Raw genomic sequence first — 115,343 nt, forward strand, 5'->3', positions numbered from 1 at the left:
CTTCGATCTGGATCCGTTGCTCGTTCCATAACAAGGGGATTAAAGGATTTTCCGAGCGGCGCCATTCTTTCTCGAAAGCCAGGAGCGAGTCTCGCAGCACGCCCAGCATATGTGCACCGCTGGTGATCGGTCTGGATTCGGCGTGATCGATCATATGGATAAGCGCACTCATAGACGGCGGTTGCCAGTTCTCCCGCTCATAGGTTTGCCGTACCAGCTCCCAATGATAGCGTGCAACCTCACAGTCAGGAAGCAATCGTGTTAAGTACAGAAGGTGAACTGGCTGCAGCTTATTGTCTGAGGAACTGTGGCCCAGAATAGCCCGTTTCCAGTCCGAGGCTGTCCCACGCCAGTCTTTAGTGAAAAAGGCTGAATGCTCGTGTATCCAGCTATACAAATGGATCAGTTGATCCGGTGACCATATTCTTCTAAATTGATAGGCGGGGCGGTCCCGAATATATCTTCGAAGCACAGCGTGCAGGAAGCGGTCGTCATTCACCTCACCGGATTCCAACAAGGGAATGACGGTCTCGCTCCCACAGTCGGGGGCGCGATCCAGTTGCTTGGATAGCGAAGCAACGGCCCTTTTCCAGCCAGTTAGACCCGTATAACGATTGTTGACGGCGTTGAGGGAGAAATCGCGGGCCTCGGCCGGATTGTTGCGGTACATCAGTTCAAGCAAATCCCGCATTGCCGTCCAGGAGATAAGGTGCTCGAATAGAAGACGCTTCACTTTGCTGCCAATATTCGTATCCCAACAAAACTCCACTCTGCTTGATGCAATAGTTCTGCTGCCGTACAACGCTCCGGGAGTCCGGCGTTTCTGGAGCTCCGTCAGAGGAGCATCCATGACGTTCGCATTCCGCCGATAGGCGAAAGCAAACATTTCCTTGCCTCCGGAATATGAGTTGAAATTGGGATCTACAATATATGGAATCAAGATCGCCGTTCTGCCCGGCTCCATCGCTTCAATAAACTCGGAATCCCTCTCCCATACGAGCTGCAAAGCGTAACGGACGGGACGGAAATTGGTGCTCCACGTATTCGCTGGATACTGCTTGGTGTCGAACTGCAGCAAAAAACAGCGCGCAGCTTCTACCATCCGTTCCCTTTCAGAGTCGGAGAAAACCTGCCATACGCTGCTTTTCGCAACTGCGTTGGCCCAGTAATCCCAAATCTCCGGCCGGCATTGCTCGGCGAGTATGGGCCATCCCCTCCTCGCATCTTTTAAGGCCGCCTCAAGCAGATAACGAAGTCGATTTACTGGTATTCTTCTCTCCAACAGCCTCGACTTTCTAGCAGGAGCCGGTGGCTCAGGGATCGGAAGTTCTTTCATGACGACACAAACCGGGGAGTCCAACGACACGGCGTACAAAGCCCCGCTTCCTTGTTCGAGCCGGCGGTATATAGGCTGGAGTGCTAAGATGTCGTCTTCGTTGTACGGGTTCATCACTTGAGCGATCACACTCAGCAAGCATTCAAGGTACGCCGGCTCCTCCGTCCGCAAGTAAAGCTCGACAAGCTCAGGCAGCTCATCCGTACGAAACCAATGACAGGCAAGCATCCATATCTCTGCCGAAACATTCCTGCAGACGCAGCGTAGCAGACGAACTTTGGCTTCCCATGTTCCGTTATGACGAAGCACCGCATTCGAATTCGCGAAAAGCCGCCCGATTGTTGACACTCTTCGTTTGCCTATGGCTGTCCATATTCCTTCATCGGTCAGCCCTTCTGCCTGCCGGACGATCAAATAATCCAGCATGCCGCTTCCCGCATAGATTCCCCGTCTTGATTCTTCCTCAAGAAGCTGATTCCATAGTCTAGTTTTGTCTTCGACTGACAGTACCTCGAGAATAGTATAATCGCTGAACCAGTGCCAATATTGCAGGAAAGAAATCATTTCCTCTAGCGACAATAAGGAGGGATACAACTCTCGAATAATCGTGTGCGCGAAAAATTCCGATGTATATTCACTCAAGATGGATTTGAGCTTAACCTTGGCAGCAGCATCGCCGAGTCCGATATATAGGGACAGCGCCTCTTTGGCCAGGTCGCTATCGTGCGTCATGTCCATGAATTCATACAAGTCATCTGTACATGCTCTCAAGTTCATGATGCGGATTAGGAATATAATAAAACTGCCAAACGGACCGCTCATACTACTTCCTTTCTTTAAATAATCCGACAGTAAAACTTCTATCCCGTCATAGTAGAGCTGCTTGTAAAACGATTCTCTGCCTAGACGCGTATACATCCAGTTCCCCTCATAGCGGGCAAGCAAAGCTTCCATCGCTTTGCGTTTCACCGAATCACTCCACCGGCTCGGATCCCCGAGACATAGGATCTCGGGATCGTGATGCACAATCAGCTCGAACATTTCCGGAGAATGATCGCCCAACCACGCAGCCGTTTGCAGAAGCTGCGGTATCACATTCCATTGCGTGCTGAAGACCAGGCTGCTCATCTGCCGTACATTCATTTTTTGTGCCAAAAGGAAGCGGGATGCCAAAAATTCCGCATAACTGTAATGCGCCCAGCTAAATTGCATAGGCTCGAATTCTCTGAAAAGCCCTGATCGTAGCACCTCCTCGGCATCCGAGGCTGAATATCCGAGCGAGTGGCGAAGGTTCGTCGGCCAGTCGCGTAAATTAAATACGCCTTCTTGAGAAGCGACGACTGTGCGGTTGGAGATAATCGGCTTATTGCAGAACACCGTAATCGCGGCCATTAACATTGCGACTTCGTATCGTTTCTCGGCAGAAGCAAAATTGCTGTTAGGCTTATTCGTCTTTCTTTCCTTGCATAGTTCCAGACAGCCCAGTTCAAATAAGCGGTCTTTCGTTTCGGGTAAATCCCCATGGACGGTATACTGGGTCAGAAGTATTTTCAGGGTTACAGGGGAATATATAAAGCCGTTCATATTACGTTGCTTGACGCCAGTAAGGAAAGTGTCGGCATTTACCCCGTAATCAGTGCAAGCGAGACGGATATCCTCCAGAAATAACGGTGAGAGCTGATAGGCTTGAACGGCCGGCTCTTCCCATAACTTGGCTAGCTCGCGCTTGAACGAAGCTGGGAACAACCCCGGCCTGCAGGTCACTCGAACATACAATCTGGATCGATCCATACGCCGGAACGACTTCGCCAGCAGTTCGCAAATACTGTCGATCAGCAGCATGCCTTCGTCCAGCGCGTCCACATATAAATAAAGAATGTCGCTGCTATGTTTCCAGGCGGCAATTGTAGGATGTTGCCCCAATTGAGCATTCAAAATCTCCGACGAAGAAACAAAGCGCAGATCTACAAAATGATGCAAGCGGCCTTCTGTTTCTTGACCTGAACTATGTTTGATAACGGTAGATTTGCCTAGTCCCGCATCCCCAAGCAAAATCAGGCAAGGTACTTGCGATAAATCGTCGAGTTGAACGAAGCAGTCGCTCTCTTCGGCCGGAAACGCAAGCCAGTCTTCCCGTTCCCACCACGAACGGACGTATTCTTTCTCTCTCGGATACCAGTACCGCAGCCAGTCGTGCTGAATGTCCTCGGCATCTATCACTTCGATCCCCTCGATTTGTTAGAATGTCAAAATAGTAACCGGGCATTAGTAAGAAAAGAGTTGAACCCTAAGGCCTCAACTCTTTGCAACCGTTCGTATTTATGATGGTAGGTGTGAAACAGTTATGCGCCTAATCCTGCAGCAATTTCAATATTAATTGTGGCCTTCATGCCCATTGCATTCATAACTGCTTCGATTTTTTCTGCAGTCGCTCCGTAATATTCATTACGTTCATCTCGGGATACTTGTGCTTCCGCTACCTCCAGTCTTCTAGCCAACTCAGATTGAGTCATATTCAAATAGATTCTATAAGCAATTAGGCTTTTACCTATATCAGTAAACTTATGGATCGGGTTAAATGCTCCCCTTTTTATTCTTTCATAATATTCAACTTCTTCCTTCAGTTGTTCATGAAACGATAGTAATGGCTCGATCGCCATGTTAATCTGCTCATCATTTAAACCCATTTCTTTAAAGCGCAGCTTTTCTTTTGCAATGTACTTCTTATCTTGCTTCAACTTATCTAATGCTTTTTGGTAGGCTGTTTCATTTTTGATCATTGTTGGTCAACTCCTTATTTAATAATTATCACAATGCCTTTCGGTTCGAATGTATCCCTTGTTTTTCTAAAAGCCGAGGGGAACATCTGTTCATATCCGTATTCATCAAGTATGCCCGATGACTGCCCAACGTGAGGGTATAATTCAACTTTGTATCGATGCCACATCGGTAATTGCCATTTTGCTGAATTACGGTCATAGATACGATCTTTCCAGTTCCAAATTTTATAAGGATCGATGGAATTAAGTTCCCGGACAATATCCGGTAAAGTCTTAACGTCTGCTACAAAGTAGCCGTCAATATCTCCAGGACTCGCTTTATCTTCGACAAATGAACCATCGATAAAGATTTCGGCTATACCCACTCTCCACAATTGATTGACTAATATCTCCAAATTGTTAACTAATGTCAGCCTTTTATGAGTATCCCAAGGGGATTCATCCCGAGGACCTGTAACTAGCAAGGAAGTCCGTAATTGATCAAACGTCATAGGAAAATCTTGTGCCGGCAATAAACCATGTTCATTAAAAGTCAGCATTATTTTCCTCCCGAGGGTTGAAATTATACAAAGAAATGAAATTTATCGTCATGTTAACTTAACAACTATGTTAATATTTTATCATCACCAGTTGAGAAGTGTCAATCTGCTAAGTCCTTATTAGGCTCTTTTTTGCCTTTTTTGGAAAGTACAAAATAAAAAGCACGCTTGCGCGCGCTTTTCTTAGCCAATCTAAGATCACCAAAACCCATCCGCCACTCCCCACACTTCCTTAAGTGCCGACCGGAACAAATCATCAAGCCGAACATCTTGACCACCCTCAGCAGCATGCATGCCTGACGCCGTCCGTTCGTAGTAAGCGATCCTCTCCTCCAAATATTCGTTGATCGGGTTAATTCTCGGTTCGTAATCCATTTCCTCGCACTAAACCATCGACAAGCAAATGAAACTCGATTGGCGGCATCGTATTGTACCTCTCGATCCACTCGCATGCCAAGATCGGACGAAGTACATAGAAATATTTCTTGATTTTGACTTGATCGCCCTGCAGGTATTCCCTATAATTCCCCTTCGCCATATGCAGATAATGATGCGTGCATGATTTTGGCGAGAGGAGAAATGCCGCGGATTTGTTCGGCTACCGAATAGTTTTCCATGTAAAGGATCGGAGACTGAAGCCACTCGAGCAGCGGCGGATTCGATTTGCGAAACAGTTTCAAGGCTTTCTTCAAATCCCAGCCGTTGATGTCCAGCATGTTGCTGATCGGCCGTTCAATTACATCCCGCCTGTCGAAAATGGATAAATACCATTCCACCGGCCTGATATATAAAAATCTCACGTCGTAATCGCTGTCCTTGGACGGGAAGCCCCACGCGCGACTCCCCGACTCGCAAGCGTACAAAATCCGAACCTGCTCTTCCCTTTCGATTCGTTTCAACTCTTCTATAATTTGTTCCCGATAATCACCCATAAAGTTCTTCCACCCTTTGGTATCCCGAATCCTTAATCCAAACTATCCAAATTCAACGCAGCTACCCGCTCCATCACTGTAGAACACCCTTGTACGGACTGGGCGATGTAAGAAAGAACGGTGTCGCTCCAACCGTAAATGTAGAAGGTTTGAGGATCTTGATTCGAAACCATCGCATGCAGCTAAATATTATGAATAAGAGAGTCATTATTTTTTGATGGCTCATTTAACAACTTAAAATCCCCTTATGTATCAAGCAAATCTAAACAATGAAACATTCATCATAGCTCAGACATTTATACAATTTTTTGAATATGTGTTCTACTTACGACTGAAAATTTCCTTGTATAATAAATATTTAACTAATAGCGCACTTCATTTTTTTACCTAACAGTTAATGTATGTAACAGATCAAAACGTCTAGGATCAAGATATTGTTTGGACTGGTTAAATTGTTTGAAATTCTGCCAAATACGTCGAACCTCTTCTCTAGTTATTGGATCAAAAACAATAATTGATCTCGGATCAAATTGGTAACCACCAGTATAGATATTATCGAGCGGTTGTTCAAAAAATACCGTGTCTTCTAAAGTAGCCATAGCTATAATCAGTCCTGCGTATTGAAAAAGCACCAGTGTCCCACTATCCGCTTTCATCCCTAAACTCTTAAATCGATATTCCGTGGTTTTTAATACACCAAGGAAGAAATAGTATCGTAATCCGAATTGCCGAATTCTTCTTTCGACATTGGTAAGATACGAATCGAATGAAAATGATCATTTCTGTTATACAAGATGTATTGCCTCCCCTTTACAAAGAATCTATAAAATTTTTCACAGCGTGTAAAATTAAGTTAATAAGTTATTCATAGATGATTATAATGCTCCCATAGGCTGAGATACGGGAGGCTGAAAAATAAGTTATAATAAGAGCATGGAAAAAAGAAACCGATATACCTCAGAGTTTAAGACGAAGGTTGTGTTGGAGGTCCTCCGAGAGGAGCAGACCGTCAATCAGATAGCTGCTAAGTATGAGATGAGTCCGGTTATGGTTAGCCGGTGGAAAGCTGAGTTCCTTAATCGTGCCTCCTCGGTTTTTGACAAGAAGACGAGTGACACTGAAAAAATGAAGAAAGAGTACGAGAGTAAGCAAGAGCATCTAGAGAAGCTGGTAGGCCAACTCACAGTAGAAGTCGACTGGCTCAAAAAAAAATCTGGCCTCAAATGAAGTACTTGAAGCTCGCAAAGCAATGGTGGAGCGTGACAACACGGAGATCACGATTAAGCGTTAGGCAGACCTGCTGAGTGTAAACAGGACGAGCGTCTATCGCTCCAGTAACGAATTGTAAATTACAAATATATCGCATTTATTCACTTATAGAAAGTGACTGTATGCCTACCTTGCGATAATCAAAACTGAATTTATATTCTTCAAATGAAAGCCTCTTTTTATATACTCGCTGAAGAACAGTTCTTACGTCTGGGGTATTTAAGTAAAAAATATAAGGAATAAATTCATTCAAAATCCAATCATGAGTATAGTCTGCCTTCCATTTTATTTTATTATCGAATCCTTCCATTTTTCTGAGTTTTGGTGCCCAACCAGCTTTCCAAATTATATCAACATAATTACCACTTAAATCGTTAACATATAACTCTGTCGAAATACCTGATTCGCTATTATCCAAATGTTTTTTACAGATCATGATATGGTTTTTTTTGAGCAAATTTAGAGGACGAAAAATATCCCATTCTGTGTCCCCAACAAAATAATCATGCTGCTGTGCAAAATCTACCATAGCAATCCAGATGTTTTTTGGTACACGTAATAGAGAAAATTTGCCCTTACTAACTTCTTCAAAGTAAGTAGCACCAATCGTATTTAATAATGCACTTTTTCTTTTATCAAATTCATCATATAAATCATCAAAAATGATTGATAGTTGCTCTGCTATTTCAAAATCGGAGACAAATCTAGTATTAGGCAACTTAATTGCAATGTTACCATTGTCTATATACCATATAAAATTTCTACTACTAGTAACTCCTGTTTTATATCCCTCAAAAAAATAAAACTTTATATGATTCTCGTCAAATGAAAACATACAATCTGATAAGCCACTTTGTTTAAAGATAATAAGGCACGATAATTGGTCCTCAATGCTTATCGGTATAAAGGCGTTTACTCTAACTGTACCTAGTCCGTATGCATACGCACAACTAAACGGACTCTCTACTATAGTTTTTTCCTGTATATAATCTTTTCCTTCACTTAATTTTTTGATTTCATGTTCTTTTTGCGGATCTTCATGAGCATAACTAAATTGATCCAATAGTTTAATAATTTTATTTGTACGGCGCAGTGTTTGTTCGTGAAAATATCTTAAATTCCCTACTGTGAAGTATCTACTGCTCTTTTCTTTATTACAATGAGCACAAGATGGTAAATAATTTGCAATACAATCTTTAATAAATTTATTAGCTTCAAGTTCTTTTAAATAGTCTTGCAATTCAGATGTATGAGGCATATCTTTATCGCTACTTGGAATAATGTGATCCACTTCAAGTTGGTGCATGTTTATTTTCTCACCACAATAAAAGCACTTCTTCCCATATGCTTTGTGGATAGCATTACGTAAATTTTCATCAGACTTTTTTATATGTGTATATGCATCCATTGAACACCTTTGTTTTCTGTTTTAATTGTCGTGATTAATATCTCTCTATTTTAGCAGACTTTATTAAGGTTGTTGACAATCCTGGCCAATTCATTGAACTGCCCGTCCAGAGCGGGTTTCATCCATTATAGATATACTACATCACCTCACAAGAAAAAGAGTTGAAAAAAAGATGTTCTCTGTCAGGTTTTGACATGAGGACATCTAAATTTGAATTTCTATCACATAAAATTTAAGCGAACCTGCCACATCTCAATCATTTTCGAACCATCAATATGACCGTCTCCACAGGTATGCGGGAACGAAGGCTAGTTTGCTCCCTTCCGCCGCGGTGGGCTAAAGCCTGGATTTATAAGGATTTTCTCTATTCTCACATGGTTCCGTTTGTATGCTGTCTTGGTCACATTCATCCCTAATTCGTCCCCAACTAGAATGCTATTACTGTCTTAAATAGTAAATGGAGTAGGACTTAGGCCTATCTCAATGGGAATGAAACATTCTCCATTAGGTTTATGACATAAACTTCCTCAATATTAGGAGTTAGTTCGACAATAACCGTATCCTTAATCACAAAACGAACGATTCCGCTGACTCGATGCTCAAATGAATCATAAATACGACCCGCACTTTTGCATCCTTTGGGTACAGTATGTGTGCTGTTAGCAACATAACCGATTTTACCGATTGGAGGAATCTCCGCCTTGATAGCTTCTTGATCATGTGGATTATCCGGATCCTTAAGAAGATGTACGAGCTGCCCGGGCTTCAAGAAACTCGTTCCATAATAATGGGCCATGCCCGTAATCGCTACGTAAGTTGGAAGTTCCAACTCCATACACCTCTCTCTACTAAGATATCCTTATTTTAAAACTACGTATGGACAACTGGATGTCAGCGAATATACGTTCTATAAAAAAGAAATACCTCGCTTTTAATTCCGCAAGGTATTTCATTCATTATGATCTATAGTGTTACCTGGCTCGAAAGTGCATCTGCAATTAATCCGTAAATGTAAACCGTATTGACAGATTTACGTACTGCTTCTTGACTTACAGACGAACCATTAAGCCGTAATTGATAATAAGGATATATCCTATCGAACTCGTCAAACGAAATCGTCCTGGGCATTTTCAAAGTTGAACTTGGGGCGTTATCTTTGGCCTGACTGATTATGACTATATTTCCATCCGTGCTAATTCGAAACCACAAAGGTGCCCTCTTGTTTTGTGGAACAGTATGAATTTCAAATTCTTGAATTTTAGCCCGTTCGATAATTTGATTCCACGCCTCAGATGAAAGCATAATTGTAGCCTCCAATGCTTCGTCGGTTACTTCTTCATTATTTCTGATACATTTTCTTCAAGGCTGCCATCATCCTTCTGATCCTTCATTGCGGATGAACAAACAGCTCTTCTTCCTTGATGTAACGGGCTACTTCCTGGGATACCTTAGTAGTGGGACCGTTTCCTTAACTGTTCTTTTTCGCCTTCTCTACGTGCTCCGCTCGAACTTTAACATCCGTAATATTGATCCCATTAACTTTCTCGAACACGAGTTGGATGTCTTCTGGAGTAAGGACTGGTGTGGAAAGTTCCGCCTTAATGCGTTGCATTTTCCGGTTAATAAACTCAGATAGCTCAACATCGTAGACGATAAACTCATCGGAATGAATTTTCCGTAGTTCCGGGTCAATACTGAATCTACATCTCATGGTAAAAGAGATCATGGATATGTATCTTGCCGTTTTAAATCCATCAAGATGAGATTCAAGTGCTTTCATATGTCCATAGTTTTGCATGAGGGGATTATACATTTTGAACCTGTTGCTAACGCTCCAGTATTTATCACTGCGGCCTCCCTTAATTTCTCCGTTATAATTTTTCGTTTCTATGACGAAGAGTTCATAAGACGAGATCACGAGATGATCGATCTGGGATAGCCCGAACGCGATTTGGAATTCGGGATTAATAGATCGCTTAAATATTTGCAGTCCTTTGGCAATTGATCCAATTGAATGTTTATTTTATGCTCACCTAATTCGCCAATTCGTGTTGATTCAATCTTTTTCTGCTGCGGTTTCGCGGAAGACTTTTTCGGTACAGCGGTTTTCTTGGGAGTCTTTTGTTTGAATAAGGCCAATATTTTGCTTAACATCTCTACAGCTCCTCTTGTTAGTGAGTGACTTCCTCCAGCTATTCACTCCGCACCCCAGCATAAAGTTCTCGGTGAGATTTATAGGAAAATTGTACCATACAAAATCCTTAAGGAGTCAAAAAAGGTATCCGGAATCGGCAGAGACGAAGAAAGTCCTAGACGAGATGTTTAAAACGTATAGTTGAAAACAAACCGTCACCAATAAAGAACTGACACTAAATGAATGTAATCGAAAATCCCAACACTCACGACAATTCACCCCTGTGACAAACATCACATCCACCACCCCACCCCGCCACTATGATAAAATGAACAGAAACGCATGAAAGGGGCGGAACCATGGGACACTTACGGGAACATCTCGTATATTTCAAAGTCATTCGCGAGCAGGAAACGAATGTGCTGAGAGGGCTTATTTACTTGGAGGAGGGTCGACAGCCGACGATGGAGGACTTCGTGCGCTGTTTGCGGGAATGCGGGCACAAGGTGCAGCTTGAGAACGAGAAGCAGTTTATTTTCCGCGCTGTCGACGATTCGGGCAAAGAGTATTGGATCGACGTGCTGGAGAACTACCGGAAGTCGGACAGGGATGGTGACGCCGAGAGTTTGTCCAGAAGCTTCATCAAGCAGGACCCGCAGTTGTGAACCGGGGAAAACGAAAAGCCAAGAATTCGGGTCGCCGGCAGGCGAAGCGGTTCTTGGCTTTGTTTTCGCTTATTGGCCCTTCCGATTCGTCACGCCAAACGGAATATGGACGGACGGCACAATTCTCGCGACGCCCTCTATGTGCCCGACTTGATCGTCGAAGAAAATATGAGGCTTGTAGATTCGCAGCACTCTTCCTTTATCGATCCCACCCAGGAAGAACGCTTCGTCTATGCGTATATCCGAGCCTCTAAGGGTCGTGATGACTCTTTCGTGCGCCGGGGCGTTCCTCGCGGTGGCGATGGCGATTCGGATTTTGGGCCGATAATCGGGATTGTGCCGATTGATGTCCAACTCTCTCTTCTGGAGCTTGGAGATTTCGGTCAAGAACCGATAGAGCGGTCCGGCCGGAAGCGGTTCTGCCGCCTTCTGCCTCTCATGATCGTGGAACGACTCCAATGCCCCTTCCTGTTGAAAAACGGTTTCGGCCGAATCGTCCGCTATGACCCCGTCGAAATCGAATGCGAGCCGAAGCTCCTGGTCGTCGTCATCGTCGATGTAATCGGTCGGGTACATGCATCCGGCCGGAAAGCCGCGCTCCACCGCTTGCTTTACATCCGCAGGATTGCCGGAAAGGAACAGGGACGCATTGAACGCCTCCATGTACTGGAACGGATTGCTCCCCGCCACGAACACGGCCCGGCTAATCGGCAGCTTATAATGATCGATCGATTTGAACACTCTGAGCCCCGTGTCCGGGTCGTTTCGCGACAACAAGACGACTTCGACGGGCTGTTCTTGCGGAGTATTGATGCCTAGCAGTCTTTTGATCAAGGGAAAGGCGACTCCTTTACCCAACGTTACATGCTCATGCTCTCTCTGGTATTTCCTGTACTCCTCTTCCCCCCGGTCTTGAAACACTTGATCCGACTCGGATAAATCGAAGAGGGCGCTGGATGCGACGGCGACTACGAATTTGTTCTCGATCTGGTAAGCCATGACAGCACTCCTCCTCCTTCGAATAGTTCGTCTTTCCCGGTTCACTAGGCCTAAATCTATTATAGGATTTGATCGATCGGCATGGAAGCGCGGCTATGCTCGCGGCGTATCCAGCTTCGAGCCGTATGATGGGCCAGATGGTAGTACGAATTGCGTTCCCGCCCTATATAGGTGACGGAAAATACGGTTCTGGGATAACGAATGGCGGCCAGCATCATAAGATCCTTTATTTTTCGCACCATTTCCCTAAACGAAGGGTGTTCTCCTCCACCGCGAATCAATGTGTCAATATACGAAATATCCGTCAAAATTTTCACCAGCTTCTGCCTGCCGACGACTTGGCGCATATTCTCCCCGACCAGAACATGGAGCGCGTAACGGATAGCGAGCAATTCCCCGAAGACGGAGTTGGCCGGTTTATCGACATGAAACAGCTCCGCTTGGGCAGTCGCTTTATCGTTTTCTACCAGAACAATCCCGACCCCATGGAGTAAAGGCTCGTACACGGAAGCATCGCAATACACGGTCAGCGTCCGATAACCGCTTCGATATTTACGTTTGTGCGTACCGGGGAACGACGATTCGGCCGCCTTGTGCAGATACGAATAGCCGAGTGCTTTGTGACACTCCTTGCATACATAGTGCATGTTGAAAGGGGTTTTCTTCCCCCCGCGTTCCTTCGGGGTAATCAAGGCCGCCAATATTCCCGGATTGCCGCATAGCTGACAAAGGGAGTTTTCCCGCTCCCGTATGTAATCGTACAATTCGCTTTCGCTGTAAAGCTCGACGATGGCATCACGCCCCGCCATCCGGGCCCGCCCTTCGCGAACGTACGCTTTTGTGCGTTTGACGGCCAGCAGCTGGGATGCACCGTTTTTATAATGAAACGCGACAAGCCCGTTATTTCCTTTCAACGAAGCCGTTCCCCGGTTGTAGACATCGCTTTTGTAGGCGTAACAGCGTTTTCCCGCCATTTTGCATGCGTTGCATAGCCTAGCCCTCTCAGACGTGTACTCGCTCTTCAAACGCTTACATCCGCATCGGCTGCACGTTCTGCCAAGTGCGATGCCCATGTTCATTCGGAACCGTCCTCCTTCTCGAGACTTTCATCGATAGGGTCATTATGACAAGAGGACGTGACAATAGGCTGTCAGCGAATGTATGTTTGGCCTTCACGGCAGCCTCCTTACAAGATCATTGATCGTTTATGCATCAGGATGTAGGCATCTTTGGTTCAACTTATAGCGGATGGGGTTATTTTTTTACCGTACTTTTACCGTTTCTTTGGTATACTAACCTATTATTGCGAATGTAGCGGCGGTGAGCGTAAACGTGAATATTTTGTTGGCGGAAGATGATAAGAAGCTCGGCAAGCTTATTAAATACATGCTGGAGAATAAGGGCGGCTATCACGTCGATTGGGTGGAGAATGGCGAGGATGCGCTCGATTATGCCCGTGGATCGGCTTACGATGTGCTCATCCTGGACTGGATGATGCCGCTCATGGACGGGGTCGACGTCTGTAAACGGCTGCGGGGCGACAATTATGGACAAGCCATCGTCCTCTTGACGGCTAAGGATTCGCTGCAGGACAAAATTTTCGGTCTCGATGCAGGAGCCGACGACTACCTGACGAAGCCCTTCGAGATGGATGAGCTGCTCGCTCGTCTCCGTGTGCTGGCACGACGGAATTTTGCCCCGAGGCAATCGGATATTGTGACGTTCGGGCATTTCACGCTCAATCGCACCTCACACCAGCTATCGCGAAACGGTGCGGAAATTCAGCTTAGCCCGAGGGAGTATCAGCTGCTTGATTTCTTCCTGCAGAACACCGGCAATGTGCTGACGAGAGAGGCGATTCTTAATCGCATCTGGGGGCTCGGCAGTGATGTCTCCTACAAAAATGTCGATGTTACCGTGAAGATGCTCCGGGACAAGCTGGATGATTCCGGGGGAGAACCGGTCATTCACAGCATCAGGGGGGTAGGCTACCGGTTTGAAATGGACGCTTAAAAAAGGGAAGAAGCGCGACTTATTCCAATACACACACAGGAAACTCACGGTTACCTACACGTGGCTCATTATTCTGTTTCTGGCGTTATTCTCGATCATCGTATCGCTCTTCTTCATTTTCATGGCGTACCGGGAGCAGAGCAATTCGCTCCGCTCGACCATGTATGCGACCGAGGACGGCCGTGTTGTCGTTCCGGATTTGGAGAACAGCCGCAGCGATGATTTGTACTTCTTCTATGTACTGGATAATCGCGGTCAAGTGCTTGCTCAGAGCGATGCAATCCCGCAGCTTAGCGACCGCAATAGGGCGGAGATTGAAGGGTGGCAGCCAAACCGGGATACGTTCCGTTTACGCTGGCAGCCCGAACAACAGCAACGCTATGGGGATCTTCTGATCCGGACGGATGACCGGCTGCTCTTCGTAGGCGCGCATCCGATTCTGACGACGAATGGACCGGCTACGATCTATGCAGCGAAGGATGTCACGTTTTATTGGGATATACTCCGCAATCTGCTCATCGTGTTCATCATTATTCTTATTCTTTTCATTCTTGCGGCCGTCAAGCTCAGCTCCTCGATGTCCAAAAAAGCGATGATTCCGATTCAGCAATCGTTTAGGCAGCAGCAGCAATTTCTGGCGGATGCTTCTCATGAGCTGAGGACGCCGCTAAGCATTATGAACACGTCCCTCGATGTAATTGAGCTGGAGAACGGGGATACCATTACGCCGTATTCGAAGGAAGTCGTTTCGGATATGAAGGAAGAGATTGGCCGGATGAGCCGCATGGTGCAGCATCTGCTCATGCTTGCCCGGTCCGACGCAGGCTCCGTCGAGTTCGAAATGGGTGCTTTCGACATTGTGCCGAGGCTCCGCCAGTGGGTGCTTGCCTTCGAAGGCGTTGCTCAGAAGAAGGCGATCAAGATGAGGACGATGCTGCCGGATACGCTGACCGTGAAGGGCGATCCGGAGCGACTGAAGCAGTTGGTCTATATCCTCTTGGATAATGCGATCAAGTACACGCCTGAGGAAGGCAAGGTAGACGTTGGTCTGGACCCTAACCCGAAGCAGTGGCGGATCATTGTCCGGGACAGCGGCATCGGCATTGCAGAAGCGGATCAGCCGCGCATCTTCGACCGGTTTTACCGGGTCGAGAAGCATCGCTCTCGTGAAGAAGGCAGCGCGGGGCTTGGACTCGCGATTGCGAAGCAGATCGTTATCGCCCATCGGGGCTCGGTTGTGCTCGAGAGTACTCCTGGGAAAGGAAGTACGTTTTCGGTAGAGTTTCCCGTTTAGCACACGAAGAAGGCGAGCGGCCCTTACTCTTTGTAAGATGAAGAGCAAGGGAATTTTTTGCCCTTTTACCGTACTTTTACCATTGTTCCGTATAGTTGGTACTGTAGAGTCAAGAACACGACTAGGAAAGGATGATTAAAGCATGAGTCGCATTAGACCTTGGGTGAAAAAAACGCTGCTTGTATCCGTCATCATCGTAGCTGTCGGAGCCGGCTTAAGTGTGATGGCTGGTGAGTTTCGAGGTGGGCGTGATGTAACGAAAGTTGTGAGGGTTAGTCAGGAATTTCATGGCAGACCTGCAGGCGACATGAAGGTTGAGATAAGAGGCGGCGAGAACACGGCTGTGCTGGCGCAACGCGGTGAAGATGCAACCGTGCCAATACCGCCGATTCCGCCGATTGCGCCGGTGCTTCGAGACGGCGGCATACACATTGAGGGTTATGAGCATGGTGTTGGTCCTGGCGTAGCGGTGGGCGGAACGATTCTAATCGCCGGACTTATCTTGTTCTGGATGAGCAAGCGAGGCAAACGATCGAGAGTCGCGGATGGGGCGAATGTGCTTGCAAGCATCCCGTCGGCATCGGACTTCCTGGACCAATGGGAAATTCAGCAAAATCAAACGAAGGAGTCGAAGTAAGATGGGTATCTTCAAGCGTGTCAAAGATGTGTTTCTAGCCGAAACCAACGGGCTGATAGATAAGTGCGAGAAGCCGCTTAATATGGTGAATCAATATATGCGGGAATTTAATAGTGAGCTGGAGAAAGGGCAGCGGGCACTGGCGCACCAGTTGTTTATTGAGAAGCGGCAAGCGGCGCTGATCGCAAATGCCGAGACGGCAGTTGAGAAGCGGGACCGCCAAGCGAGGCTTGCGGTGGCCCAGGGCGAGGATCAGATCGCGAAGCTGGCGCTGCAAGAGAAGCTGCTGCAGGAGAAGAAGCTGGCCGTCTACCGCGAGCAGTACGCAACGATCCAGGAACAAACGAAGGTGCTTGAGGAGCGAATCGCCCAGCTGCTGGTGCAATCGGAGGAGTACAATCACCGCCGGCTGCTGCTTGAATCCCGGGTTAATGTAGCAAGCTCCCTGAAGGAGCTGAACCGGAGCGTGATATCGTTTCAGACGGACGGCATTGTCAAAGGATTCGCCCGTGCGGAGGAGAGGGTGCTGATGATCGAGGCGGAGCTGGAGGCAATGAATCATTTCAACGCGCCGGCTAAACGGTCCGCGCCGCAGTATCTCGATCCGACGCTAACGGCGGAGATCGATGCGTCACTGGCACAATTGAAGCAGCAGCCAGCAGCAGAATAATAGCGTGAAACGAGCGCAGGCGGCATAAGCCTGATCCGTCTATATCCTCACTAACTAAATGTTGCCGGATAATCCGGCAACATTTTTGCATTTCAACGACGTGTTGGCAATTGTGGATTGAAAATTGGCTCCCGGAACAAGATTTGTGTACTCATCGCCGTAGTGATAAATGTTTTTTCCCGGCATTATTCCTTTATCTTCCGTAAAGAATTGTTCGAGAATTGGGAGCTTGGAACCTTTACTTAAAGTCTTGGTGTCATCCTTATGTTTGCCGAATTTGATTGTGGCCAAAATTTTCGCCTCCCTATGCATCGAAAGCTCTACAAACCGTTCCAGCGCACCTGATACTCCCGCGGACTGACCCCTGTATGCTTCTTGACATACCTCGAGAACGAGAAAATGTCGTTGAACCCGAGATCGCCGGCTATCTCCGCAATGCCGAGCTCCCTGTAGCGCAGCAGCTCCTCCACTTTCTGCATTCGCAATTGATCGATATAGGCTTTCAGACTTTGTCCGGTTATTTCCTTGAACTTCTTGGACAGGTGGCTGCGCGTGTACGACAGCTCCTCCGCGAGCTCGTTCACCGTAACCGCTCTCCCGCCACGGGCGAGCACCTTGTCCGTTATGTGCCCGAGCAGGGCGCCGGAGGAATCGGCCGATGCATGGAAGTCGTCGGACCGGATGTACTGGAACATCGTATCGAGGAAGCCGACGACGAACGTTTTCTCGTAATTTTTGCTCGCCGAGCCGCGGATGGCGATTTTGAACGAGGAGACGAGTCTGTCCGTAAAATGGCCCCCGCGAATGACTCCCCCCCAAACGGGAGCCGCGTCTTCGCGTCGCTCGAACTTGAGCGTAATCCACGAAATGCCCGGTCTGTCATAGATGAATTCGTGCTCCCACCCCGGCGGAATGAGCAGAATGTCGCCCGTCTCGAGCAGGAGGCTTTCGCCCCGAAACCCGCTGCGGAGTACGCCCTGGGTGACGATCTCCATCTGCCAGTACGTATGCGTATGCGGCGCGACGATAGCCGGGTCCATTTTTTTGCCGAAAAATACGGACAGCACTTCGGTTTGCATCAAGACTCTCACTCCTTCTAATGCATCGGATCACACAAAATGATAAGTAGTTCGATGATTTGGCCATTCGTTTTCGGCGGCCCGCATGATAGGTTATGAATAATTATAGAACAAAAAGGATGTGGCTGAACATGGTCAAAGTAGGCGTACTCATTCCGGCCCCCGCATGCAAAGCATTATTCTCCGAGGAGAGCCGGGCCAAGCTGGAAAGCTTCGCGCAAGTCGTATGGAACGATACCGATCGGCAGCTGAGCGAGGAAGAAGCAAGCGATTTCCTTCAGCATTGCGATGTGGCCGTAGGCTCATGGAGGACTGCCATTCCGACGAATGCACTTCTCGACCGCTGCGGCTCGCTCAAGCTGTGGGAGCATGCCGCCGGAACGGTGAAGCATTTCTTCACCGACGATTTGCGCGATACGGATATCGTGATCGCTTCCTGCGCTCCGGCCATCGCGACTACGGTAGCCGAGATGGTGCTCGGCGAGCTGATCATCGGCCTGCGCAAGTTGCTTCCGAACTCGCAGCAGAACCGGAGCGAGCAAGGCAAGAAGCCCGCCAACCCCCTGTACTTGGCGAAAGCGACGGTCGGCGTCATCGGCGCATCCTGGGTCGGCCGGAAAGTAATCGAGCTGCTGCGCCCGTTCCGCACCAAGGTGCTCGTATACGATCCGTATATGTCGGCGGAAGCCGCAGCGAAGATGGGCGTTACGAAAGCGGATACGCTTATCGAGCTATGCGCCTCCTGCGATGCGATTACGCTCCATACGCCGAGGACGAACGAGACGTACCGCATGCTGAAGGAAGCCGAGTTTCAAGCGATGAAAGACGACGCCGTATTCATCAATACGTCAAGGGGCGACTGTATCGACGAGAATGCGCTTATCCGCGAGCTGCAGAAAGGCCGGCTGTTCGCCTTCCTCGACGTGTCCGATCCGGAGCCCGCGCAGCTGGATAATCCGATCCGTACGCTCCCGAATGTCGTGTATACGTCCCATCTGGCGGGAGGCGCCAGCTACCACATCGGCGATCAGGCCGTCAATGACATCGAAGCTTTCGCGAACGGGGGCCGGCCGCTGATGGCGGTAACCCGGGATATGCTTCGGACGATGGCTTAGGAGGCGGAACGGATGAACCACGTGTACAGCTTGTTTCCGAAAATGCTGGGCCAAGTGTCGGTCGAGCGGCTGGCCGGCATTTTGCAGGAAACCGGATACGATTGCGTCGATCTCGTCGTACGCGACGGCTTTTGGGTCACTCCCGGCGGGATTAAGCAGGAAGCGGCCTCCTTTGTACGCAGCATGCAGCGGAGCGGCATCCGGGTGGAGTTTGCCACTACGGCTTTTACTCCGGAGACGCTGACGGCGGACTCCTCGCCGCTGGACATTTTGGCGGATCTAGGGGTTACCGGCTTTCGAATGGGGTATTTCTCTTATACCGACTCGATCGGACTTGCCGTACAGTTGGACAAAGCGCGCGGGCAGATGGAGAAGATGGCGGAGCTATGCTCGGCTCGTGGGATGAAGGCGGTGTATCAGGTGCATCACGGGTACTCGCAATTGATCCAGCATTCTTTCTCGGCACTTGCCGTCGTTAAGGGGCTTCCCCCGGAGCATGTAGGCATCATGCTCGATCCCGGGAACCAGTATCACGAAGGCCGGGAGCACTTCGGCAAAGCCGTCTCCACGCTAGGTGAATATTGGGCCGGAATCGGCGTCAAGGACGTAGTAATGAAGCTTGATCCGAACAACAAGCATTCGCCGGGCAAAGGATGGTCGGCAGCCTGGTCCCCGTGCCACGAAGGCGTCATCAACTGGCATGAGATCGGGAAAAGCGTGCGGCAGTATCATCGTCCGATCCTCTTCAATGTCCAACCGTTCTACTATCCGCAAGATTTGGCCTTGCATACGGCCGCCATGAAGGAAGAGCTTGCTTATATTCATTCCGCTTTCGGGGAGGCGAACGGCTCGCATGAACAAGCATGATATCCGCGTCAAAGGACTGAAGCTGTATTTTCTGCCGGTGCAAACCCGCATCCCGCTCAAATTCGGCGCGGAGACTTTGACGACCGTCACATGCGCCAGAGTGTGCGTGGAAGTGGAGAACCGGAACGGCGCTCGTTCGACAGGCTGGGGCGAGACTCCGCTCAGCGTGCAGTGGGTATGGCCCGGCGACTTGTCTTACGAGGTCCGGGAGCAAGCTCTGCGTTCGTTCTGCCTGCAAATCGCCGCCGCTTTGTCCGAGTGGGACGATGCCGGCCATGCTTTCGAGCTGGGGTACCGGTTCCAGAAACAGGTTTTGCCCGAGCTGACGGCCCGCTTCCGTCAATCGTCCGGTCTGGACCTGCCTTACTTGGCGGCTCTCGTATGCTTCTCCCTGTTCGATATCGCGCTGCATGACGCATATGGCCAGGTTAATCAAATCCCGATCTATGCCGCTTATACCGGCGACTATATGAACCATGATCTATCCGAATATTTGACACCTGCGAAAGGGGCGCCCGACCGGTTCTCCGGGAAATATCCGGCCGATTATTTGGCGGCTCCGAAGTCCGGGCAGCTCGTTGCATGGCATTTGCTAGGGGGCAAAGACTTCCTGTACCGCGACGAAGTTCCGCAGGACAGCACGGACGACGGCTATCCGTATGCGCTGGAAGACTGGATTGTACGGGACGGGCTCGCCTGTATCAAAATCAAGCTGACGGGAACCGATGCGGAATGGGACTATGGGCGTATGCGGGAGGCGGGGCGGATTGCGCTCGATCGCGGCGTTCGTTGGCTCTCCGCCGATTTTAACTGCCAGGTTACTAGCTGCGACTACGTCAACGATATATTGGATCGTCTCATAATCGAGCATCCGGACATTTACAAATCGATTCTGTACATCGAGCAGCCGTTCCCATACGATCTGAAGGCGAATCCGATCGACGTTCGCAGCGTCAGCGCGAGAAAACCGTTGTTTATGGACGAGAGCGCCCATGACTGGGAGTATGTGCGGCTCGGACGCGAGCTAGGTTGGAGTGGAGTCGCCTTGAAAACGTGCAAAACGCAGACGGGCGCCCTGCTGAGCCTCTGCTGGGCGAAAGCGCACGGGATGACGCTGATGGTGCAGGATTTGACGAACCCGATGCTGGCGCAAATTCCCCATCTGCTGCTGGGCCAATACGCCGGAACGATCATGGGCGTGGAGACGAACAGCATGCAGTTCTACCCGGAAGCTTCCCGGTACGAAGCGGTTGTCCACCCCGGTCTCTATACGCGGACAAACGGAACGGTTACGCTGGACAGCTTGACCGGCAACGGCTTCGGCTACAACGTGGAAGCGATCGGCAGGCCTCTGCCGGAGCCAGCGGTCGTTTACGGTTGAAGCGTCGTTTGAGCAATCATCATTTTATGACAATAGCGGATGGTTCAAAATTGTACGCCTCTAAAATAAAGCTTATAGCTTCCCGCTTCGCAGCGGCCTATACTCAAAGCAAAATAGGTACAATACGGGAAGAGAGGCAAGAGCATGAAGTTGGGCGTATGCAAAATCGATATTACCCCCCGGTGGCCCGTGGAGCTGGCGGGATTCGCCAATCATGACCGCAAAGGCAAAACATACGATGAAGTGCTTCGCCCTCTGTATGCGAGAATGTTTTATTTCCGCGACGATCATGCGGACGGGACTTATTCGCAGGCGTTGCTCGTGTCGGCGGACCTGATATGGTGGGGAACGGATCGAATCGGCGCGATCAGAGAGAAGCTGCTGCAGCGATGGGGTCTGAAGGAATCGTCCGTCATCCTCCATGCGACCCACACCCATTCCGGGCCGCAGACGAGCAAATGGTTTCAACTGCTGGGCCGGGTGGATCCGGAATATATCGAACACTTGGAACAGCAAATGGTGGACGGGGTCGGCTTGGCGATGGCCAATGCAGAGACGGTAATCATCGAGCGCGGGACAAGCGAATGCCCGGGCGGCATTAACCGAAGACGGATCATGAACGGCAAAGCGGAGAAATTGCCGAACGACGAAGGTCCGAACGACCCAGAGGTCACCGTCGTCCGTTTCGGAACGGAATCGGGTTCGACGAAAGGCTTGCTCGTGCATTACACGTGCCATCCTTCGATTACAAGTGCGAACTCGGTATCCTCCGAATTTACGGGCGTTGCCATGGACCTAGTGGAGGAACAGATTGGCGGCGGCGCCGCGGTATCCGCTTTTCTGCAGGGCTACTGCGGCGATATCCGGGCCAATCTGGTGCGCGACGGCGTATTTTGCGGCGGAAACGACGAGGATGTCCGCGCGCAGGGAAATCGTCTCGCCGATGCCGTTCTGGAACGGCTACGTCTCCCTATGGAGCGGTTAAAGGCTTGTCCGCTCACCGGGAAGCAGCTGCTCGTTCCTATTCCGTTCGCACGATTGCCGACCTACGAGGAACTGAGGCAGGAGATTGCGCGCCCGGGAGGCAAGAAAGCGTGGGCGGCTCTTCTGCTCCGCGAACCCGAGCGGATACAAGCCGGACAACTGCTTGAGATGACCAGATTGGATTTGGCGTCCGGCTTGTCTTTGCTTGCGATGAATGGTGAAATGGTGGTGGAGTACGGGCTTTTTATTAAACAAGTTTCCAACGGGACCGTGCTCCCTTTGGGCTACAGCAACGGAATGATCGGCTACATCCCCACGGCCGGACAATTAAGCGAGGGAGGCTATGAACCGCTGGAGGCCATTTATTATTTCGGACTTCCCGCCCCTTATGACGGCGCCTTGGAGGAAAATATACGCAAACATATCGTTGCGGTGCTTGAGGATATTTAACCCGAGGTACCCCGGATAGCATCAAGCCCCGCTCGTCTTCTCCTCGGGCAGCACAATACTGCTGTGACACAGCAGCGTATAAGTAATACCCTTCCGTCGTCTGCGTGCTGAGAAGTTCCCGCGTATATCCGCCTCAACGACCAGCTCCCAGAAAGGGACGTCCCTGCTCAGCCGGCGCAAACACTGGCGAACGGCGGAAGGCGTGACGACTTCCTCCAGCGGGCGGCCTTCGAACAGCTTCTCGTAAATGTCCTTCACCTGAATGAACTCCTTGGACTGCAGCACGGTATGGGCGACGAAAAACTCGGTCTGGGTCAAATGCTCTCTCCGCCCCCGGTAAATCAGCTCGCGGCTTAGCGGCGTGACGCATACCAACACGTCGCTATCTCCTGCCGCCTCTTGTACCTCATAAAACCGCTGCTCCGAGATCGGTTCATGGCCGGATGCGGTCACCTTCATATATAAAAAATGCGCCAGCATCTCTTCGCTGTCGACAAGCATCCGGTCGGCATAGTCCTCCATCAGCTTGCTGTCGAACGAAGCATGCTCGCTATTTTGCAAATCGTCGACTTCCTTGATCGCATCTCTGGCCATCAGAAGCCCGCAATTGACCGTAAAAATATGGGCGATCAGCGATTGGGTGTCGTTCAGGCTCTGCTCCCGGCTTCCGTCCAACGCAAGCTTGAAATGATACGCCGCCAAGGTATAATGCTTCTCCCCGTATAACAGATGGGCGTACCGGTAATTCGCCACAGGGTGGTCGTGCTGCAAACCAAGCGCTCTGCGCAAACATAGCTTGGCCGATGTCGGGTCCGGTCTGTCGGCGCCTTTATACGATTCCCCATACAACACATAGAACGCAACGAGGGAAGCCTTATGCTGCTTGCTTGCCTCCCGGTCGCCCCGCTTCATCGCCGCATTGTACTTCTCCTTCAGCGCCTTCTCTTGCTCATAGGGAACCGGCAGCCGCTCCTGCTCCTCTTCTTCTTCCATCATGGTCGTCCCGCTCCTTCCCTTCAGTGTGACAGCGGGTCACACAGCCCCCTTACACTAAAAAAACAAAACCAAAGGGGATGACAAAATGAAAACAACTCAACTCAATCAACCTTCGCTGCTTACCCGCTACGGATTTAAATTATCGGACGCGAACGATCGCTTCAGCTTCCGGCGGACTCATGCTTGCGAGCTGCTGACCCGGGCCCTTCATCGTGTCGGTACGACGATCGAACAACTTCAGGAAGTATCCGAGTCCGTTTGGGCTGACGCCTTGCAAGCCGTTTCTTTCCAGATCGAGCGCCGCGGCGGCGAATGCTTGGTCGATCCGACGGAGGAAGAGCTTCCTCTGGCCGATATTGATCTGTACATGCGGGGCGTTGCCCGTTGGCTCAATGAGCTGGGAATCCATACTTTTCATTGCTGTGACGGCCACGGACGCAGAACGCCGATTGTCGGCCTGCTCACTCAGCCGACCTTCGAGCAGCTGAAGCTGCTGCGGGCGATTGCACCGGAGGGCATGACGATTCATACCCGCGGCAAGACCATTCGCTTCGAGTGCAGCAACAACAGAGAGCTGCTGCTTCAGTTGGCGGAGCGGTTGTATGAGATTCTCGCCGACGATTCCGCGCTGGTTCGGTACGAGGCCGAGACGTTCAAGCATTCTCTGCTGCAATGGCTGAATATACCGGGCGAGAGCCGCCGCGAGGCCCCGATCCGGCAAGCGCTGCGGGGCAGACTCCGACACATTGCGGACGATCTGTTCGTAGATCGCGCCGGTAACGTTTGCGCCGCCGTATATTGCGGACAAGGCCCAACGGTGCTGCTGTCGGCACATATGGATATTTACGAGGCGCTTGAAGAAGGCCGTCAAATCGTTCAGGAAGGCACCGTACTGCGTTCCACGGCCGGTATACTCGGTGCCGACGACCGGGCCGGAATCACCATAATCCTGGAGATCGTACGGAACGTTCGCCGGACCGGCTTCAGCGGAACTTTAAAAATCGCCTTCACGGTCGAGGAAGAGATCGGCTTGGTCGGATCGCGAAAGCTGGACCCCCTGTTCCTCGCCGATGTAGATGCCGCCATCGTAGTCGATCGCAGAGGAACGCGCGACATTGTAACCTCCTGTGCAGGCATCATCCCGTTCTGCCACGAATCGTACGGCCTGTTGTTCGAGCGGGCGGGCGTCATGGCGGGCATGGACGATTGGAGAGTAACGGAAGGCGGCTCCAGCGACGCGCGTATTCTCGCCGAGACGTTCGGCATCCCTTCCGTGAACTTATCCGCCGGTTACCGGAACGAGCACACGGAGCGCGAATCGGTCGACTATCTCGCCGCGTACGAGACGGTCATGCTTATCAAAACTGTTCTGCATCACCGGCTGATCGGGACAAGAGACAAGCGAAGCGGCAGCCTTCACGATTTTAGGAGCGCCGCCTTCTCTCCGCTCTCGGCTTCTTCGCTCTAATAAAGGACCATTGCAGGTTGACTACATCCGGTGTCAGCTCCAAATATTGACGGGGTGAGCTGGGATCCTGATCCGCAAAGTAAAGGGCCCCGTCTCTATCCATAATGACGACATGGTGTTCATATCGGGGGTTATCCGAGATGCAAGTTGCCCGGCCGCCGCTTTCCAGCTCGGAATATAAATGGATGGTGGATATCACCTGGGTTTTATCGAACTTTTTGTGTACCGCGAGCAGAATGGCCAAGGCTGCGACGATTCCGAAATAGTCGTTATAGGCCGAAGCGAAATCATGAACCAAATTTCTCGTTTCGAGAGGGATATACGGAAACAAGGCGCTTTTGAAAAATGAGGCGAAGCACGTGAAAATCAATAAAAATACGGCGGTATTCTGAAACGCTTTTTTAATCAAATTGGACTTCCCCGCCCGTGCTTCCAGCAGATCGCCGAATGTATACAGAAATGCGGCCGTAGTGATCATGGCCATTATACTGGTCCCGACCGGCATGCCCAATATTTTCGAAACGGCCAGCAAGAAGTAACCGATTAATAGCGCGAAAAGGATGACTCGGGTTTGCAGCAAGGTTGTGCCTCCTGGTTTTTTGGGAATGGTATACTTTGTGCAGATCAACAACTGAACTTTTCCATTATACCTGCAATCCGTTTCCTCAGGTACACAAAAATGACAAATTGCGACTAGCTAAAAAAACGAAAGCGCCCGTCCCCCGACAAACGGTAGAACGGACGCTTTATATTCATCATGCCCCTTCCGAAGGAGACATGCCCCGACTGCGGATCGCCGTGACGAAGTCGTCAAGCTCGTAGACAAAGCCGAACAAAATGGAAACGCGCCACAGCGCCAGATCCTTGGCCCTCTCGTGGCGGGCCGTCTCTTTCGTCTCGATCGCGGTAACGGCTTCCCGGATTGTGGAGCAGACGAGCCCCCTCTTCGACATTTCGAGCATGCCGCCGGGGGAGGCAAGCAAGCATCCGTCTATCGCAAAGCCGATATAGACGAGATGCTCGATTCCGTCGCGCCGGCAAAGGGCGAACAGCTCCTGCTCGTTCTCCGCGATGCCTTCGTCGCCGACAGGCTCGGACTCCGGGTAAAACTTCACCTGGGGAGCCAGCCTATTGTCCCGCACGTTATGGATGCCGGGAAAGACGAATTCCCCCCTGAACCGCTTCATCTTATTAAGAAATGAACCGGACCCGGTCCAGACCGTGGCGGGCGACTCGTACGGCGGAGTAATCCGCTGCGTCTCCTTGTAACCGGGAAGCTCCTGGTAATAGTCTCCGGGGAAAGGGACATGATACACTTTCATGCCGGCATCCCTCACTGTCCGAAGCAGCCCGGGGAAGACGGATTTGGCGATCTTGTCCGATCTCGGCAAGTATTCGATCGAACGGTACCGGCCCGGGGACTGTTCCCGTGATCCGTAACTGCCCGCATGCATCGCTACGATCGCAGTACGGCTCAGATCGAATTCGAAATCTTGCTTGGCCCAACCCCCGAATGCCTCGGCAGGCACTTCAAGCCCGAAGTCCGTGTCGTACTGCCGGTAATACCCGGTCGGCATCTGAATGATGCTCATACAGCTTCATCTCCTTATGCGGCAATATGCAGTTGTACCGATGACCGCTCCTGCTCTCCGCTTATCAGGCCGTAACCGTCACGGCGGTTTCGCCGGCCTGAACATCCAGCAGAAGCTCGACGTACGAGCAGCCGAACCGCTTTACCGGCCGGATGCGCCTCACGCTTGCACCATGATCCGCTTCCGCATTCGTATAAGTTTGCAGTGCCACGAGCACAGTAAGTCCTCGCACAGCATCGGATGAAACGATATTCAGCCGAACCCGCTTCCCTTCCAGCTTCTCGCTCGTCACTTGAATGCTTTGGCGCGCCACATACCAGCTCAGCAGCTCTTTGCCGGTCCACCACTCCATGCCGCGGTCGCGGCCGTAGCGTACGAGCTCCGCGAGCATATTTGACACTTTTCCATTCTCCTCCGCGACCATGTAGGGATGGAACAGGAAGTGGACGACACCGTTCACGTCGAGGCAGCGGTCCGTCAAGGCATAAGCTTCTTCAGCCGTACAGCGGAGCGGCGCGGGAGGGTCCCACGATAAGGTCGGCAAGCTGATCGTCCTCAGGACACGATTGTCCGCGCCCGCGCCGTCGATCGAGGTGTACGGATGGCACGTTCCGTGCAGAAACCCTTTGTTCCCTTGCTTCGTGCCCCCTTTGCTCTGCTCCAGAACGATACCCGCACGTGCGCACCAGTGCAGAAACTGCACGTCCCCTTCCCAGCGCAAATAATGATTTTTGTTCGTAACGATTTCCTCGCCTGGAAACTGCTCCTGCAGCATCGCCAGTTGGGTCCGGAAGTCCCGCTCGCTCCAGCCGCTCTGCGGAATTTCGGTGCCAAGCGCATTATAATGAAGGGCGACCTCGTGTCCGTCGGCAACGATCCGTTCATTGATGGCCGCATCGTAGCCGGGCATGATGATGCACCAGGTGGAGCGGACTCCCGCCCTCTGCAGGCTGTCCAGCGTAGCCGCCGCCTGTCTCGGGATATTGCGGTCCGTATCGTGCGAAATATGTCCGACCGCGGGCATCCCTTCCGGCCAAAACCACACTTGGGAGAACGGCAAGTCCATATTTCGCAGCAGCATATGAACCACGCGCATGAACAGCTCGCGCCATTCGTCGACGATCGGATGCAAGTAGAACGGGACTCCGCCCGGTTCAAGCGCCTCCCGGTCTTTCTCCCAATCCAGCACGGTCGAGTCGTCGGTTTTCAGAATGCCTTCGTCGATCGCGCCCGAGCCGTCGGGTGCGGGGGGACCGTCCCGAACAACCGGGATGCCTTGCCGGATCAGTTGGCTCGTTTTCATCATGTCGAGCGCGAGCCAGGCGGCGTACCCGCCCCCGACTCGTCTCGTTGCCAGTGCTGGGTAATCCATGCGCTTGCCGTTGCGCTCAAGCAACCGCCCCCACGTCTGCACATCATCCCGCTGAACCTTCAAACGCACCGCCTCGAAGAAATGAAAAGAGCTTCGCAGTCCATCCGCCAGCGGTGCCGCCCCCCACTCCACCCATCCTTCCTTGACGGTACCCAGGCTCGATACGCCGAGCAGCTCCTGAAGCCCGGACGAATCCCCTACAGCCAGAATGGAGTTGCCTTGTGTGCAATACGATTCGCAAATGGCGTTCCAACCGGAATCATCTATAGCGGCGATTACGATAGTCAGTCCCGGCGGCTGCTTGCGGGCCCACGCATCCGGGCTCCATTTCGTATAAGTTAGCCCCAAGTAGTCGAGCTCCCCGAACAGCACTTCCCGGTAACAGTTGCGCCCTTCCTGCCGGTCCCGGCCGCATTCGGTCTCGCTCCATACGACATGTATCATCTTGTTCTGTCCCCTCTGCCCATACTTGCCCTGAACGCGAGTTCAACGCTACCTTCGATAATAGTTTCGCATAACGGACGGCGTATATAGCCGGATTTATCCGGACCATCATTTTTCTACAGTCCGGCTGCGGCACGCTCGAAAATACGGCAATCAGAAAACGATAGACCGTCAAAAGATCGCTGTATACCGGTCTCCGATAATTCCCTACTATGAAAGCGTCAGACCAAACCGGTACCAAAAGGGGATGATCGATTGCACGGCAACATGCGCAAAGGTATTTTCGACGCTCACTTGGTCGCAGATCAGGAAAGGGCGTTCGGGAGGGGGTACTCCGACAACCAATGGATAAGCGATTTGGCGTGGGGACAAAGCTATGTCGCGGACGGGTACATCCAGTTGTACAAAGGAACGAAAGATCGCAAATGGCTGGACAAACTCGTCGAGCAGTCCGATCGGGTGCTGCAGAAGGCGGTCGATTACAGCGGGGCAGGCTCTCTCGGATTCCGTGAGCCGCGGTATACCCGCAAGACGATCAAGAACGGTACATTCGATGTTCGCGGCGCCGTTACGGGTGCAACAGAGCTTGTCCACAATGCGGGCTTCGAATCGGAGGCGGGCAGCTCGGCCGCTCCCTATGGTTGGAGCTTGATGGGCAATCCGGGCAACATTTATCCGGCTGCGGATGTAAACGACTCAAGCGAACACACCGGTATCGTCCTCGTAAGCGAGAAGACGTCCACCAACAATTACATGCACCAGAGTTTGCCCTGCTTGCCCGGCAAAACGTATACCGTCGAAGTTGTCGGCGGCGTCGATTCGGACCGGTCGGTCGGACTCGTGCAAGTCTTGAACGTAGCGGACGGCAATCATGCATTGGGGAGCGCCCGCATTACAAGCGTAGGCTGCGAGCGGTACTTCTTCAACTTCACGGCTCCTCCGTCAGGGACGCTGGAGCTTAGGCTGGGCTTCTACGATTATAGCGCGGACACCCGGCTGGCCGGCAACAAAGTATACTATCGGCATGTCAGCGTAAAGGAATATGTGGTCCCGCCCGCAATGGTGGAGTCCGTGCCGGACGGTCAGCATGAAAGGAGCGCAGCCGTGAAGATGGAGCTTCCCGCCGGATTCGTCAGCAACGCGCCTCTGAAGAACGCCTATTTCACCAATTCGCCCTTGGCCGATGAAGCGGTCGGAGGCTGGGCGGTCGCGCTCGTTCAGGACGGGACGAACCCCGGGCTTTCCCAAGAGCTGCTTAATTTCTTGCCGAACCATAGATACCGCGTTCAAGGTTCTTGCCATGTAAGCCCCAGCGCTGCGGGGGTTATCAGGGCGACCGACATGACGACGAATACGGTTCTCGGTTCATTGCCGCTGTCGCATACGAAATCCGATGCGCCCCGGATGGACTTCGTAACGCCGGCGGCCGGACACCGGGTTCATATCGAGTTCGCCGTTACTTCGCCGGACATGGGCGATACTTTGTATGTCCGCTCGATCGAGGCGCAGCCGTTCCATACGTTTATGATCAATGACGCCCGCATCGCGAACCCGATGCTGCAATTTGCCAATATCGTATATGACGATCCAAAGCTGAAGGCAGATCCGCATTACTTGGCTAAAGCGAACGATTACCGTGATTTCGCGGCGGGCAACTTGTTTCGCAAAAACGACCCGTTCTGGAAGCAAATCACGGGAGTGGACGGTCAAGACAGCGGAACCGGAGTCTACACGTTTGGACCCGGACCGTCGTACAACAACGGTTTCTCCGGAAGGTCGATACCGAACAACCATTATTTGGGATATGCGACGATGCTGTATTTATTATTCGATGCTACCGAAGGTATGCCGGAATATGCCTCCGACCGGATTCTCTATAAGAGCCGGGCCAACGACATGCTGCGTCAGTTCAAAAACACTTTGATGAATCAGACTTCGGACCTGGGTACCCCCGCTTACCAATGGTATTACTGGAATGTAAACGGCAGTTGGGACATCGGGCACCACTATCAGCAAGTATTCGATGATTTGCACTACTCCTCGATTTCCGCAATCGGGCCCAATACGGCGTATCATCGCGGACAAGTATTTACGCGCGACGATATGGAGAAGTTCACGAATACGTTTACCGATGTCATGTGGAACCGGAGCTACGACAAGGTGATCTTGTCCGACGACAACAGCCGGAAGCCGGCGGCAAGCCATAAGACGGGCTCCACCTCCTACTGGATCGATATGGCGGAATACGATCATACCGTCTGGGAGATCGTGAATGCGCTTCAGGAAGAACGCGGTCCGCTGCTGTACGCTTCCGCGGGTCTCGCCAGATGGGCCTGGAACAAGACGCTGAACGGCGACATGGAGCTTTCGGCGTTGAACGACGAGACGCTGCCGCAATTTTGGGAGCGGATGGACCCGTCTCCTTCAGCTCCGGCAACGGCCGCATTGGACTCTACGAGCCCATACGGCGGCAAGAAGAGCATTGCCATTCAAGCGAATACCGGTCCGTTCCAAGGGATTAAGCAAACGATTAAAGACTATGAGCCGAACACCGAATATACGCTGACGCTGCAAGGGCGTACGAGCGGCGGAGCGATCGGGAGAGCGGATGCCTACAATGCTGCTACGGATACGATTCTGGAATCCGTTTCGTTCTCCGATGCTTCGTGGAAACCGTACAGCTTGACGTTCCTGACGCCGCTGAACGGGACCGACCCCATTCAAATCCGGGTGTACCCGGAATCCGTACAGGTTGGCGGAACGGTGTACGGCGACGACATTTTAGCGCTTCCCTTTCTATACAATTCGGAAATTCCGAACGGCAGCTTTGAAGTGCAGGACAAGAGCGATCTTACCCTTCCCCGCTATTGGAAACGCGCTGCGGGTACGACCGCGGAAGACGTATCGGTAACCGGCGCGGAATACGACCGGTCGATCCGGATGAACGCCGCGGCGGCTAATCCGAAGCAGTCCGCCTTATATTATGACTGGAAAGGCTATTCGGCAGGAGGCAACTATCGTTTAACCGCAAAGGTGAAGACGAACGGCATGTCCGGGAAGCTGGTTATAACCGATCTGGCCGCGAATGGCACACCGGTCGAAACGCCGTTCGCAAGCGCCGATTGGCAAACTTTGCACGTAAGCTTCTTCGCGCCGGGGACGCCAGGCGACCCGGATACGGACTACGATCACGTGCTGAGAGTATCGATTGAATCGGGGCCGGCAACCGGCGATACCGCGGAGCTGTGGGTGGACGATATCGGCATTATGCGGGTGTACGAATCATAACGAAGGAGCGAAACGATATGGTAACGAAAAAATGGTGGCCGGCTGCCGCGATGCTGCTGACCGTATGCAGTCTGGCCGCATGCTCGGGCGGAGAGAAGAAAGAAGAAGCGCGGCCGGCGGAGAACCGCCCGAAGGAACCGGTCACGCTTACGATCTACGATCCGAACGCGAAAGCGGACCCGGCCCTATTCATGGAAAACTACGGGAATGCGATTCAGAAAAAGTTTCCGTACATTACGGTCAAGTACATCTCCTCTCCGGATACGAGTCCCGAGACCCATATCGAGAACAGGATTGCCGCCGGAGAACCGATCGACATTATGTTTAACGTCGGCAGCATCAACCATTACCGGCTCATTTCCACGTTCAAGCTTGAGTATGACATGACCGGACTGATCAAGAGCACCGGCTATGACTTGTCCAGACTCGAACCTAGCGCGGTGAAGGCGGTACAGGATTTCTCGAAGGGCGGCATGTATGCGTTTCCTTATCGGATGGTCGTTTCCGGTATGATGTACAACAAAGATTTGTTCGACAAGTTCGGGAAAGCATACCCGAAGGACAACATGACTTGGGACGAAACCTACGAGCTGGCCAAAACGATGACCCGCGTCGAGGGCGGCACGCAATACAGAGGCTTCATTACCCAGTTTGAAACGGCGTCGCAAAACCAGCTGTCGGTTCCCTTCGTCGATCCGAAGACGGATAAAGCTTTGCTTAACACCGACGAAAGATGGTCCCGGTTCGTCAAAAACTGGACCCGGTTCTACGAAATTCCCGGCAACATGTCCAAGGAGAACGACTTCGGATCGATCAACAACCTGTTCGTGAAAGATAAAGTCGCCGCCATGTACGCCTATAATCTTCCGGCGACACAGTTGGACGTCAACTGGGACGTGGTCACGCTCCCGGAATTCAGCGACCGTCGCGGCATAGGTCCGCAATCTCTGCTGACACTCGTGTACGTGACAAGCACGAGCAAGCATAAGGAAGCCGCATTCGATGCCATCTCCGTCTTGACGAGCGATGAAGTGCAGATGCATTTGGCGAAAAAGGCGCTTGCCTTCCCTGTCATCAATAACCAGGCGGTCAAGGACGCATATGGCCAGGAAGCGACTTTCCTGCAAGGCAAAAACGTACGCGCCCTGCTGAAAAACAAACCGGCCGATCCGATTCCGGCATCGCCTTACCACCGGTATGCCTCGGCCGCCTTCGGCAAATATATGTACCACCTGTCCAAAGGAACGGTAGACGTCAATACCGCGCTCAGAACGATGACGGAGGAAGCCGATAAAGAAATCGAGAAAGCGAAAGCCCCGGCCGGCAAATAAGCCGGCTCGGGTAAGCGGAAAAAGCCGCGGAACGTGGAATCACGTTCTGCGGCTTTCTCGCTGTCTGCCGGCAGCGACGAGCGCGGCTTAAGGGATAAGCCGCAGCGCATTGCCCGCATACACCTTGGCGAGCACGTCGTCCGGCAAATCGAGCTCATTCAGAAATTGCTGGTGCTCGTTATGGAAACAATCCCGGCCGTACAGCAGCCGGTCCTGAAACCGGATTACGAATTCGCGGGCATGGGCCGGATCGCGCTTCAAGGCGTTAAGCCCGGAGCCCGAGGATAAGTCGGCGTACAAGTTCGGATAACGGTCGAACAACACCTGCACGAGCCCGCCCGGAGCAACCGGCCCCGCCGGATAAGAACGCTTGTCGTACTGGTCGTCATCGGAAATATGCGACCAAAATCCCGGAGCGTGCCCGATGAACACGGTCTCCGGGCAAGCTTTCACGGCACGCTCGAACGCCCCGATCGTCCCGCCGTACCAGTAATTAGGACGCGGATACGGGTGTGCCGCGGGGATCTCGTAGTCGATATGGACGAGAACGGGCAGCCCCTTCTCCCCGCAAAACCGGAACATGCGGATCGCATCCGGGTTGTCATACATCATGCGCAGCTTCAGCTCGCCGTACAGCTTCACGCCGTACAAGTCGATCGCCATCTGGAGCCGATCGATCGCGTCCGGCTTGCGCGGGTCCGGCGCATAGCCGAGCACGAACTTGTCCGGCACCCGCTCCGCGAACTCGACGCACCGCTTGAGCGAGAGTGGGCCGCCCGGTTCACCGTGATCCGGCATTATTTTATAATAGGCGGGGTTGTACTCGTCTGCCGGTGCGTCCCAAGTCATCAGCCAAGTCCGGTCGATGCCGTACCTCGCCATGTTGTCCAAATACCGCTCGAGGTTCATCCCTTCCCAAGACGGATGGTTGTGCGCATCAATGATCATTGGTCCGAGTCCCCCTTTGCCATTGCCATCGCCGATACGTCGATAGCGACCGTCCGCCGCTCGATGCGGGAACGGTCGGCGGCGAAGCCGATCCGATGGCCGTATATCGACTGCTCCAGCGAAGTAGTCGATAGGCTCAACGTCTCTCCCCGCAGCATGCGGACAAAATCGGCCACGAGCCGCAGATCGCCGCCGCCGTGCATCTCTCCCTTCACGTCTACGGCGACTTTCTCTTCCGTATAGCGGCGCGGGGCGTCGAGATCGGGTCGGCGTATCGTAAAGCTGCCGTCCTCCATACTTCCCTGGATTTCCCCGAGCGTTCCGGTCAAATGGATCGTCCGGCAAGGCTTCGCCGTCGCGCCGACAAGATTATGCGTTGCCGTGCTGCCGTCCTCGAACTCCACGATAACCGCCTGCGTGTCCACGGCATCGTTGTCGCAATGCCAGACGCATCGGCCGTATGGACTGCGGTGGCGCAAGATGTCCTCTTTCTCCTCCTCGGCAGGAGCTTGACCGAGGTGGAGATTTTCCCATATATAGAAGTCCCACAGTCCTTTCTCCAGGTACTGCCGGCGTGCCGAATATTCGCAGGAAGCTTCGATCGCGCAGTCGACCAGGCAGCGCGTTCCCGCGCCTTCGGGGGCTTTGTCCGGCCTGAAGCGCGTCAGGCTGCCGAAGCTGCTTACTTGGACCGGCTTCTTCCCTTGCAGCATCCAAGTCATCATGTCCAGATCGTGGCAGCACTTGGCCATCAGAATCGTCGAGCCGCAGCGCGAGCTGTTGCCCCATTTGCCCCGCACGTACGCCATCGCCATATGATGGAAGCTCACGGCTTCCACCGTCTGCACGTTCACGATGTCGCCGATCGCCCCTTCCTCGACTTGACGGCGAATCGCGGCGTAGAACGGGGCGTACCGCAGCACGTGGCAAATCATGACGCGCCGGCCGTATTTCTGTGCCGTCTGCTGCAAATCCAGCACTTCCGCCTCCGATACGCCGATCGGCTTCTCTAGCAGCACATCGTAACCCGCCCGCAGGAGCGGAATCGTCGTCTGCACATGCAGGTGATCCATCGTGCCGTTAATCGCCGCATCGGCGAATCGGGGAACGGCCGTCAACTCCTCGACCGTGGCGAACGTCCGGTCCGCCGGCAGCCGGAAGCGGCTTGCCGTCTGCTCCCTCCGAAGCGGATCGGGATCGGCGACCCCGACGATCCGCAATTCGTCGGGATGCTGCTCCGCATAACCTGCATAGATCAGCGCCCGATGCCCCGCGCCGACAATTACTGCCGTGACCGGCTCTTGCTGTCGTGTCATACCCTTATTCAGTTGCAACGAAATTCGACATCCTTTCGCGGATTAGCCTTTGATCGAGCCGAGCAGCATGCCTTTCATGAAAAATTTTTGCAGAAACGGGTACACGACCAGAACCGGCAGCGTAGCGACGACGACCGTCGCCATCTTGACCGTTTCCGGAGCGACGAGCTGCAGCGTCTCCGCGTTCTGCATCATCAGGTCCTGGCTGACGGACGGCGATTGGATCAAATTGCGCAGCACGACTTGGATCGGATACAAGCTGCGGTCATTGATGTACATGATCCCGGCGAAATAGGCGTTCCAGTGTCCGACTCCGTAAAACAATCCCAAAGTAGCCATAATCGGCAGAGACAACGGAATGACGATGCGCCACAGCACCTGCACGTCCCCGCAGCCGTCGACGATGGCCGCCTCCTCGATCTCGGCGGGCAAGTTCTCGAAGTACGTCTTCATGATCAGCATGTTGAAGCTCGAGACGAGCCCCGGGATGATCAAAGCCCATACCGTATTGATCAGTCCAAGCGCATGAACGACGAGATACAGCGGGATGAGCCCGCCCGAGAACAGCATCGTGAAGACGATCGCCACGATAAAGGCGCTTCTTCCCGGCATCGGCTTGCGCGACAGCGGATACGCGACGAGCGTAGTCATCGTCAGGTTGAGCGCCGTTCCGACTACGGTGACGAAGACGGATATTTTCAACGCTTGGGGCACAACAGGCGAATCGAAGATGGACCCGTAAGCCTCGAACGTTACGGAAGTCGGCCATAGCACGAATCCGCCCTGCTGCAGCAATTCCTTGAGCGGTGTAATCGAAGATACCGCCACGTAATACAAGGGAAACAACGCAGCCAGCGAGAATACCGCGAGCGCCGCGTACAAGACGGCGTCAATGATCCGGTCCGCCCGCGACCGGTAAGTTCCGACTGCCATTTCCCGCACCTCCTACCATATGCCGGACCCTCCGAATTTTTTGGCGATTTGATTGGCGGCCAGGACGAACGCGAAGCCGACGACGGATTTGAAAAACCCGGTTGCGGCCGCAATGCTGAAATCGAGCTTCTCCAGACCATAGCGGAATACCCATGTGTCGATAACATCCCCGACGTTGTAGACGCGGGCGTTCAGGAAAATGTAAATTTGCTCGAAGCCGGCGTCCAGGATGTTGCCGACGCGCAGGATGAGCAGCAGGATGAACACGTCGCGGATTCCGGGCAGCGTAATATGCCACAGCTGACGCCATCGTCCGGCCCCGTCGACAACGGCGGCCTCATACAACTCTGGATTGATCGTCGCCAGCGCGGCCAAGTAAATGATTGCACCGAACCCGGTGTTTTTCCAAATATCGGTCAGCAGCAGGATCGGCCGGAAATAGTCGCTGGATGTAAGAAACTCGACCGGCGTCCCTCCCCCGTCGCGAATCCACGTATTGAGAATGCCCGATTCCTGCGCCAGGAAGGCATATGTCAACCCGTACACGATTACCCAGGACAAGAAATAAGGTCCGTACGTAATCGTCTGGACGATTTTCTTGAACCAGGCGGTGCGGACCTCGTTCAGCATGAGCGCGAGCAGCACGTCCGGCAGCATGTTGAACAAGATCCGGTACACGCTGATGATCACTGTATTTTTCAAAATACGGAAGAAATCCGGAGTACTGAAAAGCGTCTCGAAATGGTTCAGCCCCGCCCAAGGGCTTCCCCAAATGCCTTTTTGCAAATTGTAATCTTTGAACGCGATGAACAAGCCGCCCATCGGCAAGTAATGGAACAGCACATAATACAAGAGTCCCGGCAGCAGCATCAAATAAAACCAGCGGTACCGGTATACGCTGCGGCTGATGTGCAGCCTCTCCCGCAGCGACCGTCCTGGCGCTGTAATCGGTCCGTCTACCGAAGAACCCGTATTCACGATCGGTCCGCCTCCCTTATGTCGTAGAATTCACCTTGTCGTATAGAAGCGTGTCAACTTTCTTAACCGCCGTTATAATATCGTCGATCTCTTCTTGCGTATACTGCGGGCCGATCGGAATTGCCATATAGCGGGCCAGCATCTCGTCGGTACGCTTCGACGTCGCCTCGGCATCGCGGTCGACCGGGTCGTGCTCCCCATGCTCGCCCCCATAAGGAGGCATATCGCGGTAAGGCGTCTTTTTCAACTTCACCATCGGCATTTCCATCAAATTTTTGCATGCCGAGGTCGGCCCGCTTGCGATTCCTTCCGCGCGCAGCGCCTTGGCGAACGTTCGCGCCTCGTCCGCGCTTGCGAACTGCACGAAGCACGTAATCCCGCAATGCCCCTCCTCGACCGGCCGGATGCGGAAATGCAACCCTGCAAATGCCCGCTCCAGCTGCCCGTAGTAGCCCCGGCATACGTCCAGCACGCCGTCCAGCTTGCCGAGTTGGGCTACGAGGACGGCAGCCTGCAGCTCGCTGAGCCGGTACTGGTTCCCCGGGAAGGCGAGCGACGGATCGCCGAGGCTTTTGTCCTGGAGCTGTTCCAGGAAATAAGGGCGCATATCTCCGAGGTCGTGACAGCGGACCGCCTTGGCGAAATACGTTTCCGAATCGGTGTATACGAGTCCCCCTTCGCCGCAGCTGATCATCTTGTTGAACTGGAAGCTCGCGATGGCGATATCGCCGTACGTGCCGAGCCGCTTGCCCCGGTAGCTGCCGCCGAACGATTGCGCACAGTCTTCGACGACGATAACGTTGTTTCTCCTTGCAATCGTCACGATCTCTTCGAGGCGCGCCTGTCCGCCCTGATAATGAATGACGATGACCGCTTTCGTGCGCGGCGTAATCTTGCGCTCGAAATCGGCGGGGTCCATATTCAGCGTATCGTCGATCGATGCGAACACAGGCAGCGCCCCGGCGGCGATCACGCTGTTGTAATCGGAATACCAGCCGAACGCCGGAATGATCACTTCATCTCCAGGCCCGACATCGAGCGCCGCCATGACGCAGGACAACGCGGCCGAACCGCTGGAGACGGCCAATGTGTACTTCGTTCCGAGCAGCTCCCGGGTCATCGCCTCGACTTTCGCCGCTTTTTGCGGCTTATCCGAAGGGTGCGGTCCGTAATGCCGGAACGGCGTCTTCGATGCGATCACATCCGCCAGTTCCTTCAATTCTTCTTCCCCGTACAGCGTCACGCCCAGTCGGTCCGTCGGCATCGGTTTCGTTCGTACCGGTGTTCCTCCGTGCAGCGCCAGCTTGGCCGGCTTCTCCATATCGTTCACTCTCCCGAAGTATCGTTGTGTCGTGCTTGCGATTAGTGTAGATCGGGGCGCAGACGCGCGGCTACAGCCGTTTTATGAACGAAACCGTCGTTTTTTGAAAATGCCGTCTTTGGAAAAATGGTGCTTGCTTCTTCTGCAAAAGAACGACAGTCACGGTATCTTCCGTTGTGCTATATTCATGATTAGCAGGGATAAGCAGGCGTAATACGGATAAGCTTTTTTCCACCAACGCCGCTCAAGCCCGGCTGCCGCCGATTTTCAAGAAACGGATATTCATTCTGAAATCGCTTCTATCCAACAAGCGGCCCGCCCCCTATACTCCGGATTAAGGACCTGCTGCGCAGCTCCTGACGGTGGCCGGCTTTGCCGCATCCGTCTTCTAACTCAGAAAAGCCTGGAGGGGTTCGAATTGAAACTATTCAAGGTCATCATGGCGGGGGCCGTGCTGTCAAGCGTCGTCATGGCAAGCGCCTGCTCGTCAAGCGGCAAGCAAGAGCCGGTACCATCCGCCAATCAACCGTCGGACACGAAGCCGGCACGTGAAAAATTGAAGCTCCGCGCCATGCTCATCTCCCGATCCGCCAACGCCAATTTGCCGTCGGACAAGAGCAAAGATTTCGTTCGCAAAGCGATCGAAGACAAATTCCAGGTCGAGCTGGACATCAACTACATGGTGAACGGCCCCGATCTGCATAACAAAATGAACGCGATGGCCGCCTCCAACGATTTGCCGGACTTCTGGCTCGAGGGCAATCCGGACGGGGGTATCAAGCTGTACCAAAGCGGGCTGCTGTCCGATCTGACGCCTTTCGTGACGAAAGAAACGATGCCGAACTATTTCAAGTATTGGCTCGATGACGAAACGATGAGAACATACCGGCTCGACGGGAAGCTGGTCCGGATTCCGATCCCGTACGACAAGTCCTCCTACCGGGCCTACTACATCCGCAAAGATTGGCTTGACAAGCTCGGCTTGAAAGTGCCGCAAACATACGAGGACTACGTCAAGGTGCTGCAAGCATTTACAAACAACGATCCGGACGGGAACAACAAGAAGGACACTTACGGCGCGACCTATGCGGGCAACGGCAACTCCGTGGGGCTCGATTGGCCCGAGTATATCAAGAACGGAATGCCTTTCCCCGTTCTGTTGACCGATACGCAGATTATCGACGCCCAGACCGATCCGAAGGTGGAACAAGTCATCGACGACATCGCGAAGGTGATCGGCATGGGTGTCATCGATCCGGATTGGTTTCTGAGCAAAGGACCCGACGTTCTGAATAAAGCGTCGCAAGGCAAAGTGGGCGTCGTACTCGGAGGAACGCCGGATTTCGCCTTCGATTCCAGCCCGCAAAGCTTGCAGGCGAGAAGCAAAATGATCAACCCGCAGGCGAACTGGGTAGCGTTCAGCATGTTCGGTCCGAACACCCCGATCCGTACGACCGTATCGCCCGGCAGCCCGATCCTGTTCTCCAAAGCGACGGCGGAGAAAAGTCCGGAGAAAATCAAGCGGGCCGTGGAAATCGTCGACTGGCTCGTCGGCGATGAAGGCTTCCTGCTGACCCACTATGGGCTGGACGGCAAGCATTATACCCGCACCGGCAATCAGATCAAGCTGAATATCGAAGCTTTCGAAGCGGACGTCGTGAAGCAGGGCAACTTCCTCGACGTGTACAATCAGATTACGCCGATCGCTCCCCACCTGATGAAGCTGGAAGTCGTCGATCCCCGCCAAACGGATCATGACCGGGAAATCACCAAATTCATGGCCTCCCTTCCGATCGCCAAAGGGTACGGCATGGCGGTTACGCCGCCGCAGGGCTTCGATCTGGGGTCGTTCCGCGCGAGACAAAACGAAATGCAGGTAAAATTGGTCATGGAAGAAAAATCGGGCAAAAACTGGCCGAAAATCCGCGAGGAGCTGATGGTCAAGTACAAAGGGCAGGAACTTCTCGACGCCTACACCAAGCAGCTTCGCGACGCCGGCAAGCTGAAGTAGAAGTAGATCGGACGGCAGCCGGACTTTCCTTGCGGAGTCCGGTTTTTCCGCTGCTGCGGGGGAACGTAGACTTTTTTTGAACGATAGGCGTTTTTTCAAAACGGAACTAAACCGTTTACATGCACGGGCCAGCCATGAAATAATATCGGCATGAAGGTACGTTCCGCCGAGCTTTCGATGCCAACGCAAAAGTTCTGTAACGCTTTCGATGCCAACTTTTGCTCCGCAAAAGTTCAGTAACGCTTTCGATGCCAACTTTTGCTCCGCAAAAGTTCAGTAACGCTTTCGATGCCAACTTTTGCTCCGCAAAAGTTCTAAGGAGGGCAACGCTATGTCGAGAAGATGGACCAAACGGCTTCTGCTCTCATACTTGCCGGTGTTCTTCATTATTTCGTCGTCTCTCATGCTGATCACTTACGTGTTCTTGTCCGAAATGTCGCGGAAATCGGCGATGAAATCGAACGATGCGCTTCTGCGCAACGTCATGCAGTCGGTCGATGCCGCGCTGTCGTCCATCGACAACATCATGCTGAATGACGTGATGTTCAACGAGAGAGCGGCCACCTTCTTCTCCCCCGAGCCCGGGCAGCACGAATCGGCCAACTTGAACGGCGCCCGTTTCCTGACCGATTTGCAGAAAAAGCTGCCGATGGTCGATTCCGCTTACTTGTATCGCGCCACGGACGGCACCGTCATGACGAACGCGCGATTGACGACGCTGGAGCAGTTCGGGGATCAGACGTTTATCCAAAGCCACTTGACGTCGCTGAACGCCTTCCGCTGGACTCCCGTCCGAACGTACACGGAAACCGCCGGCTCGGGGAATGGCACGGCTGTCATCTCGCTGGTCCGATACGGCGATATTTTGACTAAAGGGCTGCTCGTCGTCAACGTCAACGCGGCCAAGCTGCAGCAAATGATCGATTCGATGTACGACCATAACATCAATGTACTGTCGCTTGTTGATTCTTACGGGAACCCGCTGCTCCTGTCGGGAGCGGAAAACGAAGCCGCTCGGGATCAAGTGCAGAAGCCGAATATCGTCAAATCGGCTTATACGGGATGGGAATTTCGCGGAGGCATTCGCAACGGCGGCTTGTTCGAGATCATGTCCTCGACGTTCTCCGTCTGGCTCGCGGTCGGCGTAGGTTTCATCGCCTTTGGCGTTATCTGGGTCATCATCATCACGATGCGCCACGCCAAGCCGCTGCAGCGCATTACGAATCAGCTGCTGGACTATTCCCGGCAGAAGAGCAGCGCGCTCCGGATCGACAAAGGAACGGACGACGAATTTTTCTTTATCTCCTCCGCAATCGACGATCTGCTGGAGACATCCGGCCAGCTGCAGGAGCAAAACCAGATCAATCTCGTATACCGCAAGCAGGTCGTATTCAAGGAGCTGCTTGATGAAAGCGCGTCCAAAAGCTATGAGGAATGGTGCGCGGAGCTGGAGCCGCTGTATATAAGGCTTCACGACGAAGCGTATGTCGTGGCGATCGCGGAGATCGATCAATACGCCGATTTTTGCCGCAAGCATATAGCCAGGGACCAATTTCTGCTCAAGCATGTGCTGCGCAACGTTCTGCACGAAATGGCCGAATCGGCGGGCAGCGCGCTGTGGACCGAGTGGATCGCTCCCCATCAGCTGGGTATGATCGTGCCGCTCGAGCCGGGAATACGCGACCCTAAGCGCGTGACGGAGCTGTGCAGGAAAATCCGGCAATGGGTCGAGCAAAATTTGAATTACCGCATTACCGTAAGCATCGGTCCGGTGCAGCCGGGCCTCGAATCGCTGTCCGCCTCCTATAAAGGCGCATGGGCCGCGCTGCAATACAAGACGTCGTTCGGGGACAATCGGGTTATCGAATACGGGGAAATCGGCGCCAAGCCCCATTCGGAGCTGTTCAAGCATCTGCAACATATGCGGAGCATCGGGGAAGCTTACCGGATGGGCGACCGCACCTGGGCCGATCAATTGAAAGCCATGTTCCAGACGCTCCGGGACCAGCTGTGCTCCAAGGACGATCTGCGCAATCTGATGCAATATTTCCTCCACCAGCTGGATAAGGAAATGTCCGAGCTTCCGGTCGACTATTACGTGCTGTGGACGAAGCAGACGGCGCCCATGCTGCAGCAAGCGATCGAGGAACACGAGACGATCGACCATCTGCATGGCTCCCTATACAGCCTGTTGCTGCGCTCGTTCGAAGAGATGGGCCAGATGCGGGAGAACCGCAGCCACCATCAAATCATTCAACAAGTCAAAAGCTACATCGAGGAGCATTACAGCAACCCGAATTTATCGTTAACGCACTTAAGCGACGAGTTCGGAATAAGCCCGACGTATATAAGCAAGCTGTTCAAGGAGGAGCTCGGCGAGAAATTCATCGACTATGTAACGAAAGTAAGAATGAACCGCGCGAAAGAGCTGCTCACCCAAACGAACGAAACGATCCAGAATATCGCGGCAACGGTCGGATATCCGTACACGCTTACGTTTATTCGCGGGTTCAAGAAGATGATCGGCACGACGCCGGGGAGCTTCCGTAAGCATGAGTCGTCTTGAGCGGACTTCGGTGGGATGCGAAATAAGTGCGGTTTGCATACACGGTGCAGGTGCCATTAACGTAGGTTGATTATGCCGCTGCAGTTCAATAGAGCTACCCTCGGCCCAAGAAGCCGAAGGGTAGCTCTGCACGCGTCTCTTATCCAGACTTGTCTTGTTTCTCCTGCCCCTGCTCGGATCGCCGCCCGTCCGTCATTTGCTCACCTGCACCGTCATCTTAGCGCTGGATATCGATCCCGCGTAATTCTCCAGTTCGGCCCGATATTCGTAAGTGCCGACCGGTTTGCCCTGAACCCCCGTCGTGGCCGATTGCGCCTGAGGCGTCTTGGCAGTCAATGCTTGAGTATCGACTAGAACGCCGTTCTCATATAGACGGTACGTCGTGCCGTTCGTTCCCCACCACAAGTTCATGTCAACCTGGAAATTCCCATCCCCATCCCAGTTATTGTGGGACAGTACCGGCTGCGCCGGCGCAGCCTGCGTGACGGAAACGGTCAGAACGTCGCTCCTCGTCGTACCGGATTCATTGCGCAGCTCCGCATAATACCGGTAAGTGCCGTTCTTCCGGTACGTTACCGACGTAACGGTCGATTGAGTATTCGGCGAACGATCCGCCAACAATTGCGTGTCGATGGGCACGTCATTCTCATACAGCTTATATGTTTTGCCGTTATTTCCCCACCACATATCCATTTTCACCTTATAATCGCCGTCAAGTATGCCCGTATCGTGGCCATTGTCATCGGACAACACCGGTTTCCCCGGCGCTCCCGCACGGTTTTGGCTGCCCTCCGAGTACAGGCTGTCGATTTCCGTCTGCGTTAATGCTTTGCGGTAAATCTTCAAATCATCCAGCATCCCTTTGAAATTGGCGCCTCCTCCGGGACTCATGCCGATACGGTCTTCTTGGGAAGGGGAATATCGGCGATAGTAGTCCTGCAGAAAGGAGAATGAACCGCCCGGCGACTGCTCCACTCCGTCCATATACATCCTGATCGATTTATTCCGGTAATCCGCTACCGCGACGACATGATGCCAATAGCCCGTATCGTTGAAGCCGAAGCTCTTGCTCTGGTAAGCGTCGGCCTTATCGCTTCTCGTTCCCAGCCGGATCGCGCCATTCTCGACAACAAGCTCGTAGCCTGCTTGCTGGGAGTCGATGCGTGTGCTGACAATATCGTACTGGGATCCGCTGGCCGGCATCAGGCTCGGGTTGATCCAAACGCTGATGGACACCGCCTCGGCATTCGCGATTTCATTGCCGATCATGTAATGCATGTCGAGATAATCGGTTCCGTCCATGTTGATCGCCTGCCCGACGTTGCCGGCCGCGAACCCTCCTGTTCCCGAGCGGACCGGATCATTGCCCTGAGCCGAATCGTCCTTTGTGTGGCCATCGAAGGAATAGCTTGCGATCAAGGATGCCGGCTGCAAAAAGTCGCGGAAATCGTGCAGCCGGTGGAACGTCAGCCGGTTGGCGTTATGGTGACTGTTCGCGCCGTCATAGGAAGTGCGGGAGACATAGATCAGATCGTCGCCGTCGAATTGCCAATCGACGTATTGGAAGCCCGTCTTCGTGACGGAATTGGACCAGCTCAAGTCGGCGTCCTCTTGAATGAGCAATTTGCCCCGCGTCCAGTTGACCAGGTCGGTCGAATAGATGAGCGACAGCACGTTGCGCTGCCTGTTCTGGGCGACATTGTAGTCGGTATGCTCATTGACCAGCGCGATGTACTTGCCTGAGGCCGCATCGTGGCGGATCGTAAATTTCACATCCCCGCCGGGCATGTCGAATTCTCCGTATCGGGTGAACGTCTTGTTGTCGGTGCCGAGTTTGTAGATGCCCGCCCGATTCGTAACGGATCGCCGGAGTACGTCCCACACTTGACCGTCCGGTCCGAGCACGGCATTGCCTTCGATATACAGATTTTGGTCGACTTGATTCGATTTCGTCCAATTGGACGGATTCATCAGGTCGGCCGTATCCGGCGCGGATATGACAAATGCCCACATCCCCCACTTGTTCAGAACCTCGAACCCTTTGTACAACCGACCGTTCGCCTTCAATACCGGTGTCGGCGCGCAATGGTATTTATTAGCATCACCGCCTTGATACAGAACCGAGGCATCGCTCCACGTCGTACCGCCATCGATGCTTTTGCGGATGACGACGGAACCGAGACCGTTGTCGGTTCCAAGCAAATATACGGCTCCGCCATGCTCGAACAACGTGCTCCAATACTGTCCGTCGATCGAAGCGGTCATCGTCCAAGTCGCACCGTCGTCCGTCGAACGAAACACCCGGGTATTTCCGACAACGGGAACGAGAATCCCGAAATCGTCGCTTGCGAGCAAAGTTCCGTCCGGGAGCTTCACGATGCTCGGACTGGCGATATATTTGCCCGTACTGGCGTCGGAGAAATCGATCTGGGCTTGCAGTACGTCCGAATAGTTGTTGGCGGACACGACTTGTATGCCCGAGAGCATGACGACTAGCATCAGGAAACCGATCGGCAAACATTTCCACGTGCTTCTGGCTCTGTTCAAAGTAATTCCCTCCCTTATTGGCTGGCACCCGTCTTTGCTCTATTTGCCCAGTTCCCCGGCGACGTGCTTATTGATCGCTTCTTCGGCATCCCGAAGCGCCGTATTGATATCTTTCTTGTTGTTCATATAATCCACGTAGTTCCATCTTAAAATTTCGGCAGCCTTCGGATAAAACCGCGAGTATTGCGGAGCCGGAGCCGGAACGCTCTTGAATATGCTGTCGATCCGTTTGCCCTGCAGCTCGGGAAGGTCTTTGCCGTACTGCTGCTTATATTTCGCATCCTTTAAGGTGGACACCTTGCCCGATTTGCGGACCATGTTCGTCTGCACCTCGTCGGAGAACAGTACCTCCATCACCCTCATCATATCGTCCTGATGCTTGCTGTTCCGGTTCGGGATGAGAATATGCAGGTCGTACATGCCGTACACGTTCGGTTTGTCCGGATAGCTCGGGAATTGGACGACGTCCCAATCCAGGTCGGGCGTTTGCTTGAGCTGCGAGGACAAGTTGATCGTAGCCAGCATAGCGACCGTCTTATTTTTCGTAAACCGCTCGATGCCCCTGTTCTGGTACGCCAGTCCCGGTATCGAATAAATTTGTTTGGCCATTTCGAACGCGCGCTTGTATGGCTCGCCGCTCACCAGCGCTTTATTCGTCTTCCCGTCCACCGCCTGGAGAGATAGAGGGAACGTGAAACGGACATAGTCGTCTGTATCCAGACCGTAATATTGGGTCGTTCCGTCGAGGCGCGTCACTTTCTTCGCCAATTCGATCGCATCCGCCCAGGTCATGCCGTCTTTCGGATAAGGTACGCCGAATTTATCGAAGATGGCTTTGTTGTAGTAGAGTGCGTTATATTGAACCGCATAAGGCAGCGCATACAATTCGGTGCCGGAATCCGATACGGCCCGGAGTGCATCCAATGCTCCCGGGTCGAATTTGCCCAGATCGAAATTGCTCTTTTTCGCCAAGGGCGTAATGTCCTCGTAAAACCCGAGGTCTTTATAGAACGCCATCTGTCCGTTCCACGTCACGAAGAAGTCGACCGGCTCCGCCGCCGCGATCAATTTTTCCAGACTGTTCTGGGTCATCACCTGCTCGACGGTAAGATGCGGATATTTGTTCTTGACCGGCTCGGCGATCAGCTGCTTGAAATCTTGCTCCGAAATATAGGCCGGGTCTTGATAAATTTTTAACGTTACCGGCTGCAGCGTTGTCCGGCTTGCCTTCCTTGCCGTTTCCGGACCTCTCTGTCCCGCAGCCTGTCAATAAGAGCGTTATGCCTACGACGCCCAGCATCCATTGCTTTGCTTTCATCTAGTTTGTTCCTCCTTCAAGTGGTGCCACCGTAATGCAAAATCCATATTGTCCAAGTGATCCGCCTTAGCCCTTCACTGCCCCGATCATCGCGCCCTGCACAAAATATTTCTGCGCGAATGGATAGATGCACAGAATCGGCAGTATAGCGGCTACTACAAGGGCATACTTGATGTTCAGTGCTGTGACCGCTGTCCCGCCCGCTTCCGCCATATTCGAGCCTTGAGCCGCCATCTCACCCTGGATGACGATGTTGCGCAGCACGATTTGCAGCGGATACAGCCGTTTCTCGTTCAAATAAATCAACGCCGGCAAGAAGCTGTTCCAGTGGCTTGCCGCGTAGAACAGAGACAATGTCGCCAAGACGGGCAGCGATAACGGCAGCACGATACGCAGCAGAATGCGCATTTCACCCGCTCCGTCCAGATAGGCCGCTTCGTGCAGGGCCGTCGGAATCTGCTCGAAAAACGTCCGCATGAGCATCATATGGAACACCTGAATCGCCGCCGGCAGCAGGAGCGCCCATATCGTATCGACCATGCCGAGAGCATGAACGACCCTATACCTCGGAATAAGCCCGCCATCGAAGAGCATCGTAAACACGACAAATAGCGATATCCAAGACCGGCCGTATAAAATATCCCTGGATAACGGGTAGGCACACAGCGCAGTCATGCACATATTGACGATCAGTCCCAAGGACGTGTAGAGCAGCGTATTTCCATAGGCCCTCATAATCGAAGGATCGCCGAGAATCATTCCGTACGCCTTCCAGTTGATGCCGGCCGGCATCCACATCACCTCGCCCCGGCCTACTGCATCACCTGCGCTTACCGACACAATCGCCATATAGTACAAAGGGTAAAGCGTCGCGACGAGTACGAGGAGCATCAGGACGATTTGGATGCAATCGATCAGGCGATATTTTCTAATTCCCATCTCTATCCTTTCTTCAAATACCTTTCTCCGGGAAATGCATCGCCTCATGGCTCATTCAGAACAACCCGGTTCCGTTCAACCGTTTGGATGCCCCGTTAGCGGCAACGATTAAAATGAAAGCGGTTACGGATTGAAACAAGCCCACCGCGGCAGCGAAGCTCAAATCGCTGTCGATCAGCCCTCGCCGGTATACGAACGTCTGAATGACATCCGCCGTCTCATAGGTCGGGCCGTTATACAGGAGCATAATTTTCTCATATCCGACGGACAGCATCTGCCCGACCGCAAGCAGCAGCATGACGGCGATGACTCGCGAAATACCGGGAAGCGTCACGTGCGCGAGTCTATTCCAGCGGCCCGCTCCGTCGATGGCGGCCGCCTCGTACAGGCGGGGATTGACCGAGGCGATCGCGGCCAAATAAATGATCGAGTTCCATCCCGCGTTTTGCCAGATATCCGACCCGATGAATATGGTCCGGAACCATTCCGGCAGCGCAAGAAACGTCCGAGCTTCGCCGCCGAGCCCGCGAACGATCCGGTTGACCCAACCGTCCGTCGACAAAAAGTTGACGAGCATCCCGGCAACGACGACTGTCGATAAGAAATGCGGGATGCAAGCGACGGTCTGGACGAGCCGTCTGAACATCCGGCTTCTCAGCTCATGCAGCAGCACGGCGAATGCGATCGGTGCGGGAAAAGCGAACAATAGCGAATAAACGTTCAGAAGCACGGTATTCCGTACCACTTTCCAGAAGTAGGGGTCCGTCAGGAACATCCTGAAATACATTGTGCCGGCCCAGGGGCTGTGACGCACTCCTTTCACGATCGAGTAATCCTGGAAAGCGATTATAGTACCGACCATCGGCACATAGTGGAACACGACAAAATAGACGAACGGCAGCGCGAATATACCATATAAAGCCATGCTTCTGCGCAGCCTGCTCTTGATTCGAAGAGACACATCAGTTCCCCGCTCTTGCCAGCGCCTGATTGTAGATGCTCACCACTTCATCCGCGCCTTTCGCCTTGGCCTGCCGGACGAAGCCGCTCCAATCGTTCAAGGCGCCCTCGCTCATGATGAATTTGTCCATCGTTTGGGTCATATAGGAGTCGAGCTGCGTTCGCAGCTGCTTCAGCCTTTGCCGTTCTTCCTTATTGAACGGCGGGTCGAATTGTTGGATGAAGGCGGTGCCGTCCTGCCATTCCTTAAGCACGTCCTCGTTCCAAACGATCGGTTCCGTCGGGGAGGGGAAGGAACGGCCCGGACTGTCGTCCGTATATAGCGCCAGCCCCAGATAACCGGTTCCGAGCGCCGACTGCATCGACCGAAACCGGTCGGGCTTATCTCCGAACTTGTTCAATAGCGCATCCGAAATTCGAAATTCGCCGTCCGTCATCGTGTAGTCGACGTTCTCGACACCGAAGCTAGTCAAGGCGGAGCCTTCCGGACTGTACAGCCAGTCGATGAAAGAAACGATCCGATCCGGCTGCTTCGCCTTGGAGCTGACCACATACGATTCGCCCAAATGATCCAGCGAATACAACATGCTTCGCCTCATCCCTTGTTCGCTCGCCAAAGTAGGCAGCACGCTGTATTGCGCATTCGGGTCTTCATTCTGGAGCGCCATGTTAAAGCCGGCCGCAAAGCCGATGTTGTCGATGAAAAACATCGATTTGCCGGATCCCAGCTTCTCCTGCCATATTTGCGACGTCGCCGTCACGTAATCCGGATCCAGCAGCTTTTCCTTGTACAATCTGCGCAAGTAGACGATCGCCTCCCTGAATTCGGGACTGGCGGGACCGAACTTGTACTGCTTGTCGGCAGGATCGTAATACACCTTCGCACCGGTCGGATTCGTATATCCGCTGCCGAACCCGAACGCGATCGGGTTGATCAGATTTTCCGTGGCCGTCAAGCCGTTAGCGGCGCGAGCGGTATACGGATACGAACTCGGATACGCTTCCTTCATTTTCTTTAGAACTTGATACAGCTCCTCGTAAGTCGCCGGCGTCTTCGCATTCAATTGCACCAGCACATCCTTGCGGATGACCGGCATCTGCCCGCCCTGCATCCCCCATTTGGTCACCAGAGGAAACCCGTAAAGCTTTCCGTCCATTTTGTTTTTGTTAATTTCCGGATGCTCTTGAATCACTTTTTGAAAATGCGGCATGTGGTCCAGATAAGGCGTGAGATCGAGGAAAATACCAGAATCGGCGAAGTTCTGAATATCTTCCTGCTTCACCAGCATTACATCCGGAATCGTATTCGTGGAGATCAGCGTCTTCTTCTTGTCGTCGTAATTGCTCTGAGGAACGCTTAGCACGTTCAGCTTCACCTGCTTGCGCTTCTGCAATTGCTGCACGACGGTAGAGTCCGTCACGACCGCTTGGGAAGGATGCTCATACCGCATCCAGGCGAGCTCCAGCGTTCTCGCGTCGGACTGTCCCCCGGCGCCTTCTTTCCCGGCATCAAGCGCTTCGTTCCCTTCACATCCCGCCAGTCCGATGACAGACAAGGCGACGATCGCGCCGCCGGTCAACCACATCCTACTTTGCCGCATCGCAAAACCCCCTCTCTATTGTGTGGTTGCTCGCCATCCTCATCGTAGCGGGCCGGAGACGGCCGGGAAATAACCGAAAAGGAATTACGTGAACCGTAATCCCCCTTTTTGCGTGGTGATTCATTTTCTCGCCTCGTTCCATAATGTCGCATCGGGCGGTGTTTCCTTGTCCTGCCCGCTTAGTTTCCGGTATTCCATCGGAGAGACGCCCTCATGCTTCTTGAACATGCGCAGGAACGTTGTCCGGCTGAAGATGCCGATGCGGTCCGCGATATCGCTTATTTTCAAATCCGTCTGCGACAACAGCTCCTTCGCCTTGGCCATCCGGATCAGACCGATATAATCGATAATCGTGCTGCCGGTTCTTTCTTTAAAAATCCGCGATACGTATTTCGCCGACAGTCCGATCTCGTCCGCGACTTTCTCCAGGTAAATGTCTTCTCCATAGTGGGCTTCGATGTACGCAGTAACGAGGGAGACGACCGACGCGGCCTTTCCTTCCGTTTTCACAGCGGTTTCCGCGATCAGTTTGCCGTAAAATTCGTGCAGAAGACCGATCCTTCGGTCCAACTGATCCGGAATGACTATCCCTCTCGTCAGCTCCGCATAGTTTTCCTTCGAGACGAATCTCGATACGGACAGCCCCTTTTCCGTAACGTAGCGGCAACCGGTATTGAACATATCCGCCAGAAGGACACCTATATAATGATTCGATACGCCCCGGTCGCGGTTGAGCCGGATCAGCTGCGCCACTTCTTCCCGAAGCAGCTCCTCGTCCCCGGACTTCAGGGCGTTAATCAGTTTGTTCTCGTCCAGAAAGGAGTAGAAGTAGGTGCGTTCGATCTCCATCTGTGCGGCGTCGAGAACTTGCAGGTCCGTTTGGACCGGCTGATAGTCGATCGCTGTGACGGCATCGTGAAACGAATAGTTGATCTCCCCGATCGACTCCACCCTATTGCCGACGCCGATAGTCAGGTGACAGTATACCGTATCGTATTCGAGCGTTTTCTTCACCTTTTCGAGCGCCTGATGAAGCCGCAACCGCCCCGGCTCGTCCCGCAGGTTCATGATTCCCACATAGAAGCATGGCTCGTATTCGAACAGGTAGCCGTTCACATGCTGCAGCATGATGCCCCCCAGCACGTTTCTCAGCTTCTCCTGAATAAGCAGCCGGTCGGATTCGACGATGTCCCGGTAGAACGTATCTTTGAACCGGAACTTGAAGCAGCAGCATAAGTAACCGCTTTCCCCAAGTCCGATATCCTGCAAAATTTCCGTCACGGTATCGGGCTTCTCCCATTCGTTGCCGCCGAGCACATTGCGGAAAAACTGCTCGACCAGCTCATTCGTAAACCGTTGGACTTTCCGGGCCGTATTCAAATTGTCGTGCACGAGCCGGTCCACCCGTTCGCCGATCCTCTCCAGCTCACCCCGCCCTCTCCAAGTGCCATCCGGACTGCCGGTGTGTCCGGTTTGCTGCAGTATCGTACGAATGTTGCGGATCGGATTGTACAGATTGATGCTGAATATGAAGGAGAAGGCTATCCCGATAACGATCAAGCTGAGACATATCCAGAAAATCAGCTTCAATATATTCACCGATTCCCCGTTGAAGGCGGAAATGGGAGTTACGGCCATATACTGCCATCCGAAATCGTCCGATTTGACATGGACGGCAATGGAAGGAGCGCCGTTCACTTCGAGAAACAGGACTTGCGGTCCGCCCGCTGCGGCAAACGCTTGCCCGATTCGCTCCGCCGTGCCGCCCTCCATGCGTTCGCTTCGCAATAGCGTACCGCCTCGTGCATCCAGCGCCAAATACGAAGTCGCGGCGTAGATCGAGTTGTTCTCCAGCATCGCCGTCAAGGCGGGGATCGACAATGTCGTCACGAGCGTCGCCGGTCTCCCGTTCACATATTGCGTAGTGGCGCTCGGCAAAACCCGGTGGCTGGAATGGTTGAATTCGTTGATCACCTCGTCCGGCTGCATAATCTCGAACAATCGATCCGCCGCAAGCTTCTCCACCCAGAACGATTTGGGCCGATCGGCAAACCGGGAGAACGTTTCGAAGAACGTATCGAATTGCACGACCCCATCCCCCGAATATACCTTCTCCTCGTCAATAAAGACGAAAATATTATGGATGGCGGGACTGATAATGCTGCGGTTCGTAGCAATCGCTTTCACGATGGAGGGAGTATTGACTCTGTCGGAATCGGTCATCAGCCGGTTCGGCAGCAAATTTTGCTGGAACGTATCGCTGAACAGCAGCGCATTGTTGACTGTCTGCACCATTTTCAGAACCATTTCGATCGTTGCCACGGATGAATCCAAATTATTGGCAAGCTGCGCGGACGCCTCTTTCTTGATCAGATGATCCACGTTCTTGTATACGATCAGGCCGATGACGATAATCGGAATGAGCAGAGAGAGAAAGTAAAGCAAAATTTTATAAAACAATGTATTGTTGCGCCAAAGCCGACTTGCCGGCAAGTTCCATCGCATCGAAAAATTCCCCTTATCGGTGTAAGGTGCTCGTCTTGTTGCCAGTATATCATGGTTTGAGTGATTTGAATCGCTTGACATATAACGACAAAGCGGCCCGCCGCAAGGATTTCCCCTTGCTTCGGACCGCTTTGCCGTTTCCATTTGTGAACGATTATGGCAGCAAGATCTCCTGTCCCGGATAGATCCGGTTCGGGTTCGGGATCGGATTGAGCCGATGCAGCGTTTGCCATGTCGTGCCGTATTGCTTGGCGATTTTCGATAACGAGTCACCCGGTTTAACGATGTAGAGGTTCGCTTTGCCCGTTTGCTCCTGTACAGCCGGCGCGACAGGCGTGGCAGGTACGGGCGCCGCGGAAGCCGCCTTGACCTTGATCCGGCCCTCGACTGCGGGCTGCACATCCCCCACCTTGCGAATGTACGCGATGAGCGATTCCTCCAGCGAGGAGAAGTCGTTCGCGATCGGATAGCTTTTGAACATCGTATAATTGTCGCCGCCGGCCGCCATGAAATCGTTGGTGGCGAGCACATACGTCCGCTGCGGATCGAGCGGCTGACCCTTCACTTCAATCGAGGTGATCCGCTCATTCTTCGGCAAGGACGGATCAAACTCGAACGTGACGCCGCCTACTTGCGGGAAGCCGCCGAGCGAGTCCGGATAAGCCGATACGCCGAGCTCCAGCGCCGCCCGGATATCCGAGCCTTTGACCTTCTTCGTCTGGGTGTAGTTGCCGAAAGGCAGTACGGTGATGACCTGCCCCTTCGTGATCGGCCCCGCCTCGATGGAAGCCCGGATGCCTCCGCCGTTCGTAATCGCGACGTCGGCGCCGGTTTCGCTCAGCATCGCATCCGCGATCAGGTTGCCCAGATTGGATTCGCCCTTGCGGACGACTTCGCGGTCACCGACCAGAGTCGCGCCGGAGTAACCGACTACCTCCTGCAGCACGCCTTCCTGCTCCTTCTTCACCTTGCCCACGATATCCAGCACCGCTTGATCCGGTGCGATCTTCTGCTCGTCGAAATGCTGTTTCGTGATGAGGCTTGCCGACTTGCCGATCAGTTTACCGTTCTCGAACGTCAGGTCGACGCGGCCGACGTTTTTCAAATATTCGCCCGTCTGCGCGATCAACACGCCGTTTTCCGTCGTCCCCTTCTCCATGACCGTATGGCTGTGGCCGTCGAGAATGACGTTGATTTCGGGTACGGCTTTCGCCAGCTTGAGGCTCGTATCCACGCTCGAGCCGTCGACGCCGAGGTGTGTGATCGCGATGATCGCATCGACCTTGCCTTTCAGCTCGGCCACGATCGCCTTCGCTTCTTCCGTCGGGTCGGCGAACGTGATGTCCTCGACATTGTTCGGATGGGTCTTGTAGGCGGTCTCCGGCGTCGTCAAGCCGAAGATGCCCAGCTTCACGCCGCCCGTTTCTTTAATGACATAAGGCTTCAGCAGTCTTGTGCCGTTCGTTTGCTTGACATTGGCGCTGACTACCGGGAATTGGGTCAGTTTGGTCAACTCGACCAGGTGGGCGTATCCGTAGTTGAAATCGTGATTACCCGGCACCATCGCATCGTAGCCGGCGGCGTTCATAATGTCCACGATGCTAGCGCCTCTTACGAGGTTCGCGATCGTCTGACCGTGGAATGTGTCGCCGATATCGAGCAAGAGCGTGTTCGGGTTGTCTTTCTTGTGCGCTTTCACGAGCGTGGCCATTTCCGCATAGCCGATATTTTCTTTGCTGGATTCCACCCGGGAGTGGACGTCGTTCGTGTGGAAAATCGTAATCGTCTTCGCACCGGTTTCGGCCGCGGCCGCCAATTGGGCAACGGACAGCATGAGCAGCAGAGCAAGTGCGAGCACAAGCGGCCGCAAGCTCCATTTGCCTGTTCGTTTCATGCAGGTTCTCCTCCTCCTAGGAACTTTAACGGAATTACCGTCCGTTAAAGTTCCTTAATCCATCGAAACTGAATATCCTTGTCAGTATACGATCGGATTGTTCGGGGAACTTTTTCCCAGTGTAAAGATTGTGTAAAGGAGGGGATTACTCCCGCCGGGTATCGATGCTCATGATATCGTTCAAGTCGATGTAGTCGAACCCGTCGTCGTGACTGAACTTGATCGTATTCGCGACAGAGTCGATTTTGGTTATAATTCCGCTTATTTCGCGATCCCGCTGCGCAAGAAAGCACCGGACGACGACGAACATCTGTGCCTCGCGCATCTCGTCCAGCTTTTGCATGATCGATTCCGCATCCCGGTACAGCTTGTCTTGAATAGAAATCAATTCCTCCGCCCTCTTCCTCTTATCCTCAGAATTTCAATCAACAGCCGGCTCGCTTGGACGGCTCCGATCCTGCCGATCAGACGGCACTTCTATCGTATCAGACCGAACTGAACAAATACTGAACAAATACGGCAAGTTTCCACTCCAATCGTTCCATGTTAAAATACAGGTAAGCTCGGATATGCGAAGGACGTGATCTGTATGCTCGAACGCGCCGTTGAAGGCGAATTGTCGAGAATGAAGCGGACACCGGTTCAATCGAAGCCCCCGGAATCGATGCGCCGTATTCCGGCTCAAGGGGACGTCGTCTTAATTTGTATCGCGCTTTGCTATGTCCTATTGGGGATTATGAAATCCGTCGATTTGGTTGTCGTCGCGCCGGCCGTCATCGCCAGCTTCTCTCTCGCCGGCATGTTCTTCGCGCTGTCCGATCTCGCCAAGATCGGAATTCGGTGGTCCGGCCGCATAGCCGGAACGGTTTACTTGCTGCTGTATTACGCGTTTCTTCTCGGCAGCGCCTTATGCCTGATCGTCGTCCCGTTGTCGTACGGCTCGATCGGCTGGCTGGGGGCCGTCATCGTTCCGCTCGGCGACGTCTCGACTTTTGCGGGAATGGGAGTCATCATCGGCATCATCGTCTTCAACAACGTATGGAGACGCGCGAGAACGACCGAGCCGGAGAAAACGATTGCGAGCGGAGAGCGGTAGCGGGGCGGACCTATTGGAGTCGGTAACCAAAAACAAAAAACACGCTTCCGCGTGTCTCTGTCCTCCTCTTCAAACGCCGCTCTCCTGCGCACTGCGCTTGGACAGCAGCTGCTCCAGCCGCTCCGTTGCGGCTTCCTCCGTCTCCAGCCCCGACCAGTACAGCTTCGCCTCGCGGTAAAACTGATCCAGCTCCTTAATCGACATGTTCAAGGCGTTATACAGCCGGAATGTCGGAATAATGTCGCGGTACATATGGAATCGCGACGGGCGATACATACTCTCCTTGCCGGTCCACTCCGCCGCCGGCTTCAAGCTCGGAATGCTCAGCGTCTTCTGGCGGATCATCAGCTGTGTCCGGTACGAGGTCAGAAAATCTACAAAGATGCGGGCGCTGTCTTTGACCTTGGAGTTGGCGCTGACAGCCACTCCGATAAGCAGCAGCAGCGTCTTCGGATCGTTCAAGTACGGCAGCGGAGCGATGTCGTAATCGAACTCCGTGCGCCGTTCGTGATGGTTCAAGCCCAAATACGTCGTCATGATCATCGACACTTTGCCGCTGAAGAACAGCTCCTCGGCGTCGCCGTCCTTCTCCGACAAAAAGAGCGGAAACCGGTTCTGCAAGTAGATCAGCTCGCGGCACACCCTCAAGCTTTCCGTCAGCTGTTCGCCGAGAATCGAGAATTTCCCCGACTCGTCGCGGTCGAAACGGATGCCGCTCTGCAGCAGGAAGACCGGCCAACGGTTGCTCGAAGGGAAGTGAAAGTAGAAGCCGAGCCGTTCGTTCTCCACCGTCAATTTCGAAGCCTGCTCGAACAGGACGTTCCATCGCCAGCCGCTGTCCGGCTCCAGTACCTCCTTCTCCCGGAAGTGATCCTTGTTATAGCACAAAATGAGAGGGGAGAAGACGAGCGGCTGCACCTTCAGCTGTCCTTCGTGCATGAACGCCTCGTTCAAGAACGGGTAAATGTGCGAATTCGGCTCGAACGTCTCCAAGTTGTCCAATCCGTCGTTCAAGCTGAACTCGTCAAAGCCGTTGAAATTCATCGTAAAGACGTCCAATCCGCCTTCGTCGATCAGCGCTTTGACCCTGCTGTACGTATTCAGCATGGTGGAAGTGTTCGTCATTTCGATGCGAATGCCGGGGTATGCTTTGTGGAATTCCGCGATCAGCGTCTTCATGATCGCCTCTTGCATCAGCGAGTTGTGGCAGCCGAACTTCAGGACGACCGTGTCATCCCGAGAATAGCGGGCCACCTTGTTGCCTACTCGCGGTATTTTCTCGATCAGCCGTTCGGCCACGAGCACTTCCAGCCCTTGGCGAACCGACTTGTTGCTGATCCGGTACTGCTTGGCGTATGCCTTCTCCGAAGGGAGGTAATCCCCTTCCCGCAATACCCCGTTCATAATGTCGTTCCGAATGGCTTCGACCATGTGATCCAGTCTAGCCTGAAATGTCTTGCGGCTCGGTTTCTCCGACGCTTCCATGTTCCCGCCACCATCTGTTCGATATATTATGTACACTAGCATACAGGAAGTTGTTAGCCGCTTCAAGAAAAGAGCCCGACTCGCCCTTCATGCCGGTCAGCCGTTCGCGGCGTCCCTTCATCCGGGCGAATCGGGCCGTCAGTTGCCCTCGTCAGCGGCGGTAGCGGTATACTTCACCGTTGTCCAGCACGATCCATGGTTTCGTCTGCGTTTCTCCCGCTTTCAGCGCGGCGATCGGATGATGGAAGCGAGCCGTTTGTTCGATCGCCCCTTGATCGGACATCCGGACGAGCAAGCCGTTATCCGCGGCGGCCCAATATTTCGCCGAGCCGTCCTGACGCCAGCCCTCCACGTGCAGTACCCGATCGGATAAGGCCGTCCGGAAGCGCACCGTCCCGTCCGGGTTCAGCGCATAAAACTGGAATCCGTCGGAGCCGGCCAAAATTTCCGGAATCCCGTCCCCGTTGTAGTCGCCGTAACGAATATCGTTGACCTCGCCGCCGACGTTCCGCTTCCATTTCTCCAGCAGCTTGCCGCTATAGCCGACGAGCCGAACCTCGTTCTGCTTCGTACCGAAGGCGATAACCGGCGCCTGACCGACGCTCGGGTGCTGCACCAGAGTCGCCACTTTCCAGCCTGGACCTCCGCCCGTTCCGCCGCGCGTCACTTGCTTCTCGTTCCAATAGGCGTAATACGCATATTCCAGGGCGTACATGCCTTCATCCTTGCCGTCGCCGTCAAAGTCGGCGAATTCCATATCCTCGATGCCGTAATAATACAGCAGATCCTCGTACTTCAATTTGCCGCTTGCATCGAGACCGTATATATACCGGAACTGCGAGCCGACCATCACCCACGGAGCCTGATCCGCTCCGTTTACGTAAGCGACTCTTACATTCGTTATACCGAGCAGGTTGCCTTTGCGCTCGCGGTGGGCGGCGTCGCTCGGGAACTTATAGTTCCACATTTCCTGACCTTGAGCATTCAGGGCGTGCACGTACCAGTTCTCGGTAGCGACGAACACGACCGGCTGGCCGTTCAGCTGTTGGACCGTAACTTCGTTGACGCGTCCGGCCGCGGGGAACGTCCATAGAACGGTACCGGCTTCGTCCACCGCCTGTACTTTGCCGCCGATACCTCCCAGCACGAGCTCCTCCTTGCCGTCGCCGTTCAATTCGCCCCAGGTGCTGTCCGTTACCTGCTCGGAGAATTCATATACCTGCTGCCAGTCGCGCGTTCCTTCGTTGCGGTTATCGCTCAGATCGCCGCCACGATCGTTGTACGGCTTCTCTCCTTGGCTCGGACGCTCCTTCTCCTTCAACGCCCGTTCGAGACGCTGATCCATCTGACGATTCCAAACGGCGGTTCCGGTTTGCAAAGCCCCGTCGCGAATCGGATCGCCTTCGGCATCGTATTGAACTCGGTCCCTCCGGAGCGCGTACGTCGCCCACTGTCCGTTCGACGTATTCATCGAGAACATGACGGGCTCCGCGAACTGCAGCGTTTGCGAGCCGATCCGCACCCGGGTCGCTTCGGCGGCCAGCAATTGGCCCTCGCCGACCAGATGGAATTTCCCGTCCGAGCTGAAATCGCTCGTATCGAGTGCGGACTGCACCGCAACCCATTGCTTGTTCCGCTGTTTGATTTCAAGCGTCGTTTCATTTAAACGCCGCGTATTGACTCCCGGTCCGTCCTCCTTGCGGCTGGACAGCACGTTGATAAATTCGGCCCGCTCCCCGGCCGCATAGCTACGTTCCTCCAAGACCTCGCTCAGCACGGTCTCCTTGTCGGCATACGGATACGGGTACTCGCCTTTCCAATATTTCATGAAATGGCCGTACCGGTCTATCGTCCGCAGCTCCGACTCGTCCATGCTCTCGATCGTCATCGTAACGCCCTGCTGCTCCGCTTCGAATCGGTCGCGCAGAACCTTCGGCGTGCCCAACGTCTGCCAATTGTTTTTCAGCATATAGCTGCCGGCTTCCTGAAGCAGCACATTATCGTAGATCAAGTAAAACGAACCGTTCGGACTGATGATCGACCTCTCCCAGTCGGTTCCGTTGTAATTCGGCACCGTGCTGCGGCTCAAGCCGGTTCCGCCGATATCCGCCGCCCATTGCAGCTTGGCGAGAGGCGGTTTCTTCTGCTGCTCCCCGTTCTTCACGACGACGAGCCCGGTATGATGCTCCGGCGTATTCTCGATATAATCGCGGTCGGTCAGGAACAACCTTCCGTTTGCGGTGTAATTGAGAATGGCGTTGCCGTCCTGATGTCCGTGCGCTCCGGCCGAGAAGCCGTCCACGATCAAATAGCTGTCGTCGATTCCGAAGCCTTCGCGGAACGTCATCTTATGGAACGTATCCGGCAGTGCCACATCGAGCACCGTCTGCTCCGTATCCTTCAAATCGTCGTAGATGCCCTTCTCTACGGGATAAGCCTGCACCTTCGGATAAGCTCCCTCGGGAAGCTCGGCCGCTTCGCCATGCTTCACGGCCGTATACGTATGAATCGGATAGTCCAGGTCGCTCATTCTCTGACCCGGGAACGGCCCCGTTCTCGTCCGCTCCAGCAGGAACCGGTACAACGGATCGTCATAGAACAGCGTGGCCGCGTTCATGACCTGCGAATGTCCCCAGGAGTAAGCATTGCTGTAGCCGAACGGATAAGTGTCCCCGCCGCCGGCCATCGTGCCCAGATTATCGATCATAAGCGCATTCAGATCGGCGCTCGGACGCAAGCTTCGGGCGATGAAGTCCAGATTTCCCGTCGCCATGCCGTAGTCGATATTCGTCATCGGCACGTGCATTAAGTAATCGGAGCCTTCGTCCAAGCTGATATACGACGTATTGCCGGTGAAAATGCGTTCCCCGAGCTGTCTCCACGCCGGAGCTTGCGGCAAGGCATAATATTTGCCGAAATAATCGCTGCCGGCGATCAGAGACAACGCCGGGAATATTTGGTGGTTCCAACGCGGACCGCTGGCCTCGGCTTTCGTCAAATAGCCGTCGTTGGCGTTCGCTTCGTAGGTCAGGTAGAAGGCGGACGCGATCTGTTTGCGCTCAAGCGCCGTAAAGATCGGAGACGCCTCCAGCACCGTCCAGTTTTGGATGATCGTATCGCCGTCGGTCCACATATTTTGTCTCTCGTTCAGCTGCGTCTTCGCTTCGGACGGATACCGGTTCACATAATTGGCATAGCCCAGGAGCAGCTTCTTGTACACTTCGCCCAAGCCGGGATGGGCGGTCAGCAAATAATTTTCCCCGTATATTTTGATTCTGGACAGCACGTAGTGAAGAGAAGCCGCATCCGTCTCGCTGCTCGCATTAGGCTTCAGCCTGGACAGCCATGTCGTAACCGAGTTAAGCGCCGTTTGAATGTTGGCAGGCGTCGGCTTGCCGTCATACTGCAAGTAGGAGGCGGCTTGATCGGACAGCTTCGCTTCGAACAGCCACGGAATGACGGAATCGGTCTGCGCTCCGACGATTTCCAGCAGCCGGTCTACACCGAGCCCCGCACCGGCCAGGTCGCTCGCGCCGACGACGACGGTATTCCCGCCAAGCCCGAACGGATCGATGACCGTCTGCAGCTGGTACCCGCCGTCGCCCGGATAGATCGCATCGGCATAAGACATCCGCAAGCCGTACATTCGGGCCAACTGCTCGTTGTTATCGAGCGTCCCCAGCACGATCGTCGGACCCGACCAGCCGTCGCGGAACTTGTCTCGGCTCGGTCCGGCTACGTCGACCTGTACGTTCCAGCGGTTTCGCAGCCCGGCCGCGATCCGCTCCCCGAGAGCCTGCCATTCCGCCTCTTCGGGTGCTACGATTCGCAGCCCGTTCACGTTTGTTCCGCCTTGCAGCGGGCGCAGCTGCAAATTGTAGTAAGGGGGAATGTCGTTCGGACCGAATACATTGACATCGAGCGTCGCTTGAGCGCTCCCATAAGTAGCCTTTATGACGGTTGAGCCGGGAGACACCCCGCTGACGATTCCGCCGCCGGCCGTCGCTACATCCGGACGTTCGGACGTATAGACTACCGCATTATCATTCATCGGTCGCACATCTCCATTCGCGTAATGGCCGTATACATAGAAAGGCTGAGTCCCTCCGGCATTCACATTCAATGCGGCGGGATACATTTTAATGCTCTGCAAAGCTCCCGCAGGGGCAATTGCCGCGTCGCGGATACGCACGTTATCCAAATAAAACGTTCCGAGACCGGTCGATATCGTGGCGAACCGCAGCAAATTGACCGATGATGCGGAGCTGTCGCGGAAAGCCGTATTTTTGCGAACAAGAAGCAGCTTATCCCCGTCAAACACGGATATCGTCTTCTTCCCAGCCGCCGCATCGAAATCGACCCGGAACCGGTACCATTTGCCCGGCTCATACGTCTCGCCGGAAGTCACCCGGGTTGCGCCGTCATAGTATTCGATCGTTCGGTTGGCCAATAAGCCGATCCACTCTACAGGCTTCGTACCGGACGGACCGGTGCTTTCCAGCAGCATGACGAGCCGGTCGGCCGTATCCGCCTTGACCCACCACTCCACGCCGCCCCTCTCGATCGGCGAGAACGCCGCTCTCGCTCCCATCGCCTTCGTTTTGTCATTGTCCATAATTTTGACCGTTTTGGTTCCGCTGACCGCATAGACCTGATCCGTTACGGTCACTTCCGCGCTTGCGTTCGTCCAGCCGTTCTGCCCGTTCAGCGGACCGACGGAGAAGTTCTCGAAATCATAATAAATTTCTCCGTTGGCGGCATCGATCCGGTTGCTCGGCAGCCCGGCCATAAAACTGCCGAAAGCGACAACAGCAGTCAGCAGAAGGCTGATCGCCCCCCGGCCCGCCCCGTGTCTGAACCTTTTCCGCAACTTATCCCTCGTCACTATGAATCCCTCCCGAAACGAAACTCGCATTCCCTTCGCGACAAGCCGAATTCCTCTCATCCATCAGGCGGTAGCGCTTTCAAGAATACCGTCACCTCCTTAGTGAATATGAATCCATAGGTATCGTACCGGGAACGGGGTAATCGAAAAAAAGGCTGCCGCAATTGTGTCAGCACCTGCGGCAGCCTGTTACGTATTATGCCAAAACGCTCATTTGTTCTTCTTTCACTTCGCCTTCCAGCTTCTCCCCAGCCAGAAGCCGCTTCACCTCGTCGATCGCGAACTGTCCGATACGCTTGATTCCGTTATTAACCGCTCCTGCGATATGCGGGATCAAGATGCAATTCGGCAAGCTGCGGAAAGGATGGTCGGGAGCCGGAGGCTCGGGATCGGTTACGTCGAGGCAGGCGAACAGCCTGCCTTTCCGGAGCTCCTCGACTAGCGCCGCTTCATCCACGATCGATCCGCGCGCCGTATTGATCAGAATCGCATCGTCCTTCATCAAGGCGAGCCGGTCGCGATTGAACATCTTATACGTCCCGGGAATCGACGGAGCGTGAATGGAAACGACGTCGCTCATCGTCAGCACCTGCTCCAGATCGGCCTTGATCACGCCGAGCTCCACCGCTTGTGCGGCCGTTAGAACAGGGTCGAACACCATAATGGTCACATCGAAGTTGCGGAGCAGGCGGATGTAATGTCTGCCGGCCTGGCCGGCTCCGATGACGCCGACCGTAATCTGGTACAGCTCGCGGATCCGGTCTTTGCCTGCGTTCCATCCCCCGTTCCGGGTCGTTTGCGACAGCTCCCACATGTTCTTGAGCGAGGTGATCGTCAGTCCGAGAGCGGTCTCGGCGACGCCTCTGCCGAGCGGACCGTTCCCGCTGGAAACGCGTACGCCCCGTGCCCACAGCTCCGGCGTCACGATGCCTTTGACGGTTCCGGCGGCATGGATAACCGCCTGTAACCGCGGAGCTTGATCCAAAATGTCCTGCGTCAGTTTGGAGCATCCCCATGAGGTGATAGCGAAGTCGGCCCCTTCGATCACTTCCTTCAGCGTGTCCGGCGAAGGCGAACCTTCCTTAACGTTTCGCACAACGGTACCGATCGCCTCAAGCTGCTTCCAATGCGAATCGCCAAAGACTCGTTCTTGTATTTTCGGTTCCGGCAGTATGGCTATTTTGACTCCCATGCTCTCTCTCCATCTCCTGTCTGTACGGCTTGCAGGCTGTAATTTATTGCTTGCTCTTCTGCTCGGCAATTGCGGCCTTCAGCTTCTCGTCGATCTCGCGCAGTGCCGTATTGATGTCCTTCTTGCCTTGGGCCACCTCGATGAAGGCGTTTCCGACAAGGTTTTGTTGTGTTGCGCCCGGCACGTCCGTCAGTCCGGTTTTGCGCTTCGGCGTATAGTTGGCCGGCTTGTAGACGTTGATCGCATTCATGTTTTTCTTGCTGTAGATCGGGTGGGACTGACCGAGAGCTTTCGCGATATCCGTATTGTTCAGCGTAGTAGGCATGCCTCGCTTCGAGTCGGCCAGCTGCATTTCGTCGGACAGCATCGCCATGATCATCTCGAATGCCTCGTCCTTATGCTTGCTCGTGTTCGTAATCGACCAATAAGCCGGTCCGCGCTGCGGCATCAGGTTCGGGCCGTCTTTGAACTTCGGATACGACACCAGATCCCAGTTCACTTCAGGCGGAATAACGAGATAGACGTTGTGCTGGTTCGTCATCATCGCAACCTTGCCGCCGCTGAATGCCTTATCTTCTTCCCCGCTCGTATTCATAATCGTATTGTTCGGAATTTGGTAGAACCGAAGCAGGTTCTGGAACAGCGGGCTCCACTTGCTCTGGTCAAACATTTGATCCGCATTCGGATCGAGAATCGGCAAGGAGAGTACATTGTCGCGCAGCGTGTTGACCGGGTTGGAGCTGAAGCCGCGATAGGTGATGCCGCCGTCCACGCGGGTCATCTTCTTGGCCAGCTCGAGCAGCTCATCCCACGTCATGCCGTCCTTCGGATACGGTACGCCGAATTTGTCGAAGATGTCCTTGTTATAATAAAGCGCTTGCGGGAAATACGGCGGTACCGGCAAACCGTACAGAGCCCCCGAACGGCCGGCCTCCATAATTTCGTCGATAAATACTTTATTGAAGCGGGTCGTATCATACTTGTACTTCTTAACCATCTCGTTCAGGTCGTACCCGAGCTTGAAGTCGAGATACCCGGTTATAAGCGACGGAACGTCGGTACGGATAATATCGGGTATTTTGCCGGAAGCGACCAGATCGGCCAACGTCTGACCTTTCCCGCTCAAAATATATTCGATCGTCACATGCGGGAACTTCTGCTTCAGCATTTCGCTGAACCGTTCGTTGAACTCCTTCTCCGCGACTCCCACCGTGAAGATCGTCATCGTATATGGATCTTTCGGCTTGTTGTCCGCCGCCTTCTTGTCCGTCGTACCCGCCGATCCCGTGCTGTTGCTTCCTTGACCGCCGCAGGCCGTAACCAGAACGGAAGTCATCAAGGTCAGAGCCACCAATTTGCTTTTTATTTTCATCGCAGCTTTCCCCCATCTTATTTTTTATTTACATGCTCATATATTCATATAAATTGTTCGTCCGTATACGAAGCCCGGACTACCGTTCGCGCTTGTCGCCCATCTACCTCCCTCCGGTTCCTGTTCCTACGGATGCCGCTGTCGACGGCTTGGTTTCTTCGTGGTTCCCAATATGCTTCATCTTCATTTTAGAAAGCGCTTCATTTTTTGTCAACTGGTTTATTGCCATTATTCAACAAAGTTTGCCGCCGATTTTATTCAATAAAGCCGAAAAACATTGATGTATAAGGATTTTACGCCGTAAAATCAAATTTATGCACAGGTTGTCAGACAAGGTCGGACAAATTCGTGGTTTCCTATTGGAAAAATAAGGGGAACCACATCCGGGCTTTTCAACGGTTATTTCCTGTGGTTCCGAAGGCCCCTTTCCGAGTAAAATAAAAGACTGTCGAGAAAACTCGACAGTCTGCAAGAGTCTCCAACGACTCTTTCTTATTACGGGGATTACTGACCGGATTTCAACTTCTCAATTTCCTTCACGGCATTTTCATCAGCCATCCGCAAAGTTGTATTGATGTCAAGCTGGCCTTTGCCGAGCTGATACCAGAGCTTTTCAAGCTGGTTGTTCGTAATCGCTTGATAAGGCGATTGCTGGAATGGAGCAGCCGGTTTGTTTTTCGTCAATGCCTTCAGGTTTTTCCCCGCCAGATTCGGATTGTCTTGTCCGAAGGCATCTTTTGCCGATTGCGTTTTGATGACCGGCAGTCCCAGCGCTTTTTTGGCAATCTCGGTTTGATATTCGTCGCTGGTCATGTAGGCGATGATTTCAAAAGCTTGCTCCTTATGTTTACTGATGCTGGGTATGTAAGCCAAGTTGAGCGAAGCCTGCGAACCGATACCGCGAAGATTGCCGAATTCCGGCAAGGTGACCAAATCCCAATTCACTTGCTGCGGTGTTCCGGGAACCGTGGCGGCATACATAGCCGCTACTTTTGAAGTATAGAACAGGTTGTTGATTCCGCCGAAGCTGCCTTCCAACAATGCATTGCCCGGAATTTCGTAGAAACGGTTTATATTCTTGACATACTGCGACCAACGCTCATCGGAAGAAAATAACGGCTTATCCGTTTTCGGATCGGCAAATCCGAGGGACATTTGGTTCTGCCAAGCGATGCTGTAAGATTGTGTAATGAAGCCTCTGTATTGCGTTTCTCCGTCTTTCCGAGTGACTCGCTTCGCAAGCTCGTAAGCTTGGTCCCATGTCATTCCGTCCGTAGGATAGGGAACAGCAAATTTATCGAAAATGTCTTTATTATACAAAAGGGACATAACATTCATCCGCAAAGGCAAAGCATTAATTTCGCCATTTGGAGAAAGGGCTTTCACGGCTTCTAGCGTACTAGGCTCAAGACGGTTCAAATCATAGCCACTTCTCTTGATCATGTCCGTCATGTCGTACTGAAATTTAAACGGCGTAATGTATCGGTAATGGTTCGTATCGCCGTTCAAGAAAATATCGATCGGCTCTTGTGCAGCAAGCAAATTGGATAGATTGCCCGCCACGTTTGTATCCGGGGAATTGATAACTTTTAAAGTAACATGCGGAAATTTCTTGGCGATCGAATTTCCATACTGTTCCATGAACGTAGCCGTATCACCTGCGTACGGCAAATAGAAGCTGATGGTAACAGGTTCTTTCGGTGTTACCCAAGCCTTCGCCGCCGACTCCGCGGCTTGACCGGATTTGCTGTCTTGCCCCCCGCCGCACCCGGCCAAAATACTGACTCCCGCTGTCGCAAGCACCAACAACTTCAACATCCTCTTTTTATCCAAAACATTTCATCCTCTCTGTACTTATATGCATCGCAGCTTTCCCCCATCTAGTTCCGTCAATTACATGCTCATATATTCATATAAAATATATGTCCGTATACGAATCACGGACTGCCGTTCGCGCTTGCCGCCGTCCGCCTCCTCTCCGGAACTGTTCCCACGGATGCCACTTTCGACCGATTGATTCCCGTGTGATTCCTATACTCTCCTATTCATTTTAGAAACCGCTTCATTCTTTGTCAACTGGTTTATTACCATAATCCATTAAAGTTCGCCGCGGTATATACTAAAAACAGCATTAAAACGTTGATACACAAGGGTTTCACGCCATATAAACAAAAAATACACCCTGTTTTCAGAAACATCAGTTTGAATTTGTGGTTCCTAACTTGAATCGCAATAGGGAACCACGTTTGCCCTCTAATCAGCTTTTCCCTGCGGTTCCGATCAAGCCCCTCAGCCGTCCCTCAGCCGTTTTTGAACCGAACTTAATCCCCTTTACTTTCCCAAAAGGCCCCTTTATAATACTAACTAATTAGTTAGTTAGTTATGTGCGAGGTGAAAGCCATGGTCTCAATCAAAGGAGAGACAAGCCGAAACAAGCTGATCGCTTCCGCCGAGGAGCTGTTTGCTCTCAAAGGCGTTCATGCCACGACCGTCAGCCAAATCGTGGCCCGAGCCGGCATGACTCAAGCGGCCTTCTACTTGTATTTCAAAAGCAAGGATGAGTTGGTCCGGGAACTGCTGGATGCCTTCGAACGCCGGCTTGCCGTATTCACGGACGCGGGACGTCATGTGCGCGGTCTTCCGGAAGGAGAGATCGAGGATTACGTCATCCGAACGTTTACCGGTCTGTTTACGCTGCTGGGCGAGAATACGAATTTGACGAGGCTCGCCTTACAGGGAACCGATCAGAGCGAGAAGCTTAGGGAGCACATCGTAAGCAGGATCGCCGACAATATGCGGAACAACCAACTGTCGGGCATCGTCCATGCGGAGGTGGAGCCGGTATTGGCCGCCGAATCGGTCGTCGCTTCGGTTGAACGGCTCGTCTACCGTTACATCCATACCGGCGAGAAAACGGCGGAGCAGTTGGGCCGGCAGGCGGTTCAGCTGTTTTTGCGGGGCATCTTGATTCATCGTTAGGAGCGTGGTTTCGTTGCTGCTGGAAACGTTGCACTCCCATATTCCTATTTTGAGCCTGCTGTGGCTCTTCCCTGTCCTCTTCATGTTTCACGATTTCGAGGAAATATTGACGGTCGAGAACTGGTCCGGAACTAACGGCGACCGCATCATGGGCAGGCTCCCTCCGTTCGCCCGTAAACTGTACGGTTCATCCTTCCGGATGAACACGCGGCAATTCGCCGCGGACGTGCTCTGGGTTTACTCGATCATCGTAGCCGTAACCGTTGTGGCGGTGTTCTTTTCCTTCTACCTGCCCTATTTGGCGGTGCTTGCCGTATTCTTTCTGCACGTATTCACGCATGTCGGTCAATCGCTCTATTTGAGAATGTATACTCCGGGTGTCGTTACTGCGGTACTGCTTGCTTTGCCCTACTCCCTCTATGCTTATTATCGCCTACTGTCCGAACGGATCATCGATTCGGGGGATATTGCCGCCAGCATGTCGGTTGTGCTTGTACTCGCTCCGGTCGCCCTGCTGCTGTTAGTGAAGGGAAGACAGCGGCAAAACGTCTCTTGATGACGCGGCAGATGCACATGCTGCCCCCGGATATCCTGATTAAAGGTGGTGCCGGCCGATGGATCCATCCGAATCCAACCTGCTCTATGCTGGATACTCCAGACATTCCGAGCCCTACTACGCCAATTTCAAGAAAGGGTTAAAGTTTTATTTATTTCGTCTGCAGCTCGAAGGCAGCTGCATGGCATGGATCGATGACCAATACACGCCTATTGTTCCAGGCGATTTGCTGCTGTATGGACCGGGCGAAGCGTACGAGCTGCAGATCGAACCTCGCCAAGGAGGCAAACGCTCGATCAGCGCCGATCTTTATTTCGTCTGCACGGGCAGGAAAATTGACGAGTGGTGGCGACGCGGCTTGTTCCCCACCAAAGTGAACATCTCCTCGGACGATGGACTTATCAATCTATGGAGGCACATCGTCTCCGAGAAACGAAAGCACCCCGGAATGAGCTCGGAGCTGCTCAATGCTTTGGCTTGGTCGCTATGTCTTTCCATCGAGCAGGCTGTGAACGAGAAGGTGAAGGAGAAGGAAGGGAAAGAAGCGTTTATCGCTTACCGGATCAAGCAATATATCGAGAAAAACGCGACGGAGCCGCTCACCCTCGAGATCATATCCAGAAACGCCGGCTTAAGCGTTTCGAGAGCCTGTCATCTCTTCAAGGCTACCTTCGGCCAGTCCATGATGGATTACTGTATCGATATCCGAATGTCCGTGGCTCGCGAATATATATTGTACAGCAGCTTGCCGCTGGAGAGGATCGCGGAGTTGGCCGGCTTCCGGACGTATCCGTATTTTTGCCGCACCTTCCGCACGCGTTTCGGGATGTCGCCGAAGCAGTATCGGCTGTCGAAATGACGCGCCGCGAAAGCAGCCCAAGGAAGACCGCGTATCGTTGCCCCCCGGCACGATTACGAGGTCTTCCTCAGTTATGGTTTCTTTTCCGGCTGCTTCACGCTACAGTCTTACCTCGCGCCCGGTTTGGGCCGATTCGTAAATGGCGCTTAATATTTTGATCATGTCGACACCTTGCTCCGGGGTAAGGATCGGCTTGGCGCCATGGACAATACAGTCGATAAAATGCTTCAAATGCGCCCCATGCGGGGACTCATTCGATTTGCCCAGGACGGGAGTCACATTACACAGCTGTCCGGCGGTTTCCGTAAAAATTTGCAGCTCTCCTCTTCGGATGCTCGAGCCTGCCTTTGTACCGCGAAGCTCCACGAAATTCATTTCTTCCCCGATATTCGAAGCCCAGCTGAATTCGATTTGCAGCGTTGCCCCGTTTTCGAAGCGGATAAATCCGGTAGCCAAATCCTCGACGTCGAAGGTGCCGCCCTCCTGCTTATCGCCGAAGACGCTATGGACGGAATCGGATAATTCGTTATTCGCAAATTTGGTGTACGTTGCCCCCGATACGGCTACCGGCCGCGGATTGCCCATAAGCCATACGGCAAGATCGATCATATGCACCCCAAGGTCGATCAGCGGTCCTCCTCCCGAGAGCTCCTTGGTTGTAAACCATCCGCCTTTTCCCGGGATGCCTCGCCTGCGAATCCATCCGCAGCGGCCGGTATAAATCTCCCCCATGCCGCCTTGGTCAATATACGTCTTCAAGTATCGGGACGATGGCGTAAAGCGGTTATTCCTCATCGCCATCAGCACTTTTCCGCTTTGCTTGGCCGCATCGGCCATCTTCTGCGCTTCCTCCGGGCTGACCGCATCCGGCTTCTCCGTGAACACGTGCTTGCCCGCCTGTAGTGCCGCTATGGCGACCTCGGAATGAAACCGGTTCGGCGTACAAATATCGACGGCATCGATATCCTTCTGCTGCAGCAATTCCCTGTAATCGGTGTACACCCGATCTATGCCGATTTCTTGCGCGATTTTCTCCGCTCTTTCCCGGTTGATGTCGCACACGGCAGCAAGCTCCACTTCGGGATGCTCCAGCAGCGGCTTCAAATGCGCTCCCCGAAAAATAGCGCCGGTGCCGACGATACCCAGCTTTACTTTGCTCATTCTGTATGAACCTCCGAATCCTGAAACTTCTCGTTTACATCCTCGCCGAGCCAAGCGCCTTGACGGACAAGCTTGCCTCTGGAGTTGCTCGATGTCGACGCTGCGGCTGGATGATTTCCCCTGCCTGGTCAACAAGGCCGCCGCCGTACCCGCCGCCTCTCCCATGGCGAAGCAGTTCGGCATCACTCTCGTCGAGCCTTGGGTCGCCCGATCGGTAGAGATCGAACGTCCGGCTACTATGACGTTATCGATACCGAGCGGCAGCAGAGCGCGGTACGGGATCCCGTGCGATTGCCCCGGAGGCAAGTGGGAAATGACCATTCCGCTCGTCGGCTTGGCCATATGAATATCGATAAAATAAGAATTGCGCGCGATATCGTCAGGGAATCTGCGACATTCCATAAAATCATCCACCGTAACAACCACATCTCCGACGATGCGCCGCGTCTCCCGGATGCCGACCTGCTCCCCGGTAAGAACAAGGAAGCCGTTCTCGAAACCGGGGATCGTCCGCTTTAGCCACTCTACAATGTGCCGGACGAGATCGCGCCCTTCGATCGCTCCCCGCGTCAAGTCCTCCGCCTTCGAGCCGTCAATGCCGAATACGTGCCCGAAATTAAACCCGGCGGTATGATCGTTGACCCAGGAAATGCCCGCCCAATCCCGGGCGACCCGCAGCGTGCCCTTCGCTTTGGCTTCATTAATGGCGGCCTTGAGGCTCGGCCCGTGCTCCTTTACGTATTCCATATACTTCAGACGGTCGAGATTGCTCATTACGAAACACATCGTTCCCGGCTGCAGCTCTCCCTCATCGCCGCCCTTGGCGAATTGCCCGCCGGCATGGTACACGAGATCCGCATCGCTGGAAGCATCCACGAATACTTTGGCTTTAACGGCCTGTGTGCCGGACTTGTTATGAATGATCACCGCCTCGACCACTCCGTTTCCGTGAAGGACATTGCCGACGAACGTATGGTACAGGATGTTTACCCCCGCCTCGATCATCTTGTCGTCCAGCAATTTCTTGAGTACCTCCGCATCGATGGGAACCCAGTTGAGCTTATCCCCCCATATGGCTTGAAACTCCGGCTCCATCCGGGACTTCATGTCATTCAATATTTCAAGCCCGATGCCGCGGATAACCGGCTTCTTCCCGTCGGTATACGGACACCAAGCCGGTACTTGAGCAACAGTCGCCATGCCGCCAAGATAACCTCGCTGCTCCACGAGCAGTACCGATGCTCCGTTACGCGCTGCGGCCAGCGCCGCCCCGACACCGGCAGGTCCTCCCCCGGCTACGAGCACGTCGACTTCGGCGTAAACGGGGATCTCCATGGCGGGAATCGTCATTCGTTTCGTCATGGCTGCCAACCTCCTACTTTTTCATTTCCGATTCGATATATTTGTTGATTTCTTCGTCCGCTTCGCGAAGTGCCGTGTTCGTGTCTTTCTTGCCCGTCATAATCGCTCTTAAAGCATCGTTCGCGATCGCTCTCGCTTTTCCGTCATATTTGCCTGCGGTAACCGGCGCGCCGATGGAATCCTTGAATAACGCCTCCAAGTTTTTGCCTTTGGCGTAGGGCAGCTCGCTGGCGTACACTTTTTTCGCTTCCTCGTTTTTGACGACCGGAATATATCCCGCCTTGGCGCGCAAAGTTTGCACTTCATCGGACAGCCAATATGCGAGGACCTGGAAAGCCGCGTCCTGCTGCTTGCTCGTCGGTGCGATGCCGATAATCGGCGAGTTCATCTGATTCTGGCTTGCCGTTCCTTTGATCGTCGGATATGTCACAAGGTCGAAGTCGAGCCCCGACTGAACGGCGGCCTCCAACGTCGTATTATTGAGATTGAAGAAGTTCGGGCCGGTCCGCATGGCGAGGATTTGTTCCTTAAGGAATTGGTTTTGCTCCGAATACGCCCCGGCGCTTTCATTGCCCGGAATTTTGAAGAAGGAGGCGTGTAAATCCATCCACCTTTTCCACGGATCGGTGTTGACGGCTCCCTTCATCGTTTTATAATCGACGAATGTTTGCCCCAGCTGATTTTTGTAGACGATATTCAGCTCATTGAAGTTGAACCCTTTATATTGAATACCGTCCGTATACCTCGTCATTTTCTTCGCGATTTCGTATACATCGTCCCAGCTCATCCCGTCCTTCGGATAGGGCACCGCAAATTTGTCGAACAACGCTTTGTTGTAGAATAAGGCGTGATTGTTCAAAACAAACGGGAATACGGGGATATCTCCCTGATCACCGTAGGACTTCAGCGTTTCCAGTACGCCCGGCACAAACCGGTTCGTGTCGAATTTATGTTTTTTCATCAGCGGATCCAGATCCGTGTACACGCGAAGCTCCTTGTTCGTATACAGCTCGCCGAGCGGTGCATAGATGAGATCGAACTGCTGGCCCGCCGTAAGCAATGCGGCAAGGGTCTCCTCCTTCTTGGTCGTAGCCTGAACGACATTCAGGGTAATGTGCGGAAACTTCTTTTCCGTCAATTGCTTGGCCATAGCGGCCCAAGGCACGTCCTGATGGCTGTTCAGAAACGATAAGGTGATCGGCTGCGGAGCGGCCTCCTTCTTCGGCTGTTCTCCGTCGGCAGCCGGTTTAGCGCTTTCTCTTTGACCGCAAGCCGTAACAACCAATGTCATCGTTGCCAGAAGCAGCAGGTATCGCTTATAACCCATCCCCATACTGAAACCCCTTTCTTGATTTATTTTACTAGGATATCGCGTCAAGCTGTATCGGCCATGATTTGATTATATCCCGCTCGGATCGCACCTGAGAATGCCGTATCTTCCTGATACTTGACTTATATTGCTGTTCTTTTTATCGGATCGATTCAGAAGGATTTGACGCCGCTACCGTCGAAGACATGAAGCAAGAGCGTCATCCGGGAGGCGGGCAAGATGGGAGCATATCCGATTTCAGTCGTGTACAAGGACTATTGGAAAGAAAAACCACGATTTATCAAATCGTCGGCTAACGAGCCCCGCTGGCTGATGTTCGCCGTCGAGGACGGCCGGTTCTCCTACAGCATCGACAATGTAAGCGGAGAAGCCGCCGCCGGCGACATCGTGCTCTGTCCGCCGTTCATGGAATTCCGGCGCGAGGTCATCGTGCCGCTGTCGTTTCACTATGCCATCTTTCATTTTTCCAGTGACAGCGAAGGCTCGGAAGGAAGAACGATCGATTTGCTCCGCAGTCTGTTCTCGTTCAAATATACGGCAACCGAGAAGGACCGCCTGTTCAACAATTTCAGGCTGCTGAACCGTCTGAGCCGGACGCAGGATGCGCAGAGCAGACAATGGATGCAGCATTTCATCAACGATATATGGGTGCTGTTCCATATGGAGGCGGAAAGCGTCGCCACGCAAGACCGTCTGGACGAGGACCGTCTGATGAAGGAAGCCAAGACGCTCATCGACCGTCACGCCTTCCGCGAGATCCGGCTGCAGGACATCGCCGCTCTCCTCCACATTCATCCGGTGCAGCTAAGCCGGAGGTTCCAGCACGTGTTCGGGATAGCCCCGTCCCGCTATCTGATTTCGATTCGCATGGAAAAAGCCAAAACTTTGCTCGTGCAGACGGAGTATACGCTCGATCATATCGCCCGGCTGTGCGGATACGAGAACGGCTTTTATTTCAGCCGCGTCTTCACCCATTACAGCAAAATGAACCCGTCCCAATACCGCAAATTGAACGGGCTGGCCACGCCTTGATTGGGTTTGCGGAAAAATAGAGGAAAAAATCGCCCTTATATGGCGTCTCGGCGTCGGGTCTCCAAAAATAAAGGAAAATAAAAATCGTCGACAGAGCGATAGAATCCGGGAAATAAGCGCAAAAATTTCCGCTATTCCTTCGGCAACGGGGCAAATCGCCGGAATAGAGTCATTTTTTTCCGCTAAAACGGTTGCCGAGAAAAAAAGCCTCCCATCTCGCGCTTGGACCGCGCGTAGAAGGAGGCTTCTTTGTATGGTGAGACGGGTTCGGCGCTATCCCGACGGACTGCCCTCCCCTGCTCCCGGCGATATTCACTTCGTTTTGCTCATAAACTCTTCGATCTTCTTCTTCGCTTCTTCTTCGGCTTGGCGAGCGGCGGTGTTGATGTCCAGCTTGCCCTGCCATACTTGGGTGCCGTATTTGGCGTAAATCGTTACCAGCTCGGCGTCGTACAGCGCTTTCGGCGGAATAGGAGCCGGTTTGTTATGGAAGATGGCTTTGAAGTTTTTGTCCTTGAACACCGATTCCTGACCGAGCGCATTGCGCACGCTGTCGCTTTTCAGCACCGGCATGATGCCTTTCTTGGACAAGCCCGTCTGGAATTCGTCGGAGGTCATGTAGTTCAACACCTCCATGGCGGCATCCTTATTCTTGGCAATGCTCGTAATGCCGAAATTGATCGAGTTGATTTGCGACCCGGTGCCCGGTTTATCCTCGAAGCTCGGCAGCGAGACGATGTCCCAATCGACCTCTTTCAGTTGATCGGTCCATATGGTGATCAGGCTCGACAAATAAGCCATCATCGCCACGTTCTTCTCCTTCACGAACGGCGAGTTGTCGGGAATCGTCTGGAACGCCCCCGGCGACAGCTGCGGATCGAGGAAAAACGTTTGATAAAAGCGCTTCCACAAATCGTTTTTGTTGACCGTCGGCGTATTCGTAGCGAGATCGGCGTTCGGAATGGACAACGGATTCATCCGGGTCACGAGCGACGGATTCATCCCGAAACCCATATACTGCACGCCTCCGTCTTGACGGGTCAGCTTCTTGGCCAGATCGGTCGTCTCCTTCCACGTCATGCCGTTCTTCGGATAGGCGACGCCGAACTTGTCGAATATCGATTTGTTGTAATAAAGCACCAGGTTGTTGCCGTATACGGGCAAGCTGTACATTTTGCCGCCGGACAGCTGCTTGATCGCATCGATCGAAGTCGGCTCGAAGCGGCTCAAGTCGACCTTGTGCTTCTGGATCAGCTCGGTCATGTCATAGTGGAGCCCGTTCGGGATCAGGAAATTTTCATAGAAGCCGATGGAATGGTAGGTGATGTCGAAGCGGGTTCCGGACGTGATCATCTCCGGCAGCGTCGTGCCTTTCTGGCTGAAAATGTACGATATTTTGTAATCCGGAAACTTCTTGCGGATCGCGTCCCCGAAACGGTAGTTGAAGCTGTCTTCCGGGTCGCCGTTAATGGCGTAAAATACGAGCTCGACCGGCTCCTTCGGCGCCGCCGGCTTCGCCTTGTCGCCTTCGTCGGCGCTTTTGCTCCCGCCCTGGCTGCAGGCCGCGAGCGCGGCGGCCGACAGACAAAGGGCTAGGGTAAGTGAACCTGCTTTGCGAAACGTTTTGTTCGACATAAGCACCCTCTTCTCCTATTAGGAACGGTTACGCCGTAACCGTTCCTTATTTGTTCGTTCTATACGTCCAGCGCTTGACCGTCCTGCAGCAGCCGCTTCCTTAGCTCCGCATATTCAACATCCTGGACGGCACGGCCTTCGGCCAGCGCCATCGCCGCCGCCGTAGCCGCGGACTGGCCGAGCACCATGAATACCGGCTCCATCCGGATCGAGCCGTAAGCGATATGCGAAGACGACAGACAGACGGGTACGAGCAGATTCGTGCACTCGTCCCCTTTCGGCACGATCGCCCGGTACGAGATCCGGTACGGTCCCAATACCGGAATTTCCACGTCTCCTTCGTTGACGCAGCGGCCGCTCAGCACGATCCGGCGGCAGTTATGCGAGTCCATGCCGTAGGAGGCGAGGCCGACGGAATCTTCCGCTACGTGGTAACGCAGACAGTGATTTTGATTCATGACGACTTCTCCGATCATACGCCGGCCTTCCCGCACATATAAGTAATGCGGCCAATTCGCCGTTCCCAAGAACTCGTCGGCCGGTAATCCCCACCGGCTAACCTCTTCGCGTATCGCCTTCGGGACGCGCTCGTCGTTAGCCAAGTAGTACAGCATGCCGAGATCGTAATGGACGTGCTCTTGGAACAGACGCTCCCTCGTGGCATAATCGCCGTCGGGCCAGGCGTGGTTCGCTCCGATATGATCGGTGCTGATCGCTCCGAAGTTGTTCAGGTCGGTTTTGCCGTTCGGCATCGGCTTATGCAGCCTTAGAACGTCCCATACCCCGGCATTCAGGTAACGGGTCAGCAGAGCGAACTTGCTCGGATCGTAACCGGGCGGCTGCGGGAAAGGCACGCGGTTGTCCGGCACATCGGTCAAGCAAATGCGGAAGTTGTACGCCTGAATCGAGCGGTCGCCCTCTCCCTGGATGCCCGGCGCCGCATCAGACACGCCATACAGCAGGCCGCTGTCGGGCTTGCCCTCCACGACGAACGGGTCTACCCATGCCTTGAACGTATGGTGCGGCGAACCGAACTGAATCCCGTTCCACGTCTCTTTATATACTGCATTCGCTTCTCTTCCGACATGGTAAGAGACGCCGGCGCGGGCGAACAAATCGCCTTCGTAAGTCGCGTCGATAAAAGCCCCGGCACGGAACACGTTGCCGTTCTCCATCGTGATTTGCACGATTTTGCCGTCTTTCTTATCCACCTTGGCCAGATGCTGCTCGAAATAGACGGGAACGTTCGCTTCCTCCAGCCATCGTACGAAAATCGATTCGGCCACATGCGGCTCCATAAACCACATCGTCCCGTCGGCCTCTTCGCTGCCGTAATAACGCCCGAGCTCCTGATAAAACTCGCGGGCGATGCCGCCTATGGACGTCTTATGACCGAAGTCCGTCCGGCCGAGGCCGCTCGCCGTCAGCCCTCCCAGATGGCGTCCGAATTCGGCAACCACCGCTTTAAGTCCCATACGGCTCGCTTGCACCGCAGCTGCGATCCCGGCGGGCGTACCGCCGTAGATGCATAGGTCGGCGCTCACCTGCTCCGGATTCTCGCTTCTCGCAGCGGGAGCGTAGTACCGCAAAGCTGTGAAGTCAGTCAAGACCAGTCCCCCTCTTTTGTCGTCGATCTGAATGCCCTTACAAATCAAGCTTACTGGATTCGGCTTCCGGTTGAACATACAGAATCTTAGTTGGTTTTGTACATTCTTTCACGCCGCCGGCGTCTAAAAAAGACCCCATGCTGCGCACTGGGGCCTGTCCATGCATTCCGTTTGCTTCTTTTTTCATCGCACTACGGGTCTTTTTCACTCCTTATGAAAACCTTATCGGTCGTGCATCGCCGCTTGCCGCTTGTAATGGTCTTCCAGGACGAGGCAGGCCATCGCTTCTACGACGGGAACGATTCTCGGGCAAATGCACGGATCATGTCTGCCTTCGGTTACGATGACGCGTTCCTCGCCGTCGATTCCGATCGTGTGCTGAGGCACGGAGATCGAGGAGGTCGGTTTAACGGCCACCCGGAACACGATATCCTGCCCCGTGCTGATGCCGCCGATAATCCCGCCCGAATGATTGCTGGCAAAGCCGGATGCATGCATTTCATCGTTATGCTCGCTGCCAAGCATCACTGAAGCGGAGAATCCGGCGCCGAATTCGATCCCTTTGACGGCTCCGATGGACAGCATCGCTCTGGCCAGCTCCGCATCCAGCTTATCGAACACCGGCTCGCCGAGTCCGGGAATGACGCCGCGAATCGTACATTCCACAATTCCCCCGCAGCTGTCGCCGAGGGAAGACAGCCGTTTGATTTTCTCGATCATAAGGTCGGCCGCTTCCGGATCGCACGCCCGGACGGCATTGCGTTCAATCTCGTTCTCGACAAACCGGCTGCACCGGATGCCGCCGATTTCCTTCGTATAGGCTACGACACGGACGCCTCTATGCTCCAGCAGCTTGCGGGCGACTGCGCCTGCCGCCACCCGGCCCGCCGTTTCCCTGCCCGACGCTCTCCCGCTTCCGCGGTGATCCCGAATGCCGTATTTCTTTAAATAAGTAAAGTCGGCGTGTCCCGGGCGGAACGAATGTTTAATATCGTCGTACGCTTCAGGCCGCATATCCGTATTGTGCAGCATGACGAGCATCGGCGTCCCGGTCGTTTTCCCTTCGTAGACCCCCGACATAATGCGGACGATATCGTATTCTTTTCTGGGCGAAGTGACGGCCGATTGTCCCGGCTTCCGCCGGTCCATTTGGATTTGGATATCTTGCTCGCCGATGTCCACTCCCGGAGTCACGCCGTCAATAATGACGCCTACCGCCACTCCATGGGACTCTCCGAATGTTGTTATCTTAAGAACCTCTCCGAAGGAATTTCCAGCCATCCCCAATCTCCCCTATCCGGTTGATGTATCTCTTTCTCTCATTGTAAGGGCCGTTTCGACATAAATGAAATTCGATTTTTATATCCAATGCATAGATGAATTCTATACCATGAATGCAAAAAACAGCCGGTATTGGCCGGCTGCTTCGTTGTTTCAACCTTAATTTCACTATGCACTCGAATCAAATCGAATAAACTTTTATTTTACAGCAGGCGTCTCCTTTTGCTCCTTGTTTACGTCTTTACAGTGAAGCCAATACGAAGGGGGATTTTCCATATGAATGAACCGTCCATGATGCACAACGCTCCGGTCCTCACCTCGATCGGGGTCATTTTCCGCGCTGTAACCGATCTGGAAGCCGCCCGCGACTTTTACGGCAATGTCCTTGGGCTGAAACAAATGTGGACAGCGCCGGACGGATCGACCGCCTATACGACAGGGTCGGGTCCTATCCTTATTGTATTTACCAAGGCGGACCGGATCGAAAGCGAAGCCCAATTCAGCATGGAAACGCCGGATATTAGCCAAGCCTATCGTTCCATGAAGCAGAATGGGGTGCGGGTCAGCGACATTAAAATCGCAGGTGCTACCTCCATGTTTTTCTTCGGCGATCCGGACGGGAACACGATGATGGTATGGGCCTGTCATTTGCCTGATCCGGATTTGCCCCAATACCGGGAATAGCCGCTCATACAACATATGGAACAAACCCATCTTCGATATCTGGGATGGGTTTCTCGCCTGAATTAGCCGCACCTACTAAGACTGCTTGATCAATTGTCGGAGCATGTCCAGCCGCTCCTGCTGTTCCTGAGGCGTCAGCTTGGAATGGATGACGGCGGCCATAGAGGATACTTTAACATCCCGGAGGTGCGCGTACATTTTCTCCTCCGCCTCCCACATCTGTTCGTGAATTTCGCACATGCCCGGAGCAGGCTCATAACCGAGCGTATAAGCGCGAATATTGGAGCATTGGAACATATGCTTGCGTCCGTTTACCGCCATAAATACATCGTAGAAGGAAATGTCCTCCGCCGGCCGTCCCAGCTTGATGCCGCCCTTGCTGCCCACGCTGCTGCGGACAATTCCGGCTTTGGAAAGCTGAGTGAACATTTTCGCCAAATACGAAGGGGCGAGTCCCATAAAAGCCGCCAATTGTTTAATGTTGATCGTCATCTCCTGGGGAATGACCGCCAAGATCGACACGCTGTGCAGAGCATATTCCACGCTGAGCGAATTATTCACGATCTAAATCTCCTTACCCGAATAAGAAAAACGTCTATCGACGTATTTCAAGGATGAGCGACCGCGACTTAGCGGAAGTTTTTCTTGGTAAGAAAAGTCTCACTTCGCTTTAAGGCTTTAGCGAAGTTAAACTTTCCTTATCGATAAGAAAAGCTTCTAATCGAAGCCCTTCCCACGATGAATGACCCTGCGTAAGAGGTAGCTTTTCTTAGTACAGAAACTCGCTGTTCGCTTTAACGAGGCATCGCTTCGCAGCTGTATCAATTTAGCGAACTTAAAATTTCTGTATCGTTCATAATAATCCCATTGTATCAGACTCCACGAACAGCGACAACAAATGTCTGAATTATCGTTGACACCCTTCCAGTTTTAACTATAATTGAGATAGCAGTTGTCGTAATTAAAAAAAGGAGCTGGTGCGTATGCCAAATCGTTTATTATTCCATGTTCTTCGTTATGCGGTAGGACTCATTTTTGTGGCAGCCGGAGTGAACGGTTATTTCGTGTTTTGGGGGCTCGAGCCTTTTCTGCCCAAAAGCCCGGAGGCTGTCGAGCTGCTAGGAACGGGCTACTTGCTGTTTATGGAGAAGACGGTCGAACTGTTCGGCGGCTTGCTGCTGCTGTGGGGGCGGTTTATTCCGCTCGGGCTTGTCCTGCTCTTCCCGCTTACGGTCAACATCGCCGCCTTCCATCTGTTTCGGGACCCGCAGCTGCTTATACCGGTACTTGGCTTAGCTGCCGCTCACCTTTATCTCTTATGGGCGACAAGGGAGCGGTATAAAGGGCTTTTCGTGTATCGGCTGTAGACCGCCGCCACCGCTTATAGAGCAAGTTGCCGTCACGTTCGTGTACGGCTTTTTTTATTTTTGACAACATTTTCTAGACATTGTACAATTGACATTGTAATTGTTATTACAAAAATTCGATAAGGATGTACATATGGGCAAGAAACCGAACCGAAGCGTCGTGCTATCCGTTAGGCTGGACGAGACGACCCTTGCAGCCGTCGATTTGCTCGTCGAAGCGGGGCTGGCTCAGAGCCGCTCCGAGGCTGCATCCCAATTTATAGGTATCGGCGTCCAATCTTCCGAGCAGCTGATCATGAAAGCTAACGCACTGGCCGAACATGTACGCACGCTGAAGCTAGAGATGCTGGACGCGGTCAAGAGCAAAAACCTGGAAAAAGTCCGGCAGCTGCTGTCCGTGGACGAGAAACTGAAAAACGCGAGAACGGAGGAAGGCCAAACCGCCGTCCTATTGGCCGCCTACTATCGGGCTACCGAGATTAAAGAGCTGCTCCTTCAGCAAGGTGCGGAGCTTACCTTATACGAAGCCGCCGCCGTAGGCAATACGGCCAGAGTGCAGCAGCTCGCTTCCGCTTCTCCGAAGCTGATCGACAGCCACAGCTTCGACGGGTATACGCCTCTCGGACTGGCCGCCCATTTCGGCAATGAAGAGACGGCCGCCTATTTGCTGAAAGCCGGTGCCGATATCAACCTGAGAAGCAACGACGGCAAGCTGAACAATACGCCGCTGCACGCCTCCATTGCAGGCAATCATATCAACATCGTCCGCCTGCTGCTTCGGCACGGAAGCGACATCGACCGCCCCTGCGAAGGCGAACTCCGCAAAGGGTTTACTCCCCTTCACGTTGCGGTCCATTTTAACCGGATACAGATTGCGGAGCTGCTGCTGGCGAGCGGGGCCAACCCGCGAATACCGAACGGCCAGTCGCTGACGCCCGCGGAATACGCTCATGCAAGAGGGAATGCCGAAATAGCCGATCTGATTGCAGGCTATTCGAATCTATAAGGGGAGGGACATTGCCATGTCCGAAAGTTTGAACGCTCAATTGGTCAAAGATTTTGTGTACAACGCCCACGGTGATCTGGACAAAGTCAAGGAAATGCTCGAGCGGGAGCCTGGATTGGTCAATGCCTCTTGGGATTGGGGCAACGGGGATTGGGAAACCGCTTTGGGCGCCGCAGCCCACGTCGGCAGACGGGACATTGCCCTCTACTTGTTAGACAAAGGCGCGAGAATCGACTTATTCGCCGCCGCCATGCTGGGCAGGCTTGAAATCGTAAAGGCTATCGTCCAAGACGATCCATCCGTCATTCATTCTCGCGGACCGCATACGATTCCGTTAATCGCTCATGCGAAAGCCGGAAAAGAACATGCGGCGGAAGTCGTGCGGTATCTGGAATCGGTACAGCAACCATAACGGGAGGGTCCGCCAGTGAAGCTGAAGCTGTTCGTGAAAAAACTGGCTCATTACGTGAAGATCATGACCAAGTTTTGATCGGGATTTTGTTTGAAGCCGAAGCAGACTCGCGATTTCAACGCAGCCGGGATGACCTGGAGCGGACTCTCCGCACAGGCCATCCCTTTTTTCTTCCGTTTCTCGAATCCTACCCTCTCTCGGAAAGGAATGACAAGCCGGACAGCCCCGTCTTCACGCTCAGCCCCCAGCCGAACATGACTTCTTCGCTTGCGCGGTATTCCTTCATCGTCTCGGCTCCTTCGCAGTAGCAATAAAAGAGATGCGATCCGGTTTCAATCCTTTTTCGGAATGAATATACGGATGGCACCCCACAATTTCGAAGCCGTCAGCCATGCATGCAAGCTTTCAGACGTATTGGATATGGACAAAGCCTTTCCTTCTCGTCGTATCGGTCGAGGATAACCGGATCGTCCTCTTCTCCTCCGAATCGATCCTGTACCACAGACCGGCCCCTTCGGCGCTTCCCGTATTCGAGGCGGATAAAAAGGTAACGGTATCGTTATAATTCGTGACGTTCAACACTCCGTTCACATTCCCTCCTTCGCTTACAAAGCCTACCTTTAAGATGGTAGCCCCTTTCGGCAGCTTCATGCTGACGGTTCCGTCGGCAGTAGAAGGAAGACCGCCATTTTGGTCGGGACTGGATCGGAATACAACGTTATGGGTCTGGAAAGTCGTATGATAGAAGCCGTTCGTAGCGTTCAAAGTTACGTCCACCGGATTGAAATCGATGCCGCTTCTGCAGTCTGTCGCGCATACTTTCGGAATCGAGCCCGAATTCGTTATCGAATCCGACGGGACGAATTCCACGAGGTCGGACACCGGCTTCAGCAGCAGACACCTGTCCGAGAAAGTCAGCAGCGGTCTCGGCCCGGAATAGCTGGCATTCGCGTACGCCACCTTGGTCGTGTAAGATATGCGTCCGCCTCTTACAGTCACGGTCCCTCTTTCGATTTCCATTTCATATAGCGGCTCCCAACAAGTTTTCCATGCAGCGCCGGACTGGGGCTTATTGGAGGAATCGGCCGTATGCGCCTGAATACACGCATAAGCTCTCCCATAGACACCCCCAAGCTTGCATCGGCTCCCGACCGTGTAACCCGTTCCGGACGCCCATTCTTGCGTGGAGAAGTTGTGACCTACTAGCATGGAGCAGTCGGACAGGTTGACATCGGCGGAATGTGCCTTCAGGAAAATAAATTTGGCCGCGTCCCGGATTTCGGGCTTGACCGCGAACAGGTTGAAAATGCCGTTCTGGGCGCCGACTCCCGTGCCGGCCGTATCTTCGATGTGCAGAAATACTCCTCGCTCCGTCGGAATCATGGAGCCGCCGATCATATTTAATATCCCCCCTTTCGTAAATTTGAGGGCGGTGCCTCTAATTCCTTCAAAATCGCAATTGACGAAGCCATGGTTTACGGATTGTGCGTTATCGCACTGATAAAATATCGAACCTTCCGGCATCGCCTTGATTCTGCAATTATGGAATCGATTCTCCGACGTGTTGGCCGCACCGGTGAAGAAGATGCCGATTTTGAACACATTCCACGTGCAGTCGAAGAAAAAGGTGGAGCTTGCGGTTCCCGTGCTGGTGTAATACAGGAACCTTTCCGTACCGGTGACGCCGGTAAAGTTGATGCCCTCGACGGAAAAGTCACGCAGCCTGTTGTTGTTGTAGAACAAATAATTATCCGTTCCGTTTGCGGCTTCGTCGCATTTGTAAAAAATATTGGTCGAGTAAGGACCTCGTCCGCTAATTTTCAAGCCTCTCAGGGCAACGGATATATCGGATAAATACTTTTTGCCCGTTAGCAAATAATTGCCGCTGCCGAATACGATTTTGGGAACGCCCCCCCGGTAACCGCCGTTAGAATAGGTCGGCAGCGTGTAGCTCTCCAAAGCGTCGATAGCGGCTTGCAGCGCGTCGTCGCAAGGCGTGCCGACATCCGTCGCCGGGTTGTAGTCCGCTTTGGCGCCGAACCAATTGACGTGAAGCTCGTCCTGAAACACTCTTTTGTACCGGCAGCCGCCCGAACTGACGATAATGGTTCCATTGTTATCCGCCGATGCGGCGTCCGCAGAATCGTAGTAAAAATGACCTTCCTGCCCGGTATCCGCGACAAAATACAGAAATTGATCGATCGGAGCGTTCAACAATCTCAACTCGCTGATCGTAGTGACGATAATCAGATTCGTGTCTTTGGGCAAATGGAGTACGCCTTCACCGTACACGCTCCCCATCACGGACGACTGCTTGGCATGGACATGGTTCAACCGGCCCGTGAGCAACGTTCCTGCCGTCAGCATCATCCCGGTCACGCCAATCGAGGCCAGCAGCTTGCGTCTGCTGATCGGCGACGCGGCATTCTCCAATTCCGTCTCCGCCGGAACGGCTAGTCCTTTCGTTGCCCGCTCTTCCTTTTCAGAAACTTGTTCATGAATCGACACCTTCATTTCCTCCCTCGCCCTTCAATGGTATTATTTACCTGCAGGCTCAATATACGGCTAAGGGAGTCGCGAATTCAATAATAAAATATTCAACAGGTTGTAGTGACGGGCTTGTCCGTTCGGTTTTACAGCTTTAATATCGTGATATTGTCAGCCTAATCGTCCATAATCGTTCTAACGATATGACGGAAGCTTAAAGCCTTGGATATTTAACCCCGACAAAATCGCCAAAAACCCCGGCGAACATCTCGAGCCGGGGCTGCCGTTTATCCTGTTACATGTGCGACATTTTCTCCGCGCCTTCCAATGCCGAAACCGGTACCGGAGCTTTCTTCGACAGCGGGACGAATTTATTAACGAGGTAGAACATGCACTCGACTAACAAAATGGCTCCCACAATATCCAATACGACGTGCTGCTTCACAAATACGGTCGATACGATGATCGACCAGCCGGTCAAGTGGATGGCAAGGCGGACGAACCGATTTACGTCGATATACGGCGAAGTATGCTTCAGAATGACATAGGTGGTCATCACGTGGATGCTCGGGAAGCAATTGAAAGGTTGGTCGGAGTTGTAAACGAACGATACGAACTGATGCAGCGGCACCTGATCCGTAATAACGGGCCGGGATACGACCGTTTGATAAAAATAGTAAGTGATGTAGCAGACGACAAGACCGATACATAGCTGGATGAGTGCCCGGTAGTAGACGGTGCTGTTCTTCTTGAACAAATAGACGAACATGCCGATCATGAACGGGTACCAGATCAAGTACGGTACGATGAAGACCGATACGAACGGAATCGCTTCATCGAGCCCGGTCATCAAGCTGCGCACATTAGGTCCTTCACGGTTTAGAATGCCGTAGAACACGTTCAGCACCGGAATACATAACAGCCATAGCAGCGGCGCATGGGAGGCCATTTTTTGCTTCATCTCGCTTCAACCTTTCGACCCTTTTTCTTCTATAACGAAGATTATGCCTTTTGGTTACAGCCTGTGCCATATTTTTTTGGCAGCAAGCCATGACGGGCAGACGCCTGCTGCGGACGTCCCCGCTTTATCAAATACTGCCTCTGTCGTAAGCCGCGACCGCCCGCTTCGGCGAAACCAGCCGCCATGCTTGAACGATCATCTCCCGGCATTCGGACGGATCGATCCGGTCCATGCGCACGACCATATAAGCCATAGACGCGAAGCTGTCGGGCATGGCGTAAATGTCCGGAGCCATCGTCGTGTATGCGTGCCGGTCTTCCTTAGTCGTCTTGAGTACGAGCGATACTCCGTCAGGCTGGATCACCGCGAAAACCTTATTGCCGACCCGAAACGACGGCTTCCCTGAGTGGTCTCGCTCCTCGGCTCCAGGCAGCGAAAGCGCCGTCCGGTGAACGTCGTCACTTGTAACCATTTCCTTCTCCCCCGAGGAATGTGGCGATGTTAGCATGATTATAGCTCATCGAGATTTCCTCCTGCATGTAAAGATTAGTTCACTTCATTATACTACGATTGGAAGTCTATTCCAAAAAAAGATCCGCACAAAAAAAGAAAGCGTTCAAACTTCGAACGCCTTCTTAACTTTACGTTTGGCCTGGAACGACTTGATCTCTTTAAAGCCCACGAATTTCTTGCTCTGTTCGTTCCATATCCGGAAACGGAGCGATTCCAAGCTTGAAAGCAGCGTGATCGTTTTCACATCCTGCAAACGCGGATTTTGATTATGCACCGTCTCTAAATAATAGTTAGGCACCCTGGGACTCAGATGGTGGATGTGGTGGAATCCGATATTGCCTGTAATCCAATGCAAAACCTTGGGCAGCTTATAAAACGAGCTTCCCTGCATAGCTGCTTTTACGTAGTCCCATTCCTTGTCTTCTTCAAAATAAGTTTCCTCGAACTGGTGCTGTACGTAGAAGAGCCAGATGCCCGCCATTCCCGAAACGATAAAGACCGTTCCCTGAATCAGGAGAAACGGCTGCCAGCCGATAGCCCAGCACAGCAATGCGCTTCCGCCGACGATACCCAGGTTCGTTATATACGTATTCATCCGTTCGTGGAATCCGGCACGCGGCCGGTTGAAACGGTAGTCGATCAGAAAAATGTAGATCGGTCCGATCGTAAACATGATAAGAGGATTGCGGTAAAGCCGGTATATCAACCGTTTCAGCGGAGAGGCTGCCAAATATTCTTCCACCGTTAGCGTCCAAATATCCCCGGTACCGCGTTTGTCCAAGTTGCCGCTCGTAGCATGGTGAATGGCGTGGGTATGACGCCATTGGTAGAAAGGTACGAAGGTCAGTATACCGGTTATCGTCCCGACAATTTCATTAGTCAGCTTGTTCTTGAAAAACGATTTGTGGCAGCAGTCATGGAAAATAATGAATACCCGTACCAGAAATCCTCCGGCTATGATGGCCAGCGGAACGGCAAGCCAGTAGGAAAGCGATAAACTCAAATAAGCGAAATACCAAAGCAGCAAAAAAGGAATGACGGTGTTCATAATCTGCCACACACTGTGCTTCATATGTGGTCTTTCGAAGGGTGCAATGTCTTTACGCCATCCGTTTGTCTGCTCATGGGGCATTCTACTAAAACTTCCTCTCTCGTATCAATTACTCGACATTTTTCGACCATCTACAGTAATACGTTGAAACAAGCAAATGGTTTCGCTGCTACCATCCCCATTTCTGAAGCGACCATCTCGCCGCAAACATCATCAGTCCGAGGCAAATGTTGATCCATCCGAGAGAACGGCATACTTTCCTTTCCTTATCCATGGCCGCCAGCACGTATCCTTTGACCTCCAACCGCAAAATGAGCAACCCTGTCAGCAGCCATAACGATATCGCGTAACTGAAAAAACCGGCGTAACCCATCCGTACTCCCCCCCCCAGGTGTTCACTGATCGCAAGTTATCTGGCTTTCATTCCAACCCGTCGAATCTTGACATCTATCTTAACCTCGATCGAAATGTCCTTGTACATTTCTTGCCATCCTTCTTTGGTTTTGATATGTTCATTCCAATACTGCGGTTCTTTCGCCCTTACGTATTCCCCGAAGCCGAAAATATCGGCTCCTTTCTCCTGCGTTTCTTTAACCAAGCCTTCGTGAAGCTTTACAGCCCCTTTCTCATCTTCCCGTTCGATCTCTTTAAGGATGTCCGGCTGATCTATGAAATGCTGCTCGTTGGCCTTTTCCTCGATATTGAGTTCGTTTATGATCGTTACGGTGATTTTCGGAAGGCCATTTTTAATCTGAACATCAATTTTTGAAGTGCGGTTGGTAGCATACAGAGTGATCGTGTTTGATGCTGATCCGTCAAGGCTGATAGTACCCCGATACCCCGCCGGATTTACTCCTTTAATTCCCATATAAGCACCGATTTCGAGCGGCTTCGTTGTTCCCGCCATTTTAGATCCTTTAAAATAAGCCAATCCCGAAAGTTCGACGTTTTGTTCTTTCATGATCTCCACATAAGGCAGAAAGCCTTCCTGCCCCTTCTTCGAAGAATTGCTCCAGAACATGCCGATATAATCCTCGGGAAGCTTGCCCATCTTGACGGCGTCATCCAGCGTAGACATCAGATACAGCGTCGGTACGCGCTCCAATTTCGGCGCAGCCTTCATTAAATCCTGCGCCTTTCCTTTCGAAATCATCATCCAAGCCATTCTGCGCACTTCCGAATTGCGGCGAAAATAATCGTTTAAATTTTCCATTCCTTTTTTGGCCACGTCCTCGGATACGACGATGACGCGCAAATGTCCGAAAAAAAGTCTGCCCGAAACTTGCTGCTGCAAATTCATAAGGGCATCATCGATCGTATGACCCACCACCTCTATGACCCAAACCGTTTGCTCCGCGCCCCCTTTGCCCCCTCCGCTTTCTCCCGGACCGAGCGGAATTTTCCCGGGAAGGGCGATCTGAACGGCGACGCGAATCATTTCTTTTTTCGGCGCGGGGAATTTTCCTTCAAGATGGGAAACCTCTTCCTCTTCTTTCTCCGCTTCCGGGCTGGCCGTGTCGATTGAAATCCCCAAAACGACGGCACGCTCCTCGATTTCAAGACGGTCCCAGCATCCTGTCAGGAGCGGAAGCACGACAAGTACGACGCCGAGCAGCTTAACGGCTTTGGTCAATCGGTTTGTTCCCAATGGGATCCCCTCTTTTCTTGCGGAGGAAAGAGATCAGCAGTAGCGCTCCCGGGTAAATAATCGTGATGAAAAGTCCGATCCGGCCGACATTTTGAATGATTTCGTACATATGCAGGATGTTTAAAGGCAGCATGGCCATAACAAAAACGATCGGCAGGAGGAAAAAGGAAAACATCCGATGATCGCGCAAGCGGAACAGCTTGCTCATCGAGTGAATGGTCAGGTAATAACTGGAAAATAAGGTAGTGAATACGGCGGTTACCCAAACGGCAAGAAAAGCGGCATCCAGACGCTCCAATATATTCGCGGGTAGCGACGTCGCCTTCGCGAGCTCCAGTGTCGGCCAGAGCAGCTGCTTGCTTTCTTCGGCGCCAAAGACGCTGACTGTTGCCACGACGATCGCAACGTACAGCCCTCCCGCGATCAACATCCCCCATACGCTTGCCTTCATCGCTTTTTCCGGCCGTCGCATGGCCGGAATCACCAAGGTCAGAACGAACGATCCTTGAAATAAGGCAGCTATGGTAAAAACACCTCCCACCATATCTTTCGGTTCATTTCCCCAAATCGGCTGCAAATTGATAATATCGGCATTTTTCAAGGAAAGCGCGACGATCAGCAGTGCCGGTCCCAGCAGAGCGGGAAAATAAAAATGATGAATGTAAGCAAAAGTCGTAATGTCATTGCGCGTAGAGATCGCTGCCAGCAGCAGCATCACAATAACGGTTACTTCCACGGGGGTTTCTTTCAGAACGGAGGTAACAACCACTTCGCCGAACTCGCGCGCGGCAAAGGAGGTCAGCACGGCAAAGAAAACGATAATGAAAACGCTGCCGAGCCGGGCCGGCCATTTCCCTACAATATCCTCACTGTACTGAACGATCGATTTATTAGGAAACCGCATGCCGAGCAGAGCAATCAAACTTAATCCGACAAAGGCAAGTATCATGCCGAGAAACGTAACGAGAGGAGCGCCCGAATCCGCTGCACGAACCGCAAATAGGGGAAGGGTGAGTACACCTACCCCTATTATGGTGCTGATCAGAATGGCAGCCGCTTGAATTACGGTAATCTGACGAGAAGTATCCATTTGTCGTCACTCCTTTTGCTCTTTGAATTTTAACGGATCCATCACGTTGTCCGTCGGCTGCTTCAGTTGTTCCACCGTCTTGTCGCTCAATCTGGTCGCATCGAGAGGATAAAGGAACGAAGGTCTTTTATTCATCCACCATAACGGTCCGCGGACCAGCAAATCTTTCATTCCTTGGTAACTTCCAGGAACTAGCGGGCTCAAGTAAGGGACGCCAAACGATTTCAAGGAAATGAGATGATTCGCGATCAGGATCAAGCCGATCATGACGCCGTAAAGGCCAAAAATGCCGGCCAAAATAATGAGCGGAAAACGCAATAGCCGCAGGGCCAGCGCTGCATTATAGGCCGGCGTCGCAAATGACCCGATCGTCGTCAGCGCGATGATAACGACCGTGATGGGGCTGGCAAATCCGGCAGCCACCGCAGCCTGTCCGATAACGAGTACGCCGACGATGGAAAGAGCGCCGCCGACTTGCTGCGGCAAACGGATTGTCGCTTCCCGCAAAACCTCCATGGATATTTCGATTACCAGAACTTCTATGATTGCCGGGAAAGGAACCCCTGCCCTCCCGCCGGCCACCGCGACGGCAAATTCCGTCGGAATGAGCTCCGGATTGAAGGAGATAATCGCGACATATAGCGATGGAAATACCAGTGAGAATATTAGAGCGACAAGCCGGGCAAGACGAACCGCGCTCATCAGCAGAAATCGTTCCGTATAGTCTTCTACCGTTTGATAGAACTGGCTGAAAACGGTTGGAACGACCAAGGCCAGCGGGGAACCGTCTACCAGAATGGCCACTCTTCCTTCCAATAGATTGGCAGCCACTTTATCCGGCCGTTCCGTATACTGAACTTGCGGAAACGGGGATAGGTGGTTATCCTCGATAAACTGCTCCAAATAACCGGAGTCGAGAATCGCGTCAATATCGATATTGGATAGCCGCTTCTTCACTTCCTTCAGCAGATCGGGGTTCGTAATGCCTTCCATGTAACAGATCGCGACCTTCGATTTGGTTCTGCGGCCAAGCTCCAGCGTGTTCATGCGCAAATCCGGGGTTTGCAGCCGATAACGAAGCAGGGCGATGTTCGTACTCAGCATTTCGATGAACCCTTCGCGCGGTCCGCGGATCACCTGCTCGGTGGCAGGCTGATCGATAGCCCTCTGCTCGATATTGCGCGTGCCGATCACGAAAGCTTCGTCCAGTCCTTCGATCGCCACGACAGTCTGTCCGCGCAGAACAGCCTCGACCAGGTTGGCGAATCGGCCTTCCGTCCCAACCTGACTGTGGAAGATCGAATCTTTCAGCAGAACCTCCTTCAACCGGCTAGGCTTGATGCTCTTCTCTTCCAGATGCGGAGGTACATACATGAATGACTTTAATATATCTCCATTCAGCATCGCTTGGTCGATCATCGTGGAGTAATAGAACATGGCGGCCTCATAATGGCCGAACACATGGAACCGGCGAACCCCGAAATCGTCGTTGCCGCCAAAAATCCGATTCATGGATTCGATCATTTCTTCCAGACGGCCGTTGGTCTCCACGCTTTGATAGTGTTCGGAAGCCTGATTCGGGATAAGTGCGGCTTTTGGCTTTTTCGATTTTTTGAACCAATTGAAAATAGACATTCGTTTCACCTGCCGTTCGTACTTCTCGTATTACTCGTAACTAGTCTTCTGAGCAATCTATTAGTAGAATTGACAGATTTGAAGCGGTTTAAACGATATTCCTAGAAAGAACACGAAAAAGCCCCTGAAAGAGGCCATCTATTGACATATTTCGGCGCCGATCTACATACATTGCTGCGTGTTAAATCTCGCGCAACCATAACCCATGAAAAGGAGCGTGCTTCATGGACGACCAAGAACGGAATCGACAGATGCCCGGCCGCATTCCGCAGCCTATACGCGAAGACGGCGCCGGCGGGACCGACAGCGGTCCGCGCGACGTGATGAGGGATATGGAAAACCCCGATATGCTCGTCCCTCCCGTCACCGATGCCGGAACGCTGCCCAATATGAAATTCTCGTTCTCGGATACGCACATGCAGCTCAACCATGGCGGCTGGTCCCGGGAAGTGACGGTCAGGGAGCTGCCGATCGCCACGACGCTCTCCGGAGTGAACATGAAGCTTACGCCCGGCGGCGTACGGGAGCTGCATTGGCATAAGCAGGCGGAGTGGGCGTTCGTCCTGCTGGGCCGGGCGCGGATCACCGCAGTCGATCAGGATGGACGGAATTTCATCGCCGATGTCGGCGTAGGCGATCTGTGGTATTTTCCGCCGGGAATCCCCCATTCGATACAAGGGCTTGCGGAAGGCTGCGAATTTCTGCTCGTGTTCGACGACGGCAGCTTCTCCGACATCGATACGTTTTCGATTACGGACTGGTTTGCGCATACGCCGAAGGACGTGTTGGCGGCCAACTTCGGCGTACCCGAGAGCGCCTTCGACCACATTCCCGGGAAACAGCGGTACATTTTCCAAGCCGAAGTACCCGGCCCGATCGAAAGCCAGCAGGTGCCCGATCCGTACGGCACCGTGCCGAGAAGCTTTACGCACCGGCTGCTTGCCCAAGAGCCGATCCGAACGCCCGGCGGGTCTGTCCGCATTGTAGACGCCTCCAACTTCCCCGTCTCCACCGCGATCGCGGCTGCCTTAGTAGAGGTGAAGCCGGGAGCGATGCGGGAATTGCACTGGCATCCGAACAACGACGAATGGCAATATTACCTTTCGGGGACGACGCGCATGACCGTATTCGCCGCCGAAGGAAACGCGCGTACATTCGATTATCGGGCCGGCGATGTCGGCTATGTACCGTTCGCCTGCGGGCACTATGTGCAAAATACCGGCGATCAAACCGTATGGTTTCTGGAAATGTTCAAGAGCGACCGTTTCGCCGACATATCGTTGAATCAGTGGATGGCGCTCACCCCTCGCCAGCTCGTGCAGGATACCCTTCATGTCGGCCCCGAGCTGCTGGACGCGCTGCGCAAGCAGAAGTGGCCTGTCGTGAAATATCCCGATACGGATGAGAAATCCTCGGACAAGACGGATAAATGATCAGTTTCCTCCAGAAAACGAACAGGCCCATCGAGCCGCTGTACCGGTCGATGGGTCGGCTTACTTTCAAACGGGAACTTCTTCCCGCCGTTCCGCTTCTTCGCCTCGGTCAAGCGCCTTCAGCGCATAGCGAACGGCTTCCTCCTTATGGGCAAAGAATCGGTCTTTTCCCAGAATTCGGTCCAAGCCCGTTTTGGCCAAATATGCTTCGGGCTGCGGCCGGATGCCGGAGACAAGCACGAGAACGCCGCTCTGCTTATACGTTCTCAAAATGGTGGAAATGACGTATTCGCCGGAGCTGTCGATATAGGGGACGTTCTCCATGCGGAGCAGCAGCGCCTTCGGACGGTGCGGCGCCTCGGCCATAATCATCGCCCCGAGCCGGCTTGCCGTGCCGAAAAACAACGGTCCTTCGACGGAGAACACGAGCAGCTCCGGGGAGCCGTGCTCCTCCTTCGCGACGACGAGGTTGGCGCTTATCCTTTTCACGAAAAGCAGTACCGCAATCGCCAGGCCCGCCTCGACGGCGGTGGTCAAATCCGTAAATACCGTAAGCAGAAACGTAACGACCAGGACAATCGAATCGCCGGTTCTCGTTCCAAGCACCAGCATGAATTCTTTCCTCTCGCTCATATTCCAAGCTACTACCATCAAGATAGGCGCCATGGCGGAGAGCGGAATGTCGGAAGCAAACGGCGCGAATAAGACCAGCGTCAGCAGTACGACAAGGCCGTGAATAACACCGGATAAGGGCGAAGCCGCGCCGCTTCTAATATTCGTCGCCGTGCGCGCGATCGCACCGGTGGCGGGAATGCCTCCGAACAGCGGCGTTACGAAATTGGCTATCCCTTGCCCGATCAGCTCCCGGTTGCTGTTATGCCGGCTGCCCGACATCCCGTCCGCGACAACCGCCGACAGCAGCGATTCGAAGCCGCCCAAGAGGGCGATCAGCAAGGCGGGACGTATCAGCTCCACGATCAGATCCAACGAGATATGCGGGAGAGCGAACGTCGGAAGCGTACTCGGAATATCTCCGTAGGTCGAACCGATCGTAGCTACCTTCCCGCCGAAGAACACGGAGGCAACGACACCGGAGACGAGCAGGGCGATCAAGGAAGCCGGAAGCTTGGGGAACCGCTTCGGCAGAAGAAGCAGGATGGCGAGACTGATAAGAGCGGTCAAGACGCTGTATCCGTTAACGGAAGATAGATGGGTCGCGAGTTCGCGCATGTTGGGCCAAAAATGCTCATGACGCTCTAAGCCGGTCAAGCCGAGAAAGTTGGCGATTTGTCCGGAGAAAATAATAACCGCGATCCCGGACGTAAACCCGATCGTAACGGGCCGGGGGATAAACTTGATGAGCGCTCCGAGCCTGAACAGGCCCATGAGGACAAGAATGACCCCCGCCATCATGCCGGCGAGAAGCAGCTTGTCGTACCCGTATTGCAGCACGACGGCGAGCAGAATAGGGATGAAGGCGCCTGTCGGTCCGCCGATCTGGAACTTCGAGCCGCCCAGCAGCGAGATGAGAATGCCTGCCACGATCGTTGTATAAATCCCGTACTGGGGCTTCACCCCGGAAGCGATAGCGAAAGCCATCCCGAGAGGAATGGCGACGATCCCGACAATCAGACCGGCAATCAGGTCACGACGCAGCGAGTGGATGTTGTACCCCTCATATCTTCCCGACCCTTTCATTACGATCCCTTCTTCTCGTTATATTTGATTATTTGAATATATGGAAATAGTACGCCCGACTGCAAAAAAAATCAATACCTCTATCGAGACATTGATTCCGGGTTTATTGCTCCGATGCCCTCATATGTTCCAGCAGCGTGATCGTGCCGACCAGGTGGTTATCGAAAATTTGCTTGGCCACCTTCAGCAAGTCTTTCACCAAAGGGTCCCGCAAGCTGTATATGACGGATGTTCCTTCCTTGATGCCGAATACGACGTTTTTGCTGCGCAAAATCGCCAGCTGCTGCGACACCGCGGACCCTTCGCTGCCGATAATCGACTGGATTTCGTTGACGGTCTTGTCGCCTTCCGACAGCAATTCGAGAATGCGAATCCGCAACGGATGGGCGAGCGCTTTGAAAAATTCGGATTTGAATTGCTGGAGCTCCAAGTTCATGGCGGCTTCTCCTTGTCTGTTTACCTATATGAGTAATCATAGCATAAAAGAAGCCCCATTTGACAAGGAGGCAAATACTAATATATATTCAAATAATCAGATATACAAACATAAGGGGAGGTGGATTTTATGTCCGAATCGCGATCGGCAACCAACCGTCCCGATATGCCCGGGCCATCGGGCAAATATAAACCTACTACCCGCCTCCTCGTCATCGAGCAAGGTCTCGATTTTTTGAGCGGGATCGGCTCGGAACATATATGCGGCGTTTGCATCGACAACGGAGGCTCCTGCTGCAAGGGGTGCCGGAACTTGACCGCCGGAACGGGCTGCAGTCTTCGGAACACGAGCTGTACGGCATGGCTGTGCGGCTTCCTGCGGTACTTTCTATACGAGACCGGGCTTCTCAAGGAATGGGAGAACTTCTGGAAGCAAGTCCCCGGACTCGATTACCGGGAGGACTTTACGCCCGATCATTTCACGGTCCGCAAAACATTATCCAATCCAAACCTCCGCTTTCTCGGCTTCGAGCTTGCCGAGGATTTGAGGGCATTGGCGGAATCGAAATCGAAGCAGGGCTACATCATTAACTTACGGGAACAAATCGACCGCAGCCTGGACGAATTATCGATCTGGAAAACGGCTTCCAAGCAAGCTATAGCGAGAAAAAACATACAAGTGCTGTCAAAGCCGTTCCGCCGCTTCCATCAAGCTCTCGAGCATTACCGGAGCGATCTTTCGACATGAAAACAGCCCTTGCGAACGGAATCGCACGGGCCGTCAATAGGTTTATGATCGCATCAAGGGGCCGAGTCCGGACAACGGTCGGTCGAAGAACGCTTCGCAGCGGCCCGATTCGAGTCGCCCAGAAACAGGCGTATTTCTTCCAACGACAATCCCATGCTTCGGGCCGAAGCAATCAGCTCCACCCATTCCTCATCCAACTGGAGCGCATGGTTCTCCTGTGCGTCCGGCATGCCACACTCCATTTCCGCCCGAGAATGTACTAGTACAATGTCAGACCTTACATTGTTTGTTAAACCGAGCCCATACCGAGGCACAGAATTAGCTCTGACTTTGTACTTGGGCATTACCGAAAACCGTGCTCACGTTCCGACATTATTTGGATTGTATCTTTTTCCATTTGTTGAACTCGAGGTAATCCCTGAACTGCTCCTTCGTAACGCCGGATGCCATCGCTTCGAGCACGAGCGCAAGCCATTCGTCGTTCAACGGCTCCTTCGGCTCGCGCTCCGGCTTATTGTGCAGAATGGCGTCTACCGGAACCTCCAACGCGTCCGCAACCTTCTCGAGCATATGGATGGACGGATTGTTCTGCTTGTCCCTCTCCATGCTGCTTATGTACGATTTCGCTACGTTCGCCTTCTCCGCAAGTTCGGAGATGGACCACCCTTTTCCAAGCCGCAGCACCCGGATTCGTTCGCCTATCCTCACTACCGTAACCGTCCTTTAACCGTTCTCGATCTCACTCATCGATTCCCAATATACCACACCGATCGAGGTTTGTTAATGTATTGCCGCCGGGACGATTAAGGAGACGAACGACATGCACGACCGCTTGCGCTGTTCAAGCTCCGCCTTGCTCCGGAAATGTTTCGGCTCGAATGCTGACTTCCGGCGGCCGAACCGTGGTGCCCGTATTCTCGGGCTGACGCTTACCGGACGCCACGGCTGCCGCATCTTCTTTCACTTACGCTTCTTTCCGACTGTGATGCTTGCCTTGCTTCTTTATAACGAACATACCATTCATTATAAAGCACGACATTTACTCGACAAAATAGTCCGGTTGCCCGATTTTTGTCACGAAAAAGTTGCGATTTCCGTTCATGCTGCGACATTTTTCACCAAAAAACGTTTTTTAAAACCGGATCAAGCCTACGGAATACAGGAACACCAAAATAATGAGAATCGGCGATACATAGCGCAGCAGCGTCATCCATGCCCGATACCAGAAACCGCTCAACCCCGCTTCTTCCCCGGCCCTTTTCCAGACATAGGCCGTAAACAAAGTGACGATCAGCCCTCCCAGAGGCATAAGGATATACGCTGTCGCAAAATCCACCCAGTCGAACACCGTTTTGCCGCCCGGCTGAAACGAGCCGAGCACGCCGCCGACCGAGAGAGCGGACGGCACACCGACCAGGAAACAGACGATCGAGACGTACAGCGCTGCTTTCTTTCGGGTCCACTTCCATTTCGTAATCGAGTACGCCACGGGAACTTCCAGAATCGAGATCGCCGAGGTGAGCGCCGCAATCGCCAGCAGCAGGAAAAATAACCCCCCGAACAGCAAGCCGAACGGCATCCGGGAAAACGCCGCAGGCAACGCCATGAACGCGAGCCCCACCCCCTCCCCGGGCTCCAGTCCGAAGGAGAACACCGTCGGGAATATGACGAGTCCGGCGATGAACGCGTACAGCAAATCTCCCGCCCCGATCGCCAGCGTGGCCGCGCCGAGCGACTGCTGCGCACTCACGTACGAGCCGTAGGTCAGCATGCAGCCCATCCCGAGCGACATGGAGAAGAAGGCGTGTCCGAGCGCGATCAGCATCGATTCGGCGTCCAGCTTGGAGAAGTCCGGCTGCAGGAAGAAGCGCACCCCTTCCCCCGCTCCGGACAGCGTCAGCGACCGGAGCATCAAGACGACGAGGATGATGAAAAAACCGGGAATCAAAAACGTATTGAATTTCTCGATGCCGCCGGAAACGCCTCTAGCCAGCACCCAGCCGCAGATAGCCATGACGACGGCTTGCCAGAGCAGCGGCAAGTAGCCTCCGGCAAACGATGCGAATTTGCTCTTGTAGTCGACTCCGGACTGGAACAGCATGCCCGAAAACGATTCCACCGTATAATGAAGCGTCCAGCCGGCTACTACGGCGTAATAGGACATGATGAGGAACGCGGTAATAACGGACAGCAGCCCGAACGCTCCCCAGTACTTCTTGCCGGTAAGCTTCAAAAACGAGGTGGAGGCGTTCCCTCTGCCGCCCCGGCCGATCGTCATCTCCGCGAGCAGAATCGGCAGCCCCACCACGATCAAGCAAACGATGAACAGCAGGAAAAAAGCGGCTCCGCCGTGCTTGCCAGTAATATAGGGGAACTTCCACATATTGCCAAGCCCTACCGAGCTGCCGATCGCAGCCATAATGAACCCTTTCGTAGAAAACCTGTCGCCGGAAGCTGCTCCGGATGTCCGATTGCCGCTCATGATGCTCTCCTTATGTGGACAAGTATTGGAATCTGCAACACATGCAGGATAGTTTAGTGTTGCAACCAAGACGCAACCTTATTCCATTTCCGAGTATTTTAACCTTAAAGTGGATACCCTACTTTTCAGTCCATCCGAAAGGAGATTATCCATGCCCGAAAACCGGAAAGATGAGCCGAAGCGCGCCCGGGAACAGGAGAATGCCGCCGTTCGCGATACGTCGACGATCGTCCCGATCACTACTCCGGCGTATTTGGAAAACAATGATTTCGAAGCCGCCGACAAAGATACTTACATCGACGAGCCGTAATGGAGACCGCCTCTACAGGCGAAAACGCTATTCATCAGGTGATACGCCATGCCATATGCAATGAACGAACCGTTTATCCGACTGGCATTGCCGGAAAAAGTACGACTTCTTCGCCAGCTGTTCGGCAACAGCAGCGACTTGGCCGCACGGGATCTGCCGCTCGGCAAATCCGGTCAAATCCAAGCCGCGATCCTTTACATAGACGGACTGGTAGACGCGCCGACGGTTAACGGAATAGTCGAATCGCTGCAGATATCGATGCGCACGGACGAACGGATGCCCGGGCAGCTTCACCTTCCCGAATGGCCCGCTCTGCCGGAAGATTTCCCCGTACCGGCAGCGGGTGTCCGCAGCTTGAACGAGCTGAAGGCGATCGAACACGCCCTGTTGTCCGGGGATACGATCCTGCTGCTCGGCCATCCGGACGTTTGCCTCGCCATCGATACGAGCGGCGGCGAGCAGCGAAATGTCGGCGAGCCTTCGACGGAGACGGTTGTCCGCGGTCCGCGCGAAGGCTTCACGGAAAATTTGAGAACGAACATTTCGCTGGTCCGCAGAAGAATCAAGGACGCCAACCTATGGCTGGAAATGAAACAAATCGGCCGCGTCACCAAAACCGACGTTGCCCTCATGTACATACACGGCATCGCCCAGGACAGCGTCGTGGCCGAAGCGAGAGCGAGGCTCGACCGGATCGATATCGACGCCATCCTGGAGAGCGGCTACATCGAGGAGATGATCCAGGACGAGGCGCACTCGCTGTTCCCGACGATGACAAGCTCGGAGAGGCCCGACGTCGTCGCCGCCAACTTGTTGGAAGGGCGAATCGCCATTCTCGTCGACGGAACTCCGTTCGTGCTTGTAGCTCCGGTGCTGTTCATCCAATTTTTCCAGGCTGCCGAAGACTACTACAACCGGTACAATTTCAGCGTCATCCGCCTGCTGAGGCTGCTATCCTTCTTTATCGCGATGCTTGCCCCGGCGCTCTATATCGCTCTGACGACGTTCCATCAGGAGGCGATACCGACGCCGCTCTTGATCGGCCTTGCCGCCCAGCGCGAAGGCATCCCGTTCCCGGCTTTCGTGGAAGCGATGATGATGGAGATCACGTTCGAAATATTGCGCGAAGCCGGGGTTCGCATGCCGAGGGCGATCGGGCAAGCGGTCTCGATCGTCGGGGCGCTCGTCCTGGGGGATGCGGCCGTCCAGGCGGGACTCGTCTCGCCGGCTATGGTTATCGTCGTCTCGCTGACGGCGATCTCCAACTTCGTCATACCGGCTTACGATTTGGCCACCTCGACGCGCATCATGCGGTTCGTGTTCATGTTTCTGGCCGCTTCCTTCGGCTTATTCGGCATTTCCGCGGGAATCGTCGCGCTCGTGCTTCATTTGTGCAGCCTGCGTTCATTCGGTGTCCCGATTCTGGCACCTTACGCCCCGCTGTCGATAGCCGGTCAGAAAGACGGGCTGCTCCGCTGGCCGCTATGGCGGCAGCATAAGCGCCCCCGGTTCTTAAGCCCGGGGAACAAAATCCGGGAGCGGAGCTCGGGACCGAAGAAACCGCCCACGCGGAAATAACTTTACTTTGCTGCATCAAGGGAGTTGCAGGATATGCTGAGACAAGCCGCCGTTGCCGCGCTGCTATGCTGTTTGTGCCTTGCTCTTGCGGGATGCTGGAGCCGCCGCGAATTGAACGAGCTGTCCATTACGGTAGGACTCGGCATCGATAAGACGGGCGACCAGTATACCGTATCCACGCAAGTCGTCGACCCCGGGCAAGTGGCCACGAGGGCGGCCGGCAGCGGAACCCGCGTGCCTGTCACCGTCTACCGGGAAACGGGACCGAGCATACTCGAAGCTCTGCGCAAAATGACGACGATCGCTCCGCGCCGGATTTATTTGTCCCACCTCCGCATGCTCATCATCGGAGAGGAGATGGCGCGCAGCGGCATCAGCGAAGCGCTGGACTTTTTGTCGCGCGGCCACGAGACCCGGACCGACTTTTTCATCGCGATAGCAAAGGGCAGCAAAGCGGTAGACATTTTGAACGTGTTGACTCCTCTGGAGAAAATCCCGGCCAACAATTTGTTCCTGTCGCTCGAGACGTCGGCCAAATTTTGGTCGCCCACTCACGGCATTTATCTGGACGAGCTTATCAACGGTTTGGCCGGAGAGGGGAAAAGTCCAGCCGTGACGGGTATCCGGATCAAGGGAGCGGCCGAGAAGGGGGACGTCATCCAAAATATCCAATCGATCACCCCTCCCGCCGAGCTGGAATACGCCGGGCTTGCCGCCTTCAAGAAGGATAAGCTGATCGGCTGGCTGAACGAAACCGAGAGCAAAGGGTTCAATTATATCCAAGGGTTCGTCAAGGAAACGGCGGGACACCTCGACTGTCCGAACGGCGGCCGCATCGTAACCGACGTCATCCGGACGTCAACCAAGGTCAAAGGTAAAGTAATCGACGGCAAACCGGCCATCGATATCATCCTGTACGCCGAAGGAGACGTCGCCGAAGTCGCTTGCGGAATCGATTTGCAAAATCCCGATTCTTTGCCGGCCCTGAATAAGATTATTAACGAAAACTACAATAAGCTGATCAAAAAAACCGTTTACAAAGCGCAGAAAGAATTCAAAACCGACTTTATCGGCTTCGGCGACGTATTCCGCAAATCGCATCCGAAGGAATGGGACTCCTGGAAGGACGATTGGCAGGAAATGTTCGTTTCGCTTCCCGTCAACGTCCGGATGGATTACCGGATACGGAGAATCGGCACGATTACCAATTCGCTGAAGCAAGAAATGAAGGAGTGAGCCGGTATGTGGCCCGTCGTCGGATTGATCGCCGCAACCGCCGTCATGGTCGTCCTCGAAGTGCCGGATATGCTACGCAATCGGCTGAAGAAAGACTTGGCCGCGTTCGCCATTCTGCTCGCTGCCGGATTGGGGGTGAGCATCGCCTATACACTGCATGTCGCTGTCTGGAATCCGGTACAGCTCATAACCCGGTTTTTTATGCCGGTGAGCAAGTGGATCGAGCGATTGTTGTCCTAGTACAGTACTAAGGGGAGACTAGCGTTGGAACACGGTAAAATCGCGGCCCGCCAATTTATGATACTAGTCGTCATGTTTATTATCGGCAGCTCCATCCTTCTCGTTCCGGCGGCGCTCGGGGCGCAAGCGAAACAGGACGCTTGGATGTCCGCTATTGTAGGCGTCGCCATCGGCCTCGGCATTATCGTGCTGTTGAGCGCGGTAGGCAACCGGTTGCCCTCCCTCTCGCTCGTCGAAGCGTGCAAAGTGCTGCTGGGCCAATGGCTCGGAACGGCGGTCGCCGTTCTTTTCGTGATTCATTCGTTTTTTTTGGCCGTGTTCATGCTCCGGTATATCGGGGATTTTATGGCTACGCAAATTATGCCGGAGACGCCTGTCGAAGCGATTCACATCGTTTTTATTATTTTGGTCATTATGGCGTCCAAGTACGGACTGGAGACGTTTGCCCGGTCGGCGGAAATCTTCTTGCCCTGGGTACTGCTGTTTCTTATCGTGCTTACCCTATTCGTCCTCCCCCAGATGCACGTCGATAACCTGATGCCCGTTATGCAGAAAGGATTCGCCCCCGTACTGAAGGGCTCACTTCCGCTGATCGGCATACCGTACCTGGAGCTCGTGCTGTTTCTGATGATCTACCCGCATGTCGACGACGCGTCCAAGAGAAGGCGCGCTTTCCTGCTTGGGGGGGCGATCGGAGGCACGATGATCATTCTCGTGACGATTTTGACTTTATCCGTGCTCGGCCCGTATTTGACCGTGCGGAACATATACCCGAGCTTCGCTCTGACCAAAAAAATCAACATCGGCCAATTTCTTCAGCGGATCGAGGCGCTGCTGGCAATTACGTGGTTTTTGACGATTTTTTTCAAAACGACGGTTACGTTCTACGTGTCGGCGCTCGGGTTCGCGCAAATTTTCAAGCTGAAGCGGTATCAGTCGGTGCTTGTTCCCCTCGGCTTCCTGACGGCCATCTATGCGCTGATCGTCTATCCGGATATCGTGTACGGCATCCGGTTCGCGGGAACGATATGGACTCCGTACGCCGCCGTATACGGCTTGCTGCTGCCGCTCGTTCTGCTCGGCATAGCGATGCTCCGTAAAATCGGGGGACGCGGTCAAAGCAAAGGAGGCCCCCTGTCCGATAATCCGGACCGGAAGCCTCCACATTCGAAATAGCGGCAAAAAACGTCCTCCGCTATTTTCCGGCGAACGGCAAAAACGAGCGGAATAACGGCAATATTTTCCGCTAAACAAAACCCTCTCCCACCGCGCTCGTGCCGCTCCTGTCTCCGCTTCGCTCACTTACTCACTTCAGCGAATCGGCAATGCCTGCAAGCCGCCCCGCCAGTCCCGCCACTTCGCCGACGGCCGTGACCATTTGCCTAGTGGCCGCTGCCTGTTCGTTGCTTTTCTTGGCGCTGTCCTCGGAAGCCGACGTGATCGCCTTCATTTTGTGGCCGATTTGCCCGGTCAGCTCGGCAATTTTCTCGGCGTTCTCCTTGGATTGCACCGACAGCTTGCGGATTTCCTCGGCGATAACGGCGAAGCCCCGCCCGTATTCTCCGCTTCGGGCCGCCTCGATGCTCGCGTTCAAGCCGAGAATTTGCGTCTGGGTCGCCACATTGCGGATAAAGGCGAGCATCGCTCCGATCTGCTCGGAGATGCGCTGCACCTCCTTGATCTGCCCGGCCAAATGACGCTCGTTCGTATCGATTTCGCCGGCCGAGGCGGCAATCCGTCCGATCCCCTCGGTAATGCCTCCCGCGTTAAGCTGCAGCGCAGCAGCCACCTCCTGCAAATCATGGCCGACCCGCTGCACAAGCTCCCGGTTCATGCCGCGTATGCGCGTCGACAAGCCTTTCATCACCCGCCATGCCAGACCGCCGTCCTCGAGCATCAGCCTGCGGAACGCCTCTTCGTGCAGCTGCGCCAGCTTCACGTCTCCCGCCGCGACCGCCGTACCGCTGCGCGGCAAGCCCTCGAGCAGCGACATTTCCCCGAAGAAGTCGCCTTTGCCGAATTTCGCCACCGGAATACGCTTGCCGTCCTGCTCCAAAAATAGTTCCACCGTACCGTTCAGCACTACATACATATGGTCGCCCGCATCCCCCGCGCGGAACAGCACTTCGCCGCGGCGTTTGCTTACGACCTTGCCGGCGTCGATCATCGCTTGCTCGTTGAGGTCCATAGGTCCCCTCCCCCCTTCATGCGGCGATTGCCAGAAAAGCTATATAAGTCGAAACTCGATTGATTAGGCCTTTAGTCACACCCTTAATCATAGCACACGGGAAACGGTCCAAACAGACGAACAACGACCGTTAACCAAAAAGAAACAAAACGGATGCCGGCCCATGCCAAAATCCGTTATAACGAAACGTTCCATGGAACGGCGGCCGCCGATGCGATATGATGAAATCACCTTAGGAAAGGAGTGATGCTCAAGATGATAAACAAGGTGATTTCGGTTTAAACCGAAACAGACCGACCCCGGCGATATCGCCGGGGTCTCTGATTTTTTACGGGCCTCTTCGCCCTCGGACAGATGTTTAGATTGCGGGACGGAGACGCCCGAAACAAGAACACCCGGCAGCCGATGCTGTCGGGCGTTCTTGTTCATTCCCTCAAAGCGTCCCTCAGCCGGCTCGACATGACGCCCGCCTGCGCGGTGCGAAGCTTGCGGAGTTCCTGCTTCAACCGTTCGTTCTCGGCGTGCAGCCGTTCGGCCTTGTCCCGCTCCGCGGCTTCACGGCGCTCCGCCTCGTCCACGAGCCGCAGCAGTTCCTCGCAGACGAGGCTTTGATCCTGAAGCCGCTGCCGCAGAACGGTGCGTATCGTTTCATAATCGGTATGTGTGGCGTCGTTCACGTCATTTCCCCTTGTCCCCGCATCGCGTCGGGCATTGTTCCGTCTATTGTACCATCCGGCAGTCGGCGATGCACGCTTCGATTCGGGGATAGAGGCGTGTCTCCTCCAACCATCCGCCGCTCAAAATGCGCGAGCGTACTGCTTGGGCGCGGGAATCGCCTCTTTCCCCGCCACGGCTTGGACCGCGTGGATCGCCCAGTACGGATCTCGCAGCATGCCGCGAGCCACCCCTACCAAGTCGGCGTCTTCGTTCGCTATTGTAGCGTCGGCCAGTGCCGGGTTGTCCAGCATCCCTACGGCAATAACGGGAACGTCCAGCGTTTCCTTGAACGCCCGGGCATACGGCACCTGATAGCCGGGGTAATTGCCCGGCTTGCGCTTGCCGGCCGGTCCTTCCCCGCCGGTCGACACATGGAACATGTCGACTCCGGCTTCCCGGTATTTGCGGGCGATCTCGAGCGAATGGTCGAGGTCGTATCCCCCGTCGATATATTCGATCGCGGAAATACGCAATATAAGCGGCATTTCGGGCGGCATCACGCTTTTGACCGCACGGATCACTTCTACCCCGAACAAGGACAAATCTTTGCCGTATTCGTCCTCTCTCCGGTTAAGCGCCGGGGAATGAAACTGATGGATCAAGTAGCCGTGAGCTCCGTGGAGCTCGATCGTATCGACGCCTGCGGCGATCGCTCTGCGTGCGGCGTCGCGGAATTTGCCGACCATCGCCTTCGTTTCTTCCGTCGTCAACGCCCGCGGCGTCTTGGAGTCCGGAGTTACCGGGATCGCGGATGGGGCGACCGGCACTTCGGCGTCCTCGGCTTTCCTTCCCGCATGGGCGATCTGAACGCCGATCTTGGCGCCGTGCGACTGGACCGCGCTAACAATCCGGGCGAACGCCGGAATGTGGTCATCCGACCATAAGCCGAGATCGTAATCGGAAATCCGGCCGTCCGGCTCGACATCCGTCATTTCGATAATAACAAGCCCGGCCCCTCCGACCGCTCTGGACGCATAGTGGACGAGATGCCAGTCGTTCGGCTTACCGTCCTTCGCCGTAACCGAATATTGGCACATCGGAGGCATAACGATGCGGTTTCGCAGCTGCAGGCTTTTGTATGAGAAAGGGGTGTTCAATCGGTTCATTTCCATATTCCTCCTTTATCGTGTCGCCAAATAGTGTTCCTACAAAAACCATTATAAATTCATTACTTTACTTTGGAAAGTAGTGAACTTATTTTCACTTAGTTACTTTATAGAAACTATTGTATTGCACAACGAATCGCACATTTGGTACAGTGAAACAAACAGGATGAGAAGAAAGCGAGGGAACCGGTATGGACGAACCGGTATTGCTGTCCAAAGGAATAGCCGGAGCGGAGTGTGCGATCGCCAAAACGCTGGACATGATCAGCAACAAATGGACGTTTCTGATCGTCCGCGACCTGCTGTTGGACGGAACGGTCCGTTTCGGCGAGCTGCTGAGGTCGCTCGAAGGCATCAGCGCCAAGACGTTGACCATGCGCCTGCGGGAGCTTGAAGAGAAAGGGATTGTGATACGGCATGTTTATCCGGAGGTTCCTCCGCGGGTGGAATATTCGTTGACCGACAAAGGCAAGAAGCTGGAGCCGCTCTTCATCGAGCTGAAGCGTTTCGGGCTGTCGCTGTAGGAGGCGTATCACAAAAAAACGGAGACTCCTATCCCGCAAGAACAAAAGCGATCCGGGCACAGCCCGTCTTCCGGCGGACTGCTGCACGAATCGCTTTTTTTACGCTTGTGGCAAGCTATTCAAATATTCGCGGACCTGGTCCGGCGTCTTCGCAAACTTGCTATGCAAATGCGCGACCTTCTGCCCGTTGCGGTATACGAGAAGGCTCGGAATACCTCGCACTTCGTTCTCCTCGGCGATTTCCTGGAACTGCTCGGCGTCCATCTCGAACCACTGTTTGTCCGCATGCTCGGCCATGATGCCGCCGATGAACCGGTCCAAATTTTTGCAGTCCGGGCACCACGTCGTGTAGTATTTGACCACCGTGAACGAATCCCGGTTCGTTACTTCCTTGAATTGTTCCGTACTTGCAATTCGATCCATGTTTATCCGTTGCCAAGAACTTATAAAAGTCTATAAATCCTTGTTTGCTTCCTGCTTCCATGTGTCCGCTTTTGCCCGAGCCACGTCAAAGCTTCGCTTTGACTTCCGGCCAGTGGCTACTTGCGGTTGGTGTGACACTCCACAGGCGTAAATTCGGATGCAACGAATCCTACATATTGGCTTAAGCGTGTCAAATGCTATGTCACCAATTTCGACAGATTAATCGCCGCATTCATGTCGCGGTCGATCACATGTCCGCAATTGCATGTGTAGGTGCGCTCGGATAGTTTCAGATTCGATTTGATCCCTCCACAATTTGAGCACAATTTTGATGACGGGAACCATTTGTCGGCTTGTAGGAATGCAGCGCCGATCCTCTCGCATTTGTATTTCACCTGCCGAATGAACTCATGCAGCTTTTGTCCGGCAATCGCTTTGCTCAAATGGCGGTTCCTCATCATCCCGCTCACATTCAAATCTTCCATCACTACAGCGCTCGGCTTGGTTTTCGCTATCGCGCTTGTGGCATGGTGAATGTGATTGGTGCGGATATTCGTCAGTTTCCGATGAAGCAAACGGATTGATTGTTCGACCTTAATAAGGTTGCCTGTCTTGACGAAACGGTTTCCCTCCTTGTTCATTTCGTATTTGCGGGAAGCCTTGCGCTGCAACCTGCGCAAGCGTTTCTCCGTTCTTCTTACGGCGCGAGATTTATTGATGTTCTTGAACCTCATGCCATTACTGCAGACCGCTAAATCTTTAAGACCAACGTCGATCCCAATAACTTCGCCCGACAGCTCCGACTTCTCTTGCTCCTGCCGCACACCTACGGATACATACCAGTACTTGCCGTCATACGATATTCGTGGATTGCTGTACTTATCCGATTTCGGGATCGGTTCACTCGTTTGCAGCCAGCCGATCTTTTCGAGATAAACAGTGGTTCCTTTCACCTTGAATCGGTCATAGCGGCTGTAAAATGCCGGTTTCGATCGTTTCCTGGTTTTGAACTTCGGCTTTCCGGATTGTCCTTTGAACATCTTCTTGTAAGCGTCGCATGCGTCTTTGACGGCTTGCTTCGTAGTATGGGCAGAGATCTCGCCGAGCCACGCATATTCCTCCGCCTGCTTCAGCTTCGTCAGTTCTTTCCGCAGCTCACCGTCAGGGATGAACTTGCCACCTCTCCGGTAGTTTTCTTCCTGTCTGGCAAGCGTCCAATTGTATACCCATCGGGCCGCGCCAGCCGAACGCCATAACGCTTGCTGCTGCTCAGGTGTCGGTTTGATTCTGATTTTTTTCGCAAGAATCATCTTCCATCAACTCCCTGAGCATCTTCTTCGCTTTGTTCGCCCGCTTTCCTTGTAACCAGCAACTGAACACCGTGACAATCCGAATCAGATCTTCCACCAATTCTTGTTCTTCCATTTTCTCCGTGTGGTCAATGATTTCGATGGTTGTTTCGAATTGACCGCATACGTTCTCCATAAGTTCAAAGCCGAATTGCATCAACCTATCCTTGTAAAGGACAACAATCTTCTCCACGCGGGAGGAAACGATGAGTTCCAGCAGTTGATTGAAACCTTTTTTCTTGTTGTTGATGCCGCTTCCGATATCCGAGATGATCTCAAACGAATAGCCTTTGACAATCATGTACGCTTTGAGGTTTTCGATCTGCCGTCCAAGATCGTCTTTCTGCTTCAGACTAGACACACGCGCGTAACCAACGACGATTCACTGCGCAGGTTCTTTCTTTTTCAGAAGTTCGTTTAACTGAGTTTGAGAATAATATCTGTATCCGCTGTCGCTGACATAGTGCGGTTTCAGCTTTCCGAGTTTATCCCAATTCCTTAATGTTTGTTGTGTGACTCCAATCATCTCGAGAAGTTACCAATTCCATAAAGTTCCATTACATCGCCTCTAAAACATTATAATTATGTTATAGAGTTTATAAAAGATTTATAGATATTAACGGTTTTTGCCCCCCCAGCTTCAAGTATCCCTTGCCTAACTTGAACCAAAGTATAGCACTTCCTGCCGCAGAAAGACAAACGGATCTGCGCGACTGCCACCGTCCGAGGCACAAAGAACCCTTTCGCACCAGCGCCCGGCTATAAATCGTCCAAATTGACCAGCATCCAGTCCGGCGTCCCGTCTCTCGTCAAAAACCAAGTGTCCACAAACAATTCGGCCGGCTTGTGAATGTGCTCCCTCGCCGCCCATATTTCGCTCAGACGAAATGTAGGCGAGGCGTTGCGAATGAGCAGCGAGATCGGATAAGCCGGATCGTACGCTTTAATCTTCGATTCCTTGCGGCGGATCAGCTCGTTCAGCTGAGCGATCAGATGGGCAAGCGTAAATGGACCCGCCGGACCGGCATCGCCGGAATCCGGACGGCCGAGCAGCTTCTTCGCTTCCGCAGCATCATAGAACAGATGCGTAATCTCCAGCCCGAGCTTGCTTCCGCGCGAATCCTGCATTACGGCGTCGGGACGGTCGTGCTGGTACAACAGCCGCAGCTTGACAAGATTTCGACCGTTGTAGAGCCGTATGAATTCGCGAATCGCGGCACGCTCCAAAGCGAGCTTCTCGTTGTCGTGTCCTTTCGGCATTCGCTCCACCTCCGGATCGATGTCGGTATACGTATATGTCTATACTACCACATCCGGAGCTTCGAACCGACCGCTTATGCGCAATCAATCCCCCCGCAGCATCGCGGTCTCCCCCGTACGCGTCAGCTCCGTGATGCCGTACGGCCTCAGCAGATGGAGCAAAGCGTCGTTTTTGTCCGGTTCGCCTACGACTTGAATGACGACCGAGCGGGGACCCACATCGACGGTCGAGCAGCGGAACGTCTCCGCGAGCGCGAACAGCTCGTGGCGGGTCACGGGCTCCGCATGCAGCTTGACAAGCATCAGCTCGCGCGCGATTACGGCCCTCTCCTGTAACTCAGCGACTTCCACGACATCGATCAGCTTGTTCAGCTGCTTGCAAATTTGCTCGGCCGTACGGTCGTCTCCTCCCGCGGTAATCGTAATCCGCGACAGCCCTTCCCGCTCGGAGCCGCCGACCGTAATGCTCTCCATATTGTAGCCCCTTCGCCCGAACAGACCGGAGATGCGCTGCAGCACGCCCGGATGGTTTTGCGCCAGAACGGATATTTTAAGTGTCGCCATTGTTCCGCCCCTCCCCCACGATCATGTCGCCCAGCGGCTTGCCTTGCGGTACCATCGGATAGACAAGCTCGTCCTTCGAGACGACGAAATCGATCAGCACCGGCCCCGGCGTATCGAGCGCCTCCTGCCATGCAAGCCGGGCATCATGCTTATTGTCCGCCCGGAGTCCCTTCACGCCGTATGCTTCCGCCAGCTTGACGAAATCCGGGCTGCCCGACAAATCGATGTGGCTGTAGCGGCGATCGTAGATGAGCTCCTGCCACTGCTTGATCATGCCGAGCGTCCGATTGTTGATGACGACGATTTTGACCGGGATGTTATGGATCGCGCAAATCGCCAGCTCCTGGGAGCACATCTGCATCCCGCCGTCCCCGTTGATCGAGACGACGAGCCGGTCCGGATTGCCAATCTGCGCGCCGATCGCCGCCGGAAAGCCGAAGCCCATCGTGCCCAAGCCGCCGGACGTAACGAGCGAACGCGGGCGGTTGAACTTGTAATATTGCGCCGTCCACATCTGATGCTGCCCGACATCGGTCGTAATGATCGCTTCCCCGCCCGTCGTCCCGGATATCATCTCGATGACGGCTTGGGGCTTCAGCGGGTGTTCCGTATCCGTATAGCGGAGCGGGTATTGCCGCTTCAGGCTGTCGAGGCGTCTCAGCCACGCCGCCTTGGCGTCGCTTGGCCCGAAGGTACCGGCTCGGCTCGCGGACGCTTCTCCTCTTCCCCGCTCAATGAGCAGCGCGTTCGCCGCATTTAGAACGTCGTGGACGTCTCCCTGCACGGAGATCGCCGTCGGCACCAGCTTGCCGATCTCCGCCGCGTCGATGTCGATATGGACGATGCGCGCTCCGGGAGCGAAGCCGTCCAGTCTCATCGTCACCCGGTCGTCGAACCGCGCTCCCGCCGAAATAAGCAGGTCGCACTCCTGCAGCGCCCGGTTGGCCGCCACCGTGCCATGCATGCCGGGCATGCCGAGCCACAGCCCGTGCCCGCTCGGGAAGCCGCCCAGTCCGAGCAGCGTCGTCGTGACGGGAACCCGCGTTTTCTCCGCGAACGTGACCAGCTCGCTTCCGGCGTCCGCCGCGACAACACCTGCTCCGGCGAGCAGCAGAGGCCGTTCGGCGGCCTCCACCGCCGCGAGCAGCTCATCGATCCGCTGCAACAGCCCGGGTGCGGCCGGTGACGGGTTATACCCCGGAATCGATATACCGGCGGGATAGCGGAATACCGCCTCCTCGGCCGAGACGTCCTTCGGGATGTCGATCAGCACGGGCCCCTTCCTCCCCGTCCCCGCGATATGAAACGCTTCGCGCACGATACGCGGCAAATCGGCGGCGCTCCGTACAAAGTAGCTGTGCTTCGTGATCGGCTGCGTAATCCCGACGATGTCCGCTTCCTGGAACGAATCGGTGCCGATGAGCGTTGCGGCGACGTTGCCGGTAATGACGACAAGCGGAACCGAGTCCATATGCGCCGTGGCGATACCCGTCACCAGATTGGTCGCTCCCGGTCCCGAGGTGGCGATGCATACTCCGGTTTTGCCGGTCGATCTGGCGTATCCGTCCGCCGCATGAATCGCTCCTTGCTCGTGCCGGGTCAGCACATGCCGGAAATGCGGATTGCCGTGCATGGCGTCGTAAATGTACAGTACCGCTCCACCCGGATAGCCGAAAACGCATTCCACCCCTTCGAGCAGCAGCGAGCGCAGCAATATTTCCGAGCCGGATATCCGGTCCGGCTCCATTAGGCGTTCCCGCAGCGCGGGATCGTTTACGGGAACGGAGTAGTCCGTCTTTTCCTCCGCTTTCGTGTCGTGCATGGATCATTTCCCCTTTCGCGGTTTGCTACCGATAACGTAGCATGACCGGCGGAGGCGGCAGTACTATCCTTCGGGCGACATCGATAGTATACTTTGGGATAAAAAACGAAATGGGAGAAGGCTTCTTGGGAGGCGATGCCGAATCCATCGTAAAAGGAGGTATGCGAAAATGACGCCTGCGCCGGACGACAACGACGCGTTCGCAACGCTCGGGGATCGGATCGAACGGCTCCGTGTCGACGAATTCGTCGGCCGCGCCTTCGAGCAGCATTTTTTCGAGGAATATTTGACCCGCCTGCCGGATAGGACCGAGCGGATCTTGAACGTGCACGGAACCGGGGGAATGGGCAAAACGGTTCTGCTCGGACGGTTTCGCGCCATCGCGGAGGAATGGGGGGCGTCATTCGTCTATGTCGATCTTCGCCAAGTGGCGGGGCGTACCGAGCATATCGCCGCTTTCGTGCGGGATCAGACCGGACGTGCTTATCCGCAAAGTATGGCGGATGCGGAGTCCGGCCGTTCCGCACACGGCATCGAGACGTCCGCAGCCGCGTTCGGCTCACCGGATTCATGCGCCGAGCCGCTCAACCGGATCGCCGTCTCCAGGCGCATCGTGCTTGCGTTCGACCATTACGAGGAAATCGGCAGCCTGGACGCCTGGCTGCGCGATTCGCTGCTGCCCATGCTGCACACGAACATCCTCATCGTCATAGCCGGACGTTACCCGCTGGAAGGACCATGGCGCCTATCGCCGGCTTGGAGGAAGCTCGTCGTCGCGCTGCCGCTGTCCGAGTGGAGCTATGACGATGCCAGAGTCTACTTGACGCGCTGCGGAATAACCGACGAGACTGCGGCCGACCGGCTGTGGATCCGGACATTCGGCCACCCGCTCTCTCTCGCGATGGCCGTCTCCGCTTCTCCCGGCACAGATCGCCGCGCTATCGCGCCGGCTTCGCCGACTAGGCCGGAACGGCTTGACGAAAGGTTCGAGGAGCTCGTCCGCCACTGGCTGCGGGAAGCTCCGGACGACGAGCTGCGCGAGCTGGTCATGGCCGCGTCCGTCACGCGTTCGTTTCAGCAGGAGAGCTTGTCCGCCATGACCGGGAGGGATATCTCCCCTTCTCTGTTCGACCGTCTCGTCAAGCTCTCCTTCGTCGAACGAAGCCTAGGCGGCGGCTGGCGCATGCACGAATTGGCCCGCGAGACGGTGCTCCTGTCATTCCGCGAACGGTTTCCCGACCGGTTCGCGCAGTACCGGAGCATGACGGTCCGCTCTTTGCGCGAACGGATCGCCGCGGCGCTGCGGGAAGGACAGGACATCACCCGCGAAGCGGCCGAGCTGCTCGGCCAGATCGGCAACCCGATTTTGCGGGCGCATTTCCGCCATTCCCGCGCCTCCCGCAATTACTGGGAAACCGTCAGCCCGCATAACGCCGAAGAGGCCGAGACTTATGTACGAAGCCGGGCAAGCCTTGCCCGGGACAGCGTCATCCGCTGCTCGGACCCCGAGACGGGGCAGCTGTTCCGCTTCTCTCTGACCGCCGCCCAAAGCTTGCAGCAGCTGTCGCCGGCATCCGTGAGCGAGCTTGTCCGGCATGGCGGCGAGCATGCCCTTCGTCTGCTCCGCAGCCCTGCCGGAGAGGCGGTCGGACTCGTCGCCATGCTGCCGATCCACGCGGGGACGCTGCCTTTTCTCATGAACGCCCCGGCTTCCCGGGCTTATTTCCACTCACTGCCGGCGGAGCGGCTGGCCCCGTTTCAGGTGCCTCCCCGGGCCAGCGTCGGCAAGTTTCTGTACTATGCAGACGTCGCCGACCCGGAGAAAGAGGAGCTGCGTTCCGACGTCGTGCGGCTTAAGCTGGAGCATATGCTGGCCGGCGCCCTGCTGGTCGCTTCTCCGCCGAATGTGCCGTACTATGCGGAAGCGTACCGCAGTCTCGGCTTTATGACCGTACCCGGCGCGGAACACGCCGATTACGACGGCAGGACGCTTACCCCCGCCTACGTGCTGGACACTCGTGGCAGCGGCGGGATGATCTCCTTTCTGAACCGGGTGACGGAGTCGTCCGAACCGTTCCCGTCCCTGTTCGCGACGGAGCAGTCCGCCGCCGCATCCTTGCCCGACAGCGGCGACCGTACGCCTTCGCTGCTTGGCGGAGTTCCCGCCTCGACCGCGACCCTCCACCCGCTTACTCCCCGCGAACGGGAGGTCGCCGGACTGCTCGCGCTAGGGCACACGAACGGCGAGATCGCTTCGGCGCTCTATATGAGCGTGGCCGCCGTCAAGAAGCACGTCAATGCGATGCTGCACAAGTACGGCGTGAGAAACCGCACCCAGCTGGCCCAAGCGCTGTCCGGCATCCGACCCGGCTCCGTCTTTGACGCGTTGCGGGAGCCGACAACCCCCTTTTCATCGGACGTCTGAAAAGGTACAATGCAAGAGGAAACAACGCCGGGTCGTCCAGCGACCCGCTTATTCGAAAGGAGTCCAAAACCGCTATGCTGTATGCCGCATTGCTTACGATTATCGATGCCGACCTGAACGCCAAATTCCGCCCCGCCCATCTCGACTACCTCGACAAGCTTTATAAGGAAAACAAAGTCGTCATGGCTGGACCGTTCGCGGACAAAAAAGGCGGCATGGTCATTTACCGCGCCGATTCCCCGGAAGAAGCGAAAGCGCTCGCCGAGGCGGACCCGGTCGTGCTCGAAGGCGCGCGGACGCTCGAGCTGCGCGAATGGAACGCGCTTCAGTTCCCGCTTTCCTAATAAGTTCGCTTAAACCGACAAAACCGCCTGGAGAGCATCTCCAAGGCGGTTTTGCTTGCATCCGACGACCGTCGCCCTGTCGTCAAGACAGCGTCTCCCATTTGGCCCACAATTCCTTCGGATTTAGCTCATAAATCTGATTGTCGCGATACATATAGTGATGCATGATGAATTCGCGGCGGATCGTGGCGAAATCCTCGTGCACCCGCCCGATATATTCGTTGATTTCCTTCTCCGTGTAGCTTCGGCCCGGTTCGAGCTTGGACACGAGATGCTCCAGCACGATCAGCTTCTTCTTCAGCTGCGCCGGAATATGCTTCAGCTTGCCGTCCGCCGTGAAGAAATTTTTCAGCACGGATTGCCGCAGACGGGTGTGTGCGTCTTCCATCTTCCCTTCCTCCTCCCCTTTGTTCCCCTTCTCGATCAGGTCGACGATAACGGTGCTGTATGCCCGGATAAAGTACCGGTTGAGCGAAAAGTAGATCGTGTTCTTGTCGCGCCGCTCGTTGATCAGGCTAACCTCGCGCAGCTTGGCGGCATGGTGCGTCACCGTAGCCGGCGAAATGCACAGCTTCTCCGCCAGCTCCAGCCCGTTCAGCTCTCCGTCGGCCAGCAGGCCGATCATCCGGACGCGTGTAGGGTCGGCCAGCGCTTTATGGTAGTTGACGATTTTGTCCAACTGCATGCGGGTATCCTCCGACTCGATATATTTTCGATGAATGTCTAATTAGATAATAATCTAATATAATGGTCCGAGTCAATTTGAATCTGTAAAAATCGGCATACGCCCAAACGCGCGACAAGTAGACCAATCACGACGAAATTAGACTCACGGAGTAATAGCGGAAAAAAACGCACCTATTCCTCAACTTTGACCGACTCCCCGGCAGTTAGC

At 53.9% G+C, this 115,343-nt stretch carries 99 protein-coding genes and 2 pseudogenes (1 of these 101 running past the window's edge); 34 read left to right on the forward strand and 67 right to left on the reverse strand.

What is annotated here, in order from left to right:
* From FE783_RS13780 to FE783_RS13800, 6 genes and pseudogenes are all read right to left on the reverse strand, one after another.
* Window positions 1-3,556: the 5' portion of an NACHT domain-containing protein gene (locus FE783_RS13780; protein ID WP_138879941.1), read on the reverse strand. It extends 503 nt beyond the left edge of the window; the window shows 3,556 of its 4,059 coding nt (coding positions 1-3,556); its start codon is at window positions 3,554-3,556; its stop codon lies beyond the left edge, outside the window.
* A 122-nt stretch (window positions 3,557-3,678) separates the two neighbouring features.
* Window positions 3,679-4,116 carry a helix-turn-helix domain-containing protein gene (locus FE783_RS13785; protein ID WP_138879942.1) on the reverse strand — a complete coding sequence of 146 codons (438 nt, stop codon included), beginning with the start codon at window positions 4,114-4,116 and terminating at the stop codon, window positions 3,679-3,681.
* A gap of 14 nt (window positions 4,117-4,130) precedes the next feature.
* The gene (locus FE783_RS13790; RefSeq protein ID WP_238403054.1) at window positions 4,131-4,655 is read right to left on the reverse strand and encodes a DUF6932 family protein; all 525 of its coding nucleotides are present in this window, start codon (window positions 4,653-4,655) and stop codon (window positions 4,131-4,133) included.
* 198 nt (window positions 4,656-4,853) lie between these two features.
* Window positions 4,854-5,030, reverse strand: coding sequence for a hypothetical protein (locus FE783_RS38980; protein ID WP_420799738.1), 177 nt, complete (start codon window positions 5,028-5,030; stop codon window positions 4,854-4,856).
* Window positions 5,008-5,587: pseudogene (locus FE783_RS13795) on the reverse strand (nucleotidyltransferase domain-containing protein). Before FE783_RS13795 ends, FE783_RS38980 begins: the two are co-directional and overlap by 23 nt.
* 383 nt (window positions 5,588-5,970) lie before the next feature.
* Window positions 5,971-6,243: a hypothetical protein gene (locus FE783_RS13800; RefSeq protein ID WP_138879943.1), complete on the reverse strand. Its 273-nt coding sequence runs from the start codon at window positions 6,241-6,243 to the stop codon at window positions 5,971-5,973.
* Between the two features lie 277 nt (window positions 6,244-6,520).
* Here FE783_RS13800 and FE783_RS38985 point away from each other — a divergent pair, with 277 nt between their 5' ends.
* Window positions 6,521-6,814: a transposase gene (locus tag FE783_RS38985; protein ID WP_138879944.1), complete on the forward strand. Its 294-nt coding sequence runs from the start codon at window positions 6,521-6,523 to the stop codon at window positions 6,812-6,814.
* 139 nt (window positions 6,815-6,953) lie between these two features.
* Here the strand turns inward: FE783_RS38985 and FE783_RS13810 are convergent, their stop codons facing one another.
* From FE783_RS13810 to FE783_RS38305, 5 genes are all read right to left on the reverse strand, one after another.
* A complete protein-coding gene (locus tag FE783_RS13810) occupies window positions 6,954-8,264 on the reverse strand; it encodes an HNH endonuclease (RefSeq protein ID WP_138879945.1) in 1,311 nt (436 codons plus the stop codon).
* A 475-nt stretch (window positions 8,265-8,739) separates the two neighbouring features.
* Window positions 8,740-9,099 carry an HIRAN domain-containing protein gene (locus tag FE783_RS13815; protein WP_138879946.1) on the reverse strand — a complete coding sequence of 120 codons (360 nt, stop codon included), beginning with the start codon at window positions 9,097-9,099 and terminating at the stop codon, window positions 8,740-8,742.
* Window positions 9,100-9,227: 128 nt separating this feature from the next.
* Entirely contained in the window at window positions 9,228-9,566 is a 339-nt protein-coding gene (locus FE783_RS13820; protein ID WP_138879947.1) for a hypothetical protein, read from the reverse strand.
* 166 nt (window positions 9,567-9,732) lie between these two features.
* On the reverse strand, window positions 9,733-10,182 hold the full coding sequence (locus FE783_RS13825; protein WP_238403055.1) for a nuclease-related domain-containing protein: 450 nt from the start codon (window positions 10,180-10,182) through the stop codon (window positions 9,733-9,735).
* The gene (locus tag FE783_RS38305) at window positions 10,179-10,418 is read right to left on the reverse strand and encodes a hypothetical protein (RefSeq protein ID WP_238403057.1); all 240 of its coding nucleotides are present in this window, start codon (window positions 10,416-10,418) and stop codon (window positions 10,179-10,181) included. The genes FE783_RS13825 and FE783_RS38305 overlap by 4 nt, the downstream gene beginning before the upstream one ends.
* A 339-nt stretch (window positions 10,419-10,757) precedes the next feature.
* Here FE783_RS38305 and FE783_RS13830 point away from each other — a divergent pair, with 339 nt between their 5' ends.
* Window positions 10,758-11,063 carry a hypothetical protein gene (locus tag FE783_RS13830; protein ID WP_138879948.1) on the forward strand — a complete coding sequence of 102 codons (306 nt, stop codon included), beginning with the start codon at window positions 10,758-10,760 and terminating at the stop codon, window positions 11,061-11,063.
* A gap of 69 nt (window positions 11,064-11,132) precedes the next feature.
* Here the strand turns inward: FE783_RS13830 and FE783_RS13835 are convergent, their stop codons facing one another.
* Both FE783_RS13835 and FE783_RS13840 read right to left on the reverse strand, forming a co-directional pair.
* Window positions 11,133-12,062 carry a 5'-nucleotidase gene (locus tag FE783_RS13835; RefSeq protein WP_138879949.1) on the reverse strand — a complete coding sequence of 310 codons (930 nt, stop codon included), beginning with the start codon at window positions 12,060-12,062 and terminating at the stop codon, window positions 11,133-11,135.
* Window positions 12,063-12,121: 59 nt separating this feature from the next.
* Window positions 12,122-13,141, reverse strand: a complete 1,020-nt coding sequence (locus tag FE783_RS13840) for an HNH endonuclease (protein ID WP_138879950.1) — start codon at window positions 13,139-13,141, stop codon at window positions 12,122-12,124.
* A gap of 253 nt (window positions 13,142-13,394) precedes the next feature.
* Here FE783_RS13840 and FE783_RS13845 point away from each other — a divergent pair, with 253 nt between their 5' ends.
* From FE783_RS13845 to FE783_RS13860, 4 genes are all read left to right on the forward strand, one after another.
* Entirely contained in the window at window positions 13,395-14,075 is a 681-nt protein-coding gene (locus FE783_RS13845; RefSeq protein WP_138879951.1) for a response regulator transcription factor, read from the forward strand.
* Window positions 14,059-15,369, forward strand: a complete 1,311-nt coding sequence (locus FE783_RS13850; RefSeq protein ID WP_138879952.1) for a sensor histidine kinase — start codon at window positions 14,059-14,061, stop codon at window positions 15,367-15,369. Before FE783_RS13845 ends, FE783_RS13850 begins: the two co-directional genes overlap by 17 nt.
* Window positions 15,370-15,511: 142 nt before the next feature.
* Window positions 15,512-16,006 carry a hypothetical protein gene (locus FE783_RS13855; protein ID WP_138879953.1) on the forward strand — a complete coding sequence of 165 codons (495 nt, stop codon included), beginning with the start codon at window positions 15,512-15,514 and terminating at the stop codon, window positions 16,004-16,006.
* 1 nt (window position 16,007) lies between these two features.
* Complete coding sequence (locus FE783_RS13860; protein ID WP_138879954.1) at window positions 16,008-16,676, forward strand: PspA/IM30 family protein; 669 nt, start codon at window positions 16,008-16,010, stop codon at window positions 16,674-16,676.
* A gap of 54 nt (window positions 16,677-16,730) precedes the next feature.
* Here the strand turns inward: FE783_RS13860 and FE783_RS13865 are convergent, their stop codons facing one another.
* Both FE783_RS13865 and FE783_RS13870 read right to left on the reverse strand, forming a co-directional pair.
* On the reverse strand, window positions 16,731-16,967 hold the full coding sequence (locus FE783_RS13865; protein ID WP_138879955.1) for a hypothetical protein: 237 nt from the start codon (window positions 16,965-16,967) through the stop codon (window positions 16,731-16,733).
* 29 nt (window positions 16,968-16,996) lie between these two features.
* Complete coding sequence (locus FE783_RS13870) at window positions 16,997-17,755, reverse strand: AraC family transcriptional regulator (protein ID WP_238403082.1); 759 nt, start codon at window positions 17,753-17,755, stop codon at window positions 16,997-16,999.
* Between the two features lie 131 nt (window positions 17,756-17,886).
* Here FE783_RS13870 and FE783_RS13875 point away from each other — a divergent pair, with 131 nt between their 5' ends.
* From FE783_RS13875 to FE783_RS13890, 4 genes are all read left to right on the forward strand, one after another.
* Complete coding sequence (locus tag FE783_RS13875) at window positions 17,887-18,870, forward strand: hydroxyacid dehydrogenase (RefSeq protein WP_158301795.1); 984 nt, start codon at window positions 17,887-17,889, stop codon at window positions 18,868-18,870.
* A 12-nt stretch (window positions 18,871-18,882) separates the two neighbouring features.
* A complete protein-coding gene (locus FE783_RS13880) occupies window positions 18,883-19,737 on the forward strand; it encodes a sugar phosphate isomerase/epimerase family protein (RefSeq protein WP_138879958.1) in 855 nt (284 codons plus the stop codon).
* Window positions 19,724-21,118 carry an enolase C-terminal domain-like protein gene (locus FE783_RS13885; protein WP_138879959.1) on the forward strand — a complete coding sequence of 465 codons (1,395 nt, stop codon included), beginning with the start codon at window positions 19,724-19,726 and terminating at the stop codon, window positions 21,116-21,118. The genes FE783_RS13880 and FE783_RS13885 overlap by 14 nt, the downstream gene beginning before the upstream one ends.
* Before the next feature lie 144 nt (window positions 21,119-21,262).
* Window positions 21,263-22,552, forward strand: coding sequence for a neutral/alkaline non-lysosomal ceramidase N-terminal domain-containing protein (locus FE783_RS13890; protein ID WP_138879960.1), 1,290 nt, complete (start codon window positions 21,263-21,265; stop codon window positions 22,550-22,552).
* Between the two features lie 21 nt (window positions 22,553-22,573).
* Here FE783_RS13890 and FE783_RS13895 read toward each other — a convergent pair whose 3' ends face one another.
* Entirely contained in the window at window positions 22,574-23,548 is a 975-nt protein-coding gene (locus FE783_RS13895) for a hypothetical protein (RefSeq protein ID WP_138879961.1), read from the reverse strand.
* 85 nt (window positions 23,549-23,633) lie between these two features.
* Here FE783_RS13895 and FE783_RS13900 point away from each other — a divergent pair, with 85 nt between their 5' ends.
* A complete protein-coding gene (locus FE783_RS13900) occupies window positions 23,634-25,016 on the forward strand; it encodes a M28 family peptidase (RefSeq protein ID WP_138879962.1) in 1,383 nt (460 codons plus the stop codon).
* Here FE783_RS13900 and FE783_RS13905 read toward each other — a convergent pair.
* From FE783_RS13905 to FE783_RS13915, 3 genes are all read right to left on the reverse strand, one after another.
* The gene (locus FE783_RS13905; protein WP_138879963.1) at window positions 24,973-25,596 is read right to left on the reverse strand and encodes a hypothetical protein; all 624 of its coding nucleotides are present in this window, start codon (window positions 25,594-25,596) and stop codon (window positions 24,973-24,975) included. The two genes, FE783_RS13900 and FE783_RS13905, sit on opposite strands and share 44 nt — an antisense overlap.
* Window positions 25,597-25,771: 175 nt before the next feature.
* On the reverse strand, window positions 25,772-26,608 hold the full coding sequence (locus FE783_RS13910) for a hypothetical protein (protein WP_138879964.1): 837 nt from the start codon (window positions 26,606-26,608) through the stop codon (window positions 25,772-25,774).
* A 64-nt stretch (window positions 26,609-26,672) separates the two neighbouring features.
* Window positions 26,673-28,424, reverse strand: coding sequence for a polysaccharide deacetylase family protein (locus FE783_RS13915; RefSeq protein ID WP_138879965.1), 1,752 nt, complete (start codon window positions 28,422-28,424; stop codon window positions 26,673-26,675).
* A 255-nt stretch (window positions 28,425-28,679) separates the two neighbouring features.
* Between FE783_RS13915 and FE783_RS13920 the strand changes: the two genes are divergently transcribed.
* Together FE783_RS13920 and FE783_RS13925 are read left to right on the forward strand one after the other, a co-directional pair.
* Window positions 28,680-31,712, forward strand: coding sequence for a carbohydrate binding domain-containing protein (locus tag FE783_RS13920; protein ID WP_138879966.1), 3,033 nt, complete (start codon window positions 28,680-28,682; stop codon window positions 31,710-31,712).
* A 17-nt stretch (window positions 31,713-31,729) separates the two neighbouring features.
* The gene (locus tag FE783_RS13925) at window positions 31,730-33,043 is read left to right on the forward strand and encodes an ABC transporter substrate-binding protein (RefSeq protein WP_138879967.1); all 1,314 of its coding nucleotides are present in this window, start codon (window positions 31,730-31,732) and stop codon (window positions 33,041-33,043) included.
* Window positions 33,044-33,130: 87 nt separating this feature from the next.
* On the opposite strand, the gene FE783_RS13930 is transcribed toward FE783_RS13925, so the two are convergent.
* Genes FE783_RS13930 through FE783_RS13950 form a run of 5 tightly spaced genes read right to left on the reverse strand, consistent with a single transcriptional unit; the run spans window position 33,131 to window position 38,539 of the window.
* The gene (locus FE783_RS13930) at window positions 33,131-33,991 is read right to left on the reverse strand and encodes an amidohydrolase family protein (RefSeq protein WP_138879968.1); all 861 of its coding nucleotides are present in this window, start codon (window positions 33,989-33,991) and stop codon (window positions 33,131-33,133) included.
* Complete coding sequence (locus tag FE783_RS13935) at window positions 33,988-35,325, reverse strand: Gfo/Idh/MocA family protein (protein WP_238403059.1); 1,338 nt, start codon at window positions 35,323-35,325, stop codon at window positions 33,988-33,990. Before FE783_RS13935 ends, FE783_RS13930 begins: the two co-directional genes overlap by 4 nt.
* 24 nt (window positions 35,326-35,349) lie before the next feature.
* Window positions 35,350-36,240 (reverse strand): carbohydrate ABC transporter permease, encoded by an 891-nt coding sequence (locus tag FE783_RS13940; RefSeq protein ID WP_138879969.1) that lies wholly within the window; start codon window positions 36,238-36,240, stop codon window positions 35,350-35,352.
* 12 nt (window positions 36,241-36,252) lie between these two features.
* Window positions 36,253-37,218: an ABC transporter permease gene (locus FE783_RS13945; protein ID WP_338015847.1), complete on the reverse strand. Its 966-nt coding sequence runs from the start codon at window positions 37,216-37,218 to the stop codon at window positions 36,253-36,255.
* Window positions 37,219-37,234: 16 nt separating this feature from the next.
* Entirely contained in the window at window positions 37,235-38,539 is a 1,305-nt protein-coding gene (locus tag FE783_RS13950; RefSeq protein WP_138879970.1) for a DegT/DnrJ/EryC1/StrS family aminotransferase, read from the reverse strand.
* 418 nt (window positions 38,540-38,957) lie between these two features.
* Between FE783_RS13950 and FE783_RS13955 the strand changes: the two genes are divergently transcribed.
* Both FE783_RS13955 and FE783_RS13960 read left to right on the forward strand, forming a co-directional pair.
* Window positions 38,958-40,550 carry an extracellular solute-binding protein gene (locus tag FE783_RS13955; protein WP_138879971.1) on the forward strand — a complete coding sequence of 531 codons (1,593 nt, stop codon included), beginning with the start codon at window positions 38,958-38,960 and terminating at the stop codon, window positions 40,548-40,550.
* 331 nt (window positions 40,551-40,881) lie between these two features.
* Window positions 40,882-43,116 (forward strand): helix-turn-helix domain-containing protein, encoded by a 2,235-nt coding sequence (locus tag FE783_RS13960; RefSeq protein WP_138879972.1) that lies wholly within the window; start codon window positions 40,882-40,884, stop codon window positions 43,114-43,116.
* A gap of 192 nt (window positions 43,117-43,308) precedes the next feature.
* On the opposite strand, the gene FE783_RS38310 is transcribed toward FE783_RS13960, so the two are convergent.
* From FE783_RS38310 to FE783_RS14000, 8 genes are all read right to left on the reverse strand, one after another.
* Complete coding sequence (locus FE783_RS38310; protein WP_238403061.1) at window positions 43,309-45,663, reverse strand: LamG-like jellyroll fold domain-containing protein; 2,355 nt, start codon at window positions 45,661-45,663, stop codon at window positions 43,309-43,311.
* 39 nt (window positions 45,664-45,702) lie between these two features.
* Window positions 45,703-46,875 (reverse strand): ABC transporter substrate-binding protein, encoded by a 1,173-nt coding sequence (locus tag FE783_RS13970; protein WP_138879973.1) that lies wholly within the window; start codon window positions 46,873-46,875, stop codon window positions 45,703-45,705.
* Between the two features lie 172 nt (window positions 46,876-47,047).
* A complete protein-coding gene (locus FE783_RS13975) occupies window positions 47,048-47,920 on the reverse strand; it encodes a carbohydrate ABC transporter permease (protein WP_138879974.1) in 873 nt (290 codons plus the stop codon).
* Window positions 47,921-47,975: 55 nt separating this feature from the next.
* The gene (locus tag FE783_RS13980) at window positions 47,976-48,881 is read right to left on the reverse strand and encodes an ABC transporter permease (RefSeq protein ID WP_238403065.1); all 906 of its coding nucleotides are present in this window, start codon (window positions 48,879-48,881) and stop codon (window positions 47,976-47,978) included.
* A gap of 1 nt (window position 48,882) precedes the next feature.
* Entirely contained in the window at window positions 48,883-50,481 is a 1,599-nt protein-coding gene (locus tag FE783_RS13985; RefSeq protein WP_138879975.1) for an extracellular solute-binding protein, read from the reverse strand.
* Between the two features lie 120 nt (window positions 50,482-50,601).
* Complete coding sequence (locus FE783_RS13990) at window positions 50,602-52,986, reverse strand: helix-turn-helix transcriptional regulator (protein WP_158301797.1); 2,385 nt, start codon at window positions 52,984-52,986, stop codon at window positions 50,602-50,604.
* Window positions 52,987-53,140: 154 nt separating this feature from the next.
* Entirely contained in the window at window positions 53,141-54,880 is a 1,740-nt protein-coding gene (locus tag FE783_RS13995; protein WP_138879977.1) for a 5'-nucleotidase C-terminal domain-containing protein, read from the reverse strand.
* A 145-nt stretch (window positions 54,881-55,025) separates the two neighbouring features.
* Complete coding sequence (locus FE783_RS14000; protein ID WP_138879978.1) at window positions 55,026-55,268, reverse strand: YolD-like family protein; 243 nt, start codon at window positions 55,266-55,268, stop codon at window positions 55,026-55,028.
* Window positions 55,269-55,469: 201 nt separating this feature from the next.
* Between FE783_RS14000 and FE783_RS14005 the strand changes: the two genes are divergently transcribed.
* On the forward strand, window positions 55,470-55,976 hold the full coding sequence (locus FE783_RS14005; RefSeq protein WP_138879979.1) for a hypothetical protein: 507 nt from the start codon (window positions 55,470-55,472) through the stop codon (window positions 55,974-55,976).
* A 69-nt stretch (window positions 55,977-56,045) separates the two neighbouring features.
* On the opposite strand, the gene FE783_RS14010 is transcribed toward FE783_RS14005, so the two are convergent.
* The 5 genes from FE783_RS14010 to FE783_RS14030 form a co-directional block, all read right to left on the reverse strand.
* Window positions 56,046-57,461, reverse strand: coding sequence for an extracellular solute-binding protein (locus FE783_RS14010; protein WP_158301798.1), 1,416 nt, complete (start codon window positions 57,459-57,461; stop codon window positions 56,046-56,048).
* Between the two features lie 151 nt (window positions 57,462-57,612).
* Complete coding sequence (locus tag FE783_RS14015) at window positions 57,613-62,346, reverse strand: Ig-like domain-containing protein (RefSeq protein ID WP_158301799.1); 4,734 nt, start codon at window positions 62,344-62,346, stop codon at window positions 57,613-57,615.
* A gap of 196 nt (window positions 62,347-62,542) precedes the next feature.
* A complete protein-coding gene (locus FE783_RS14020) occupies window positions 62,543-63,538 on the reverse strand; it encodes a hydroxyacid dehydrogenase (RefSeq protein ID WP_138879982.1) in 996 nt (331 codons plus the stop codon).
* A gap of 43 nt (window positions 63,539-63,581) precedes the next feature.
* A complete protein-coding gene (locus tag FE783_RS14025; protein WP_138879983.1) occupies window positions 63,582-64,910 on the reverse strand; it encodes an ABC transporter substrate-binding protein in 1,329 nt (442 codons plus the stop codon).
* A gap of 504 nt (window positions 64,911-65,414) precedes the next feature.
* Complete coding sequence (locus FE783_RS14030) at window positions 65,415-66,728, reverse strand: ABC transporter substrate-binding protein (RefSeq protein WP_138879984.1); 1,314 nt, start codon at window positions 66,726-66,728, stop codon at window positions 65,415-65,417.
* Between the two features lie 582 nt (window positions 66,729-67,310).
* Here FE783_RS14030 and FE783_RS14035 point away from each other — a divergent pair.
* From FE783_RS14035 to FE783_RS14045, 3 genes are read left to right on the forward strand one after another with little or no spacing between them, the layout of a single operon-like run.
* Entirely contained in the window at window positions 67,311-67,889 is a 579-nt protein-coding gene (locus tag FE783_RS14035; protein ID WP_138879985.1) for a TetR/AcrR family transcriptional regulator, read from the forward strand.
* Between the two features lie 4 nt (window positions 67,890-67,893).
* Window positions 67,894-68,445, forward strand: coding sequence for an HXXEE domain-containing protein (locus tag FE783_RS14040; RefSeq protein WP_138879986.1), 552 nt, complete (start codon window positions 67,894-67,896; stop codon window positions 68,443-68,445).
* A gap of 58 nt (window positions 68,446-68,503) precedes the next feature.
* The gene (locus FE783_RS14045) at window positions 68,504-69,304 is read left to right on the forward strand and encodes a helix-turn-helix transcriptional regulator (RefSeq protein ID WP_138879987.1); all 801 of its coding nucleotides are present in this window, start codon (window positions 68,504-68,506) and stop codon (window positions 69,302-69,304) included.
* 99 nt (window positions 69,305-69,403) lie between these two features.
* Here FE783_RS14045 and FE783_RS38825 read toward each other — a convergent pair whose 3' ends face one another.
* Together FE783_RS38825 and FE783_RS14060 are read right to left on the reverse strand one after the other, a co-directional pair.
* Window positions 69,404-71,827 (reverse strand): FAD-dependent oxidoreductase, encoded by a 2,424-nt coding sequence (locus FE783_RS38825; RefSeq protein WP_338015849.1) that lies wholly within the window; start codon window positions 71,825-71,827, stop codon window positions 69,404-69,406.
* Between the two features lie 13 nt (window positions 71,828-71,840).
* The gene (locus FE783_RS14060) at window positions 71,841-73,160 is read right to left on the reverse strand and encodes an ABC transporter substrate-binding protein (protein ID WP_138879989.1); all 1,320 of its coding nucleotides are present in this window, start codon (window positions 73,158-73,160) and stop codon (window positions 71,841-71,843) included.
* Window positions 73,161-73,376: 216 nt separating this feature from the next.
* Between FE783_RS14060 and FE783_RS14065 the strand changes: the two genes are divergently transcribed.
* On the forward strand, window positions 73,377-74,189 hold the full coding sequence (locus FE783_RS14065; protein WP_138879990.1) for a helix-turn-helix transcriptional regulator: 813 nt from the start codon (window positions 73,377-73,379) through the stop codon (window positions 74,187-74,189).
* Window positions 74,190-74,501: 312 nt separating this feature from the next.
* Here the strand turns inward: FE783_RS14065 and FE783_RS14070 are convergent, their stop codons facing one another.
* The 3 genes from FE783_RS14070 to aroC all read right to left on the reverse strand — a co-directional run bounded on the left by FE783_RS14070 (window position 74,502) and on the right by aroC (window position 78,712).
* A complete protein-coding gene (locus FE783_RS14070) occupies window positions 74,502-75,824 on the reverse strand; it encodes an ABC transporter substrate-binding protein (protein WP_138879991.1) in 1,323 nt (440 codons plus the stop codon).
* Between the two features lie 59 nt (window positions 75,825-75,883).
* Window positions 75,884-77,431: an FAD-dependent oxidoreductase gene (locus FE783_RS14075; RefSeq protein WP_238403069.1), complete on the reverse strand. Its 1,548-nt coding sequence runs from the start codon at window positions 77,429-77,431 to the stop codon at window positions 75,884-75,886.
* 222 nt (window positions 77,432-77,653) lie between these two features.
* Complete coding sequence (gene aroC, locus FE783_RS14080; protein WP_138879993.1) at window positions 77,654-78,712, reverse strand: chorismate synthase; 1,059 nt, start codon at window positions 78,710-78,712, stop codon at window positions 77,654-77,656.
* A 276-nt stretch (window positions 78,713-78,988) separates the two neighbouring features.
* Between aroC and FE783_RS14085 the strand changes: the two genes are divergently transcribed.
* Window positions 78,989-79,396, forward strand: coding sequence for a VOC family protein (locus FE783_RS14085; protein WP_138879994.1), 408 nt, complete (start codon window positions 78,989-78,991; stop codon window positions 79,394-79,396).
* 75 nt (window positions 79,397-79,471) lie between these two features.
* Here the strand turns inward: FE783_RS14085 and FE783_RS14090 are convergent, their stop codons facing one another.
* Window positions 79,472-79,957 carry an RrF2 family transcriptional regulator gene (locus tag FE783_RS14090; RefSeq protein ID WP_158301800.1) on the reverse strand — a complete coding sequence of 162 codons (486 nt, stop codon included), beginning with the start codon at window positions 79,955-79,957 and terminating at the stop codon, window positions 79,472-79,474.
* Between the two features lie 422 nt (window positions 79,958-80,379).
* Between FE783_RS14090 and FE783_RS14095 the strand changes: the two genes are divergently transcribed.
* From FE783_RS14095 to FE783_RS14105, 3 genes are all read left to right on the forward strand, one after another.
* Window positions 80,380-80,763, forward strand: coding sequence for a DoxX family membrane protein (locus FE783_RS14095; protein ID WP_138879996.1), 384 nt, complete (start codon window positions 80,380-80,382; stop codon window positions 80,761-80,763).
* 133 nt (window positions 80,764-80,896) lie between these two features.
* Window positions 80,897-81,769: an ankyrin repeat domain-containing protein gene (locus FE783_RS14100; RefSeq protein WP_138879997.1), complete on the forward strand. Its 873-nt coding sequence runs from the start codon at window positions 80,897-80,899 to the stop codon at window positions 81,767-81,769.
* 10 nt (window positions 81,770-81,779) lie between these two features.
* Window positions 81,780-82,181, forward strand: a complete 402-nt coding sequence (locus FE783_RS14105; protein ID WP_420799741.1) for an ankyrin repeat domain-containing protein — start codon at window positions 81,780-81,782, stop codon at window positions 82,179-82,181.
* 405 nt (window positions 82,182-82,586) lie between these two features.
* On the opposite strand, the gene FE783_RS14110 is transcribed toward FE783_RS14105, so the two are convergent.
* The 8 genes from FE783_RS14110 to FE783_RS14145 all read right to left on the reverse strand — a co-directional run bounded on the left by FE783_RS14110 (window position 82,587) and on the right by FE783_RS14145 (window position 91,566).
* Complete coding sequence (locus FE783_RS14110) at window positions 82,587-84,689, reverse strand: hypothetical protein (protein WP_138879999.1); 2,103 nt, start codon at window positions 84,687-84,689, stop codon at window positions 82,587-82,589.
* Between the two features lie 274 nt (window positions 84,690-84,963).
* Window positions 84,964-85,629: a phosphatase PAP2 family protein gene (locus FE783_RS14115; protein ID WP_138880000.1), complete on the reverse strand. Its 666-nt coding sequence runs from the start codon at window positions 85,627-85,629 to the stop codon at window positions 84,964-84,966.
* Window positions 85,630-85,756: 127 nt separating this feature from the next.
* Window positions 85,757-86,101, reverse strand: coding sequence for an MmcQ/YjbR family DNA-binding protein (locus FE783_RS14120; protein ID WP_138880001.1), 345 nt, complete (start codon window positions 86,099-86,101; stop codon window positions 85,757-85,759).
* A gap of 144 nt (window positions 86,102-86,245) precedes the next feature.
* A complete protein-coding gene (gene desA / locus FE783_RS14125) occupies window positions 86,246-87,274 on the reverse strand; it encodes a Delta(5) desaturase DesA (protein ID WP_138880002.1) in 1,029 nt (342 codons plus the stop codon).
* An 88-nt stretch (window positions 87,275-87,362) separates the two neighbouring features.
* Entirely contained in the window at window positions 87,363-87,566 is a 204-nt protein-coding gene (locus tag FE783_RS14130; RefSeq protein ID WP_238403071.1) for a CLC_0170 family protein, read from the reverse strand.
* Between the two features lie 36 nt (window positions 87,567-87,602).
* Window positions 87,603-88,841 carry a Ger(x)C family spore germination protein gene (locus FE783_RS14135; RefSeq protein ID WP_238403073.1) on the reverse strand — a complete coding sequence of 413 codons (1,239 nt, stop codon included), beginning with the start codon at window positions 88,839-88,841 and terminating at the stop codon, window positions 87,603-87,605.
* Window positions 88,810-89,931 (reverse strand): GerAB/ArcD/ProY family transporter, encoded by a 1,122-nt coding sequence (locus FE783_RS14140; protein ID WP_138880004.1) that lies wholly within the window; start codon window positions 89,929-89,931, stop codon window positions 88,810-88,812. Before FE783_RS14140 ends, FE783_RS14135 begins: the two co-directional genes overlap by 32 nt.
* 6 nt (window positions 89,932-89,937) lie before the next feature.
* Window positions 89,938-91,566 carry a spore germination protein gene (locus FE783_RS14145; RefSeq protein ID WP_138880005.1) on the reverse strand — a complete coding sequence of 543 codons (1,629 nt, stop codon included), beginning with the start codon at window positions 91,564-91,566 and terminating at the stop codon, window positions 89,938-89,940.
* Window positions 91,567-91,790: 224 nt separating this feature from the next.
* On the opposite strand from FE783_RS14145, the gene FE783_RS14150 reads away from it, so the two are divergent.
* On the forward strand, window positions 91,791-92,999 hold the full coding sequence (locus FE783_RS14150; RefSeq protein WP_138880006.1) for an oxalate decarboxylase family bicupin: 1,209 nt from the start codon (window positions 91,791-91,793) through the stop codon (window positions 92,997-92,999).
* Window positions 93,000-93,065: 66 nt separating this feature from the next.
* Here FE783_RS14150 and FE783_RS14155 read toward each other — a convergent pair whose 3' ends face one another.
* Complete coding sequence (locus tag FE783_RS14155; protein ID WP_138880007.1) at window positions 93,066-94,697, reverse strand: SulP family inorganic anion transporter; 1,632 nt, start codon at window positions 94,695-94,697, stop codon at window positions 93,066-93,068.
* 103 nt (window positions 94,698-94,800) lie between these two features.
* Complete coding sequence (locus FE783_RS14160) at window positions 94,801-95,133, reverse strand: ArsR/SmtB family transcription factor (RefSeq protein WP_138880008.1); 333 nt, start codon at window positions 95,131-95,133, stop codon at window positions 94,801-94,803.
* 129 nt (window positions 95,134-95,262) lie between these two features.
* On the opposite strand from FE783_RS14160, the gene FE783_RS14165 reads away from it, so the two are divergent.
* Complete coding sequence (locus FE783_RS14165) at window positions 95,263-95,880, forward strand: 3'-5' exonuclease family protein (protein ID WP_138880009.1); 618 nt, start codon at window positions 95,263-95,265, stop codon at window positions 95,878-95,880.
* A gap of 53 nt (window positions 95,881-95,933) precedes the next feature.
* Here FE783_RS14165 and FE783_RS14170 read toward each other — a convergent pair whose 3' ends face one another.
* From FE783_RS14170 to FE783_RS14180, 3 genes are all read right to left on the reverse strand, one after another.
* On the reverse strand, window positions 95,934-96,110 hold the full coding sequence (locus FE783_RS14170; RefSeq protein ID WP_138880010.1) for an anti-repressor SinI family protein: 177 nt from the start codon (window positions 96,108-96,110) through the stop codon (window positions 95,934-95,936).
* 142 nt (window positions 96,111-96,252) lie between these two features.
* On the reverse strand, window positions 96,253-96,588 hold the full coding sequence (locus FE783_RS14175) for a helix-turn-helix domain-containing protein (RefSeq protein ID WP_138880011.1): 336 nt from the start codon (window positions 96,586-96,588) through the stop codon (window positions 96,253-96,255).
* Window positions 96,589-97,012: 424 nt separating this feature from the next.
* On the reverse strand, window positions 97,013-98,362 hold the full coding sequence (locus FE783_RS14180; protein ID WP_138880012.1) for a sodium-dependent transporter: 1,350 nt from the start codon (window positions 98,360-98,362) through the stop codon (window positions 97,013-97,015).
* 151 nt (window positions 98,363-98,513) lie between these two features.
* Here FE783_RS14180 and FE783_RS37555 point away from each other — a divergent pair, with 151 nt between their 5' ends.
* The 5 genes from FE783_RS37555 to FE783_RS14200 are packed head-to-tail and all read left to right on the forward strand — an operon-like array spanning window position 98,514 to window position 102,902.
* On the forward strand, window positions 98,514-98,672 hold the full coding sequence (locus FE783_RS37555) for a hypothetical protein (protein WP_158301801.1): 159 nt from the start codon (window positions 98,514-98,516) through the stop codon (window positions 98,670-98,672).
* Between the two features lie 48 nt (window positions 98,673-98,720).
* Window positions 98,721-100,250, forward strand: coding sequence for a spore germination protein (locus FE783_RS14185; protein ID WP_138880013.1), 1,530 nt, complete (start codon window positions 98,721-98,723; stop codon window positions 100,248-100,250).
* Between the two features lie 33 nt (window positions 100,251-100,283).
* Window positions 100,284-101,486, forward strand: coding sequence for a Ger(x)C family spore germination protein (locus FE783_RS14190; protein ID WP_138880014.1), 1,203 nt, complete (start codon window positions 100,284-100,286; stop codon window positions 101,484-101,486).
* 6 nt (window positions 101,487-101,492) lie between these two features.
* Complete coding sequence (locus tag FE783_RS14195) at window positions 101,493-101,726, forward strand: hypothetical protein (RefSeq protein WP_138880015.1); 234 nt, start codon at window positions 101,493-101,495, stop codon at window positions 101,724-101,726.
* A gap of 24 nt (window positions 101,727-101,750) precedes the next feature.
* Window positions 101,751-102,902: a GerAB/ArcD/ProY family transporter gene (locus tag FE783_RS14200; RefSeq protein ID WP_138880016.1), complete on the forward strand. Its 1,152-nt coding sequence runs from the start codon at window positions 101,751-101,753 to the stop codon at window positions 102,900-102,902.
* Window positions 102,903-103,032: 130 nt separating this feature from the next.
* On the opposite strand, the gene FE783_RS14205 is transcribed toward FE783_RS14200, so the two are convergent.
* The 4 genes from FE783_RS14205 to FE783_RS14220 all read right to left on the reverse strand — a co-directional run bounded on the left by FE783_RS14205 (window position 103,033) and on the right by FE783_RS14220 (window position 105,737).
* On the reverse strand, window positions 103,033-103,914 hold the full coding sequence (locus FE783_RS14205) for a methyl-accepting chemotaxis protein (protein ID WP_138880017.1): 882 nt from the start codon (window positions 103,912-103,914) through the stop codon (window positions 103,033-103,035).
* Between the two features lie 87 nt (window positions 103,915-104,001).
* A complete protein-coding gene (locus FE783_RS14210) occupies window positions 104,002-104,343 on the reverse strand; it encodes a hypothetical protein (RefSeq protein ID WP_138880018.1) in 342 nt (113 codons plus the stop codon).
* On the reverse strand, window positions 104,340-104,591 hold the full coding sequence (locus FE783_RS14215) for a hypothetical protein (RefSeq protein ID WP_138880019.1): 252 nt from the start codon (window positions 104,589-104,591) through the stop codon (window positions 104,340-104,342). The genes FE783_RS14210 and FE783_RS14215 overlap by 4 nt, the downstream gene beginning before the upstream one ends.
* Window positions 104,592-104,711: 120 nt before the next feature.
* Entirely contained in the window at window positions 104,712-105,737 is a 1,026-nt protein-coding gene (locus tag FE783_RS14220) for an NADH:flavin oxidoreductase/NADH oxidase (RefSeq protein ID WP_138880020.1), read from the reverse strand.
* Window positions 105,738-105,928: 191 nt separating this feature from the next.
* Here FE783_RS14220 and FE783_RS14225 point away from each other — a divergent pair, with 191 nt between their 5' ends.
* Window positions 105,929-106,261 (forward strand): winged helix-turn-helix transcriptional regulator, encoded by a 333-nt coding sequence (locus tag FE783_RS14225; protein WP_138880021.1) that lies wholly within the window; start codon window positions 105,929-105,931, stop codon window positions 106,259-106,261.
* Window positions 106,262-106,360: 99 nt separating this feature from the next.
* Here the strand turns inward: FE783_RS14225 and FE783_RS14230 are convergent, their stop codons facing one another.
* From FE783_RS14230 to ilvB, 6 genes and pseudogenes are all read right to left on the reverse strand, one after another.
* On the reverse strand, window positions 106,361-106,684 hold the full coding sequence (locus FE783_RS14230; RefSeq protein ID WP_138880022.1) for a thioredoxin family protein: 324 nt from the start codon (window positions 106,682-106,684) through the stop codon (window positions 106,361-106,363).
* A gap of 197 nt (window positions 106,685-106,881) precedes the next feature.
* Window positions 106,882-107,994, reverse strand: coding sequence for an RNA-guided endonuclease InsQ/TnpB family protein (locus FE783_RS14235; RefSeq protein ID WP_138880023.1), 1,113 nt, complete (start codon window positions 107,992-107,994; stop codon window positions 106,882-106,884).
* A pseudogene (locus FE783_RS14240) lies at window positions 107,954-108,591 on the reverse strand (IS607 family transposase). The gene FE783_RS14235 and the pseudogene FE783_RS14240 overlap by 41 nt, the downstream one beginning before the upstream one ends.
* A 201-nt stretch (window positions 108,592-108,792) precedes the next feature.
* Complete coding sequence (locus tag FE783_RS14245) at window positions 108,793-109,293, reverse strand: hypothetical protein (protein WP_138880024.1); 501 nt, start codon at window positions 109,291-109,293, stop codon at window positions 108,793-108,795.
* An 84-nt stretch (window positions 109,294-109,377) separates the two neighbouring features.
* On the reverse strand, window positions 109,378-109,857 hold the full coding sequence (gene ilvN, locus FE783_RS14250) for an acetolactate synthase small subunit (RefSeq protein WP_138880025.1): 480 nt from the start codon (window positions 109,855-109,857) through the stop codon (window positions 109,378-109,380).
* The gene (gene ilvB, locus FE783_RS14255; protein WP_138880026.1) at window positions 109,844-111,679 is read right to left on the reverse strand and encodes a biosynthetic-type acetolactate synthase large subunit; all 1,836 of its coding nucleotides are present in this window, start codon (window positions 111,677-111,679) and stop codon (window positions 109,844-109,846) included. The genes ilvN and ilvB overlap by 14 nt, the downstream gene beginning before the upstream one ends.
* A gap of 169 nt (window positions 111,680-111,848) precedes the next feature.
* Here ilvB and FE783_RS14260 point away from each other — a divergent pair, with 169 nt between their 5' ends.
* A complete protein-coding gene (locus FE783_RS14260) occupies window positions 111,849-114,104 on the forward strand; it encodes a LuxR C-terminal-related transcriptional regulator (protein WP_138880027.1) in 2,256 nt (751 codons plus the stop codon).
* Window positions 114,105-114,178: 74 nt separating this feature from the next.
* Window positions 114,179-114,448, forward strand: coding sequence for a YciI family protein (locus tag FE783_RS14265; protein ID WP_138880028.1), 270 nt, complete (start codon window positions 114,179-114,181; stop codon window positions 114,446-114,448).
* 82 nt (window positions 114,449-114,530) lie between these two features.
* Here FE783_RS14265 and FE783_RS14270 read toward each other — a convergent pair whose 3' ends face one another.
* Window positions 114,531-115,133 carry a DUF2087 domain-containing protein gene (locus FE783_RS14270; RefSeq protein ID WP_138880029.1) on the reverse strand — a complete coding sequence of 201 codons (603 nt, stop codon included), beginning with the start codon at window positions 115,131-115,133 and terminating at the stop codon, window positions 114,531-114,533.
* Window positions 115,134-115,343 lie beyond the last annotated feature (210 nt).

Source organism: Paenibacillus mesophilus, from assembly GCF_005938385.1.
Taxonomy (GTDB): domain Bacteria; phylum Bacillota; class Bacilli; order Paenibacillales; family NBRC-103111; genus Paenibacillus_AB; species Paenibacillus_AB mesophilus.

Excerpts from the sequence above, each read along its gene's own strand:
- FE783_RS13960 (WP_138879972.1), top strand. The coding sequence starts at position 40,882 with ATGTCGAGAAGATGGACCAAACGGCTTCTGCTCTCATACTTGCCGGTG.
- FE783_RS13885 (WP_138879959.1), top strand. The coding sequence starts at position 19,724 with ATGAACAAGCATGATATCCGCGTCAAAGGACTGAAGCTGTATTTTCTG.
- FE783_RS13975 (WP_138879974.1), bottom strand. The coding sequence starts at position 47,920 with ATGGGAATTAGAAAATATCGCCTGATCGATTGCATCCAAATCGTCCTG.
- FE783_RS13880 (WP_138879958.1), top strand. The coding sequence starts at position 18,883 with ATGAACCACGTGTACAGCTTGTTTCCGAAAATGCTGGGCCAAGTGTCG.
- FE783_RS13915 (WP_138879965.1), bottom strand. The coding sequence starts at position 28,424 with ATGATACATGTCGTATGGAGCGAGACCGAATGCGGCCGGGACCGGCAG.
- FE783_RS14140 (WP_138880004.1), bottom strand. The coding sequence starts at position 89,931 with ATGGATACTTCTCGTCAGATTACCGTAATTCAAGCGGCTGCCATTCTG.
- FE783_RS14245 (WP_138880024.1), bottom strand. The coding sequence starts at position 109,293 with ATGCCGAAAGGACACGACAACGAGAAGCTCGCTTTGGAGCGTGCCGCG.
- FE783_RS13800 (WP_138879943.1), bottom strand. The coding sequence starts at position 6,243 with ATGAAAGCGGATAGTGGGACACTGGTGCTTTTTCAATACGCAGGACTG.
- FE783_RS14165 (WP_138880009.1), top strand. The coding sequence starts at position 95,263 with ATGTCCGAATCGCGATCGGCAACCAACCGTCCCGATATGCCCGGGCCA.
- FE783_RS38980 (WP_420799738.1), bottom strand. The coding sequence starts at position 5,030 with ATGGATTACGAACCGAGAATTAACCCGATCAACGAATATTTGGAGGAG.
- FE783_RS14130 (WP_238403071.1), bottom strand. The coding sequence starts at position 87,566 with ATGGGTTACGCCGGTTTTTTCAGTTACGCGATATCGTTATGGCTGCTG.
- FE783_RS13940 (WP_138879969.1), bottom strand. The coding sequence starts at position 36,240 with ATGGCAGTCGGAACTTACCGGTCGCGGGCGGACCGGATCATTGACGCC.
- FE783_RS14100 (WP_138879997.1), top strand. The coding sequence starts at position 80,897 with ATGGGCAAGAAACCGAACCGAAGCGTCGTGCTATCCGTTAGGCTGGAC.
- FE783_RS14210 (WP_138880018.1), bottom strand. The coding sequence starts at position 104,343 with ATGAACAAGAACGCCCGACAGCATCGGCTGCCGGGTGTTCTTGTTTCG.
- FE783_RS13785 (WP_138879942.1), bottom strand. The coding sequence starts at position 4,116 with ATGATCAAAAATGAAACAGCCTACCAAAAAGCATTAGATAAGTTGAAG.
- FE783_RS14145 (WP_138880005.1), bottom strand. The coding sequence starts at position 91,566 with ATGTCTATTTTCAATTGGTTCAAAAAATCGAAAAAGCCAAAAGCCGCA.
- FE783_RS14220 (WP_138880020.1), bottom strand. The coding sequence starts at position 105,737 with ATGAACCGATTGAACACCCCTTTCTCATACAAAAGCCTGCAGCTGCGA.
- FE783_RS14180 (WP_138880012.1), bottom strand. The coding sequence starts at position 98,362 with ATGAGCGGCAATCGGACATCCGGAGCAGCTTCCGGCGACAGGTTTTCT.
- FE783_RS14045 (WP_138879987.1), top strand. The coding sequence starts at position 68,504 with ATGGATCCATCCGAATCCAACCTGCTCTATGCTGGATACTCCAGACAT.
- FE783_RS13895 (WP_138879961.1), bottom strand. The coding sequence starts at position 23,548 with ATGATGGAAGAAGAAGAGGAGCAGGAGCGGCTGCCGGTTCCCTATGAG.
- FE783_RS14160 (WP_138880008.1), bottom strand. The coding sequence starts at position 95,133 with ATGAACTTGGAGCTCCAGCAATTCAAATCCGAATTTTTCAAAGCGCTC.
- FE783_RS13815 (WP_138879946.1), bottom strand. The coding sequence starts at position 9,099 with ATGGAGTTGGAACTTCCAACTTACGTAGCGATTACGGGCATGGCCCAT.
- FE783_RS13835 (WP_138879949.1), bottom strand. The coding sequence starts at position 12,062 with ATGGCTTACCAGATCGAGAACAAATTCGTAGTCGCCGTCGCATCCAGC.
- FE783_RS14205 (WP_138880017.1), bottom strand. The coding sequence starts at position 103,914 with ATGGACCTCAACGAGCAAGCGATGATCGACGCCGGCAAGGTCGTAAGC.
- FE783_RS13930 (WP_138879968.1), bottom strand. The coding sequence starts at position 33,991 with ATGATCATTGATGCGCACAACCATCCGTCTTGGGAAGGGATGAACCTC.
- FE783_RS14190 (WP_138880014.1), top strand. The coding sequence starts at position 100,284 with ATGCTGAGACAAGCCGCCGTTGCCGCGCTGCTATGCTGTTTGTGCCTT.
- FE783_RS13900 (WP_138879962.1), top strand. The coding sequence starts at position 23,634 with ATGAAAACAACTCAACTCAATCAACCTTCGCTGCTTACCCGCTACGGA.
- FE783_RS13790 (WP_238403054.1), bottom strand. The coding sequence starts at position 4,655 with ATGCTGACTTTTAATGAACATGGTTTATTGCCGGCACAAGATTTTCCT.
- FE783_RS37555 (WP_158301801.1), top strand. The coding sequence starts at position 98,514 with ATGCCCGAAAACCGGAAAGATGAGCCGAAGCGCGCCCGGGAACAGGAG.
- FE783_RS14230 (WP_138880022.1), bottom strand. The coding sequence starts at position 106,684 with ATGGATCGAATTGCAAGTACGGAACAATTCAAGGAAGTAACGAACCGG.
- FE783_RS14120 (WP_138880001.1), bottom strand. The coding sequence starts at position 86,101 with ATGGTTACAAGTGACGACGTTCACCGGACGGCGCTTTCGCTGCCTGGA.
- FE783_RS14265 (WP_138880028.1), top strand. The coding sequence starts at position 114,179 with ATGCTGTATGCCGCATTGCTTACGATTATCGATGCCGACCTGAACGCC.
- FE783_RS13950 (WP_138879970.1), bottom strand. The coding sequence starts at position 38,539 with ATGGAGAAGCCGGCCAAGCTGGCGCTGCACGGAGGAACACCGGTACGA.
- FE783_RS14235 (WP_138880023.1), bottom strand. The coding sequence starts at position 107,994 with ATGATTCTTGCGAAAAAAATCAGAATCAAACCGACACCTGAGCAGCAG.
- FE783_RS13820 (WP_138879947.1), bottom strand. The coding sequence starts at position 9,566 with ATGCTTTCATCTGAGGCGTGGAATCAAATTATCGAACGGGCTAAAATT.
- FE783_RS13910 (WP_138879964.1), bottom strand. The coding sequence starts at position 26,608 with ATGAGCATCATTCAGATGCCGACCGGGTATTACCGGCAGTACGACACG.
- FE783_RS14095 (WP_138879996.1), top strand. The coding sequence starts at position 80,380 with ATGCCAAATCGTTTATTATTCCATGTTCTTCGTTATGCGGTAGGACTC.
- FE783_RS13830 (WP_138879948.1), top strand. The coding sequence starts at position 10,758 with ATGGGACACTTACGGGAACATCTCGTATATTTCAAAGTCATTCGCGAG.
- FE783_RS14070 (WP_138879991.1), bottom strand. The coding sequence starts at position 75,824 with ATGTCGAACAAAACGTTTCGCAAAGCAGGTTCACTTACCCTAGCCCTT.
- FE783_RS14270 (WP_138880029.1), bottom strand. The coding sequence starts at position 115,133 with ATGCAGTTGGACAAAATCGTCAACTACCATAAAGCGCTGGCCGACCCT.
- ilvN (WP_138880025.1), bottom strand. The coding sequence starts at position 109,857 with ATGGCGACACTTAAAATATCCGTTCTGGCGCAAAACCATCCGGGCGTG.
- FE783_RS14170 (WP_138880010.1), bottom strand. The coding sequence starts at position 96,110 with ATGCCGGACGCACAGGAGAACCATGCGCTCCAGTTGGATGAGGAATGG.
- FE783_RS13875 (WP_158301795.1), top strand. The coding sequence starts at position 17,887 with ATGGTCAAAGTAGGCGTACTCATTCCGGCCCCCGCATGCAAAGCATTA.
- aroC (WP_138879993.1), bottom strand. The coding sequence starts at position 78,712 with ATGGCTGGAAATTCCTTCGGAGAGGTTCTTAAGATAACAACATTCGGA.
- FE783_RS14010 (WP_158301798.1), bottom strand. The coding sequence starts at position 57,461 with ATGGAAGCGTCGGAGAAACCGAGCCGCAAGACATTTCAGGCTAGACTG.
- FE783_RS14035 (WP_138879985.1), top strand. The coding sequence starts at position 67,311 with ATGGTCTCAATCAAAGGAGAGACAAGCCGAAACAAGCTGATCGCTTCC.
- FE783_RS14065 (WP_138879990.1), top strand. The coding sequence starts at position 73,377 with ATGGGAGCATATCCGATTTCAGTCGTGTACAAGGACTATTGGAAAGAA.
- FE783_RS38825 (WP_338015849.1), bottom strand. The coding sequence starts at position 71,827 with ATGACGAAACGAATGACGATTCCCGCCATGGAGATCCCCGTTTACGCC.
- FE783_RS14185 (WP_138880013.1), top strand. The coding sequence starts at position 98,721 with ATGCCATATGCAATGAACGAACCGTTTATCCGACTGGCATTGCCGGAA.
- FE783_RS14005 (WP_138879979.1), top strand. The coding sequence starts at position 55,470 with ATGCTCGAACGCGCCGTTGAAGGCGAATTGTCGAGAATGAAGCGGACA.
- FE783_RS13860 (WP_138879954.1), top strand. The coding sequence starts at position 16,008 with ATGGGTATCTTCAAGCGTGTCAAAGATGTGTTTCTAGCCGAAACCAAC.
- FE783_RS14115 (WP_138880000.1), bottom strand. The coding sequence starts at position 85,629 with ATGAAGCAAAAAATGGCCTCCCATGCGCCGCTGCTATGGCTGTTATGT.
- desA (WP_138880002.1), bottom strand. The coding sequence starts at position 87,274 with ATGCCCCATGAGCAGACAAACGGATGGCGTAAAGACATTGCACCCTTC.
- FE783_RS14085 (WP_138879994.1), top strand. The coding sequence starts at position 78,989 with ATGAATGAACCGTCCATGATGCACAACGCTCCGGTCCTCACCTCGATC.
- FE783_RS13925 (WP_138879967.1), top strand. The coding sequence starts at position 31,730 with ATGGTAACGAAAAAATGGTGGCCGGCTGCCGCGATGCTGCTGACCGTA.
- FE783_RS13995 (WP_138879977.1), bottom strand. The coding sequence starts at position 54,880 with ATGAAACGAACAGGCAAATGGAGCTTGCGGCCGCTTGTGCTCGCACTT.
- FE783_RS38305 (WP_238403057.1), bottom strand. The coding sequence starts at position 10,418 with ATGTTAAGCAAAATATTGGCCTTATTCAAACAAAAGACTCCCAAGAAA.
- FE783_RS14195 (WP_138880015.1), top strand. The coding sequence starts at position 101,493 with ATGTGGCCCGTCGTCGGATTGATCGCCGCAACCGCCGTCATGGTCGTC.
- FE783_RS14020 (WP_138879982.1), bottom strand. The coding sequence starts at position 63,538 with ATGGGAGTCAAAATAGCCATACTGCCGGAACCGAAAATACAAGAACGA.
- FE783_RS13840 (WP_138879950.1), bottom strand. The coding sequence starts at position 13,141 with ATGAACATGGGCATCGCACTTGGCAGAACGTGCAGCCGATGCGGATGT.
- FE783_RS14025 (WP_138879983.1), bottom strand. The coding sequence starts at position 64,910 with ATGAAAATAAAAAGCAAATTGGTGGCTCTGACCTTGATGACTTCCGTT.
- FE783_RS13990 (WP_158301797.1), bottom strand. The coding sequence starts at position 52,986 with ATGCGATGGAACTTGCCGGCAAGTCGGCTTTGGCGCAACAATACATTG.
- FE783_RS14155 (WP_138880007.1), bottom strand. The coding sequence starts at position 94,697 with ATGAAAGGGTCGGGAAGATATGAGGGGTACAACATCCACTCGCTGCGT.
- FE783_RS14150 (WP_138880006.1), top strand. The coding sequence starts at position 91,791 with ATGGACGACCAAGAACGGAATCGACAGATGCCCGGCCGCATTCCGCAG.
- FE783_RS13855 (WP_138879953.1), top strand. The coding sequence starts at position 15,512 with ATGAGTCGCATTAGACCTTGGGTGAAAAAAACGCTGCTTGTATCCGTC.
- FE783_RS38985 (WP_138879944.1), top strand. The coding sequence starts at position 6,521 with ATGGAAAAAAGAAACCGATATACCTCAGAGTTTAAGACGAAGGTTGTG.
- FE783_RS13890 (WP_138879960.1), top strand. The coding sequence starts at position 21,263 with ATGAAGTTGGGCGTATGCAAAATCGATATTACCCCCCGGTGGCCCGTG.
- FE783_RS14260 (WP_138880027.1), top strand. The coding sequence starts at position 111,849 with ATGACGCCTGCGCCGGACGACAACGACGCGTTCGCAACGCTCGGGGAT.
- FE783_RS13870 (WP_238403082.1), bottom strand. The coding sequence starts at position 17,755 with ATGCAAACCGAAGTGCTGTCCGTATTTTTCGGCAAAAAAATGGACCCG.
- ilvB (WP_138880026.1), bottom strand. The coding sequence starts at position 111,679 with ATGCACGACACGAAAGCGGAGGAAAAGACGGACTACTCCGTTCCCGTA.
- FE783_RS13810 (WP_138879945.1), bottom strand. The coding sequence starts at position 8,264 with ATGGATGCATATACACATATAAAAAAGTCTGATGAAAATTTACGTAAT.
- FE783_RS14060 (WP_138879989.1), bottom strand. The coding sequence starts at position 73,160 with ATGGGGATGGGTTATAAGCGATACCTGCTGCTTCTGGCAACGATGACA.
- FE783_RS13985 (WP_138879975.1), bottom strand. The coding sequence starts at position 50,481 with ATGCGGCAAAGTAGGATGTGGTTGACCGGCGGCGCGATCGTCGCCTTG.
- FE783_RS14030 (WP_138879984.1), bottom strand. The coding sequence starts at position 66,728 with ATGTTGAAGTTGTTGGTGCTTGCGACAGCGGGAGTCAGTATTTTGGCC.
- FE783_RS14225 (WP_138880021.1), top strand. The coding sequence starts at position 105,929 with ATGGACGAACCGGTATTGCTGTCCAAAGGAATAGCCGGAGCGGAGTGT.